The following is a 112,619-nucleotide window of genomic DNA, read 5'->3' as shown; positions in this document are numbered from 1 at the left end:
GAACAACACCCCGTTCGCTTGCCGGCAGCACTCACGGCGATCAGGCAGCCAGGCCCTTCTTCAACTGCTGCCAGGCCGCCTGGCACTCCAAGGCCTCTTCACGGGTGGCAAATGCGGTACCACGGCGTTCGCCATTGACCAGCACCACCCAGCAGACGCGTTTACCCAGTGCACGCAGTGTGGCGGGCACACCCGAACCAATCATCACGGCTACATCGACCCGGCTATTCATCATTCCCTCCGGAATTTAATTAGCACCCTAACGATAAAGCCATGATACGCCTGCTTATGGCGCGGAAACAGCGCATCCCGGTACAGCAGTGTTACGTGCAGGGCAACAAAACCGCCGCCGGTAAGAAACGCAAAAAGCCCCAGGGATCGCTCCGTGGGGCTTGGCACACCGCGCGGGGTTACACTTGGCGCTGGTGGCGATCGAGCTGCTCGTGGCGCTCCTGGGCTTCGATGCAGTACTTGGTGGTCGGGCTGATCAGCAGACGCTTCAGGCCGATTGGTTCACCGCTGTCATCGCACCAGCCGAAGCTTTCGTCGGCAATACGGTCCAGGGCCATTTCCAGCTGCGGCAGCAGGCGCTGGTCGCGGTCGATGGCGTTCACCAGCCAGCTACGCTCTTCTTCGACCGAAGCCACGTCGGCAGGATCCGACGGGGTGTCCAGGCCTTCGATGGTGGCACGGCTCAGCTCGATGCGTTCATGGGTTTCGACTTTCATCGCCTGCAGCAGGCCAGCGAAGAAAGCCAGCTGGTCAGCGTTCATGTAGTCATCGGCCGACATGGCCAGCAACTGTTCCTTGGTCATCGATTTCTCTATGAAAAAATGTGCATTTGGGCGATTCGGGTGCCGCCGACGCCTCGGCATCGGCAGCAGAATTCTTCAAGCGCCAACCGGCACTCTTTTACAGGGGGCGGCAGTCTAAGGCGCCACGTCGCGTGGAGCAACTGCAATTGGGTGCGAATTTGCTTCCGGTGCCCACATTCCGCCAGTCGGCGCACTCTGCTCTGGCTCTGGCTCTGGCTCTGGCTCTGGCTCTGGCTCTGGCTCTGGCTCTGGCTCTGGCTCTGGCTCTGGCTCTTGATCTTGATCTTGATCTTGATCTTGATCTTGATCTTGATCTTCGCGACTTCAGGAGGCCGAGCAGAGGTTTTGCGGAGGGAGGTGACGGGCATGAATGCCCGTCAAGCGCTGAGGCCCCATGGATGGGGCCTGCAGCGCGTCCTCCCGGGAGCAAGACCGGCGCGAGGGAACCCCGTAGCGTAGCGGAGGGGCCGGATGATGGGAGCGCAGCGTTTTTTGGTTACTTTTTGTCGCGTTTGACAAAAAGTGACTCGCCGTAAGGGCGAAAAGGTGAGTAAGCGTCGCCATCGTAAATGGACTATGCGCGAGATCAAGACCAGTACTTTTCCGCTCTTCGCTCTTCGCTCTTCGCTCTTCGCTCTTCGCCTTCAAGCGTGGGCATCAACAACAAGGTCAACATTCATTTTCGAAGGTGGCGCTTAATCACCTTTCCGCCCTTACGGCGGGTCACTTTTTGTCAAACGCGACAAAAAGTAACCAAAAAACGCTGGCTCCTATCATCCGGCCCCTACGCTGCGCTCCGGGGTCCCCTCGCTACGGGCCTGCTCCCGGGAGTACGCGCTGCAGGCCCCATCCATGGGGCCTCAGCGCTTGACGGGCATCCATGCCCGTCACCTCCCTCCGCAGTCCCTTCGCTCGGCCTCCTGAAGTCGCAATCGGCGGCGCCTGAGCTACCGTGCGCTTAGAAGCAAAAGCAAAAGCAACGGCAACGGCAACGGCAATGCCGATTCCAATCAGCGGTCCTTGAACTGCGCCTCGCGCTTGGCAATGAACGCAGCCATCCCCTCTTTCTGGTCTTCGGTAGCAAACGCCGCATGGAACACCCGCCGCTCGAAGCGCACACCTTCGCTGAGGGTGACTTCGAACGCACGGTTGACGCTCTCCTTGACCATCATGCTCACCGGAATCGACTTGCTGGCAATGGTCGCGGCCACCTTCAGCGCCTCTTCCACCAGCTCAGCCTGCGGCACGATACGCGCCACCAACCCGGCACGCTCCGCTTCCTCAGCCCCCATCAGGCGACCGGTCAGGCAAAGTTCCATGGCCTTGGCCTTGCCCACCGCACGGGTCAGGCGCTGGGTGCCGCCCATGCCCGGCAGCACGCCAAGGTTGATTTCCGGCTGGCCAAACCTGGCATTGTCCGCCGCCAGGATGAAGTCACACATCATCGCCAGCTCGCAGCCGCCGCCCAGGGCAAAACCGGACACCGCGGCAATGATCGGCTTGCGCCGGTTGGCAATGCGGTCGGAATCGCTGAACAGGTCGTCAACGTAGATTTGCGGGTATTGCAGCTCGGCCATTTCCTTGATGTCGGCACCAGCGGCAAAGGCCTTGGCGGAACCGGTCAGCACCACGCAGCCGATGTTCGGATCGCGCTCGAGCTGGTCCAGGGCCTGGTTGATCTCGCCGACGATCTGCGCGTTCAGCGCGTTCAGCGCCTGCGGGCGGTTGAGGGTAATCAGGCCGACCTTGCCGTGGATATCCAACAGGATAGTTTCGAATGCCATGCAGTCTGCTCCTTCAAAGATTGCGCGCAATGACCATGCGCTGAATGTCGCTGGTGCCTTCGTAGATCTGGCAAACCCGAACGTCGCGGTAGATCCGCTCCAGCGGGAAGTCGCTCAGATAGCCATAACCGCCCAGGGTCTGCAAGGCATCCGAACAGACCTTTTCGGCCATTTCCGAGGCAAATAGCTTGGCCATCGACGCTTCCACCAGCGCCGGGCGCCCGGCATCGCGCAGCGCGGCAGCGTGCAGCACCATCTGCCGGGCCACGGCAATCTTCGTCGCCATGTCGGCCAGGCGGAAGGCCACCGCCTGGTGCTCGATCAGCGCCTTGCCGAAGCTCTGCCGCTCGTTGGCGTAGTCACGCGCCACTTCGAACGCCGCGCGGGCCATGCCCACCGCCTGCGAGGCGATGCCGATACGGCCGCCTTCGAGGTTGGCCAGGGCGATCTTGTAGCCCTCCCCTTCGGCGCCCAGGCGGTTGGCCACCGGCACGCGCACATTGTCGAAAACGATCTGGCAGGTGTCGGAGGCGTGCTGGCCGAGCTTGTCCTCAACCCGCGCCACCTGGTAGCCCGGCGAATCGGTGGGCACGATGAAAGCAGTGATCCCGCGTTTGCCGGCGTCCGGGTCGGTCACGGCAAACACGATCACCACCCCGGCGTTCTGCCCGGAGGTGATGAACTGCTTGCTGCCATTGAGCACGTAGTGGTCGCCATCCAGACGTGCCCGGGTCTTCAGGCTGCTGGCGTCGGAGCCTGCCTGCGGTTCGGTCAGGGCGAAGGCGCCGAGCATCGCACCGCTGGCCAACGGGGTGAGGAACTGTTCTTTCTGCTGCTCGCTGCCAAAACGCAGGATCGGCACACAGCCCACCGAGTTGTGCACGCTCATGATGGTCGAGCAGGCGCCGTCACCGGCGGCGATTTCCTCCAGGGCCATGGCATAGGCCACGTAGCCGGTGTCGCTGCCGCCCCACTGCTCCGGCACCAGCATGCCGAACAGGCCCAGCTCGGCCATCTCGTCGATGGCCTCCTTGGGGAAGCGGTGTTCCTTGTCCCATTGCTCGGCAAACGGTTTCAGGCGCTCCTGAGCAAAGGCGCGTACCGCGTCGGCGATCTGTTGTTGCTCGTCAGTTACCAGCATGATTCACCTCAGTACAGGCATTCGACAGCCATGGCCGTGGCCTCGCCACCGCCAATGCAGATGGCCGCCACGCCACGGCGCAGGTTGTTCTGGCGCAGGGCCGACAGCAGGGTCACCAGGATGCGCGCGCCGGAAGCGCCGATCGGGTGGCCGAGGGCGCAGGCGCCGCCATGGATATTGACCTTGTCGTGCGGCAGGTCGAGGTGCTTCATGGCCGCCAGGGTGACCACGGCGAAAGCCTCGTTGATCTCGAACAGTTCGACCTCGGCCAGGTTCCAGCCAGTGCGTTTCATCAGCTTGTCGATGGCACCGATCGGCGCGGTCGGGAACAGTGCCGGGGTGTCGGCAAAGGCGGCGTGGCCGTGGATCACCGCCAGCGGCTTGAGGCCGCGCTTGTCGGCTTCGGAGCGGCGCATCAGCACCAGCGCCGCAGCACCGTCGGAAATCGAGCTGGAGTTGGCGGCGGTCACCGTGCCGCCTTCGCGGAAGGCCGGCTTGAGCTGCGGGATCTTGTCCAGGCGCGCCTTGGGCGGTTGTTCGTCGTCCTTGATGACGCGCTTCTCCTTGCCCTCGGTAACCTCGACCGGCACGATCTCGGCAGCAAAGCGACCACTCTTGATAGCGTCCTGGGCGCGGGTCAGCGAGGCGATGGCGAACTGGTCCTGGGCTTCGCGGCTGAAGGCATTGGCCTGGGCACAGTCTTCGGCAAAGGTGCCCATCAGGCGGCCCTTGTCGTAGGCGTCTTCCAGGCCGTCCATGAACATGTGGTCGATGATTCTGCCGTGGCCCATGCGGTAGCCGCCACGGGCCTTGTCCAGCAGGTACGGGGCGTTGGTCATGCTTTCCATGCCACCGGCCACCACCACATCGGCAGTGCCGGCCAGCAGCAGGTCATGGGCCATGATCGCCGCCTGCATGCCCGAACCGCACATCTTGTTCAGGGTGGTGCAGGTGGTGTGCTTGTCCAGCCCGGCGCCCAGCGCGGCCTGGCGCGCCGGTGCCTGGCCTTGGCCTGCCGGCAGCACGCAGCCGAACAGCACCTGCTCGACACTGGCAGCATCGATGCCAGCACGCTCCACGGCACCACGGATGGCGGCGCTGCCCAGCTGCGGCGCGGTCAGGCTCTTGAGGTCGCCCTGCAGGCCGCCCATGGGCGTGCGCACGGCGCTGACGATAACGATCGGGTCATTGGCGAGGGTCATGTTCGCTCTCCTTACTTGGCAGCCATGCGCAGTGCGCCGTCGAGGCGGATAACCTCGCCGTTGAGCATGCTGTTCTCGATGATGTGGCGGGCCAGCGCGGCATATTCCTGCGGGCGCCCCAGGCGCGGTGGGAAAGGCACGCCGGCGGCCAGCGAGGCGCGTACTTCCTCGGTCATGCCGGCCATCATCGGCGTTTCGAAGATGCCCGGGGCAATGGTCATCACACGGATGCCGAAGCGCGCCAGTTCGCGGGCGGTCGGCAGGGTCAGGCTGGCGATGGCGCCCTTGGAAGCAGCGTAGGCCGCCTGGCCGATCTGGCCGTCATAGGCGGCGATGGAGGCGGTGTTGATGATCACCCCGCGCTCCCCCCCCTCATCGGCAGCCCCTTCGGCCATGGCCGCGGCGGCCAGGCGCAGCAGGTTGAAGCTGCCGATCAGGTTGACGTTGATGACCTTGGCAAAGCTGGCAAGGCCATGCGGGCCCTGTTTGCCCAGCACTTTCTCGGCACCGACGATGCCGGCGCAGTTGACCAGCCCGTGCAGGCTGCCAAAGGCGCTGACGGCCGCATCGACCGCCGCCTGGGCGGCCTGCTCGTCGCTGATGTCGGCTACCGCGAAACGGGCGTTTTCGCCCAGCTCGCGAGCCTTGGCTTCAACGGCCTGGGCATTGAGGTCGACCAGCATGACCTTGGCGCCGGCCTCGACCAGCATCTGCGCGGTGGCAGCGCCCAGCCCGGAGGCGGCGCCGCTGACGATGAAGTGTTTGTTGGCTATCTGCATGATCGGTTCCTTTCAGGCGCTGGCAGGGGTGGCCTGTTGCGCTTGTTGTTTGGCGACTTCCTGGTTGCGCAGGATGAAGCGTTGCAGCTTGCCGCTCGGGGTCTTGGGCAGCTCGCTGACGAATTCGATTTCCCTTGGGTAGGCATGGGCGTACAGGCGCTGGCGCACGTGCTGGCGCAAAGCCTCTTCAAGCTCGGCGCTGCCCTGGTAACCGCTGGCCAATACCACGAAGGCCTTGATCAGTTCGGTGCGCTCCGGGTCCGGTTTGCCGATCACCGCCGCTTCGATCACCGCTGGGTGCTCGATCAGTGCACTCTCGACGTCGAACGGGCCGACCCGGTAGCCGGAGGTGGTGATCACATCGTCGCTGCGGCCGACGAAGCTGATGCTGCCGTCCTGGTTCAGTTCGACGGTGTCGCCACTGAGGTAGTACTTGCCGACGAAGGCTTTGGTCGGCAGGCCGTGGTAGCCCGCGAACCAGCACAGCGGCGACTGCTCGCGGTCGACCGCGAGGATGCCCGGCTGCCCGGCAGGCAGTTCGTTGCCCTGCTCGTCCAGCACCACGATGCGGTGGCCGGGGATGGCGAAGCCGGCCGAGCCGAGGTGTACCGGGTGCTGCAGGCCATGGTGGTTGCACAGCACCATGCCCAGTTCGGTCTGCCCGTAGTGGTCGTGGATGGTCACGCCCAGTTCGTCGGCGAACCAGCGGATCACTTCCGGGTTGAGCGGTTCACCGGCACTGCTGACCACCCGCAGGCGGCCCTTGATCGGTGCCGAGAAGTCATCCCCGGCGGCAATCAGCAGGCGGTACGCGGTGGGCGAGCCGGCCAGGTTGGTGATGCCCAGCTTGTCGATCACCCGTGCGCAGCTTTCAACACTGAACGGGCCATCGTAGAAGGTGGTGGCATGGCCCAGCGACAGCGGGCCAGTGACCGCATAATACAGGCCATAGGCCCAGCCCGGGTCGGCCAGGTTCCAGAAGTTGTCCTCGGGGCGCAGGTCGATGGCATCGCGCATGTAGCCCTGGAACGCGACGATGGCACGCAGCGGCACTTCCAGCGGTTTAGCCGGGCCGGTGGTGCCGGAGGTGAACATCAGCAGGAACGGGTCGTTGCCCGAGCGCATGACCGGCTCGCATTTGTCTGCGGCTTTGTCCAGGCACTGCTGGAAGTCCAGCTCGCCATTGCGGGCATTGACGGTGATGATGGTCGGGCAGGCGTGCACATCGTCCAGCTTGGCGCGGTTGTGGCTGTCGGTGACGACCACGCGGGCGTGGGACTGCTCCAGGCGATGTTCGATGGCCTTGGGGCCGAACGCGGTGAACAGTGGCTGGTACACCGCGCCGAGACGCCAGGTGGCGAGGATGGTGACCAGCAGCTCGGGGGTACGCGGCATCAGGCCGGCGACCCGGTCACCCGCACCCACGCCTTGCGCTTCGAGCACATTGGCGAAACGGGCCGCCAGTGCCTGCAACTGGTCGAAGCTCAAGCGCACGCTGTTGCCCTCGCGGTCTTCCCAGACCAGTGCGGTCTTGCCCTCACCGGCATGGCGGTCGCAACATTCGACACAGGCATTGAGGGCTTCGAGGTTGCCATGCAGCGCCGCCGCAGCAGCCTGGCCATGGTCGAACGCACGAGCGGCCTCGGTGTAATCGCGCATCGTCGGACTCCTGGTTTCTTGTTTTTGGAGTTGAACCATCGGTCCGACGATGTTCGCGCCGCGCTGGCGTCGCGGCAATGGCCTAAGTTGTCAAACTGGATGACCGGTTTGGCCGGTGGCCATCAGCCCGGTGCGCGCTCCAGGCTGATCACGTAGTGCTCGGTCAGTTGCAGTTGCAACGCCAGCCGATCGGCCTGCAGCTGCGCATCCAGAGCCTGTTCCTGGTTCAGATACTGTGCTTCACCCAGTTCATCGCGCCTTACCGCAAGTGCTGCCCGCTGCTCCGCAGCGAGTTGCTCAAGGTCATTGAACGGCTGGGCGAAGTGCTGTTGCAAAAAACGCTGCCAGAATGCGCGCGTGCACAGGTTTGCGACTACATCAACGAGAACGTTCGCCCTTTCCACGGCCGCCTCTGCCGCCTGCAGCCGATGCTCGCTCAACCCTACAGCTGCCGCCCTGAGGCGCATTCTGGCGGGCTGGAAGGGCAACCTGAGCCTGGTGCGCAAGCGTACCCTGTAACGCATTGCCAACGTCGCCAGTACCGCGGGCTCGGCGAAGCCTTCAAGGTTTTGCCGCTCGGCCTCGACATACTCCTCAAGGCGGTCCAGGCGTTGCAAGGCGCGCCCCAATGCCAGCAACCTCGGGCCACGGGATTGGGCGCTATCGCCTGCCGCGTCGCGCTCGGCATGCAGACGCAGCAGTCGGCTGAACAGGTCGATGGCACCGTTGTCATCCATCACCACATTGTCGGCCGCCAGTTGCGCCTGGCGAGCGAACTCGACGTCTGTCTCCAGCATCGACAGGCATTGCCAGCCCATGCGCAGCAGATAAGCCTTGGGCCAGCTGAAGTCCGCCAAGCCTTGCAAAAGCTCCAGCAAATCGAACAGGCGGGTGTTTTCGTCCCGGGTGCTCAGCCGGTCCCAAAGCTCGCCGCGCCCATGGCTGGCGGAGTCGGAACCGACCCACCAGGCTCGGCCGATCTCTTCCTGCGGTTCCTCCAGCAGCGGCTCCAAGGCATAGAGCTTGCCGTAATCGGCCATGCTCAGGCGGTTGCCATCGACCAGGATGCGCTGGCGAAACTCCAGCGGCATGGCCAGCACGCCGTCAGGCACACCCCGCAGGAAATTGTCACGCAGGTCGGCTCGTTGCAGGAAGCCACACAGCTCGAGCCCTCTGGGCCACTCGCTGAGCCCGCAGCGGCGCAAATTCAGCTCGATCAGATGAGGCAGGTGATGGAAGCGCATTTCGTACACCCCCAGCGGGCTGTTGTAGCTCAGGTCGAGGTGGCTGAGCAGCGGCAACCCGTTCAGTGCTTCGATGGCATGGGCATCCAGGCGAATGCGGTTATGCCCCAGGCGCAACCGGCGCAGGTTGGTCAGGTAGCCAAGCCCGCGCGGGCAGCGCAACAGCTGGTTGTGGCTCAGGTCCAGCTCCTGCAGGTAGGTGAATGCCCGCAGAAACTCCTCGTTCACCACCCCGATGGACGTCTCGCTCAGTACCAGGGTGGTGACGTGATAGAAATCGATAGGCGCGGGCATGACCGGCAACGAATCCGTTGGCAGATCATTCAGGACCAGGCGCAGCCCCTGGCGCCTGCCGTCACGGTCGACCACCACATCGTCACCAAGCGCCTGCCAGGCACGCCGTAATCGGTCGGCGAACAGCTGGCGTCGCGCCCGCAAAGTGTCACTCAGCGCAGCCGACACCCAACCATTGAGCGCGCGGTCCAACTGCTCAAAATCGTCCTGCAGCGCCAGGAGCGCATCGGCGACCGACACATTCTGCAGCAGCCAGCGGTCAACTTGCGTTTCCAGCGAATCGCCCAGCCCCGGGAAGAACTGCCTCAGGCCGGCCCGCAGCTGCTCCCTGGGTGTGGTGGGCGGTGATGCGCGCCCACTGAGCAGGTAGCCGACACGGCCATCGGCGAGGCGCTGCCCGGGGTTGAACCAGCGCTCTGTCGGTGCCCAGCCCAGCATGCGGGCGATTTCCTCATGGGTGCCCAGGTGCGCCATGAGCTTCTCGCGCAGGCGCTCGGCATTGGCGTTCTCGGCCAGGCCCAGACGGCCCAGCAGGCTGCGCGATTCGAGCGCGGCCAGCACGGCCTGGAAGATGCACGAGGAAGCAGGCGGCTGCATCGCGAGTTTTCGGCCCTGCCCGTCATACAAGGCAAAGACCCCTTGCTCACGCACCAGCACCCGCTGCTCGGCCGCATCGCCAACCGAACCGATGCGTTTCAACGCCACGGCATCCGCAGCAGCATTGCTCAACGCCAGGCTGAACGCATCAATGGCCTCGACATTCAGCAATGCCAGCACCAACATGCCCGTTTCGTCGCTATATGCACTCGGCAGATAAAACCCTGCCAGCGCCCTGCTCACCTTCGCCTGCGAGCACAACGACCTGGCCTGGGTGGCCAGGCTTTGCGGCAACTTTCCACCACTGACGAACAGCTGGCGAGCCTCGTGACTTGCTCGGTCAGCCAGATCGCGCGCATAGGGCTCAGGCAGCCCCAGCGCCATCAGCGGCTTGAGCAAAGGCTCCGCCGATTCGGGCAGGCGTGTCAGCCGTGCGAACAGCAGGTCGCTCGACCTTGGCCGGTCCGCCAGCACTGCGGCACGCCCTTTTACGCCGCCCGGTCGGGACTCGCACCAGGCCAGCAGCTGCAAGTCCTCATCGGAGACAATGTCGCGTTCCAGGTTGCGGAAGAACGTGTCGATCCGGGCATCGGCATCGAATGCCCTGAGGGTTTCCCGCAAGGTGGCAGGCGTTCGCCGGTTTTCCACCAGCAGGCCGCGCAGTTCGTCCTCATCGATGCCGGCCATGCGCAAGATCCGCTGCGCCTGCTGGTTATCGAAAGGTTGATCGCGCGGCCAAAGGGTATCGAGCATTTTCGCAGGGTCGCGCCAACACTGCGGCTCATCATGCATCAAGCGCCAGCTGCGTTCGCCATTGTGCAGCACGACCGGTCCGTACGCCTCTTCGCGACCGGGGTGGCGCAGACGCCAGGGGCCATCGGGGTCAGGCCGATGAACTTCGTAGAAGACCCCGTCGGCCTTCATCCAGCGGCGCTCGCCATCGGCATAGGCCCCGTCCGCACCCAAGGTGATCGTTTCAGGGGTCGAGGCAAAGGCTGCCAGATCTCGGGACCACAAACGCCCCGCCCCATTGGCGAGCCTTACCGGCTCCAGCGCCGCGACAAACGCGCTGCGCACGAAGGTGACGCCCACCACAGTCGCGGCGGTGCCCGCCAGTATCTCGGCAACCCCCAGCATATGCTCCAGCGCCTCGTGCTGATGGCCTCGCAACCAGTCCTGCGTGCCCTCGAAAACCTCCGAGAGGGTCTGGGCCACCAGTTGCCCGAGCAGCAAGCCGCCCACCACCGGAATAAACAGCCCAGCGAGGTTGAGCACATCGAGACCGGCGGCCTTCCACGCCTCATGCCGCTCACGCGATGCGGCTTCATCGGCATCGGCAGTTGCCACCAGCAACAGGCGGCCATCCTGCTTCACCCGGTTGGTCTGCTGTGCAGCCAGCGCCTGGAAAATGTCATGTTGCGGCACGCTGCCATCGAGCTCCAGGTCCGGCTTGTCATCCTTCAGGCGGGCCTGCAGCTTGTGCATGAACCCGGCACGCTGATCCAGGCCGATCAACTGGCTGAACGCCTGGCGATAGGGTTCATGGCGCAGCTCGGCCACCAGCGCGCGGTTGATCGAGGCATGGCTGTCGAAGTGTCGCAACGCCTGTACCGGGTCGCTGGGCAGGTAGAGCACGCCGCCCTGCGTTTGCCCATGCGTGTCGCGAAGTTGAATCCACACACCATCCGCCACTGGGCAACCGAGGGCTTCGAGCAGGCCCGGGTGGCCCGTGAGGCTGGCGGATCGCCGATCCGCGGGTTTATCCACCAGGGCTTGCAATGCCTCCTTGACCGGCTCGGTGATCTCGCCTTTCAGCGCGGCAACCTCCACGGCCAGACGCAGCCCGGAGCGCTTGTCTTCACACAAGATGCGCTGTGCCGCGGCATCGAATGTGCGGTCCAGCTCCTGCTGGTACAGGCGCCCGGCATCGAGCTTGCGGCACGCCTCGACCAGTTCATCGGTGCCTCGCGAAAGTACCCGTTCCTGCCCCGGCGCGACCAACCCGGTTCCCAGGTAGAAATCGTTGCTGGCGGCAAAGTTGCGCATCAGGCGGAGCAAGCCGTTTTCACGCCGTTGCCCGTAAGTGGGAAATTGCGGCTCTGCGCCGGGCGTGGACGAGAAACGATGGGAAACCTCCAGCCACTCCAACTGCCAGAACGCTACGTCGCCCGGCAGCGGCTCGCGCAACAAACTGGCGAATTGCCGTTCGGCGAACTGCTGCGGTGACGGCAGCGCCAGGGTGATCCCGCGCAACCGGGCCTGGGTGGCATGATGGGCTTCCAGGCTTTCGCGCAAGGTGCGTATCTGGCTTTGCGTGGCCTGTTTGAGCCAGGCAGGCAACCGGTCACCGATGAAACCGTCGTGCAAGTGGCTGGAAGACGCTGATGCGGGCTGTGGTGCGTGTGGTTCGCGGGTCATGGCAGGTCCCTGGATGGCTGTCGAAAGCCACGCATGGTGTGCAACCTGCCAGCGCTTGCGCAGAGGGAACCCCTGCGGTAGAAGCAGGGCGGCACACTGCGTGCCGCCCGTGAAGCGCCGTCACTTTGCCTCTGGCACCATGAACGCTTCGTGCGTAAGGCGCTGGGCAAGTCTGGCCAGGGCCTGCTCGCGTTCATCGCGCAGGGCGTCGCCCAGTTTCCGGTACTCGTCACTGGTCAAGGCCTCCCTTTGCTCGTACAGAGTTTCCATCCGCAGGGAGAATTGCGCTTCCAGGGTTTCGAAGTCGTCCGGATGCTCTGCTCGCAGTACCGGCAACCAGAAATCACGCTCGCTGATGAACACGATCCGTTGCTCACCCGCCTCCACCTCCAGCACTTCCTTGAAGGCCTCCTCCAGTTGCAGCGGCGACACGTTGGCCAGCCTGCCAAACTGCATATGACGAGGTTGGCCCAACAGGTCCAGGCGCTGGGCCAAGCCGCTGAGGTAGGCAAGATTGACCTCCACCTCCTCTTCATCATGATTTCCCCGGCTCCAGCGTCCATCCTGGTAGCGGGCGTCCATTTCGCGCCGGGCGATTTTCTCTACCCAGTGCACGCGAAACAGCCGCTTGGCCAACTGCAGGCGTGCCGAGCGGGTCGAGATCGGGTCACCGCCGCGGGTGGCCTGCTCGACATGCATGCGCACCTCGAGGCGGCTGAACACGATGGCAACGCTGTCCACACAGGTGATGGGCTCCGCTGCCAGGTCAAACAGCGCCATGCGCGTGGCGGTATCGGCATGGGCGACATCCAGCATTGCCCATACCCTGAATCCGAGTTCGGCCGGCGCCTTGCTGAATTCGGCCGTGCTCGTCAGTTGTCTAAGCAGCTCGAAGAAAGCCAGGCTGCCGGGCTCGGCATTCAGCGCATCCCATTTTCCTTGCTGCTCCTGCCGCGCTGCTGGGGCCAAGGTCTGCAACCATTGTTCCCGGGCCGGGGCGTTCCGTTGCGGGCGGGGCGTGTCCAGCAGGCGTTCGACGGAATAAAGGCGATCGAGATCCTGCACTGACAGCGCATTGCCCTCCAGGTGCATGGCACGGCGCAACTGCAACGGGGCCTGAAACAAGGCTGCCGGCAACTCGGCTATCTGGTTGTTGCGAAGGTCGGCGAAGACCAACAGGCCACACCACTCCAGGCCCCGGGGCAGCGCCGTCATCTGCACCCGGTTCAAACGCAGGATCCGCAGGCTGGGCAACCGCTCGAACTGTAGCCTGATGTCGCCGAGCGGGTTGTCACTCAGGTCCAGCGAACGCAAGAGTGCCAGGCCGGTCAGCACATTGGCCTGCGGCTCCGAGACACGAATACGGTTGCGCGGCATCAGCAACTGGCGCAAGGCGGTCAACCGCTCCAGCCCCGCAGGTAGCGCGCGCAAGGCGTTGTCGCTCATGTCCAGGCACAGCAGATTGGGGAAGCAGGCGAGGAACCCCGACGGGATGGCATCCAGACCGAGCGCCGACAGGGTCAATTCCGAAACGTGCGAGAAGTCCGTCCCGACCGGCAACGCGGGCAGGCTGCCCACCGGTACGGCGACGATGCTCAGGCTGAGCATTGCATCGTTGCCGATAGCCCCGGCGGCGCGGTCGCTGCGCATCTGCCAGGCACGCCGCATCGAATCTGCGACGCGTCGGCGTGCACGGCTGGCGCTGCCCGCTACCTCTTCAACCCAGGCCAGCAAGCTGTCATCCAGGCGGCGGTATTCCTGCTCGACGCGCAGCAGGTTCTCGAACAGCCCCCCGCGCATGTCCAACAGGCTCTGGACATAGCGATCGACGCCGGCATCCCCGATACCGGGATACAACGCGCGCACCCGCTGCCGCACCACGCGCTCCGGCGAGCCGATGCACGACTGGCAGCCGCCTAATGGATAGCCCGCTCGGCCATCGGCCAAACGCTGCATGGGCGATGCCATGGGCCTTGCCTCCCGCCAACCGAGCAGGCGCAGCAGGGCCTGCCGGTCACCGGGTAGCCAGGCCTGCATCTGCTCGCGGATTCTGGTCGGCGCATCGGCGCCATTCCAACCCTGTCGCACCCGGTATTCCACGGGCAGGCAAGCGGCCAGCACCTCGAACAGCCCCTCGGGGGCGGCGACCTCGCGCTCATCCGGCAAGCCTCTGTCGTTGTAGAGCTGGAAGCGCCCCTCCCGCCTGACCAGCACCACGGCCTGCTCAAGGTCGGTCTCGGCGAACAGCCGCTCCATCGCTGCCCCGGCATACGGGTCACGGCGCAATACCAGATTGAACCCGGCAGCGCCGGGGCCATGCCGACGCAGCAGGGCAAAGACCAGCGCCACCACTTCCGGCCGATAACTGCCCTGCAGGTACAACGCTTCGCGCATGCGGGTCAGGCGCGCCAGCTGCAGGGCCACCCGCGCCTGTTCAGCCAACGCCAGCGGCAGGCGAGACTCTGCCTGCATGCGCAGGCGCACAGCCTCGGTGGCCTGCTCGAGCACATCGAGGGCATAGGCGTCTGGCAGCGTCGGGAAGTCGCGCTGGATCAAGCCCAGCAGCGGGTCGTCGGCCAGATAAAGCCTGGAGAAATGCTCGAGCATCGCCTCACGCAACTCGCTTGCCGCGTCACGGATCGACAGCACCTGTTCTTCGACGGTTTCACACTGCAGTTGCAACCGTTCGATGCACCATTGCCACAGCTCGGTAGCGGTATCAGCCTCCCCCGCTTCCAGCCGGCTGAAAAAGGCCTGCGCGCGTGCGTCCACGGCAAAGCGCTGCAAGGTATCGCGCAGCTGCACCGGCAACCCGCGCCGTTCCACCAGCAGGCCACGCAAGTAGGCCTCGTCGACATCCGCGACCTTCAGCACCTGTTCCACCCGCACGGCGTCCATCGCGGTCGCCGCCGGCCAAAGCCGCCCGAGCAACAGTGCGGCGCCCTGCCATTCCAGTGGCCGCTCGTAAGCCAGCCGCCAGCCACGCGCAGAGCAACGTTCCAGCACCGGCCCGAACGCCGTGTCACCTTCGGCATGCAGCAAGCGCCAAGCGCCATTGGCGGTTTGCCTTACCCGATACAAGGCACCATTCGACCGCCACCAATGGCGCTCACCCTCGGCGAGCAAACCGTTGTCGAGCTCCGTCAGCTGAACGGGTGGAGTAGTGTCCTGGTAAGGCGCCAGCTCATTGCGCCACAGCCGTTGCCGGCCATCTTCGGTGATGACCGGCTCCAGGGTTTCGACGAATGCGCTGCGGGCCAGGTGGGCACCGACAACCACCGCACCGGTGGTTGCCACGCTGAAGGCCACCTGAAGCATATGCATCAAGGCCTCATGCTGATGGCCCAACTGCCAGTCGCGCACGCCCTCGAAAGTTTCGGTCAACAGTTGCCTGGCCAGGTCCGCCACCAGCAAAGCCCCGATGACCGGCACGAACAAGCCCGCCAGGTTGAGCAAGACCAGGCCAGCGCCTTTGAGCTCGTCCAGGCGCTGCTCCGCAGCCGCGTCATCGGCCTGGGCGGTGGGCACCGCAAGGAAACGTGCATCGGCTTTGATTCGCTGCATGTGCCAGGCGGCCATCGACGCAAAACCGTCCCCCGCTTCCAACACCCTGCGAGGTTCCAGGTCAGGTTGTGCATCCTGCAAGCGGGTGGCCAAAGCCTGCTCGCAAGTGGCGCGATCATTCAAGGCAATGCGCCGCACAAATGCCTGTCGATAGGCCTGGTTGCCCATCGCCGTGGCCAGGACGCGGTTCGCCTCATCCCAGTTGGTAAACGCGCGCAGGGGTTGCGCCTGATCGTCAGGGGTATACAGGATCACTCTTTTCAAGCGCCCAGGTACCCCGAAGGGAAACGTGGACTGGTGGCGGGGCTGCTCGATCAACTCAACGGCCAGCGCGCCATCCACCCGGCAGCCGAGGACCTGCAGCGCACCGATCTCAAGCTGCAGCGGCCCCTTGATAACGGCTGGCTCATCCTTGCACGCGATACGCAGCGTCAACAGGTCTTCCGGATCCAGCTGCTGCTTGATGGCCGCGATCTCGACCGCCACGGCCAGTTCCAGGCGCCGGTCGGTGGTCAGGGCTTTTTCAAAGCCAGGGGTCAATACCTGCGCCAGGTGCCGCTGGTAGGCGCTGCCAACATCCACCTGGCGGCACAGGCTGACAATCCGGTCGATGTCTTCGCTCACCACCTGCTCGTCCTGATGGGCTCCCGGAAGGGTCAAGGCGGTGCCGAGGAAGAAGGACTCGCTGGCCTTGAAGTTCTGCAACAGCTTTTGCAAGGCCGGCATGCGCACGAAGTACGGTTGATAATCAGGGATCAAGCCGGTTCTCACATCCAGCCGTGCGCGTGTTTCGCGCCACACCAGTTTGTCCAGGTCGACCTGCAGCTTCAGCTGGCTGTCCTGGCGCAAGGCAGGCTCGAACAGTTGCTTGGCAAAACGGTCCAGAGGCTGCAGGCGGTCGGCGAACCCTGCCATCTGCCGCTGGCTCGCCAGATAGGCGTTGAAACGCAATTGCAGCCTGGCAAGCTGCTTGGGCTTGGCCGCCTTCAGCCAGGCCGGCAAGCTTTGCGCGATGAAATCTTCGGCGGGGTGAAGCAACTTGGGGTGCAAGGCAGGTTGAGACATCGTCGATTTCCTGGTCAGTGATCGACTTGTCACGATGCTTGTCAGCGGCGCCAGCCGGCAGCGGGAAGGCGTGGTTCCCTAGCCGCCACTGCCGCGCTTGAGGATCAGCGCACGGTAATGCCCAGGGTTGCAGCCGAACCACTTGCGAAATGCCTTGTAGAACGAACTGCTGTCGGCAAAGCCCAGGCGCTCGGCGATTTCGCCCATGGCCGCGTCTTCCTGGCTCAGCCAGGCAATTGCAAGCTCACGACGCACGCTGTCCTTCAACCCTTGGTAGTTCTGCCCCTCTTCGGCCAACCGCCGGCGCAGGGTAGAAGGCGACAGGCACAACTGGCGCGCCAGGCTGTCGCCATCGGGCCACTGCCCCGGGTCCAGGCGCAGCAGGTCGGTGCGAATGCGCCGCCCGAGGCTGGCCGGGTCACGGTACTTGACCAGGATGTTGCCCGGCGCCTCGGCCAGAAAGCGCTGCAGTTCTTCTTCGCTGCGCCGCAGCGGCAGCTCGAGGCATTCGGCAGCGATGATCATGCGCGTGCGCGGGCGCTCGAACTGCAGGTTTTCCGAAAACATCACCCGGTAGTCATCGCAGAACGGCGGCTCGGCACAGCGCAGATCGATGGCCAGGATCGGGATACGCCGCCCGGCCAACCAGCAGGTCACACCGTGCACGATCATCCAGAAGGTGAAATAGGTGAAAGCGCGGCGCGGTGTGTCACGCGGTTCGTTGATGACGATTTCGGCCAGGCCTTGCTGGCGCACCAGGCTTGGCTGCAGGTCTTCAAGCATCAGTGACAGGAACGCCAGCGCGGTTTCCAGGCCGGCGCCCAGGGTTGGCTGGCCCATGCTGGCACGGCACATGAACGCCAGGCTGCCGCTGCGCAGGCCGCGCGGGTCCATGGCGAAGAACTCATCGTTGCAGCGCCGCGCCAGCAGACGCCAGAGCCGGGCATAGGACTCGGCACTGACCCGTGCCGCTGGCAGGTGCAGTTGTTCGACGGCGATACCCGCCCGGGCCAGCAAGCCGGTATCGGGCTCGCCGGCGGGGCAAGTCTGCAACAGCGCTTCGCGCACCAGCTGCATGGAAATGGTGTCTTTCTCGCTCATCGACGGTCCTGTCGGCTCAATGCCGGCCATCTTAGGCCGCCCCGTTGAAAACAGCCATCACAGCCCCGCCGCCAGGCCTAGGAACGCCTGGATCAGGCGCAGCTCACGGCGGCGCTCCAGGCAGCCGATCAGGTGCTGGTTGACCAGGCCGTCACCGGCCAGCGGGCGTGCCACTACCCGCGGGTCATTGGCGACTTCGGTGGACGACACCACGCCAATGCCCAGCTCCGAGGCCACCGCTTCGGTCACCGCCTCGCGGCTGTCCAGCTCCAGCAGCACCCGAGGTTGCACAGCAGCCTTGTTGCAGGCCTTGTCGAAGGTGCGCCGGGTGGTGGAGCTGGGTTCGCGCAACACCATGATCTGCTGGTGCAGCTCAGCCAGCGGCAAATCACCCTCGCCGCTGGCCCAGGCATGCCCCGCCGGCAGCAAGGCGCACAACCGCGACTCGCACAGGTTTTGCAAATGCAGGCCTTTGCGCGGTTCGATCTCGGTCAGCACGGCCACGTCGGCATGTTCGCTGAGCAATGCCGCCAAGGTTTCCTGGGCATTGCCCAGGCGCAGGTTGACGGTAATGCCCGGGTAGCGCTCGCGCAGCAGCGCCAGCATCGGCATGACCCGGTGCGGGCCATCGGCCGCCACCTCCAGGCGCCCGGTCAGCAGTTGCCGATTGGCCTCGAGCATGGCCTGCGCCTCTTCGGCCAGGCCGAACATGGCGCGGGTGATGGCCGCCAGGCGGGTGCCCTCTTCGGTCAACTCCACCCGCCGCGCGGTACGCCGCAGCAAGGTGATCTGGTAGTGCTCCTCCAGCGCCTTCACGTGCCCGGTCACCGCCGGCTGGCTGATGAACAGGCGTGCGGCGGCACGGGTAAAGCTGCCCTCACGGGCCACGGCATCGAAGGCACGCAACTGGAACAGGTTCATATTTATCGGCCTGAATTATAGCTCGGATAACAACAAACAATTTGATTGATGACAGCGCCAATTGCAACCTAGGCCCCGTAGTTTCAGCCCACCGCTTGTGAGGAATAACGGAATGAGCAACGCCCCGATTCTGCTGACCCCCGGTCCCCTGACCACATCAATCCGCACCCGCCAAGCCATGCTGGTGGACTGGGGCTCCTGGGACCGCGACTTCAACCAACTGACGGCCAGTGTCTGCGAGCAACTGCTGGCCATCATCGACGGCAGCGCCAGCCACCACTGCGTACCCCTGCAAGGCAGCGGCACCTTCGCCGTGGAAGCGGCCATCGGCACCCTGGTGCCGCGTGACGGCAAGGTCCTGGTGCTGATCAATGGCGCCTATGGCCAGCGCCTGGCGAAGATCTGCAAAGTGCTGGGCCGTGCCTACAGCACCTTCGAAACCGCCGAAGACCAGCCGACCACCGCCGCCGACGTCGACCGCCTGCTGGCCGCCGATCCGGCCATCACCCACGTCGCGCTGATCCACTGCGAAACCAGCACCGGCATCCTCAACCCGCTGCCCGAGATCGCCCAGGTGATCAAAGGCCACGGCAAGCGCCTGATCATCGACGCCATGAGCTCGTTCGGCGCACTGCCGATCGATGCCCGCGCCATCCCCTTCGAGGCGCTGATCGCCGCCTCCGGCAAATGCCTGGAAGGGGTACCTGGCATGGGCTTCGTGTTCGCCGAGAAAACCGCCCTGGCCGCTGCCGAAGGCAACGCCCACTCGCTGGCCATGGACCTGCACGACCAGCACACCTACATGGCCAAGACCGGCCAGTGGCGCTTCACCCCGCCGACCCACGTGGTCGCTGCCCTGCACGAAGCGCTGCAGCAATACAACGAGGAAGGTGGCCTGCCAGCGCGCCACCAGCGCTACGCCGACAACTGCAAGACCTTGCTCGACGGCATGGCCGCCATCGGCCTGCGCAGCTTCCTGCCTGCCGAGATCCAGGCGCCGATCATCGTCACCTTCCACGCACCGAACGATCCCCGCTACCAGTTCAAGGACTTCTACGAGCGGGTCAAGGCCAAGGGCTTCATCCTCTACCCGGGCAAGCTGACCCAGGTGGAAACCTTCCGTGTCGGCTGCATCGGCGTGGTCGGAGCGGATGGCATGCAGGCCGCCGTGAATGCCGTGGCCGAGGTGCTGCGGGAAATGGAAGTGCTGGACATCTGACCCTTTGCCCACCCAATTTCAGGAACAAGCGCACATGAACTACAGCAACCCTACCCAGCTGCAAGCCGCCATCCTTGACTGGGCCGGCACCGTGGTCGACTTCGGTTCCTTCGCCCCGACCCAGATCTTTGTCGAAGCCTTTGCCGAATTCGATGTGCAGGTGTCCATCGAAGAAGCCCGCGGCCCGATGGGTATGGGCAAGTGGGACCACATCCGCACCCTGTGCGATGTGCCGGAAATTGCCGAGCGCTACCGCAAGGTGTTCGGCCGTACCCCGACCGACGATGATGTCACCGCCATCTACAACCGCTTCATGCCACTGCAGATCGAGAAGATCGCCGTGCACTCGGCGCTGATCCCCGGCGCCCTGGACACTCTCACCGGGCTGCGCCGAGACGGTCTGAAGATCGGCTCTTGCTCGGGCTACCCGAAGGTGGTGATGGACAAGGTGGTGGAGCTGGCCGCGCAGAACGGCTACGTGGCCGACCATGTGGTGGCTACCGACGAAACCCCGAACGGCCGCCCATGGCCGGCCCAGGCCCTGGCCAACGTGATCGCGCTGGGTATCGACGATGTAGCGGCGTGCGTGAAGGTCGACGATACCGTGCCGGGCATTCTCGAGGGCCGCCGTGCTGGCATGTGGACCGTGGCCCTGGTGTGCTCGGGCAATGCCCTGGGGCTGACCTGGGAAGGCTACCGCGCGCTGAGCGCCGAGAAGCTGGAAAGCGAGCGCCAGCGCATCCACGCCCTGTTCGCCGGCTCCCGCCCGCACTACCTGATCGACACCATCAACGAACTGCCCGAAGTGATCGCCGACATCAACCGGCGCCTGGCCAAGGGTGAGATGCCGCAAACATCCTGACCCGGTCATGGGGGCCGCGTTGCGGCCCATCGCCGGCAAGCCAGCTCCCACAGGTCCAGCGACAATCTTGAGAGCAACGCTGTACCTGTGGGAGCTGGCTTGCCGGCGATGGGCTGCAAAGCAGCCCTGTCAAAACCTTACTCCGGCAACTGCACCCGGGGTTTGGTTGCCGCGAAGATCGCCCAGCTCGACACGAACAGCGCCGCGATCAATGGCCCGATCACGAAGCCGTTGAGCCCGAACACCGCCAGCCCGCCCAGCGTCGACACCAGAATCAGGTAGTCCGGCATGCGCGTGTCCTTGCCCACCAGGATCGGCCGCAACAAGTTGTCCACCAGGCCGATCACCAGCACGCCGAACGCGGTCAGGATCACCCCCGACAAAATCGCACCGGTCAGCAGGAAGTACGCCGCCACCGGCGCCCACACGATCCCCGCCCCCACCGCCGGCAACAGCGACAGAAACGCCATCAGTACCGCCCACACCAGCGCACTCGGGATATCCAGCACCCAGAAGATGAAACCGCCCAGCGCCCCCTGGGTAATGGCCACCAGCACGTTGCCTTTTACAGTAGCCCGCACCACACGGTTGAACTTCAGCTGCAAACGGCGCTTCTGGTGTTCGGGCAGCGGCACTGCCAGACGCACTTGGCGGGCGACTTCCGCGCCTTCGCGCAGGAAGAAGAACAACAGGTACATCATGATGCCGAAGCTGATCACGAACTCGAACGTGCCCTGCCCAAAGTTGAACGCCTGGCTGGCCAGCACCTGGCTGCCCTGGGTGGCCCACTTGCTGATCTTGTCGCGTAGCCCGTCGAGGTTGCCCATGCCCATGCTGTCCAGGCCCTGCTGGGCAAACGCCGGAAGCATGTCCTTGCCGCGCTCGACATAACCGGCAATATCCAGCTCCCCGTGCTCGATGCGCTGGTACAGGGCGGCTCCCTCCTGTACCAGCAGCGCGCTGGTGATGATCACCGGCAGGATCGCCACCAGCAGGCACACCAGCAAGGTGGCCGCCGCAGCCAGATTGCGCCTTCGGCCGAAACGCAGCAGCAGGTGGCGCTGCAGCGGGGCGAACAGGATGCCGAGTATCACCGCCCAGAAGATCGCACCGTAGTACGGCAGCAGGATCCAGATGAAGGCAATGGTCACCAGCGCCAGCAGTACTGCCAGGGCTTTGTTCTGCAGGGCGGTCTGGTTCATCGCGGGTCCTCGCATGGTTTATGCGTTATTAGTGCGCCGCACCTTGGCAAAAGTGCCGCCATTCCCTTGATGCAAATCAATACGGGCCGTATCTGCCAGCCCTAGCATCCGCGCCTTTTGCTCCGGTGCGCACATGACCCCTATCGCCAAGCCCGAACTGCTGGCCCCCGCCGGCACCCTCAAGACCATGCGCTACGCCTTCGCCTATGGCGCCGACGCGGTCTACGCCGGCCAGCCACGCTACAGCTTGCGGGTGCGCAACAACGAGTTCGACCATGCCAACCTGGCCCTGGGCATCCAGGAGGCACATGCCTTGGGCAAGCGTTTTTACGTGGTGGTCAACATTGCCCCGCACAATGCCAAGCTCAAGACCTTCCTCAAGGACCTGGCGCCGGTGGTCGAGATGGCACCGGACGCGCTGATCATGTCCGACCCAGGCCTGATCATGCTGGTACGCCAGCACTTCCCGCAGATGCCGGTGCACCTGTCGGTGCAGGCCAACACGGTCAACTGGGCCAGCGTGCAGTTCTGGCAGCAACTGGGCCTGAGCCGGGTGATCCTGTCGCGCGAGCTGTCGCTCGAAGAGATCGAAGAGATCCGCCAGCAGGTGCCGGAAATGGAGCTGGAGGTGTTCGTCCACGGTGCCCTGTGCATGGCCTACTCCGGCCGTTGCCTGCTGTCGGGCTATCTCAACAAGCGCGATGCCAACCAGGGCAGCTGCACCAACGCTTGCCGCTGGAAGTACGACGCCACCCCGGCCACCGAAAACGCCACCGGCGACATCGTGCGCGAAGTGCAGCCGACGCTGGGCCTGGGTGCACCGACCGAGCAGGTATTCCTGCTGCAGGAAAGCAACCGCCCCGGCACCGAAATGCCGGCGTTCGAAGACGAGCACGGCACCTACATCATGAATGCCAAGGACCTGCGCGCCATCCAGCATGTCGGGCGCCTGGCCGCCATGGGCGTGCACTCGCTGAAGATCGAAGGCCGCACCAAGTCGCACTTCTACTGCGCCCGCGCCGTGCAGTCGTACCGCCAGGCGATCGACGACGCGGTGGCCGGGCGGCCATTCGACCGCTCCCTGATGGACAACCTCGAGTCCCTGGCCCAGCGCGGTTACACCGAAGGCTTCCTGCGCCGCCACGTGCACGACGAGTACCAGAACTACCAGCGCGGCAACTCGGTGTCCGAGCGCCAGCAGTTCGTTGGCGAACTGACCGGGGTGCGCGTCGACGGCCTGGCCGAGGTCAAGGTGAAGAACCGCTTCGCCGTGGGCGACCATCTGGAACTGATGACCCCACGCGGCAACTACCACTTCGATCTCGAGCACATGAGCAATGGCCAGCAGCAACCGCTGCAGGTCGCCCCGGGCGATGGCCACACCATCTACCTTCCTGTTCCCGAGCAGGTGCCATTGGCATACGGCCTGCTGATGCGTGACCTGCCAGCTTGAGCGAGGTGGCTAAAGTTCGATCCTGGTAATGGCGCCAAGCCGCCGGTCGCCCAATTCCTTACGAATCTGCTGGCGAAAAGCGGCGAAACGTTCCAGGTCAAAACGGTAAACAGTGCCGGTGTTCCACACGACGATGTCACGCTGGGCCTCGCTCCAGAATCCGAAGTCGCGCATTTCCACCGTGGCATTGAAGCGAAACGAGTAGACCGCCAGATGGATCTGGCCCTCCTCGTCCTTCTGGCAGGGTGTTATCAGAAACGATGAGGCGACGTCGTTCTGCCAACCCGACTGCAGGAACTTGCTGGCGTGAGCACTGATGCGCAGTTCCTGCATGGATGCGCGCGCCAGTTGGGCCAACAGCGTTGGTGTGCTGCCTGTGCCAATGGGCTCGAGCCCGGTATCGAAATCGTCATGGTCCCTGATGACCTGCGGCGGCAACTCCAGGGCGGCCATCCTTACGCAGCCATGTTTCTCCAGGCGATTGCGGAAGCGGTCGAACCAGCTTTTCCATAGCTCGTCCCGGTCGAGGAAGCGGCTTGCGAACTCATCGGCATGGTCCAGCAACGTTTGCACGTCCTGGCGTTCCTCGTCGGACAGGTTTGGTCCGATGCCGATCAGATTGGTCTTGGAATACAACAGGCAGTCCAGTGGTAGGGTCATGATCCAGCAGGCTCTCAGATAGGTGTGCCGCACGTTAGCCAGCGTGATGACAGGCCGGCATCCGGAACCACTACCTGGCAGGTAGACTGGCTGCCTGACAACGCTGGCGAACGGCAACAGGCCGCGCTGCGCCTGAAGGCCGCTTACGCTATGCTGCTGGCCAACCGCTGGATACCGGACCGCCCCTGGGGCCGCAACGACACCGGGCGCGTGCAAGGCACAGGCCTGGTCGCCGGTATCCGCCCACGTTTTTGAAGGAGTGCTTCATGATGCTGCGTAAACACCTGCTGCCCCTGGGCCTGCTGGCCATCACCGGCCTGGCCCAGGCTGCCGAGACCATCGACGTCTACCGCGACCCCAACTGTGGCTGTTGCAAGGCCTGGATCAGCCACCTGCGCGACAACGGCTTCACCGTCAACGACCATGTCGAGCCGAACATGAGCGAGGTGAAGCAACGCCTGGGCGTGGCGCCACGCCTGGCGTCGTGCCATACCGGGGTGATCGACGGCAAGTTCGTCGAAGGCCACGTGCCGGCCGAGCAGGTGCGCCTGCTGGCCAAGCGCAACGACCTCAAGGGCCTGGCCGTGCCGGGCATGCCTATGGGCTCGCCCGGCATGGAAATGGGTGACCACAAGGATGCCTACCAGGTCATCGGCGTGACCCAGGACGGCAAGGACACCGTGGTCGCCAACTACTGATGCTCAGCCTGTGGGCGCTGTTCCTCAGCGCCTTCGGCGCCGCTACCCTGCTACCGCTGCAATCGGAGGCCGTGCTGGTCGGCCTTTTGCTGCGCCAGCCCGAGGCCTGGGCCACCCTGCTGCTGGTGGCGACCCTGGGCAATGTGCTGGGCTCGGTGGTCAACTGGGTGCTGGGCCGGGCCATCGAGCACCTGCGTGACAAGCGCTGGTTCCCGTTCAGCCCTGCCCAGCTGGAACGCGCGCAACAGCGCTACCAGCGCTGGGGGCAATGGTCGCTGCTGCTCAGCTGGATGCCGGTGATCGGCGACCCGCTGACGCTGATCGCGGGCATCATGCGTGAGCCGTTCTGGCGCTTCCTGCTGCTGGTGACCCTGGCCAAGGCCGGCCGCTATGGGGTGCTGGCGATGATTACCCTGGGCTGGTTTCACGCCTGGTAACACCTTTCACGTTCCGCGTGGTCCACTGGCTGCTACAGTCGCCCCTTCCTACATGGCCCTACACGGAGTGCCCCCATGCTGCGCGCAACCGCCCTGGCCCTGGCCTGCCTCGCCGGCAGTTCGGCCATCGCCGCCGAATCGCCCACCTATGGCCCCCAGCTGGAGGGCTTTAGCTACCCGCATCCGCTCAAGCATTTCGACTTCAAGTCCCAGGGCCAGGCCCTGCAGATGGGCTACATGGACGTGCCCGCCCAGGGCCAGGCCAACGGCCACAGCGTGGTGCTGATGCATGGCAAGAACTTCTGCGCCGCCACCTGGGAAACCACCATCGATGCCCTGAGCAAGGCTGGCTACCGGGTCATCGCCCCCGACCAGGTCGGCTTCTGCAGCTCCAGCAAGCCGGCACATTACCAGTACAGCTTCCAGCAGCTGGCGAGCAACACCCATGCCCTGCTCGAACAGCTGGGGGTGAAGCAAAGCATCGTGCTCGGCCACTCCACCGGCGGCATGCTTGCCACCCGCTATGCGTTGATGTACCCACAGCAGGTGGAGCGCCTGGCGATGGTCAACCCCATCGGCCTGGAAGACTGGAAAGCCCTGGGCGTGCCCTACCGCACGGTGGACCAGTGGTATGCGCGCGAGCTCAAGCTGGATGCCGAAGGCGTGCGCGAGTATGAGCGCAAGACCTACTACGCCGGGCGCTGGAAGCCGGAGTACGAGCGCTGGGTGCAGATGCTGGTGGGCCTGAACAAGGGGCCGGGGCATGAAGCGGTGGCGTGGAACTCGGCGCTGATCTACGACATGATCTTCACCCAGCCGGTGTACCACGAGTTCAAGGACCTGCAGATGCCCACCCTGCTGCTGATCGGTGACCAGGACACCACAGCCATCGGCAGTGATATCGCGCCGCCGGAGGTGAAAGCGAAGCTGGGCAAGTATGCAGTGCTGGGGCCGCAGGTGGCCAAGCTGATTCCCAAGGGTGAGCTGATTACCTTTGAAGGCATGGGGCATGCGCCGCAGATCGAGGAGCCGGTGCGGTTCAACCGTACGCTGGTGGAGTGGCTGGGCAAGTGAGCCAATAGTCGAGGGGCCGCTTTGCGGCCCTTCGCGGGCTCGCCCGCTCCCACAGGTACTGCACAGGTTTGGGAAGCTGTGCACTACCCGTGGGAGCGGGCAAGCCCGCGAAGGGCTGCAAAGCAGCCCCCTACACTTTCCAGACCTGCTCCTCGGTCCAGCCCAGCTCGGCAAAGTCCGCCGCCCGCAACCCCGCCTCTTCCTCGCAGAAAAACTCATCCAGCTGCGGCGGCCTCACTGCCGTGTCACTGAGCATCGCATGCACCTGCCCGCGGTGATGCACCTGGTGCTCGAACAGGTGCGCCAGCAGCCGCAGCCGTTGCTCGCGCTGCACCCGCTCAGGGCGCACGATGCTCACATAGCGCCCCAGCTCACCATCGCGCAGGCCCCGGCAATAGGCGATCAGCCGGTGATCGGCCTGGGCCTGTTCGGCATGCAGGTCGGTGCAGGTGGCAAACGGCTGTTCGGGGTCGAAGAAGCGCTCGCCGTCGGCGTCGGGCTGCTCGCCACGCTGCTCGCACTCGAGCATGTGCAGGTAGAACCAGTCCACCGTCAGCAGGTGGTTGAGGGTGGCCTTGATCGACGGGAAGAAGCTGCAGCGCGGGGCGACGAATTCGTCCTGGGTCAGTTGCAGGCAGGCCTTGTACAGACGGTGGTTGGCCCAGCCATTGTTGTAGGCCTGGGTCAGCAGATGATGCGACAGCGGCTCCATGGTTCGGCTCCTTTTCAGGCGAAGCGTTGCAGTTGCATCTCCCGTAGCCGGCTCAGGGTCCGTTGGTACGGGAACGCCAGATACCCTTGAGTGTAGAGGGCATCCAGCGGCACCTGTGCCTCCAGGTACAACGCCACCCGGCGGTCGTAGCATTCGTCGACCAGGGCTATGAAGCGGCGCACCGCGTCGTCCTTGGGCGACAGCGCCGGCAGCTCGCGGTCGCCCGCTGCCACCCGCGCCGCAGCATCCTCGGTACCCCGGGCAATGCGCCCGGCCCGCTGTTCACCCCCCAGCGCCGGAATGCCCGACACCAGGATGGCCGGGAACCGGTCGCACAGAGCCATGAACTCCATGGCCGCCAGCGGCTGTTCGCACAGGTCGGTGAAACGGCACCAGATGGCCTGCGCGCTGCGCCGCACCACCTGCACCTGCCGGGAGCCGATCGCCAAAGGCTGATCGTGGCCGTCGTCGCCGGGGCTGAGCTGGCGGAACACCTCGCCCAGCTGGCTGGCCTGCCCCGCTTGCGCCACCCAGTAACGCTGGCGCTCAGCGCCGGGGTGCAGGCGGTGGTCCTGCTCGCCGGCTACCGGCAGCACCTGCATGTGCCGCTGGATGGCGGCGATGGCCGGCAGGAACCGCTCGCGGTTGAAACCGTCGCGGTACAGCTGCTCGGGTGGCTGGTTGGAGGTGGCGACAATCACCACGCCTTGGTCGAACAGTACCTGGAACAGGCGGCCGAGGATGATCGCGTCACCGATGTCGTTGACGAACAGCTCGTCGAAGCACAGCACGCGAATCTGCCCGGCCAGTTCCCCGGCCAGCGCCAGCAGCGGGTCGGCGGTGCCGTTGAGCTGGAACAGGCGCTGGTGGACCCAGGCCATGAAGTGATGGAAGTGCTGGCGCCGGCTGGGCACCCGCAGGCAGCGGTGGAACTGGTCCATCAGCCAGGTCTTGCCCCGGCCGACCGGGCCCCAGAGGTAGATACCCTGGGTGGGGCGGCCCTGTTCGACGGCCTGGAAACAAGCCTGCAACGCCTCGACGGCGCGGGCCTGGGCGGGGTCGGCGACATAGCCCTGAGTGGTCAGGGCCTGCTGGTAGAGGGAATGGGGATCGATAGCCATGCGGCATTCTACACGGCTGACACACCGCGGACCTTGTAGGAACAACGGTCTTGCCCAAATTCAAAAGGCTGCCGCGATCCCTGTGGGAGCGGGCGTGCCCGCGAACACGGGCGAAGCCCGTGCCATCCACCGCGGCGCCTGCTTCGCGGCGGTTCGACGCCTCGACACGCCCGCTCCCACAGGGGCCGCGTACAACAGTGGTGATCAGGCGTCGCCCAGGCCTACCTTGAGCAGCGCGCCGTCCTTGTCATCGGTCAGCACATACAGGTAGCCATCCGGCCCCACCCGTACATCGCGGATACGCGCCTTCAGCTCACCCAGCAAACGCTCTTCATGCACCACCTTGTCGCCATCCAGTTGCAGGCGGATCAGCTCCTGGGTAGCCAGCGCGCCAATGAACAGGTTGTGGTCCCAGGCCTTGAACCTAGGGCTGTCGTAGAACGCCATGCCGCTGATCCCCGGCGACTTCTCCCATACATGGTGCGGGTCGACCATGCCCTGCACATGCTCGCCCTTGGCCTCGGGGATCGGCAGCAGCGAGTAGTTGATGCCGTGGGTCGCAATCGGCCAGCCATAGTTCTTGCCGGGTTCGGGAATGTTGATCTCGTCGCCGCCGCGCGGGCCATGCTCGTGGGTCCACAGCTTGCCGGTCCATGGGTTGAGTGCGGCGCCTTGCTGGTTGCGGTGGCCGAACGACCAGATCTCCGGCCGCACATTGTCCTCGCCGACGAAGGGGTTGTCCCTGGGCACTTCGCCGTCCGGCAAGATACGCACGATCTTGCCTTGCAGCTTGTCCAGGTCCTGGGCAGTCGGGCGCTGGTTGTTTTCACCGAGGGCGATGAACAGGTAGCCGTCGCGGTCGAACACCAGGCGCGAGCCAAAGTGGTTGCCCTCCGACAGTTTGGGCTGCTGGCGGAAGATGACGTTGAAGTTTTCCAGCCGGGCGCGGTCCTGGGACAACTGGCCACGGCCGACCGCCGTACCGGCCTTGCCGTCACTGCCCTCTTCGGCGTAGGACAGGTAGACGGTGCGGTCCTTGGCGAACTCCGGCGACAGCACCACATCCAGCAAGCCGCCCTGGCCCTCGGCCCAGACCTTGGGTACACCGCTGATCGGCGGGCCGACCTTGCCTTCGGCATTGACCACCCGCAAGTTGCCGGCACGCTCGGTGACCAGCATGTCCTTGCCGCCCGGCAGGAACGCCAGGGCCCAAGGGTTGCGCAGGCCATCGGCCAGGGTGCTGACGGTCAAGGTGCCTTCTTCACTGCGAAACTGCTGTTCGGCCGCCGCCTGCGCCAGCAGGGGCAGGAGTGCGGCGGCGGTCAGGGTTACAAACCAGGGTGCTCGAAGCATGCAGGATTCCTTTCGTAGGGCGCTCATGGCGCGCGCGGGTTGCCGCGCGGTGGTCGGCTGGGCTCCAGGTTCGGGGTTTGCTGCTGGCGGCGCAGGTTGTCGCCATTGCCGATGCCGCGGTTGTCCAGGGTGGGCGTGCGCTGGTACGGGTCGGTGGACGGGCCGCGCACGGGAGGCGTGGCCGGCATGCTGCCCTGGCGGCTGTTGGGGTTGGCGCGCTGGATCGGGCTGTTGTAGGGGTTATTGTTGCCGGCGGCGAGTTGCAAGGGCGGCTCGGGGGCCGCTTGCGCGGGCAGGCACAGCACCAGGCCGAGGGCCAGGATGGGCAAGGTCGGGGTCATGCTTCACCTCCTGTACGAAAATGCCGCGCCTGGTGGGTTTGATAGCCTAAGGCGCGAAGGGTTCGCGGCAAAAAGTGTGAATGCGGGTGGAGATGATTCCTGATGTTTCAGTATGGGCCTTGGGGGCTGCTACGCAGCCCTTTCGCGACACAAGGCCGCTCCCACAAACCCCTACGGACGCCGAATTACTGGCCCTTGTCCACCTTGTGCCGCGCCGCATACAGGCACAGCATTTCCATCGCCAGGGTCGCCCCGGCCAGCGCGGTGATGTCAGCATGGTCATAGGCTGGCGCCACCTCCACCAGGTCCATGCCCACCAGGTTGATGCCGCGCAGCCCGCCAAGGATCTCCAGCGCCTGCACCGTGCTCAGCCCGCCGCATACCGGCGTGCCGGTGCCGGGCGCATACGCCGGGTCGAGGCAGTCGATATCGAAGGTCAGGTAAACCGGCCGCTCGCCCACCCGCTGGCGAATCGCCGCAATCACCGCCTCGGTGCCCTGCCGGTGCACCTGGCGGGCGTCGAGGATGGCAAAGCCCTGGCTGTCGTCATTGGTGGTGCGCAGGCCGATCTGCACCGAGCTGGCCGGGTCCACCAGGCCTTCGCGGGCGGCATGCCAGAACATGGTGCCGTGGTCGATGCGCTTGCCTTCCTCGTCCGGCCAGGTGTCGCTGTGCGCATCGAAGTGGATCAGCGCCAGCGGGCCATGGCGGCGGGCATGGGCCTTGAGCAGCGGGTAGCTGATGAAGTGGTCGCCACCCAGGGTGAGCATGGCGCAGCCTGCTTCCAGAATATGCGTGGCATGGGCCTCGATGCTGTCCGGTACCGACTGCGGGGTGCCGCTGTCGAAGGCGCAATCGCCATAGTCGATCACCGCCAGGTGGTCGAACGGGTCGAACGCCCACGGCCAGTGCCGGGCCCAGGCCTGCTGCACCGAGGCGGCGCGGATCGCCCGCGGGCCGAAGCGCGCACCGGGGCGGTTGCTGGTGGCAGTATCGAACGGCACACCACTGACCACCACATCGACACCACGCAGGTCGCGGCTGTAGCGGCGGCGAGAGAAACTGGTAATGCCGGCGTAGGTACTTTCCGCAGCGGTGCCATACAGGCTGTCGCGGGTCATGGCCTGGTCGTTGTTTGCGGCTTGCTCCACGGTCGGGTTCCTTTGTCGTTATCGGTTACTGGCGGCTGCGGAACGCGGTCCACAGGCGGTTGCGCTGGCGCAGGTCGGCCAAGGCCATGCTGCGGTCGGCATACAGGCGCTGGCGCACCGCGGCCGACGGGTAGATGTCCGGGTCATTGCGCACTGCTTCGTCCACCAGCGGCGTGGCCGCCTGGTTGGCGTTGGCGAAGAACAGCGTGTTGGTCAGTGCGGCGACCGACTCGGGCTTGAGCATGAAGGCGATGAACGCCCGCGCGGCCTCGGGGTGCGGGGCGTCCTTGGGAATGACCAGGTTGTCCTGCCACACCAGCGTGCCTTCGCGGGGGATGCGGTAGATCAGCTCGAACGGTTTGCCAGCGCGACGCGCCTGGTCGGCGGCCATCGCCGCATCGCCGTTGTAGGTCAGCGCCAGGCACACGCTGCCGTTGGCCAGGTCGCTGATCTGCCGGCCATTGGCGACGTAGCTGATCGACGGCTGCAGCTGGCTCAGCAGGTTCTGCGCGGCGGCCAGGTCGTCCTTGTCCTGGCTGTAAGGGTCCTTGCCCAGGTAGTTCAGGGCCACGCCGATCACCTCCTGGGGCGAGTCGGGCATGGCAATGCCGCAGTCCTTCAGCCGGCTGGCGTACTCGGGCTTGAACAGCAGGTCGAGGCTGTCCAGCGGTACATCCCCCAGGCGCTGGCGCACCGCTTCCACATTCACCCCCAGGCCCAGGGTGCCCCAGGTGTAGGGCACGGCATGGCGGTTGCCGGGGTCGGCATCGGCGAGTTTGGCCAGCAGGTCCTTGTCGAGGTTGGCATAGCCGGGCATGGCCTGGGGATCGAACGGCTGCAGGGCATTTGCCTTGAGCGCCCGGGCCAGTACGGTTGACGACGGCACCACCACGTCATAGCCGCTACCACCGGTCAGCAGCTTGGTTTCCAGCACTTCGGTGGTGTCGAAGGTGTCATAGCGCACCTTGTAGCCGGTTTCCCGCTCGAAGCGCTGGAGGGTTTGCGGGGCGACATAGTCGGCCCAGCTGTAGAGGTTGACGACCTTTTCTTCGGCCTGCAGCGGCAAGGCCAGGACCAGGGACAGCAGGCACAACGATCGACGCATGGCGAACACCTCGGCAAATGGGTGGATGCCGCGAGCATGCCAACCGGGTTACATTGCAGGAATGGCAAGTTTACAAAGCTGACATTCATCAGGAGCAATGTAATGCTCGGACAAGTGCACGACCCCGACCTGCACCTGCTGCGGCTATTCGTCACTGTAGTCGAGGCCGGTGGTTTCAGCGCCGCGCAAGGCGTGCTGGGCTTGAGCCAGCCCACCATCAGCCAGCGCATGGCGCAGCTGGAAGCGCGGCTGGGCTACCGCTTGTGCAGCCGCGGCAAAGGTGGCTTTCACCTGACGGAAAAGGGCGCGTTGTTGCTGGACGCCGCCCGTGGGCTATTGCTGAACATCGAACAGTTTCGCCAGCAGGCCAATGGCGTTGCCGGGCGGCTGCTGGGGACCGTGCGCATAGGCATGGCGGAGAGCCAGGACAAGGCGGTGAGCCTGAAGCTGGCGGCGGCCATTGCGGCGTTTCGCAGGCGCGAGGAGGCGGTGCAGCTGGAACTGATCAGTGCGCCACCGGCAGAGCTGGAGCGCTTGTTGCTGGAGCAGCGGCTGGATTACGCCATCAGCTACTTTTCCGGCAACCAGGCAGCCTTCGACTACCAGCCGCTGTTCCAGGAGCGGCAACGGCTGTATTGCGGCAAGGGCCATGTGCTGTTCGGTGAGGCTGGCGTTGGCCGGGAGCGGTTGCTGGCGATGGACCAGGTGCGCCATCCGTACCGGTTTCTCAAGGGCGGTGAGCCGTTCCAGAGCCAGCGCAGCATGGCGGTGGCGGAGCAGATCGAGAGCGTGCTGACGTTCATTCTGTCGGGGCGGCATATTGGCTATCTGCCATGCCATTGTGCGCAAGCTTGGGAGGCTGAGGGGCTGTTATGGGCGCTGGACCCGGGGTTGGACTTTGTGGTGCCGTTTACCCTGGCCAGGCACCGGGCGCAAGCGGTTGGCGAGGCACAGCAGGCGTTTGCGCAGGATTTGCTGGCGTCGTTTGCCTGAACCGGCCTCTTCGCGGGTAAACCCGCTCCTACAGGGTTCTCACACAGCCTGAGGGCTGCGCCGTGCCTGTGGGAGCGGGTTTACCCGCGAAGAGGCCGGGACAGACAACACCCATCAGTAAGCCATGCTCCAGGTCAGGGTGTAGGTACGTCCGCGCCCCTGGTAGTCATACAGGTAAGCCGGCCCGTAGGTCGGCGAGTAGAACAGCGTCGCACGCTGCCCCCAGACCGTGCTGTATTGCTTGTCCAGCAGGTTCTGGATGCCGGCGCTGAAGGTGCCGAAGCCGGTATCCTGGCTGCCCAGCAGGTCGAAGGTGGTGTAGCCGTCGATCTCGTGGTCGGCATCGTCCTTCAGGCTGAAGGCATGGTTGGCCTGTAGCCGCGCACTGCGGCCATCGCCCTTCCAGCCGACGAACGCGGTAGCCTTGGACAACGAGGCATAGCGGGCATCGCGCTTGATCCAGCCGCCATCGACATCCTCCTCCTCGGAGCGGGTCAGGTGCAGGGTGCCACCGGCTTCCCAGCCTGTCTGGAAGTGTCGGGTCAGAGCGCCCTCAAAACCGAAGTCACGGCTTTTCTGGTCTTCCACATTGATGGTCAGCGTCTGCGAATCGACGTCGATGATCTTGTCCGACCAGATGTAGTACAGCGCCGCCTGGGCATCCCAGTCCAGGTCGGCATAGCGCCAGCCCAGTTCCACCTGGCGGCTCTTGATGCCGGCCAGCGGGTTGTCGGCCACGCTCAACCCGGGCTTGCCGTAGTACTTGGCCGGGTCGGGCAGGTCGAAGCCTTCGCCGTAGTTGGTCCATACCTGGTGGCCATTCTTGAAGTCGTAGATGGCACCGACGTTGAACAGGTTGACCTGGTAATCGTTGCTGCCACCCGGCACACCCTTGAAGTCGCTGACGTCCACATCCATCTGCTGGCGCCGGGCGCCGCCGGACAGGGTCAGGTTATCGGTGGCATGCCAGTCCAGCTGCGCGTACACCGACACGCCATCGACCCGGTAGCTGGGGTAGCGCGCGGCCTTGCTTTCCTTTTCCAGCTCCAGGCCACCCGACTCGGACGACGTCTGGGCGTTGAAGGTGGTCTGCTCGGCATTGAAGCGCTCGCGGTCCAGGTCGACGCCGTAGGTCAGCTTCAGCGCGTCCCACTGCTTGGCGAACAGGCCCTTGAGGCTGGTGACTTCGAAGTTTTGCTGCGAGGCGGCGAAGTACACCCCGCGCGAGCCGGTGGGCGTGGCGCGGTTGTAGTACGGGAACGGGTAGAAGTTGTCGTCTTCCTTGCGGTAAGAGGCCTGCAGGTAGAAGTCCTGCCCCAGCACGTCGGTGTGGTGGTAGTTGGCGTTCAGCAGCAGGCGCCGGGTGCGCGGCTCCAGGTCCGACGAGTAGCCGCTACGCAGTTCGGCGTCTTCCAGGTCGGACGGGGCGTTGTAATTCAGGTTGGGGAAGTAGATACCGGTACTGCCATGGTTGCCCGAGTCATAGTACTGGGCCAGCAGGTCGAGGCTCTGCTGGTCGTTCAGTTGCATCCCCAAGGTGCCGAGCACGTCGATGGTGCGGTTGTATTGCAGGTCGGTCTGGGTGTTGTCGATGAAGATCTGGTCGCCGGCGCCGTCGTAGAAGGCTTCGTTCTGCTCGCCGGAAACCCCCAGGCGGGCGTTGAACCGTTCGTTGCCGCCACTGATCGACTGGGCGAAGCGGGTGGCCAGGTCGTCGCTGTTGTTGAAGCCGCTGCTGGCACCGAGCTGGGTCTCGAAACGCGCCGGGCCGGGTTCGCCCTTCTTGGTCACGATGTTGATGATGCCGCCGGTGGCGCCACCACCGTAGATGGCACTGGCGCCAGACAGCACTTCGACGCGCTCGACGTTGAACGGCGAAATGCTGTCGAACTGGCGTGACAGGCCGCGCGAGCTGTTCTGGCTGACCCCGTCGATCATCACCAGCACATTGCGCCCGCGCATGTTCTGGCCGTAGTTGGTACGGCCTTCCGGCGCCAGGTCGAGGCCTGGCACCAGCTTGCCGATGGCTTCCTTCAGGCTGACGCCGCTGTCGATCTGCTCGCGCAACTGCTGCTGGTCGACCACCCACACGGTGCCGGGGATTTCACTGATCGCGGTGCTGGTGCGCGAGGCCACGCTGACCTCGATCGGCTTGAGATTGACCGCCTGCGGCGCAGCGTCGGCCTTGCGCAGGGTCACCGTGCGGGCATCGCTGAAGTGCCAGCTCATGCCGCTGCCGGCCAGCAACTGCTGCAGGGCCTGCTCGATGCTGTAGCTGCCCTGCAAGGCCGGGCTGGATTGGCCGGCGACGTCGCCGGTGGTGTACAGCAGGTGCAGGCCGGCCTGGTCGGCGAACGTGGTCAGGGCGTGGTCCAGCGGCTGGGCCGGCAGGTCGAGCTGGACCTGGCGGGCCTGAGTCTGGGCCTGTTCGGTGGCGGTCGAGGCAAACACCTGCAGCGGGCCGACCAGCATGGCCAGGGCACTGCAGGACATCAGGGCATGGTGAAGCGGACCGCGGCGGCGGTGCAAGGGCTTGAGCATCAGAGGCACGAATGAGCTTCCTGACAAGTCGTAAATGAGAATTGGTTGCTGATCAGTCCCACTACGACGATCTGGCTTGCAGGAACTTGCAGTGCAAGATAAAAAATTTTTCCTGTGCCGGCCTCTTCGCGGCTAAAGCCGCTCCTACAGGGATCTCCACAGCCTTCCAGACCTGTGCAGTACCTGTGGGAGCGGCTTCAGCCGCGAAGAGGCCGGCACAGGCGAATCAATGAACCACGGCCAACCACGGCAGGTAGGTCACCTTCAGCCCATAACGCTGCTCAAGGGTCCGCAACAGGGCCTCCGGCTCATCGAGGTCGAACACCCCGCTGACCTGCATCGCCGCCAGCTTGCTATCGGACAACACGATCCGCCCATGCCGATAACGCTCGAGCTCCGCCAGCACCTGCCCCAGCGGCTTGCCGTTGAAGATCAGCTTGCCGCGCTGCCAGGCCATCTGCGTGCCGGCATCGGCCGCTACTGCCAGTTCATGTTCGCCAACCTTGGCTTCGCCATGGGCCAATACCACGCGGCCATCGCGACGCACGCTGAAGGTGGCCGCACTCCCCTGCACCCGCTCACCGGCCGTGTCGACCACAAAGGGCCGTGAATCATCGGCGGTCTCGAACAAGGCCTCACCAGATTCCAGCACCACCCGCCGCTCACGGTCGCTGAACACCACGCTCAGGGCTGTGGCACTGTTCAGCGTCACCCGCGTGCCATCTGCCAACGTAATCACCTGTCGCTCACCTACCCCGGTGTGGTAATCCGCCAGCAGCATTGGCGCCTTCTGCCAACCCGCCACACCAACGGCCAACACCAGTGCAGCAGCCACCCCCGCCTGTTTGAGCCAGTTGCGGCAATGGCGCAGGGCTTGGCCGATGTATTTCGCCACCATGCTTTCGGAAACCCCCAGGCGCTGCGCGATCTGCGCCTGGGTCAGGCCGTCGACGCGGTTGAGCAACAGCGCCTGGCGGGCATTGTCGGATAGCTGCAGCAGCGCCTGGTCGAGGATCTGCAAGCGCTCCCGGGCCAGCAAGGCCGCTTCCGGGGCCGGCGCCGGGCAGGCGACCTCACCTGCCCGCTCGCTGTCGTCGTGGCTGGCGGCAATGCGCTGCTCGCGGCGCAAGGCATCGATCGCCAGGTTGCCGGCCACGCGGAAGATGAAACTGCGCGCGTGCAGCACCGGCACCGCCTGCTGGTCGATGTTCACCAGCTTCAGGTAGGTTTCCTGCGCGACATCGGCAGCGCGCTGACGGTCGCTCATGCGCCGGGTCAGGAACTGAAGCAGGTCGTCGTAGTGCTCCTGGAAGCTTGCCAGCAGGCCCGGCGCGGGAGAAGTCAGCATGGGTTCGGGAACGGCCAGTAGGAGAAGTTATCGGGCGTTAATGAGAAACAGTATCTTTCATCTGGGCGGTGACTTTCAACGTCGACGCGTATTTGCCACACTGCCCATTCGCCCACTCTGGCAAGGTCGCACTCCATGGCTGCCCGTCTGCACCGCTACGCCCGCCTGTTCCTGGTCCTGCTGCTGGCCTGCGGCCTGGGGGCCTGTGCGCTGTTCCAGGCACGCGACCCGGTCAATATCAGCGTGATCGGTATCGAGCCGCTGCCCGGGCAGGAGCTGGAACTGCGCATGGCGGTGAAGATGCGGGTACAAAACCCCAACGAGGCGCCGATCGACTACAACGGCATCGCCCTGAACCTGGAGGTGAACGGCCAGCCGCTGGCTGCCGGGGTGAGCGACCAGCAGGGGCACATCGGCCGTTATGGCGAAGCGGTGATCGTGGTGCCGGTGAGCATCACGGCGTTTTCCTTCCTGCGCCAGGCCTATGGGCTGGGCCAGGTGGACTCGCTGCAAGGCCTGCCCTATGTGCTGCGCGGCAAGCTGGCCGGCGGGCTGCTGGGGACCGTGCGCTTTACCGACGAGGGCAAGCTGGACCTGCCCAAGGGCGCCTACTGGTAGGCGCCTGGCGGGGTGTGATCAGCGGCTGGCGCTGGCTGCGGCCATCAGCTTGTTGACTTCGCTGCGCACCATGTTGGCGTATTCGGGCGGCGACATGCCATCCAGCTCGGCGCGCACCCACTCGGCCCATTTGCCTTTGCGCCGTGGTTTCTCGGCGATCAACCGTGCCGCTTCGCCCTTGGCTTTGCCCAGGTTGTTCTGCCACAGCTCGAACAGCCGGGCCTTCTCTGCCTCGATCTGCGCCCGTTCCTCGAAGCTCATGTTGGCCAGATTGAAACTCATGAAGGTACCTGCAGGTTTGAAAATGGCCGCTATCTTACACCCAGGTACTGCAACAGCCCAAAGCCGCCGCAACTTTCCCGACGCGCCGGCATCCATTGTTCAAGCCACACCATCGACGAGGACGAGTTCATGGCCCGGAAAAACGCCCCGCTGACCGACAGCGATCAGATCAAGGACCAGGTATTCAGCGAACTGCAGGCGCTGATCGAAGAGTCGGAAAAACTGCTGAACGACAGCGCCGCCCTGGTGGGTGACGAGGCGGAAACCCTGCGCACGCAGGTAAGCCTCAAGCTACGCCAGGCGCGCAATGCCGCCGACAAGGTACGCAGCAAGGCGCAACCGGTGATGGACGCTACCCAGGACTATATCGGTGGCCACCCGTGGCAGACCGTGGCCATTTCCGCTGGCCTCGGGCTGGTGGTCGGCCTGCTGCTGGGCCGCCGTCACTGACGCCTGGGCCGCCTGGTGCGAATCAGGCGGCCTGCGCCATCGGGATACCGCTGTGGAAGCGCAGCTCCTGGTCCGGTGACTGGATCAGCTCCACCTCCGCTGCACGCACCAGGTCCACCCGGCGGGCAATGTCTGCCTCTTCGCCATAGTTGTGCGCCAGTTTCAGATAACCCTGGTAATGGCGCGCTTCGCTCTTCAGCAGGCCGTGGTAGAAGCGGCCCAGTTCCTCGTCCAGATGCGGTACCAACGCGGCAAAGCGCTCGCAGCTGCGCGCCTCGATGAACGCCCCCACCACCAGCGTATCCACCAGCTTGACCGGCTCGTGGGCGCGCACCAGCCGCCGCAGCCCCGACGCATATCGCCCCGCCGACACCGGGCGCAGCGGCACGCCACGACGCTTCATCAGGCGCAGCACCTGCTCGTGGTGCACCAGCTCCTCGCGGGCCAGGCGCGACATCATGTTGATCAGGTCGAGGTGGGTGTTGTACTTGGCGATCAGGCTCAGGGCGGTGCTGGCAGCCTTGAACTCGCAGTTCTTGTGGTCGATCAGCAGGGTTTCCTGGTCGGCGAGCGCCGCTTCGATCCAGGCGTCTGGTGTCGGGCAACCAAGAAAGGCGTCGATTTCGGGGATCAGGGACATGAGCGTGCGACCACAAAGAACAGGCAGGGCCGGCGATTATACCGGCGGCGGCGGGCGGCGCCAGTGACTATGCTTGATGTACATCAAGCGCCAGCGGGGGAAGCGCCGACTATAGTCAGGCATTGGTCGCCACCTTTGAAGGGAGTTAACGCCCATGCAAGCCGTCCGCAGCATCCTCGTCGTCCTCGACCCCGAGCACGCCCACAGCCGGGCACTGACCCGGGCCAAGCTGATCGCCGGCGTCACCGGCGCCCGCCTGCACCTGCTGATGTGCGACAAAAGGCATGACCACAGCGCGCTGCTAAGCCTGCTGAGCAGCCAGCTGCATGATGACGGGTACGACAGCGTCACCCATGAGGAGGCCTGGCGCGACAACCTGCACGACACCATCATCTACGTGCAGCAGGCCGAGGGCTGCGAGCTGGTGATCAAGGAACACCGCCCGGACAACCCGCTGAAAAAGGCCCTGCTCACCCCCAGCGACTGGAAGCTGCTGCGCCAATGCCCGTGTGCCGTGCTCATGGTCAAGAGCGAGCGGCCGTGGACCGGCGGCAAGATTCTGGCCGCGGTGGACGTGGGCAACCAGGACGAGGACCACCGCCGCCTGCATGCCAGCATCATCGACCATGGTTATGCCATTGCCGGGCTGGCCAAGGGCGAGCTTCATGTCATCAGCGCTCATCCGTCGCCGATGCTGTCGGCATCGGACCCGGCGTACCAACTGAGCGAGACCATCGAGAAGCGCTACCGCGAGGCTTGCAAGGCGTTCCAGGCCGAGTACGGCATCAGCGACGAGTGCCTGCATGTGGCCGAAGGGCCGGCGGATGTGCTGATTCCGCATACCGAGAAGAAGCTTGATGCCGTGGTAACGGTGATCGGCACGGTGTGCCGCACGGGGATTTCCGGGGCATTGATTGGTAATACCGCGGAGGTGGTGCTGGATTCGCTGGAGGGGGATGTGCTGGTGCTCAAGACCGAGGAAGTAACTGCCCACCTGGCAGAACTCGCCCGCGGCTGAGTTTGCCTTCCTCAGGAGGACACATGATTCCTTGAAATTGCAGGGCCCCTGTGGGAGCGGGTTTACCCGCGAAAGCGGCGGTGAGTCCAACGACGCATTCGCGGGTAAACCCGCTCCCACAGGGATTTCTTACAAGAAGTATCTAGGCCAACGCTTCCTGCACCTTCGGGTCCAGCCCCTCCCCTGCATTGGCCTCGGCCCATTCCGCCAGTTGCCGGCGCATCGCAGGCGTCCAGAAGCTCTGCAGATGCTGCCGTATCCCTTGCACCGCCAGCGCCCGGTCTGGCTCGCTGTCGAAGTAATGGGCAATCTGGTTGGCCATCTTGACCAGATTCTCACTGCTCATCGGCGTACCTCGGTTTTCTCGGCAATACGACGCTCCTTCAACAACCGCCGCTGCTCGTCACTGAAGTCCTGGTAGCGTTTCTGCCACTGCGACGGCTGGAACACTTTCACCACCTCCACCGCCGTCACCTTGTACTCAGGGCAGTTGGTGGCCCAGTCGGAATTGTCGGTGGTAATCACGTTGGCCCCCGACTCTGGGAAGTGGAAGGTGGTGTACACCACACCCGGCGCCACCCGCGTGCTGACCTTGGCGCGCAGCACCGTCTGCCCGGCGCGGCTGCCGATGCCGACCCAGTCGCCATCCTGGATGCCACGGCTTTCGGCGTCGGTCGGGTGGATTTCCAGGCGGTCGGCGTCATGCCAGGCAACGTTACCGGTACGCCGGGTCTGGGCGCCGACGTTGTACTGGCTGAGAATGCGCCCGGTGGTCAGCAGCAGCGGGTAGCGGTTGTTGACCTTCTCCTCGGTGGGCACGTAGCCGGTGAGCATGAAGCGCCCCTTGCCACGTACGAACTGGTCGATGTGCATGGTCGGCGTGCCATCCGGCGCTGCGTCGTTGCACGGCCACTGCAGGCTGCCGTGGCGGTCGATCTCGGCGTAGCTGACGCGGCGGAAGGTAGGCGTAAGGCGGGCGATCTCGTCCATGATCTCGGACGGGTGACGGTAGCTCATCGGGTAGCCCAAGGCATTGGCCAGGGCTATGGTCGCCTCCCAGTCGGCCTTCCCGGCCAACGGCTCCATGACCTTGCGCACCCGCGAAATACGCCGCTCGGCATTGGTGAAGGTACCGTCCTTCTCCAGGAACGAGCTGCCCGGCAGGAACACATGGGCGAACTTGGCTGTTTCGTTGAGGAAGATGTCCTGCACCACCACGCACTCCATGGCCAGCAGGGCCGCGGTGACGTGCTGGGTGTTGGGGTCGCTCTGGGCAATGTCCTCGCCCTGGCAGTAAAGGGCCTTGAAACTGCCGTCCAGCGCAGCCTCGAACATGTTGGGGATGCGCAGGCCCGGGTCAGGCTGCAGCGTCACGCCCCAGGCCTGCTCGAACTCGGCGCGCACAACTTCGTTGGAAATGTGCCTGTAGCCGGGCAGTTCGTGGGGGAACGAGCCCATGTCGCACGAGCCTTGCACGTTGTTCTGCCCGCGCAGCGGGTTCACCCCTACCCCTTCACGGCCGATGTTGCCGGTGGCCATGGCCAGGTTGGCGATGCCCATCACCGCGGTGCTGCCCTGGCTGTGCTCGGTCACGCCCAGGCCGTAGTAGATCGCCGCGTTGCCGCCGGTGGCGTACAGCCGGGCGGCGGCGCGGATCTGCTCGGCAGGCACGCCGCAGACCGGGCCAAGCACTTCGGGGGCGTTTTCCGCCAGGCTGACGAAGTCGCGCCAGCGGGCAAAATCCTCGGTTTCACAGCGGGCATCGATGAAGCGCTGGGCCAGCAGGCCTTCGGTGACGATCACGTGGGCCAGGGCGTTGAGCATGGCCACGTTGGTACCGGGGCGCAGTTGCAGGTGCAGCTCGGCGCGGGCGTGCGGCGAGTCGACCAGGTCGATGCGCCGAGGGTCGATCACGATCAGCCGCGCGCCCTGGCGCAGGCGGCGCTTGAGCTGCGAGCCGAATACCGGGTGGGCGTCGGTGGGGTTGGCGCCGATCACCAGCACCACGTCGGCCTGCATCACCGAGTCGAAGCTTTGTGTACCGGCCGACTCACCCAGGGTCTGCTTCAGGCCATAGCCGGTGGGCGAATGGCATACCCGCGCGCAGGTGTCGACGTTGTTGTTGCCGAACGCCGTGCGCACCAGTTTCTGCACCAGGTAGGCTTCTTCGTTGGTGCAGCGGCTGGAGGTGATGCCGCCGATGGAATCGCGACCGTACTTCAGCTGGATACGGCGGAACTCGCTGGCGGCGTAGGTCACCGCCTCGTCCCAGCTGACTTCCTGCCATGGGTCTTCCAGGCGCTTGCGGATCATTGGCTTGGTGATGCGGTCCGGGTGGGTGGCGTAACCCCAGGCGAAGCGGCCCTTGACGCAGGCGTGGCCGTGGTTGGCGCCGCCGTTCTTGTCCGGGACCATGCGCACCAGCTGGTCGCCCTTCATTTCGGCGCGGAACGAGCAGCCGACGCCGCAATAGGCGCAGGTGGTGATGACCGCACGCTCGGGCTGGCCCAGCTGTACCAGGCTCTTTTCGGTCAGGGTCGCGGTCGGGCAGGCCTGCACGCAGGCGCCGCAAGACACGCACTCGGAGGCGAGGAAGTTCTCACCACCCGCCGCCGCCACTCGCGATTCGAAGCCGCGCCCGGTGATGGTCAGGGCGAAGGTGCCCTGGATGTCCTCGCAGGCACGCACACAGCGGCTGCAGACGATGCACTTGCTAGGCTCGTAGTCGAAGTACGGGTTGGATACGTCCTTTTTTTCGGCAAGGTGGTTGGCGCCGTCATAGCCGTAGCGCACCTCGCGCAGGCCCACCTGGCCGGCCACGGTCTGCAGCTCGCAGTTACCGTTGGCCGAACAGGTCAGGCAGTCCAGCGGGTGGTCGGAGATGTACAGCTCCATCACGTTGCGGCGCAGGCCGGCCAGGCGCGGGGTTTCGGTGTGCACTACCATGCCTTCGCTGACCGGGGTGGTGCAGGACGCCGGGTAGCCGCGCATGCCTTCGATTTCCACCATGCACATGCGGCACGAGCCGAAGGCTTCGAGGCTGTCGGTGGCGCACAGTTTGGGGATGCTGGTGCCGAGCATGGCCGCGGCACGCATCACCGACGTACCGGCGGGCACAGTGATGGCACGGCCATCGATGCTCAGGCTGACCTGTACCTCGCTGTCACGGGCCGGGGTGCCGAGGTCGCTGCTTTTATCAGAAGCGGGGTCGAAGAAATTGATCACTGCGCGGCCTCCGTGTGGGTCAGCCCGAAATCGGCGGGGAAGTACTTCAGCGCGCTGGCCACCGGATAAGCGGTCATGCCGCCCATGGCGCACAGCGAGCCGTATTGCATGGTGTCGCACAGGTCGCGCAGCAACAGGGCCTGGTCATGCCGCTCGGTCATGTCGCTGGTGGCGATCAGCCGGTCGACCACTTCCATGCCGCGGGTCGAGCCGATGCGGCACGGGGTGCACTTGCCACAGGATTCCTCGGCACAGAACTGCAAGGCGAAGCGCGCCATGCTGGCCATGTTCAGGGTGTCGTCGGCCACTACCACACCACCGTGGCCGAGCATCGCGCCCATGGCGGCAAAGGCTTCGTAGTCCAGCGGCGTATCGAAGTGGCTGGGCGGCACCCAGGCACCGAGCGGGCCACCCACCTGCGCGGCCTTCAATGGCCGGCCGCTGGCCGTGCCGCCGCCATAGCCTTCCACCAGCTCGCGCAAGGTCAGACCAAAGGCGCGTTCCACCAGGCCGCCCTGGCGGATGTTGCCGGCCAGCTGGAACGGCATGGTGCCCAGTGAGCGGCCCATGCCGAAGTCGCGATAGAACGCCGCGCCCTTGGCCAAGATGACGGGTACCGAGGCCAGGGTGAGTACGTTGTGCACCAGCGTCGGCAGGCCGAACAGGCCCTGCAGCGCGGGTAGCGGAGGCTTGGCGCGAACGATGCCGCGCTTGCCTTCGATGGATTCGAGCAGCGCGGTTTCTTCGCCGCAGATATAGGCGCCGGCGCCGACCCGCACTTCCAGGTCGAAGGCCTGGCCGCTGCCGGCCACGTCGCTGCCGAGATAGCCGGCGTCACGGGCGATGGCGAAGGCCTGGTCAAGCACGCGGATGGCGTCGGGGTATTCCGAGCGCACATAGATGTAGCCCTTGTCGGCACCCACGGCGAGGCCGGCAATGATCATGCCCTCGATCAGCAGGAACGGGTCGCCTTCCATCAGCATGCGGTCGGCGAAGGTACCGGAGTCACCCTCGTCGGCGTTGCACACCACGTACTTCTGCCCGGCCCCGGCGTCACGCACGGTGCGCCACTTGATGCCGGCCGGGAACGCAGCACCGCCGCGGCCGCGCAGGCCGGAATCGAGCACGGCGGCGACCACCTCGGCACCATCCAGGGCCACGGCCGCTTCAAGGCCGGCAAAACCGCCATGGGCACGGTAGTCGTCCAGCGACAACGGGCGGGTGATGCCGGCGCGGGCGAACAGCAGGCGCTGCTGGGTCTTGAGGTAAGGGATGTCCTCGACCGGCCCCAGGGCCAGCGAGTGGCCACCAGGTTCACCGGGCTCACCGGGCTCACCGGTCAAGGCGTCGAGTAAGGACGGCACGTCTTCCGGGGTGACCGGGCCGAAACCCAGGCGCCCTTGCGCGCTGTCGCACTCCAGCAGCGGCTCCAGCCAATACAGCCCGCGGGAGCTGGTGCGCTGGATATCCAGCGGCAGCTGGCGGCGCTCGGCCTCACGCTGCAATGCATCGGCAACCTGGTCGGCGCCCACGGCCCGGGCTACCGAATCGCAGGGGATATACAGCTTCAGCATGCTGCGTCCTCCCGGCAAGCGTTGACCAGCGCGCGCAGGCGCTCCGGGGTAAGGCGCGCATGCACCTGGCCGTCCAGCTCCAGCGCTGGCGAGCAGGCACAGGCGCCCAGGCAGTACACCGGGCGCAGGCTGATGGCGCCGTCGGCGCTGGTGCCGTGGTCGTCCAGCGCCAGCTGTTCGCGCAGTTGCGCGGCCAGCGCCTCGGCGCCCCGGCTCTGGCACGACTCGGCGCGGCACAGGCGCAGGGTGTGGCGCGCCGGTGGCGTGGTGCGGAAATCGTGGTAGAAGCTGATAACCCCACGCACCTCGGCCAGGCTGAGGTTCAGGGCATGGGCAATTTCGGCGACAGCGGCATCGGGGATGTAGCCGATGTCGTGCTGGATGGCATGCAGGATCGGCAACAGCGCGCCGGGGGTATCCTTGTCACGGGCCAGAATGCGTTGGATCACAGGCAGGTGGAGCAATTCATCAGGCATACAGCGGACCTCGGCATCACGGACCCTGCCTGAATTGTTGTGAGGGCAGGTATCCGGCGTGTTCTGCTGCGGCGCGCCGGCCACGTCACGGTTGCGTGGAGCCAGCGGCCTCCTTGCCTGCGGCCGTACGTCTGCGCGCACTGGTCCGAGGCATCCTGCAAGCATGGCACTTGTGGCGCCCGGGGGTTGCGTGCGAACGACCAGGCGCATCCTGAAACCGACGCGGTTTGTTTTCCATGCTTATGCTGGCTGCTCTTGCAGGAGACGGCCCACCCCTTTGGGCTGCGCTGCCGCGCAGAGAACAACGATCGCTCGCCTGGCGCATCGTTTGTAGGAGCAGCCTTGTGCTGCGAAGAGGCCGATACGGGCAACAGATATGGATTGCCAGTACCGGCCTCTTCGCAGCACAAGGCTGCTCCTACAAATGACTGCGCGCGGCTTCAAAGCTGCACGGCTTTGTCAATCAGTGCCTGGCCGCCTCAATCAGCCAGGCTGCTCGACAAAGACACCGCAAGCCGGGCCCATGAGGCGCGCTTACTGGACCGCCTCGGCCTCCAATGACGCAGGCTTGAAGCCCAGGCTTCGCATCAGATCACGTGCCGCCTCGAAGAACATGACCTTGAGGCTTTCGGCATATTCCTCCGTCAAACGGCTTGCTGGTCCTGAAATGACAAGAGCTCCCATCAGTTCCTGCTGCGCTCCGTAGATGGGCAGCGCCATTGAAGCGGCATGCGGGTCGGTGGCTCCCTTCGAGTAGTAGGGTTTTTGCAATGCAATACCGATGTGATACGGCGCGCGCAACGCCTGAGCCCCCGCCGCTTCATCCATCGGCCGCATGTCGCCGGGTTGAAGATTGAGGCGAAGTCGATGGGAAGAGTTAACACGGTACTGGCACATCCGATATGCACCGTGGCGCACATAGAAGGAGGCGGTCTCACCCGACTTTTCAGCCAAATCGTGCAAACGTGGCATAACATGCCTTTCGAGGTCCAATGCCTCTTGATAGACCGTGTTCAAGCGCATGACTTCACTGGCTAGCTGATAACGCCCGTCAGCCATGCGCGTGATGAAGCCATGGTTTTCCAGGGACACCATCAAGCGCATGATCGTGCTTTTGATGAGGCCGGTACGTTCAACCAGCTGAACCAGGCTCAGCGCAGAGTCGCCTATCTGAAACGCGGTCAGCACGGTCAAAACACGGTCTGCCGATGCCACACCATTTACCGCTGGACGCGGCCGCGCTTTCACCATTTGCAAAACCTCACAGGATCGAAGCCCTCGATTGTACGCAAGGGCGGAAAAACCTCATTATCCGACAACGGTCGGCCACCGCCAACGTAGCATGCGCTGTGTGTGCAAGGTAAAAAAAGCCAGCAGGGCAATATATCTGCGCCTGCTGGCTAGAGGTTGATCGCTATCGTATGGGGCAAATATTCGCAGACCTGGCAATCAGCGAACCTTACAGCCGATGCGGCCCTGTTCGCTGCGCTGGCCGATGCTCAGAACAGCGGCAGGGTGTAGTTGATGATCAGGCGGTTCTGGTCACCATTACGTGCTGCCTCGCTGTGCGATTTGCCGTTGCGCCAGGCCACGCCAAGCCCTTTGAACGTGCCGCCCTGGATCACGTAGTCCAGCGAGAAGTCTCGCTCCCACTCCGACTGTTCGGCGCCTGCGGCTGCCTGGATGTGGTCGCCTTTCAGATAGATCACCGAAGCCTTCAGCCCAGGTATGCCGTTGGCAGCAAAGTCATAGCCGTACTGGGCAAACCCGGTACGCTCACCAGCGCGCGTGAAGCTGAGCAGCATCTTGTCCGTCCACAGATACAGGCTGCTGCCACCAGCCCCCTTGTCGATCGATCCCTGGTTGATCTGCACGAAGTTGCTATCGTCGGAAACACGCTGATAACCCAGGGTCAGCGAGTGGCCCCGCAAACGATAGGTGAACGCCGCACTCCACAGGTCGTTGTCGATTTCCCCGTCGCTACCTTTGGTGTATCCACCAACGGTATAGCCCTGGCTACGCCCTGAGCTACTGCCGTTGGCACCGTCCGCACGGGTGCGGAAATAGCGCAGGTCAGTGGTCAACGAGCTGTCATCGGTCAACGCCAGGGTGTGATTGAGGCCGGTGAACTGCTGCAGATAGTAGTCTTCGAGTTGCCCGGCGTAATACTGCAGCAGCAGCGTTTTGGTGGCGCGGTAGTCGGCACCGACAAAGTTGAAACGGTCACTCTCCTGAGTGCCGCCGTTTACGGCCATGCCGGTAAGGTCGGTCGAAGCCCGGCCCCTGGCGCGGTTCAGCGCCCCGCCGATGAGCGTGAGGTTATCGATGTCACTGGACTGCAATTGCACGCCCTGGAAGGTTTGCGGCAGCAACCGGCCATCAGAGGCCACCAGTATCGGCAACCTGGGCATCAGCTGCCCCACGCGCAGCTCGGTCTGGCTCATCTTCATCTTGGCGGTGGCACCGGCGCTGCTCCAGCGGTCAGCTGCGCCATCGCCATCGGAAGGAATCATGCTACCGCCCTGATGCCGCCCTCTGCCGCTGTCCAGCGTAAGGCCCAGCATGGCCGTGGCGTCCACGCCGAAACCAACCACACCGTCGGTATAACCGGAGCGCAGGTCGAGCAGAAAGCCTTGCGCCCACTCCTCGGTTCTGGAGGGCTGCGCCGTGCCGTCGCGGTTATCGCTGTTGAAGTAGAAATTGCGCATCGACAAGTTCGCGTGGCTGTCACCGATCAGGTCGGCCTGGGCAGACAAGCCTATGACGCTGCCGCCTGCTGCCAAGGCAATGCGGCAGATGGAAGGTAGGGATTTCAAGCAAGAGACTCCAAAGGATCGTTGTTATTATTTTGAAACGGCATTTCTTTATATGGAGGCAGATTATCGCAATCTCGTCAACAGGCCGCGACGAACAACCAAAAAATCAGGAATCGCCGCAAAAACAGCTTCACCCTTCGTCCGCTTTTGTTTTATTTTGCAACGCCATTGCATTAAATACGTCAAAACAACAATCGGACGCCCAGGCGTCCCCCGGCCCTACAGGAGCGCCCATGAGCTTCTTTGCTGCCCCGCCGACCGTGGAAACCACGGTATTCACCCGCCTGCCCGACCGCTTCCGCGACCCGCGCCCGACTGCCTGGGCCAATGCCAACCGCCAGGGCCGTGCCATCGACTCCTTCCTCGAAGGCCCATCATTCGATCGTCAAGGCCGGCTTTACGTGACCGACATTCCCAACGGGCGAATTTTCCGCATCTCGCCGCAGGGCGAATGGGAACTGGTGTGTCAGTACGATGGCTGGCCGAACGGCCTGAAGATTCACCAGGACGGACGCATCTTCATTACCGACTACAAGCGCGGGATCATGCTGCTCGACCCAGATACCGGTGCTATCGAAGCACTGCTGGACTCAGCTGGTTCGGAAGGCTTCAAAGGCGTCAACGACCTGGTGTTTGCACCCAACGGTGACCTGTATTTCACAGACCAAGGCCAGACCGGGCTGCAGGATGCCAGCGGTCGCGTGTACAAGCTCGACGCCAGCGGCAACCTGACTTGCCTGCTTGGCACCATCCCCAGCCCCAACGGCATCGTCTACGACCCGCACCTCAATCATCTGCTGGTAGCCGTGACACGCGCGCAACAGATCTGGCGCATCCCGCTGGGCAACGGCTCGATCATCGGCAAGGTGGGCGTTTTCGCCCAGTTGCATGGCGGCCTGGGCGGGCCCGACGGCCTGGCCCTCGATGCGCAGAGCAACCTGTACATCGCCCATACCGGTTTCGGCTCGGTATGGAAGCTGTCGAAAGTCGCTGAGCCATTGCAGCGCATCGTCTCCTGCGCAGGCATCAGCAACACCAACCTGGCCTTCGGCGGCAATGACGGGCAAACCCTGTACATCACCGAATCCGAAACCGGCAGCATTCTGCAGGTGCGCACCACTGCGCCTGGGCTGCCAATGTATTCCCACAGCTGAACCAGCCCCCTGTCAGGGCACACAACAATTACAAAAGAGTGACGACATGACCCACGAAACCCCCGCTGCCCAGGCGCCGCTCAGCGACGCCGAGGGCGAACGCCTGATGCGCCGCGTGCTGTGGCGCCTGGTGCCGTTCATCTTCATCTGCTACGTGATCAGCTACCTCGACCGCACCAATGTCGGCTTCGCCGCCATCAGCATGAACCAGGACCTGGGCCTTACCGCGACGATGTTCGGCTGGGCGGCCGGCCTGTTCTTCTTCGGCTACTTCATGTTCGAGATCCCCAGCAACCTGCTAATGCAGCGCTTCGGCGCACGGGTGTGGATTGCGCGAATCATGATCACCTGGGGGCTGATCTCCATGGCCACCGCGTTCGCCACCGGGCCAATCAGTTTCAGCATTGCGCGCTTTTTGCTTGGGCTTGCCGAAGCGGGCTTCACGCCCGGCGTATACCTGTACTTCACCTACTGGTTCCCCGGCAAATGGCGGGCGAAAGCCACTGCCGCCTTCCTGCTGGGCATTCCTGCGGCCAACATCGTCGGCTCGCCCCTGTCCGGCTGGCTGATGGAACAGCACGGCGTCTTGGGCCTGAAGAACTGGCAACTGCTGCTGGTCACCGAGTCGATGCCGGCCGTGCTGCTTGGCATCGCTTGCCTCTTCGTGCTGGTCGATACCCCGGCCAAGGCAAAATGGCTCAACCCGCGAGAGAAAGCCTGGCTTGACCAGCGCCTATCCCAAGAACAACAGGCCATCGGTGCATCTCATGGCAATACGCTGCGCGCAGCTTTGACCAACCCCAAGGTGTTCACCCTGGCGGCCATCAACTTTTGCTGCATCGTCGGCTCGATTGGCATAGGCATGTGGCTGCCACAGATCATCAAAGGCCTGGGCATCGATAGCGGCGTGGTGGGCCTGGTGGTCGCCCTGCCCTACCTGCTCGGGGCACTGGCGATGACGATGTGGGCACGGCTGGCCAACCGTAGCCGTCACCGCCTGCCCTATGTGGTCAGTGCATTGGCCTTGGCCGCCGTGGCCCTGGTGGCCGCCGCCCTGCTTGACCAGCCGGTGTTGAAGATCGCCAGCCTGTGCGTGGCGGTGGCGAGCATCCTGTCATTCCAGGCCACGTTCTGGGCGATACCTTCGACCTTCCTGACCGGTCGCGCCGCCGCTGGCGGCCTGGCGATGATCGTCTCGATCGGCAACCTGGGCGGCTTCACAGGCCCGTTCCTGATCGGCCTGATCAAGGACGCCACTCATAGCTTCAGCATGCCGTTCTTTGCCGTTGCATCGATCCTGCTAGTCGGCACCTGCCTGATGCTTTGGCTGGGCGACCCCGCCAAGCAGCAGACGCCTCACGGCCAAGGCCAGACAATCTGACCGCTCAGCTGCGACGACGCATGCCGTATTGACCCAACAGCCCGATCATCAGGAACCCTCCGGCGACCCCCAAGGTCGCCGGCGCTCCCCAGCGGGCCGCGATCAGCCCCGCCGCCATGCCGCCCAAAGCTTCGAAGCCGAAGCGCATGGCAATATAGAAAGCGATCACCCGGCCACGCAAATGGCTGGGTGCACCACTTTGCAGCTGCATGTTGGTACTGACATTGCTCAGGGTGATGCCGAAACCCAGAACGCCCAGCGCCAGCAACGCCAGTGGCAGCGCACCCGCCATCCACAAACCGATCAGCGCAACCGCGCATAGCAGTGCTCCAGCATCGGTGAACTGCCGCAGGCGAGGCAATGCACCGCCAACCGCCAGCACCAGCGTGGCCACGAACGCGCCCGCGCCTGCCGCCCCCCACAACCATCCAAGCACTCGCGCATCGCCAGCGAACACGGCCCTGGCCAGGATCGGCAGCAGTGCCGCGTAGCAGGATGCCAACAAGTTGACCATGATCACGTTGACCAGCAACTGGCGAACGTTGCGCGTTTGCCACAGATACAACAACCCTTCGCGAAACACTTGCGCGGTTGAGCCACTGGCCTTTGGGCCAGCAGTACCGCGCACTTTCAGCAAGCCACCCAGCAAGGCCATGAAAGCCACGGCAGTAAGGGCGAAGCAGGCCGCCTCGCCGGCCAGGGCAATGAGCCCACCGGCCAATGGCGGGCCGACGAACCGTGCGGCATTGATCAACATGGCATTGAGCACCAACGCGTTCGGCAGGTCGGCCGGGTCGTCGACAAAACTGCCGATCAGCGCTTGGCGCAGAGGGGTTTCCAAGGCATTGAGCAAGCCAAGCAGCAATGCCATGGCAGCAATGAACGGACCATCGATCCAGTTGCGCCAGGTTGCAAGCGCCAGCACGAGCGACTGCGCGATCAGGATAAGCTGCACGATGATCAGCAACCGGCGCTTGTCATGCCGATCGATCCACGCTCCTGCCAACGGGCCGATGAGCAATTGCGGCGCGAGCGAAAGGAAGGTGATCAGCCCCAGCAGTACGGCAGAACCGGTCAGATGATAGGCCAGCCAGGCCAATGCAACCTGCTGAACCCACTTGCCCAGAGTGGAAACACCCTGGCCTGCGAAATAGATCTGAAAGTTGCGATGAGCGAGCGCCCGCACGGCGGCGGGCCAACGCTTGCGATGCGGTGACGATGAATCGGACAAGTCTGCGAATCCTCAATAGAACCCGCGACCGACACCGACCCAACAGCCGCTGCACACCCCATCGCAAGGTGCGCAGCGCATGCTGGATCAGCCTGGCAGCAGGCAGCCTTTCTTCTTCAAGGACTCCAGGACCCAGGAACGGTCGTTGGTGCCTTGGGCAATGTGTTCCATCTGTGCGGTTTCGGCAGTGTGCTTGGCGGTGGCGCGAGCATAGACCTCGGCGACGTGGTCGTAAGGCACGCACAGCAGGCCATCGTCATCACCGATCACCAGGTCGCCTGGCTCGATCACCATACCATCAATGGCAATCGGCACGTTGATCTCGCCCGGGCCGTCCTTGTATGGGCCACGGTGCGAAACGCCAGCAGCGAACAACGGGAAGTCACCCGCACCGATGTTGGCTGCATCGCGAATGGCGCCGTTGATGACGATACCGGCCAAGCCACGCTTGACCGCGTAGGCCACCATCATTTCACCGATCAGGGCGTTGGTCAGATCGCCACCGGCATCGACCACGATCACATCGCCAGGCTGAGCGATATCGATCGCGTAATGCAGCATGAGGTTGTCACCTGGGCGCGCCTTGACTGTCAAGGCCGGGCCACACAGCACACCTTCGCGATGCATGGGGCGCAGGCGGGCACCACCTGCAGTCATCCGGTTCATCGAATCGCTGACGTTGGCAACCGGAACCTCACGATAACGTGCAACCCACTCATCACCGACTTTACGTGCGCGCTCAAGCACTTGGAAGCCAATGCTCATGTGACATACCTCTCTTGGTGTTATTCGATGTCATCGGCCGCTGCCGAATCTGTTTTTAGAATGTCATTTCATTAAAGTCGTGGCAATTGATTTTTGTCGGCTATTTTTGCTTGCTATCGACGAGCATCTTAATTTTCTTGCAACAGCGTTTCATTATGATAGGGTTTATCCCATTGCCGCAGATGAGCGGCAGACTGCGCCCGAACCGCTCCCAGACAAGAACAAGGTATCCACGATGTCCCGTACCATTCTGCTGACCGGCCCTGAGCTTGCTGCCGAGGCCATGAACCTTGCCGCCGAACAGGGCGTCAGAGTCGTCCCCACTACGCCTTACCTGCCCGCCGAAGAACTGGAAGCGATCATTCGCGCTGAACAGCCCGATGCCATCGTGGTCCGCCAGGGCAAACTGACCCGCGCCATGATCGACGCTTCAGCCAACCTGAAAGTGATCGCCAAGCACGGCGTGGGCTACAACACCATCGATCTCCAGGCCGCCGCCGACCGCAGCATCCCGGTATCGATCGCCCTGGGCGCCAATGCCCAGTCGGTGGCCGAGCTGGCCTTCGCCCTGATGTTCAGCGTGGCACGTCAAACCGCACTGCTGGATGCGCGCATGCGTGACGGGCATTGGGACAAATCCTCGGCCAACGGCATGGAGCTGTCGGGCAAAACCCTGGGGCTTATCGGTCTGGGCTCGATCGGCAGCATCCTCATGGACCTGGTGGCGCCACTGCGCATGAAGGTCAAGGTGTTCGACCCCTACCTCAAGCAACTGCCGGAGCGCCCGCACGTCGAGCGCGAAGAGGATTTCGATCGCCTGCTGGCTGAAAGCGATATCATCAGCCTGCACTGCCCGCTGACCGAGACCAACCACAACCTGATTGGCGCTGCCCAGCTCGAGCGCATGCGCCCAGGCGCCATCCTGATCAACACTGCCCGTGGTGAGCTGATCGACACCAACGCCCTGGTAAAAGCGCTCAGCGAACGCCGCATCGCCGGCGCCGGCCTGGATACCTTCAGCCCCGAGCCGCCGCCTGCAGATAGCCCGCTGTGGGGCCTGCCGACACTGGTCGCCACGCCGCATGTCGGCGCCAACACCACCGAGGCCCGCGAACGGGTAGGCCTGGTAGCGCTGAAGCAGGTTCTCGATGTGTGGGCGGGCAATGCTCTGGACCCGCGTTGCGTGGTCAACCGCCACCTCTTCGCCAGCTGATCGCACCCCTCGCGTGCCTCTCGTGAGCGGGGCACGTTCACACGCGTCACTCCAGAAAAAAAACAATTGGAGAGCACCATGACTTCAGCAACATCGCTGCCGGATGAACTCGAACGCAGCACCATGCGCCGTATCGCCTGGCGACTGCTGCCCTTTCTGATCGTCTGCTACCTGATCGCGATCATCGATCGCGGCAATATCGGCATGGCTTCCCTGCAGATGAACGAGGACCTGCAGCTCACGGCCAAGGTGTTCGGCTTCGCCAGCAGCCTGTTCTTCTTTGCCTACTTCCTGGTCGAAGTGCCCAGCAACCTGGCCATGCAACGCTACGGGGCACGCATCTGGATAGCCCGCATCATGATCACCTGGGGCCTGATCTCGGCAGGCACGGCGTTTGTTCAGGGTGCCAATTCACTGTACGTGATGCGCTTTCTGCTGGGTGCTGCCGAGGCCGGTTTCTTCCCGGGCGTGCTGCTGTACCTCACCTACTGGCTGCCGTCTGCCTACCGCGCGCGCATGGTGGCGCTGTTCATGGTGGCGATCCCTGCCGCCAACTTCATTGGTTCGCCACTGTCGGGCCTGCTGCTGAACCTGGATGGCTGGATGGGCATGCGTGGCTGGCATTGGCTGTTCATTCTCGAAGGCATTCCAGCCGTACTGCTGGGCATCGCCTGCCTGTTCGTGCTTACCGACCGCCCCGAGCAGGCCAAGTGGCTGAGTGACGAGCAACGCGGCTGGCTCACCAAGCGCCTGGCTGATGAAGCCTCGAAAAAGACCGCCATCGGCCATATTTCGCTGTGGAAGCTGCTGCGCCACAAAGACATCTGGGTGCTGGCACTGATCTACTCGGGCGCTTCTGCCGCTGGCAGCACCATGAGCGTGTGGGCCCCGCAGTTGCTGAAAACCTTTGGCCTCAGCGCCATGGAGATCGGCCTGGTGAACGCCATCCCTTACGGCATCGCCTCGGTGCTGATGATCATCTGGGGCCGCAGTTCCGACCGTACCGGCGAGCGTCGCTGGCACACCGCAATGACCATGCTGCTGATTGCAGCAGGCCTGCTGATGACCTTGTTCACCTCGTCCCTGCCGGCAACGGTAGTGATGCTGACCATGGTCCTGGTGGGCGCCTACTCGATGAAAGGGCCGTTCTGGGCGCTGGTGTCGGGTTGGCTGTCCTCCTCGACTGCTGCTGCGGGGCTGGCAGCCGTGGGCGCCATGGCCAACCTGATTGGCGGAGGCATCATGGTCAATGCCTATGGCGCCATTCACGATGCCACCGGCAGCTACTCCTTGGCGCTGATGCCGTTGGCCGCGCTGTGCACCGTGGCCGGGCTCGCGGTACTGGTGATTGGCCGCAAGCGCCAGCGCGAGCAAGCTGAGGCAGCCAGCGCCCTCAGCGCGAAATAAGCCGCGCAAGCCGTACTTCGATGCCCGCTTTCCTGCCTCAGGAACGTGGGCATCGTCATTTCACAACAACAATAAACGAGGAATATCCATGACGTTGTCTCGTCGTCAATTCTTGCAGGCCACCGGTGCACTGGGTGCTGTCGCCTCCATGGGCGCCATAGCCGACGTGCCCTTCAGCAAGGGCGATGCGCACCCGCGCCTGACGCCGCCCGCAGGCAGCATCGACTGCCACATGCACCTCTACGACAGCCGTATCCCGGCCGCACCCGGAGCTACCCTGCTGCCGGCGGATGCCTCGCTGGAGGATTACCGCAAACTGCAGCAGCGCCTGGGCATCCGCCGCATGGTCATCGTCACGCCATCGACCTACGGCACCGATAACCGGGTGATGCTCGATGGCTTGTTGCGCAGCCGCGGCGATGCCCGGGGTGTGGCGGTTGTGTCCAATGCGATTACCGACGCAGAGCTTGCCGAACTGCACCAGGCAGGAGTGCGTGGTATCCGCTTCAACCTGAGCGTTGGCAGCCAGGTGCTCGATGGGCTAGAAAGCCTGGCCGCGCGGGTCGGCGAACTGGGCTGGAACGTACAGGTCGCTCCCGGGCCGCTGCTGCCCGAGGTTGCCCCGCGCTTGCTGGCCTTGCCAGGCAAGATCGTTATCGACCACATGGGCCATGTGCCACAGCCAGACGCGCTGAAGTCGCCGGCTTTCGCCGCACTGGTGCGGTTGCTGGACACCGACCGGGCATGGATCAAGCTGTCGGCACCTTATCTTCGCTCGAAAATCGGAGCACCGCTGTTCGAGGACGTCGGCCGAGTCGCCAGTGCACTGATCAACCATCGCCCTGATCGCATGCTATGGGGTAGCGACTGGCCGCACCCGACGCTTGCCGCCGAGCAGAAACCCGACGATGCGCTGATCCTTGACCTGCTGATGAGCTGGGCTCCAAAGGAGCAAACCCAGACCCTGATCTTGCGCGACAACCCCGCCCAGCTCTACGACTTCTGATCACCTGCCAAACCGAAACGTCGCCCGCATCGGCCGAATGACGAAACTACTCAGATCTATCACGATGAACATGCCCTGCAGGCGTCGTAACGGCCTGGATCAATACTCGCGTTAAAGCTATACCCAAAGGGTTCCGAGTGACGATGAACCATCCGCCCTGTTAGCAACTGGGGGAACTTAGCGGTGTCGAATCAGCTGGTCATACGCAACATGACCCGTCCCGAACTGGACGAGCTCGTCGATTGGGCTGCCCGTGAGGGTTGGAATCCCGGCGTTCACGATGCCGATTTGTTCTGGGCCACGGACCCTGCCGCCTTCATCGCGGCGTCCCAGGGCGGCGAATTGATCGGTGGCGGTGCAATCACTTCCTACAACGGCGAATTCGGTTTCATGGGCTTTTTCATCGTCCGACCCGAGTATCGCGGTCAAGGCCTGGGCAATACCCTCTGGCACGCACGCCGCGAGCGACTCCTCGCCCGCCTGCGCCCAGGCGCGAGCATCGGCATGGACGGCGTGTTCGCAATGCAGGACTACTACGCCAAGGGTGGGTTCGTCTTCTCCCATCGCAACATGCGTTTTCGTGCCAAGGCCACCGAACGCCCGGCGCCTTCGCAGGTAGACAACCAGGACATCGTCCCGTTGGCCACCTTCCCGTTCGATGAGGTGGTCGATTACGACCGCACCTGCTTCCCTGCCGCGCGCGCAGCCTTCCTGAGCGGGTGGATAGCCCAGGCCGATGCACTCGCCGTGGGTTGCCGCCGCGAGGGCAGGCTTAGCGGCTATGGCGTGGCAAGGCGCTGCCGGGAAGGCTACAAGATCGGCCCCTTGTTCGCCGATGACGCGCTGGCAGCCAATGCCCTCTACGCGCGCCTGGCAGAATTTGCGCGAGGTTGCCCGCTGTTTCTGGATGCCCCCGAGAATAACCCCGCCGCGATGGCGCTTGTGCGCCAACAGGGCATGATCGAGGTTTTCGGCTGCGCACGAATGTACCTGGGCCCTCCTCCGGCGATCGCACACGAACGTGTGTTCGCCGTCACGACCTTCGAGCTGGGCTGATGTCCGCTCGCAACCTGATCGGTTATGGCGGCAACCCACCCCACCCGCGATGGCCCGGTGGGGCGCGCGTCGCGGTCCAGTTCGTACTCAACATCGAAGAGGGTGCGGAGTCATGCATGCTCAATGGCGACGCACAGTCGGAGGCCTGGCTTCATGAGCTACCCGGCCGCCCGCCGCGTGTGGGGGAACCGGACCTGAGCGTCGAAGGCATGTACGAATACGGATCGCGCGCAGGTGTGTGGCGCATTCTGGAGCTGTTCGGCGCCAGGGGCCTGCCGCTGACCGCCTTTGCCGTTGGCCGAGCACTGGAACTGACCCCGGCGATTGGCCATGCGCTTTGCGCTGCCGGGCATGAGATTGCCGGGCATGGCTACCGTTGGCTGGACTATCGCGACATGCCTGAAGACCAGGAGCGGCGCCATATCCGCCTCACCATCGAGGTGATCGAGCAGGTCTGCGGTAAACGCCCCGTAGGTTGGTATACAGGAAGGGTCAGCCAGAACACCCGCCGCCTGTTGCGTGAGGAAGGCGGGTTTCTCTATAGCTCGGATGCCTACAACGATGATCTGCCCTATTGGCTCCCAGGCTCGCCCGCCCACCTGGTGATTCCGTACACACTGGTCAACAACGACGCCCGCTATCTGCTGCCCAATGGCTTCGCCTGCGGTGAAGACTTCTTCCAGCTGCTGAAGGATGCTTTCGACCTGTTGTGGCAGGAGGGCGCGCAGCACCCGAAGATGATGAGCGTGGGCCTGCATGGGCGGATCAGCGGCCATCCTGGTCGGGCGATGGCGCTGGCGCGCTTTCTCGATTACGTGCAGGGCCACGACGGGGTGTGGGTCTGCCGGCGCGAAGAGATTGCCAGGCACTGGATAGCCCAGTTCCCCGCCTGAGCGGTCAGTCGTTCGCAACAAACACGGGATCAGCTAACGGCCTGCCCTGCCGGACGCGCCGAGCACAGCCTTGCGCTGGCATTTCATCAGGACCTTACGGCCGGTTTCGACAAAGGGCGTGACGATCAGGCTATAGACCGTCAGGTAACGCTGGTGGTCCTGCTCACCGGTGCCGAAGCGGATGCTTTCGGGCGTTGATGTAGTGACATAGAGCGTGCCGAACATCCAGTCCCAGAGGGACAGGTTGGTGCCGAAGTTCCGGTTGAAATGGCGCGGGGCGTCACTGTGATGGATCTGGTGCTGGGCCGGGCTGTTCAACACATGTTCCAGCTGCGGGCCGAACGACAGCCAGACATGGCTATGCCGCAGGTTGGCCGCCAGGCTGTTGAAGATGAACACCAGGTAGGTCACGCCGAACAGGGTGTAGCGGCTGACTTCACCGCCGCAGAGGTACCAGAAGCATCCGGCGTAGAAGCCGATGCCAATGCCTGTGCTCAGTTTCTCGACGATCTTTTCCACGAAATGCACCCGGCTCGCTGTCGCCGGCACCAGCACGGGCGCCGAATGATGGACTTTGTGAAAGGCCCAGAGCCAGCGGGAGTGAAAAGCCCGGTGCGCCCAGTAATGGATGAAGTCCTTTAGCAGGAACACCCCCAACCCGTAGAGCAGGGACAGTGCAAGGTTCTCGCCCAGGCGCGGGCGCGCGCCCCAGAGGTTGCTGAAAAAGGCCAGGTAATCGCCGGAGCGCAGGATGTAGGGGTCGACCAGTTGGACGACGGGCAGCACCAGTGCAACCTTGAGGATGGCCCGCACGAAGTAGTAGCGGTAGTCCAGCAGCGCCGACGGATGCAGATGTACCCGGGCGCCGCCGATGAATTGCCAGAACGATTGGGCGTCGCTCAGGCCGCGCTGCTTCCTGAAGCGGAACAGGCCATAGGCTGCGCCATAGGAGATGCAAAGGAACAAGGCCCCGAAACGGCCATTCACATTGAAAATGCCGAGAAACTGGTCGGTAACAGGCGTGATCACCCAATCGGTCAGGTGCTCATAGACAAGCGACAGGGCATCCACGAAACGTCAGCCTCGGCAAAAGGGACGCAATTGTAAATCAGATTGATTTACTCCAGTGGTTTTATGCATGGCCTGGTGCTGCCTCACCAGCTCCCGCCTGCAGGCACTGCCGCAGTTGAAACTGGGCGGCGGAGTGCGCTGGCGAGGCTCGGAGTTCATTGATCAGCGTGAACGACCCGCTTCGCCCAGTCGACCGATCATGCCGGGCCGGTTACGCTGGTGCTTCCCCTCGCACGGAAGCGCCAGCGATTGCATTCACCCTACTGCCCTCCCCTGCGAACACCGAAGCACCGGTGCCATCCACGGCACGGTCAAGACAATCCCCGATACAGCAATCCCGGCTAGGCGCCTGCATGGCTGAACAACGGATGCTAGCGCTCACCGCACCTCCCGGAGATTCCGTTCGTTGACTGACTCACAGCACAAAGCGACCTACGCGAAACGGTTCGAAGCCGTGCTTGCCTACATCGACAGCCACCTCGAAGGTGACCTGTCGGTAAATGCCCTGAGCCGCGTCGCGCACTTCTCGGCATTTCATTTCCATCGGCAGTTCACGGCATACATGGGCATTCCGGTTTCACGGTATGTGCAACTGATGAGGCTTCGACGCGCGGCGCACCAACTGGTCGCCTCGCCTGCCATCTCCGTGCTGGAGGCAGCTTTCGGCGCCGGCTTCGAAAGCCCCGAAGCCTTTTCCAGGGCTTTCAAGCGTGCGTTTGGCATGGCGCCGAGCGTATTCGCCAAGGCCCCGAACTGGCAGGCCTGGAGTGCGGTTTTCGTTGTTCCTCATCTTTCAAGGAGTATCACCATGCAGATCCGCATCGTGGATTTCGCCGAAACCCATGTGGCCGCGCTCGAACACCAAGGGGCGCCCGGCCTGGTCAGTGAAAGCGTCGCGCGTTTTCGCCAATGGCGCATTCAAAGCGGCCAGTCACCGGTGGCCAGCTGCCGAACCTTCGGCATCCCCTACGACAACCCCGACACCACCCCGGCGCACGCCTTTCGCTTCGCCGTGTGTGGCGAGATATGCGAAGCCGTGCAGCCCAACGATTTTGGCGTGCACGAACGCATCATCCCGGCGGGCCGCTGCGCCGTGATCCGGCATACCGGCTCGCCTGACTACATTGGCGAAACCATCTATCCGCTTTATCGGGACTGGCTACCTTCGAGCGACGAGGAACTGCGGGATCATCCGTTGTTCTTTCACTACTTGAGCGTGTATCCGGAAACGCCGCTGGAGCAATGGCAAACGGATATCTACGTGCCGCTCAAGTAAGTTGGCTGGTGGCTAATCTGGGGAGAAGGCTGCAGGGCCGCGCATAGATCGAGTCCAGACGGATGCCCGGCTCTCTTGGTAAACTAGCTGCCTGCCCTGGCTATCACCGAGCACTTGCCGTCGACTTTTGCCAGGGCGCGCAACCGGATTGCTAAAAACACCTTCGAAACTGCTGAATTTGGTACAAGACACGTTGAACGATATGACCACAAACCCAGGCTCTAACCCAGCAACCACGCGCCCTGAGCCTTCCCGTCGCTTCAGCGTTGCACCCATGATGGATTGGGGGCATTTTCATCGAAGCCCCTATGAATAAAGGCCGTTAAGCCACCGCCCTCCAATCTGTACCATTTTTGTACCAACTTAGTGTATGAATTTACGACCCCTTACCTGCGCTACGCAGGCCTGAGCTACATAATCTCATTGTCCCGTGCACCCCACAGCTAGATTCACTGTTACCGGCGACTAGGCTATGCTCGCCCGCAACACCTATCTTGCAGAGGACGCACGATGACTCCAGCTGAACTTCAGTACCCCAACCTCCAGAAAATACTCGGCACATACGAGGCGAAAGGAAGGGGCGAATCAATAGCGTTCCTAAACTGGTTCTTGGAGAACATCTTCAGGCTTGACCCAGTTGATGCCGACGACGCTGTATGTGACCGGCCTAACGACAGGGGTATCGATGGAATCTATGTGGATCACACAAAGCAAGAAATCATTATCCTACAGGGCAAGCTAAAACAAAAAGAATCATCGATCGGCGACGCCCCCCTGCGCGAGCTTGCCGGAACCATTAGCCAGCTCGACACCCCAGAATCGGTACAAGCCCTCCTAGATGGAGGGGCAAACCAAGAGCTTAAGACTGCCCTCATCCGAAATGATATTAAGGAGCTCATCGCTAACGGATATGCCGTGGTTGGGGCTTTTATCTGCAACCAACCTCTGGACGTTAACGGAGACGAATTCTTAAAGCAGCACAAAGCAATGAGGGTTTACGATCGAAACGTTATTGCTAGCGAATACATTGATATAAACAAGGAAGCAGGCGTTCAAGGCTCATTTTCCTTCGATACGTCCTACGTTTCACCGATGACCATCAACACTGGCTCAGAAGTAGTTACCTACATACTCCCGGTTCAAGCAGTCGAACTTGTTAGGTTAGCAGGCATTGACGACGGATCATTATTTTCCCAGAACGTGCGTCACTCTCTTGGAAACACCAAAGTCAATAAGGCGCTGCGCGAGAGTGTATTAGACAAATCCGAGCACGAAAATTTTACGCTATATCACAACGGCGTGACGATCCTTTGCACCGACGCACACCCTGATGGTGAGACGCTAGTCATCACAAACTATGTAGTCGTTAACGGCGCCCAGAGCATCTCAACGTTCAGAAAATCGATGGACCATCTAAGCCAAGACCTACGAGTTCTTGCTAAGATTATAAAAATCGAAGATCCAGCGCTTGCCAAAAAGATCACGATCAATAGCAACAATCAAAACGCCATCAAACCTCGGGACCTTAAGTCAAACAACGAAGTCCAGGTTCGCCTCCTTGAAGAGTTCCAAAAAGTAGAAGGCGGATTATATGCCTATGAAATCAAGCGCGGACAAGAAATAAAGGCTGGAAAGGAAGTAATCACTAACGAGGAAGCTGGCCGCTTACTCTTGGCGTTTGACCTCTTAGAGCCTGAGTCATGCCATCAGGTTTACAAGCTCTTTGATGACAAATATAACGACATTTTTGCAAGGCCGGCGGTGACGGCACACAGAATTATTTTCCTGCAAAAAATCATGGAAGTTATTATTCGTGCCACCGAAAAAATCAAGTACAAACCGCTATCCAAATACGGGCTGACACGATTCTTTCTGCTATCGACAATTGCAGACCTTATGCGCTCCGACGCACAATCAGCGGAAATAGTTAAAAACCCCAAAACACTATTCGACTCCAAGAATCTACAAAAATTTCTGGAATCCATCGAGGAAGTTTTAGACTCGTTAATCATCGACCTTAATTTTGAGGTTGAAAGTGCAGGTGACCAGTTCGACTACAAAGGCGACTTAAAGAGTCCCGCGAAAATTCGGGACCTGCGTGGCAAGCTACGTCGTAGCTACGAAAAAGATGTAGCGCGAAACAAAGCTAAGGCATTGTCCGATTTGATATAAACACAGCCCGATTGTGCTGCAGTAGGAACAGTAAAAGGCACCAAAGCCCCACAGTATAGGGGCTTCGGTGCCTTTTTTCATTCCGGCATCTGCGAGGGCATGGGCATAGATTGGCATCGAATGGCGCATGGTTTGCCCCATTATTGCCCCATGGACAGCCCGGAGCTCCCCCCGACAAGGCCGAGCTGCCCTTGTTCTGATCTCAGACCAGGGATAGGGATAAGAACCCGCCCAGCACTCTCAATGGGCCGCAGCAGGCCGGGATTGACGGCTGCTATGCGGTTATCGGGCGGCCCTTTTGGGCCTATGGCGGCCTAAGATTTGCCCTAAATTTGCCCTAAGAATTTTCATACCTAGGACATGCTTCTACACGCCCACTCTTCGACCAAACAGCAGCCTTGTTCGAACTGTTGTCTCTGGACCAGAGCGATCACCCAGCCATCACAAACGCCTCGATCGCTGCCTTGCAACCGAGGTAGAACAACACAAATGAACCCAAGACCAAGAAGGTCGCCACCCAGCGGAGCGGTTCGGCAACCTTGTCGCTATATTTCCCAAGCTCACCTCCAAACGCAGCCTGGCAGATATAGGCGATGCCAGCGCCTATACCAGTTAGCAATACACCCCAGATGAAGTGTTCCAGTGATCCAGCTAAAGCGCCCTAACGGCGGCACTCGGAAATCTTGACCAAGCTGTACCGAGGAATGCCAAAAATGCGACGGCAGCACCACCGTTGATCAGCAAAGCACTTTTTATCGCAAGGTGAGAGGTGCCAATTGTGGCACGCAGCATTTCTAAGCGGACTTCATGATCGCGCTGATTGTTGTTCTGCCAATCCCCCAAGACTGACTTGAATCTCTCAAGTGCCTCCTGTGACCGCTCAACTCCATCCGGGGAGCTCTGGTTATCCTTCTCGATGAGGTCGATTAGCTTCGAAAGGCTATCAAGAGAAACCTCGGATAGACCGTTCTGCCGAGCAGTACCGACTTGTGTACGAAGAATAGCGATAAGATCGGCGGTGATCATTAGATTTCCTCACATGGCGGCTCATCGCCAGATGATGTCCCCTTGCACAAAACCCCGCAAGAACTGAAAACCGAGCCAACCACTGGTCGTGATTCAGAGGATGTGAGCCCGCACAGACTACAATGAACGTTCTGGCAAAAGGAGTTTGTCTATGAAACGCGACCGCGCAATGGAAGAGCTACGTGCTCTAGTGCTGGCTAACAACCCTAGGCTCACAGAAACTGAACTCGATTCCCTTACAGATTTGCAGGTTCTGGAGCGGGTCAGGAACTCAATCATAGTGGATAATCAGGGCAGGCAAAGTGATGACCTTGAGGTAGACCAAATGCGGGCGCGCCTTGATCGCCTCATAAAAAAATATCGCTCCAAACCTCGCCTGCACTGAGCCAGCCCACACACCTAAGTGTGAGGGAGAGCTGGTACCAATTTTCTACAAATCACCGACGTAGCCCCGATAAAGCAGGTAGTGGCACTAAGGCGACGGAAGCCCGCAAAGACCGATGGACTCAGATCTCCGGTACAATTTTAAAGGCGTTTCTCGACATTTTCATCTTTACCAAAGGCACACCGATAAGATCACATGTGCGCTGGAGCTTAACAAAATTTTCATCATCGATGCGTACACCTGCATAAACCCTCACTGGCGTTGGCACAGGAATAGCTCTTGACGTTTCAAGAAAATTATTAGAATAAACCAAGCGCCACTCACGCTCATAGGACCAATCTTGACTCTTGGTTATTGCCGGCAAAACTATAGAGAGCGGATTGCCTCTCTCATGATCTTCAATCAACATATGCTCAGCATGATCATGCATATACTCGCTATACTGGACCGGATAAAGAAGCTTAGTACTTAAATGGTCAACACCCAAAGTCTTGAAATCATATTCAATGCAAAAACCCGTATGATTTTTTGCATAGTGCGCCCACATTAAAATTGATGCATTCGACTCACAGAACGAACAAATCTTTACCAAATCCTTTGTTTTCTCTGAAAAATCCTTTATGAGCCTATCATCTCTAGCCTCCAGCAGCGAAGTCAAGGCGACACTAACATCACCATCTATACGCCCCTCCCTAGACAGAACAGCAAACAACTCAGCATAAGGATTAGACGTCACCGACACCAGCTCAACAACTCGTTCTAGGTCATCACCCTCATACTTCATGATCTTCAAAATCTCATGAATCCCTTCCAGTATTTCTGGACTTAGCTTGCTCATGCTCACTGTAAGAGAGCAATCAAACGGATCATTAAAATTCTGCGGAGAGTTCATCCAAACCGTATTGGACGCCAGGTTACCCAATGAATAACCGCTATCATCAAACTCCCTGTACTTGAAAAGACTAGACGGGATGTGCTCAAACTTTAACGCAAACCCTCCATTTATATCTTCGACATTGATTGTCCTTCCAAGCATCTTTTCCTTGAATTCCACCATCCAGTCCAACTCTCATTCTCCTTGAAATTTAAGGGGATACCGATTGCCTGATAATAGCGTACGGTTGCAGGCTGGCGGATTCAATGTGAATTACAACGACTCATAAATTCCCGGAGAGGACCAGAGCCCTGTCAGGCCCTGATCGCGAGAGTCTTCTACGTGCAGTCAGCTTCCCGAGCGAGCCACCACATCAGGACTAAGGCCAAGATTTAGACTCTATGGACACCGCGTCACTCAGCCTTTGCCTCAAAACCCTGCAAGGCAATATACTGTCTATTCATACAGTGAGGCATTCCAATGTCCCAAGACGTGATCGACCAAAACCCCATACGGCTGCCCGTTGATGACGAGCAGCTTGAGATTATCGCGTGGTGCATGGATCACCTACCGAACGGCTTCAAGAGCGCGCACTGTGCTCCTGCCCGTCTGCGCTTAGGCTGGAGCGTTGAGGCTCTTGCATTCAGATCAGGCGCTTCAAGAGATGCCATAAGACGCCTCGAGAAGGGGGCCGAATTGCGAGACGTCACAATGCAAGCCTTAGCCTTCGCATTCGAAAAAGAGGGATTAATTTTCATACCCGGACACCCCCCGATGTCTGGGGACAACTGTCGCGGAGCCACTAAAGACCCTCGCGATCGCCGCGACTATCACCTGCTTGAGTAGACAGCCATGATCCAGCGCTATCGATTCCCACGCGGCGAACTGGCACCTGGTTTGGTGCTACCGCCCGAAATCCAGAGGCGTCTGCGCCTGGCACTCGTATCGATTGAAGCAGCCAACAGCCCTGTAAACTGCCTGATCGCGCAGGCTACCGCTCAGGGCGTCTGCCTTGGCCTGGACATGGGGCACGTTTTGGCTCGTCCCGACATCGAGCGCGTGGAGATCCTGGTAGATAACGTCGCCAGCCAGCGATTGGCCGAGCTGGCCAGCGACGCGCAACCGTAACCGATCCGACTACAGCAGGCTGTTGAAGGGACTTAGAACAAGCTACCCAGAGAGGAAGGCTGCCAGTTCATGATCACTAGCTCACCGGTTACTTCCGCCCTACCCTGCCGCTGATTTGTGTTGCTGTAGCGAATATCCATGCCTTCGAAGTGGAAGCCGGCGAAGGCGCGCCGGATGTCCGGGTGATCGTTGATGCTGACCATCACCCTCCCCTTGCAACGCCGCATAAAGTCGGCCATGCGCTCGTACTCCTCGAAGGGGAAGTCCACCCCATAGCCGGCGGTCTGCCAGTAGGGTGGATCCATGTAGAAGAACGTGTGTGCTCGATCATAGCGCTCGGCGCAGGCGAGCCAGGACAGGTTCTCGACATAGGTGCCGGCAAGGCGCTGCCACGCGGCGGACAGGTTCTCCTCGATGCGCAGCAGGTTGATGGCCGGCCCAGTGGTGGCGGTACCGAACGTCTGCCCGGTGACCTTGCCACCGAAGGCATGCTGCTGGAGGTAGAAGAACCGAGCGGCGCGCTGGATATCGGTGAGCGTCTCGGGGCGCGTCATCTTCTGCCACTCGAATATCTGGCGAGAGCTGAGCGCCCACTTGAACTGGCGGACGAATTCCTCGAGGTGGTTCTGTACAACGCGGTAGAGGGTGACCAGGTCACCGTTGAGGTCGTTCAGCACCTCCACGGGGGCGGCCTGGGGGCGCATGAAGTACAACGCGGCACCGCCGGCGAAGACTTCGACATAGCATTCATGAGGGGGAAAGAGAGGGATCAAGCGGTCGGCCAGGCGGCGTTTGCCACCCATCCAGGGGATGATTGGAGAGGTCATAGGTATGCAAGTCTTTACTGTATGAATAAACAGGTGTTAGGCTCGCCGCGCTTTGTGCACAAGGCAGGGGCCACGGCTGGACTTGCAGGAAGGGTCTGCGGGTTCGGCGAGCCGGGCTGGATGTTGACGCATCCGTCCCGGCTCGCCTCTTTACTACTGAGTGACTTCGCGGACGTAGGCCTGGCAGGCCTGCAACGCGATCAGCCCCCGGTCGCCTTCGTCGGTGATGGCGACAATTCGTTGAGCATGCGCTCGGTCAAGTTGGGCGCGTAGGGCGCCATGTACCACGCCTCCGGTGCCGGCGATTTGTCGCAGCCCAGTGTTACTACTCGAGGCGGCAAAGGCTCCGGCATCGACAAGGACTGACAACCGCAGTTCAGCAGTAGCAAGCCGGTCACGCAGATGACCTTGAGTTTTTTGAGCATCGTCCATTTCCTTCCAGTGTGTTTCGGCCTGATCCTGTAGTCGCCCTTCCAGTGCAAGGCGAGAGCCTGTCTGTTCTGCCAATTTTTCGAGGGCAGCAACTGCAGCCTTCTCCCGCTCCAGGGCGTGTGCGCGATCCTTCTCCGCCAGCTGCTTGCCGAAGTCACCGGCCTGAGCAGTGAGCTGCGCCTTGTAGGCGTTGGCCTGCCACACCCAGGCTGCCCGGGCGCCGCCAGCGCTGGCGGCCAGCAGCAGCGCTACGGCGACCAGGCGGGTGGCCCAGGCGCTCACTGCAGCACCTCAAGCGCTCGCTTGTAGATGGCCTGGCGATCTTCCAGGCCGTTCGTACCACCATTGATACGCTTGGTGATGGCCAGGATGTCACCCTTGTCGGCCAAGCTGTTCAGGCCCTCTTTCTGCCAGAACCAGCCGGCCGACATCGATGCGTAGACCGGATGTTCGAGCAGCTCGGGGGTATTGAGCAGGCGACTGTCACCGAACAGAGCCTCGCTGCACGCTTCGTAATTAAACCGGCCGGTCACCTGGATGAGCCCACGACCTCTATACAGCTGGCCATCACCGTCTGCTGCAGGTGTATTGCCCAAGCGCTGAGCCAGGCGGCCGGTGTCGTACTTCGACAGGTACTTGTCATTGCCGAGCTCACGCACGTACTGCAGCTGCCCGGACTCGTGCCCGATCTGGGCGAGAAACGCCGCCATACGCAGGCGCGTGATGATGGCGAACTTACCCATAGTGGCATTGAGCCCTGGAGCAAAAACGCCGGCTTTCGAGCCGGCGTTAGGGAGAATTTTTTGAAGCTGTTGAATTGAGATCGCCATTGAGGTCTCCAGTCAGGGCCGCATGCGGCCGTGGGTTTAAAGCTGCTCAACCTTGAGCGGCTTGGTGTCTTTCTTTTTCTTGCCCGAGGCCTTGGCCTTGCCCTTCTTGCCGCCGTTGCACTCGACGGTCGTAGTCCAGCCGGACTGGGTGAATACCTGCTCGACCCCGTCCACCAGGTACTCGCCATCGAGCCCCGGCTTGAAGCCTTGGGCGTTGATCGAGCGTTCGGCAAACAGGTCGGTGCGGCCGGGTATTTCCAGCCGCACGCCGGCGGTGCTGCGATTGAACGCAGCCAGGCGCGCCTTGGCGGCCTGCTGGGCGGCGGTTTTGTTGGGGTAGACATGACGGTCGGTGTGCACCGGCGGCAGGCCGTCCGGCGACTCCTCGTTGGCCAGCTCGACCACCTGCAACTTGCCCGTCTTCGGGTCTTGGTGCTGGGTCTTCACCGCCTTCTGCGAGTTGCGATCACCGAGGCGGAACTGATAGCGGGAAACGTCCGTCTTGTTGATGGTGACGACCGCCAGCGCCTTGCCAGTGGTGCTTTGCCCGCCTTGGCGCGGCATCACCAGCAGCTTGCTTTCGGCCACCTTGGCGGTGCAGTCGTACTGCTTGGCCAGGCGGGTGACAAAGTTGTAATCCGACTCGTTGCGCTGGTCGACGCGCTCGACCTTGGTGTCGACCGGGCAAGACACCTCCCAGCCGTTGCGCTTGGCGATTTCGCCAACGATCTGCGACAGCGGCACGTTCTCCCAGCTGCCGCTGCGCACGGTCTTGCCACTGCCGCGCATGTCGCTGGCCTTGCCGCGTATGACGATGGTGTCGGGCGGGCCGCTCAACTCCACCTCGTCGACGGTGTAGGCCCCCATACGGGTCAATCCTTGGCCCTCATAGCCCATCATCACCACCACGTTGCCACCGCGCGCAGGCAGCGCAACCGCCTGATCGCGGTCATCAATGCGCAGCTCGAACTCGTCCGACTCCATGCCGGGCTTGTCCGAGGTGCGCAGCAGCAACAGACGGTCATTGATCAGCGCAGTAATGTCGTGGCCATCGGCGACGATTTGATACGTGGGCTTCATGCAGGCTCCAGAAATGCAAAACCCCGCACTGGGCGGGGTTCGTTACGCGTAACGCGGGTTAGCCGAACAGCTGCAGCAGCTCGACCGCCGGCGCCGGAAGGTCCGGCAGCAGGATCAACAGGCCGGCGCGGTACGGCTGCGCCTGCCTGGCCAGATCCGGGTTGGCATCGAGCACGGCCTCGACCGTGCCATTGAGGTGCCCGTAATGGTGCTGACAGATCACATCGAGCAGATCCCCGTCAGACGTTCTGCAGGTCGTTGCCATAGCTCACAAACTCCAAGGTGAAGCCTTGCTTTCGGGGGATACCGCCTGCCAGCAGGTGGCTTTGTTCTTCCTCGACACTGATCAGGCACCAGTCGCCCAGCACCTCGCCGTAGCCCGTTACCAGGTTAAGCGCGCGCAGGTTGCGACCGATGGAGCGCAAGGTGTTGAGCTGCTTGAGCCCGGCCTTATGGTTCGGGAAGATCGCACCCTTGAGCGTGATCTTTTCCTCACCCAGGCCCACGGCCTGCTGCGCCGTACTCCGGCGCAATCGCTCCTGCCCCTGCCAACGAAACGACGCCTGCCGGCGTAACTCGTCAAACGCGGCCGTGCCGAGGTTGAAGTAGTAAGGCTGCTCGTTGGGCTCATGCGGCTGGATGATCAGCAGGTGCGGGAACGGCGCCACAGCCTCCGGCGTCGGCGTGGCCGAGGCCAGCAGCCCGCCACTGGGCAGGATGTTGGACAGCGAGGGACTGATTTTGCCAGCCACCCGGCCGACCTCCGACGACACCTTACTGGCCATCTGCTTGAACGTGCCGAGGCGTTCTTGCACCTGGCTGACGCCCGATACGGCGCGGCTGTACATCGACGTCACTTGCCCGACACGGGCTTGCGCCACGCCGATGCTGCGCACCAAGCGGCCCGCCTTGGCGCCCAGCTCGGGCGGTAGAAACGGGATGCTCTCCAGCTCGGATGCGGCACCGGTAATGCTGCTGATAGCGCCGTTGAGCGGTACCAGCATGCCGTCGGCGCTTTTCCGGCCGGCCTCCCCCGCTGCAACCAGGCTGGACAGTGACGACTCCAGCAGCTCCATGTAAGCCATAAGCCCTCCTTAAACGTGGGGTTGATCGAACAACTGGGACGAGGCCGTGCGCGCTGCCACCTCGCGCTGCCAGGCGTCAAACAGCCCGCGCATACCGTTCGCCATTTCGCTCAGCAATTGGTTCGGGTCTTTAACATCACCGTGGACCGTGAGCGGCATGTTCGGGGCGAAAGTGAATGTGTTGTCCACCTTCGGCGCCGGTGGCGGTTCGGCTGCCTTGGCGGCCGGGGCCACCTCGGGCAGTTTGACCGCCGGCGGCGCGGCCTTGGCCATCTCGCGCACCACATCACCCAGTACGGCCGGCGGCTCGGCTTGAGGCTGTGGCCGCACCAGGTCGGCGCCTGGGAACCGCACTTTGTTGGCCGTCAGGGCGGGCAACAGGAACGGATCTTTCGACGCTGGGTCGCGCGGGTCATACGACACCTCGGGCTTGGCCGGTACCGCGGTCGGTGCTGCTTCCCGCACCGCAGCCCCCAGTTTGGGCGCCGACGGCTCGGGCTCGGCCTGCGGCCGAACCAGGCCAGCACCAGGGAACCGCACCTTGTTGGCGGTCAGCGCCGGCAAAAGGAACGGGTCCTTCGACGCGGGGTCGTGCGGGTCATACGACACCGCCGGCTCCACCGGCGCCGGCACGGTCGCCTCCCGCACCGTATCGCCCAACTTCGGCGTAGACGGTTCGGGTTGCGCCTCGGGCGCTGCAGGGGCTTCGGGTAGGGCCTGCGGCCGCACCAAACCAGCACCGGGGAACCGTACCTTGCCAGCCGTCAACGCCGGCAGCAGGAACGGATCCTTCGACGCTGGGTCGCGCGGGTCATACGACACCGCTGGCTCCACCGGCGCCGGGCTGGCTACCTCCCGCACCGTATCGCCCAATTTGGGCACCGAGGGCTCGGGTTGCGCCTTCTGCGCTGCAAGCGGCGGCTCAGGGTTGGCCGGTGGCCGCACCAGATCAGAACCAGGGAAACGCACCTTGTCGGCCGCGAGTGCCGGCAGCACGACCGGATCTTTCGATGCCGAGTCGCGCGGGTCATACGACACTGCCGGGTCAGCCTTGACCGGGGCCGTGGCGGGCTCCGGCTCGACTTCCTTGGCTGGCATGACCGTTACGCGTAACGCTTCACCCAGTGCCGGCGGCGATTCCGGCTCGGCTTGATCGTCGGCCGGCTCGTCACCGAACCAGCGTTTGCCCAGCCATCCCCCAAAGGACTCGCCACCCATGCCGCCCAGGACGGCGCCGACCGCGCCGCCCACAGCGGTACCGATCACCGGCACCACGGAGCCAATGGCCGCACCGGCTGCAGCACCGGCGAGGGTGCCCGCCAGGCTGCCGGCGGCGCCGCCGTAACCCTCGGCCTTTTCATCCTGGCTTTTGGCGTTCAGCGCGACATCGAGCGCGGCCGTGCCGGCGTCCACGATGTTGCCGCCGGGCAGACGCTTGGTCAGGCGGGTGATACCCCGCACCGAACGCGCCACCTTGCCCAGGTCATCGGTGGCGGTCAGGGCCGACAACGCTGCAGGCAGCGGCCGAACCTTGGCCACGGCAGCCTTGGGCGCCTTGGGTGCCTCAACGGCCGGCGCAGGCCGCACTGGGGCGCCCTGTCGCGCTGCGCGCCGTCGCTCCCGGCGGCGACTTCTGCGACTACCCCTAGCAGGCCCTGCGGGGCCGCTATTTGCAACGCTACTGCCGATCCCGCCTATTGCATCGGCGTTGACCACGAATACGCGCTGCGGGTCATTGGCGGCCACGCCGGCATCATCGGCTTGGCCAGGCACTTGCGAACCCGGCGAAAACACCTTGCCCAGCAACCCCAGGCCGGTGTCGACCACCTTGTTGCCGGTCTTGGGCAGCTTGATCGGCGCACGCCCGGTCTTGCCGGCGCGGCCCGCGAGCCCTTCCAGGCCACGGCCCATGGCGATATTGAACACCCCGCGCCCTACACGCAGCGCACTGCGCGCACTCAGAAATGCAATTACCGCCGCTGTAATGCCGCCAATCCCCATGGCGATCGACGGGAACTGATCCGACAGGGAGGTGATGCCACGGGCGACCTTTGTCAGCCCCTGCGCCGCCATGTCGGTGGCCGGGCGGATGGCATCGCCAATGCTGCGCATTGAGTCGTCCACCGCCTGGCCCAGCTCGGCCCACTGCTGCGCCGACGTCTCGCGGCGCTCAGCCAGATTCTTGTCGAGGATGCCCGAGGCCTTCTTGGAGTCGGCCTTGAGTTCTTCGTACAGCCCCCGGTTCTGCCCGTAGGCGGTGAGCGCCGCCTTGACCTGCATGTCGGCGAAGATATCGCCGGTGCGCAGGGTCTTCTCCAGCGCTTCCAGCGCCGCCTTGGCCTTCTCCGGGTCGACTTCCTTGTCGATCTTGGCTTGGGCGTCCTTGATCTGCTTGGCCTTGGCCGGGTCGGTCTTCTCGACGTAACGCATCGCCAGGGCCATGGACGCCTCAATGACGTTCATGCCCTTCTGCAGGCCGGTATTCAGTGACGCCTGATAATCAATGCCCACATCGCTGTAAGCCTTCTTGATATCACCGGCGCCAATCTTCTCCATCCAGTTCTTGAAGTTGTTCGCCGCTTCGTCGGAACTGCCGGCGGTCTTCATCTGGACCTGCAGCATGGAGCCCAGCGAGGTCACCGCATCCAGCCCGGTGATGCCGTTCTTCTCCATGCCGGCCAGCAGTTGCGGGAACCACTTGGCCATGTCGCTGGCCTCGAAGCTGCCCGCCTGGCCTTGATAGGCGATGGCCTCCAGTGCCTGCTGCATGACCTTGGGGTCGCTGATCTTGGCGTTTTGCTCAAGCGCCTGGATCATCGACGCGGTGTCGACGCCCGAGGCGCCTTGGCCGACTGCGAACTTGGCCGCGACCGGCGCATACGACAGCGCCTTGTCCAGCTCCATGCCGGCGCCGACCAACTGGTTGACCAGGTCAGCCACGTCATTGCGTGACATGCCCGTGTCTTTGGCCGTGTCGATCACCGTCCGGGTAAGCTGCTGCTCCTCGGGCTTGTTGGCAATATCAGCCTTGATCGCAATGTCACGGATGATCGCTTGATAGTTCGCGCTGATCATCGTCGGTACAGCAGCGGCGCCCGTGGCCACCACCGCCCTGCCGATATTCGACTTGAGCGATTCCTTGCCCGCCTGCAGCTGCTGGTGACCCTTGAGCTGCAGATCGGCGGCCCGCGCCTCACGTCCAAGCCGCTGGTACTCGCGACCAAGCTTACCGACCTCGACACCTTGCTTGCGCAGGGAGTCCAGGTTGCTGTCCAGCTTGCGCAGCAGCTTGTCGGCGCCGGCCGCGCCGCTGTCGTGCGCGCGCTTCCATTCCTCGCGCAGCTTGATGGTTTCGCCAATGGTGCTTTTCAGCACCTTGGCCTTGTTGCCCTTGGCTTCCAGCTTCTGGATGCCGTTTTCGGCGGTCTTGAACGCGGCACCAAGCGACGACGCGACGGCGCCGCCGATTACCAGCGATAACGCTACCTTGCCTGCCATCGGTTACCCCCTGTGCAAGCTCAATCGGTAAGCCACCAGACCATGTCGGCATACGACATGGTCATGATTTCAGCGGCCGAGAAATGCAGCTCGGCCGCGAGACGCTTGGCAGCGTGCTTGAGCGACTGGGGATTACAGTTCGTCGTCTTGCACCAGAAAGTTGTAACCGGTGGCGATGCGGTTGTAGTCCTTGTAGGCGAGGCCTTCCAGGTCTTTGATGCCCACTTCGGCCAGGGAGGCAAACAGGTTCATCTCGCGCTGCGCATCATCGCCGTCAGAGGTCTGCCCCGCGCTGCGAATATCCTTCACGGTCGGCGCGCGCAGGGTGATGGTGGCCTGATCAACGCCATTGAGGGTGGTGGGCTTGGACAGGCGAATGGTGACGTTTTCAGCGGTCAGGGTCAGGAACTTCGGGGCTGGCTTGCTCATGAAAGGGTGTCCTTGATTCGGAAAGGGTTGCGAGGGAAATGGGGGTTACAGGCCGAGGTCGGCGCGCTGGCTGGCCAGCTGGTCGGTGCCGTTGATGACACGCTTCATGCCGACCGGGTCAATCTCATAGATGACCTCGCCGCCGACTTCGAGCTTGTAGTAGGTGACGGCAATGCCGTGCTTGAGCTCGGCCTTGTCGCCGGCCTTCCAGTCGCCCATGTCCAGCTCTTTCAGGGTGCCGCGCAGGGTGACCACGACCGCGAGGGTTTCGCCCTTCTGGATCTTAAACGAGCCACGGAAAACACCGTTGAACGCGTTGCCGTCGGCCAGGCCGAAGAACTTCAGCGAGTCCTTGCGCACGCCGGTGGTGGTGAAGTTGGCTTCCATCTTCTCCATGCCCACGTCCATCTCAATCGGCATATCCATGCCGCCTGGGCGGTACTCCTCCATTTTGAGGGTGAGCTTGGGCAGGGTCAGGCTGGGCACATCGCCCTGAAAGCTTTTGCCATCCACAAACAGGTTGGTGTTGGAGAGAATTTGGGGAATGAATGCCATGTCGGGGTCTCCTTAAGCGGCAGCGTTGAGCACTTCGGTCAGCCATTGGTTGGTGACCTCGACGCGGAAGTTGGGGTTTTCCGCCGGCGGCACGTCGGTGAAACGAATGTTCCAGTACACCTTGCCCTGCTCCAGCTGGCTGGCCGTGTTGAGCACCGGGTCGGCGTAGACCTCGAAGTTGATGATCGCGCCTTGGTTCTTGAGGTCGCGCATGAACGCCTGCAGGCCCTCGGTCACGTCCTTGACGTAGGTCGCGGTGATCGAGCGGTCGACCGCCCACTTGTGGCCGTACAGGATCGCGTCCATGACGATATCCATGGTCCGCACGCGGGTGACAAAGGCCCACTTCGCATCACTCGACAGGGTTCGGTTACCCCACAGGCGATAGCCGTCGTCGCGGATGATGGTCGCGATATTGGCGTTGTTCAGCAGGTTGGCCCGGCAGGTGTCGTCGCCGTCCAAGAACTCGACCGAGCGAGTGGTGCCGGTGATGCCGACGAATTCCTTGTTGGACGGCGAGGCCCAGAAGCCGTATTCGGTATCGGTCCAGGCAAACAGACCGGCCACCCAAGCCGAGGCCGGGGCGTCGACCGGGGCGTTGGCGGTGGTGTCCCATTGCTGCACGCCGGGGTCGACCATGAACAAGCGCTTGGAACCGAAGTTCTTGGCGTAGAGCATGGCGGCCTCGTCGGTGGTGCCGGGACCATCGAGAATGCCCACAGCGCGCAGCTTGCCGGCCAGCGCATCCATTGCGGTGGCCACCGCCTGAGTGGCGCTGTGCTTGGGCGCGATGATCAGCCGCGGCTGGGCGTTGAAACGGCTCTTGCCGTCCAACAGCGCCTGCAGGCCGGTACGCTTTCCGCTGACCAGCACGCCGCCAATGATCGAGGAGGTTTGTGCGGCCGCGTCGACCGCCTTGGCCACGCCACAGCAGACGATCACCGCCTTGGCGCGGGTGTAGATGGCCCGGCAGGCCTTGGTGATGGCCGAGGTCTCGCCGAACGCGGCCACCGCCTCGCGCTCGTTAGTGATCAGCACCAGGTCGTTGTACTTGGCCGTAGCGGTACCGCCCTCGGTGAAGGTGTCGACCAGGCCAATGATCGAGGACGAAGGCAACGCGATGCTACGCGCGCCGGTGTCGACGTTCGTTACGGTAACGCCGTGAAAGAATCCAGCCATGTGGGCTCCAGATAAGGCAAGGGCCGCGCTTGGCGGCCCTGCAGAAACGAAAACGCCCCGACAGTCGGGGCGCTCAAGGAAGGCGGTTTGCGGGTCAGGCGTTGCCGACACCGACCACGCTTGCGTTGATCGCGGCAATGGCCGCGTCGGCAATGGCCTCGGCCTCGTCGTGAGTGGCCGCCTTGAGCGCCTGCTGCTTGCCCTTCAAGCGGGCAGCGCGAATCGCATAAAGGGCCTCTTTCCACTTGGCAGCCTCTGCCAAGATGTTCTCGGCGGCGGCTTGCGGCTCAAGACCGGCCGCGTCGACCCACGCCTGGACGGTGGCGGGCACCTCACCCTCGAAGCCAGCCGCCTGGAAGGCTTGGGCCTCTTGCTCGGCCAGTTGGTACTCGACCACACGCAGCGAGTTGCCGACCACAGAAACACGGGCATTGTCGGCCGAGTCTTCAATCTGCTGGGCCGCGCACAGGCGTGCGGCGCCGAGCGGCAGCAAAGCGAATTCAAAGCCGTTGTAGTTGTTGCCGTTGAACGTCACGTTCAGGTTGTCTTTACGCATGATGACCTCAGATTCAGAAGGGTTAGAGCTTGGTGATGTTGGTTGTCAGCCAAGGGATGGTGTTCGGGTCCTTGCCAGCCGCCACGCCCTGAACCAGGTAACCCTCAAGCGCTGAAGGGATGGTGCAGTTCACCGCACTCAGCGACACGCAAGGGAGGCCAGAACCAACGATCTTGCCGGTGAACGTGCCACGCAGGGCGAACGCCACGTTGTAGAACTTGATCGGAATGAAGCCTGGCAGCTTGCTGCCGCCGGCATAGGTCATCGAGTAGTAAGCGTCCTGAGCCGCCGACAGACCACCCGCAGAATCAGGCAGCGAGACGGTCATATCGGCGAAGTCAAGCGAGCCGCCCATGTTGACCTGGAACCCTCCGAATCGCTTCATGCCATTGGCACCCAGGTACTCGTTCAAGATGAGTTTCCGGGTGTTGGCATCCACGTTGTCACCGCGAACGATGATGCGGCGGCTGCCCACCGAGGCTGCCTCGCCGTGGGTGTAGTCGCCCTGCAGGATGAAATCACCCACACCGCCACTCGGCGTTGCCGCAATGGCTCGGGCGAGGGTCTTAAAGGGGGTGTCCGCGTTACCAAGGGCGTTGTCGTCACCGGTCTGCGGGTTGATGTAGAAGGTGCGCGAGATAGCCGGCGCAGCGGTAACCGCATCGGCAATAGCCTTGGCGGCCGCGCTTTTGAAGGTGCTGAAGTAGTCGAGCAGCGCGGTGGCCTTGCTGGTGAGGCCAGCGATTTCAGTTTCGAGACTCATAGGATCTTATGCTCCGTTGATGTGTTGGGTCAGTTGGGTTTGGGTGGAAAGGGTGGCTTCTGCAACAGCTATACCCATGCTGCGCAGGCCTTCGTGGTCGACCTCATGCCGACGCTCAGTCGTCGCCAGGCGCACGTCGCGGCGCTCGGCCTGCTCGCTGACCAGCTGCAATTGCCGACTCAGCAGCGCGATCTGGTCTTGCAGGTCCAGGCTGCGCAGTTGCTCACTCAGCACCGCCTCGACCGCGCGAATGCCGACAGCCAGCGCTCCCTCATGGTCGACAGCATGCCGGTACTCGGCCGTGCCCTGACGCTCGGCAAGGCTGGCCACTTGGCGTGCCATCTGCTCGGCGGTGCTTTGCTGCTGCCGGGCCAGATCGGTGATCTGATCCTGCTGCTGCAGGCTGCGCAGCTGCTCACCGACCAGGGCACTGGCCATGGCCGCCAATGGCGCCGCCAAAGACAGGTTCAGGCCCGCCGGGCTGCTGACGATGGTCACGCTATCCGCCGGCAGCGCCGTCAAGGACAGGTCGTAGGCCAGCAGCAAATCGGTATTGGCTGGTTTGTAGGTCAGCGCGTCAGTCGCATGCGACCAGACCGCCAACAGCGTGCCATCGGCCAACAGAAAGCCGATTTCACGCACCCAGAACGCGGCCGGGCCATCAGCGATGGCGGTGATGTGAATCAGGCTGTCACTCAGCCTCTCACCGCCGGCAATGGGGTACTTGGCCACCTGGGCACGCAGGCCGGTTTGCTCTTTGGTCGGCGTGTAGCCCGACGTGCCGAGTGCAATGTGGGTGATCTCGGTAGAAAGGCCGGTGCTGGTGGCATTCCAGACCGCCGCCAGACCTTTCTTGGTGATCACCGGTTGTAAAGGGGTACTCATAAAACAGCCTCCATCGTGCCCCGCACGACGATACGGGTACGCAGCGAATTGGCGACCGATACGGTGGCCGCTGCATTGATCGGGACGGGCTGCGCCTGGGCATAACCCCGAGTCACAGCGCGCGCATGGGTAACGCTGGCCACCTGCAGCGCCTGCTCAGAAAGCGGAATCGGCACCACCGGCATTTCCATCGTCTGCCGGTGTAGCCCCCGCGCCTGAGTGGCGTTAGCGAACTGCAGGGCCTGCGCCGAGGGGTCAACCGGAACGGGCGCAGGCTCTACCGTCTTGCGGTGCAGCAGTTGCCCCTGACTGGCCCCGGCAGCGGCCAGACCTCCGTCGAACCGGGCGCCGAGCCGGAAGGTGTAGTGGCTTCGCTCGTTCTTGGTCGCGTCGACCAGAGCGCGCAAGCGCTCCTCCAACTGCGGCGAAATGATCGAGCCTTCGCCCGGCCGGTTCTCGTTGGCCCAAGCCGTAACTTGGAACGTGTACGGCGCCGCATTAGGGATCTCGCGCCATTCCTTGTAATCCGCATTGACCCGCACGGCCTTGAGCACGCGCCGTATTGCGCCGACCGTGCCCTTGGTCTTGTGAACCGGAATCGCCTCGCGGATCAGCGCGCGGCGCTGCTCGTCGGTGTAAGCCGCTTCCCAGCCCTCGACCTTCCACGCCCAAGCCAGCCAGGGCAGGAAGTTCGGCGGGCAGCGCGCCGAGTCGGCCACGCCTCGGATAATGTCCGGGTCAAGGCCAAGGTTGGCGGCCGCCTCCAGGGCACGCTCTAACTGGGTCGCGTTGTTCGGCAACAGGCTCATGCCATCACCTTCGTGGTCAGCACAATCGAAGTGGCACGGGGGTAATGCCGCTTGTCACACACCAACCCCTCCACAGGCTTGAGCAGGTCTACGCGGGTAATGCCCGTTACGTGTAACGCCGCGTAAACCGACGACAAGGAGAGCTGGCCCGAGAGCCGCCGCGCCCCAGCAATCGCAAGATCCAAGCTTTTGCGAGCTGCTTTGGCGACAACGTCAGGGTCGGGACCATCTTCCACCCACAGCACTGCCTCCACACTCGTGTCAGTAGGCACACCTAGCTGCGCACGTGGCCGATCAGTGATTGGCCGAACGTCCTCGGACGACAGCTTCCTAAGCACACCCGCCACCAACTGCTCAGGCGGTGTCGTGCTGGCCAGCGTAGGCAATACAGCCAGCGAGACGTCACCCGGCAGCGGGTTGGCTAGGCCGGCGTCGTAGTCGCAGACAAGGACGATTGCACCCGGTGGCAACTGAGCCCTAAGCGCCGGGGCCACCTCGACCCCGGAGAATCTCGGCGAGTCGACTGACACCTGGGCAACCTCCGCCGAAGAACTGAGCCCGTGGTACTCATATGCCCCGCTACTGCCAGCGACAGACAAGGCTTCAAGCGACAGCCGTGTGCGGTACAGCAGCGCATCGTCGTCTTCCATCACCGCCTCGACCGGGGGCACTGCGTCCAGATCCTCAGCGCGAAGCGTCAAGCGCTCCACGCCATAGTCCGCAGCACGGTTGTCCAGATCGTTGCGCCGCGCGAAGGCAAGCAAGCTTGCCTTGGCCGCCGAGTTGACCCGAGCGCGAGTGAGCATTTCCCGGTAGGCCATGACCTCCATCAGCTTGACCACCGGGTCGGATTCCAGCGCCGCAGTCCACTGGTCTTTCATGAACTCGCGGAAGATGCTCAGTACCTCCTGATACAACTCCTCGAAATCCACGCTCTCCACCACGTCGGGCGGGGGCAGCAGGGAAAGGTCGATCATGCGGTTACCTCCATGACGGCGGTGCTGCCCAGGTATTCGCCGGTCAGCGTCATGCCGATCTGCCCATCAAGCACCGAGGTGACCACTACCCGCTCCAGCCTCAAGCGCGGCTCCCAGCGGCCCAACGAGCGCGCCACCTCGGCCTGCACCGCGCTTTTCCACCCCCCGTTGACCGGCATGTCGACGTAACGCCGCAGCTTACTGCCGTATTCCGGCCGCATGCGGCGACTGCCGAGTGGCGTGGTCAAGATGTCTTCGATGGATTGGCGCAGGTGGTCAAGGCCCGAGATAGCTTCGCCGGTGCGGCGATCCAGGCCGATCATGGTCAGCCGTCCAGCCGCTGCAGCTCAGGGTGATCAGCCAGGAAGGCCAGCGCCTCGGCGTCGTCGGCCGGCACGCTGACGCGCTTGGCCACCACCTTGAACTCGCGCAGGTCCTCGCCCTTGGCCAGGTAAAGCGAGCGCGAGGTGTAGACGGTGTCGGCGAAGGTGACTTGTGCCCCTGCCCTGGCTGCAGCCAGGTGAGCCACAACGGTCGCGCCGGTTGCCTCCGAGGCAGGCGCCTCATCGGTTGAAACTGATTTCTTGTCAGCCATAAGGCGTTCTCCAGATAAGACAAAGCCCGCATGAGCGGGCTGTCAGTGCTTGTGATTTGCCGTGTTGCCGGCGGTGTCGATGATCATCCCACCGCCATTGATATCGCCCGTTACGCGTAACGCGCCCTTGATCAGAACCTCACCTTCCAAGGTGATCGACGGCGCCTTGATCGTGACGGCCTGCGCCTCGGCCGTCATCGTCGTGGTCTTGGCGCTGATCGTATCGGCGGTGATCACCGCCTTGCTGCCGCCGACCTCGATGCTGACCGTGCCCGTGGGCAGCTTGATGGTGTAGCTATTAGCCTCCCAGTCGTAGACCAGCGAGCCGCCATCATCGAAACGCCACACCTCGACATGGTCGCGGTTGTCAGGCTGCGGGCCCGCATTGCCATACAGCCCGGGCACAAATGTGCCCTGGGCAGGGTCACCGCTCGGGCTGATCAGCGCGCCCTGCTCGCCCAGGCTTGGCGACCGCCAATGGCGGGCCTTGCCGGCTGCCAGGGCATGCCACTTCACCCATGCACTGACCCAGTCGCTGCCGTCCGTCATGCGCAGCCTCCCGGCCACCAAGTCCACGGCAACCACATACCCCTTGATTACCTGGTCGGAAATCATCCGGTCATGCTGCGCAGTCGGGTAGCTCATTCCATGGTCTCCGGATGCTGGTAGTGCTGCTCCTTCCCCTCCCCGCTGTCAGGGTCGACGGCGAACAGCACCGGGCCGGGCTCTCGGGGCCACGGCCACTCCTCCTCGCCCAGGTAAATGATCTGAGTCCACTCGACCACCCAGACTGCAAAGCCGTCCAGCTCTGGCCTGCTCCAATCGCGCTCGGCCCGCACAAACTCAGCGAACCTCACCGGTAAGCCCCACGACTGCATGCGGAGCAGCACAGCCAACTGAGCAGCCACAAATGCAGCAATGTGCAAGCAGTTGTCTTCCTCCCCCGGTACAAGCACTCGCGCTTCAAAACGCGCATCGACCGCAGCCTGCCCCGTCCCCGGGTCCTCTTCGGCACTTTCGAATCCTGCCAGTTCGAGCACCACTGCAGGCGGTGGGACGACCTCGATGCCGCTCGGCATGGTCCCGACATACTGCAAGCCTGGAATGGCTTCCCTGATGTGCTGTTCCATGGCCGCGTACACCTGGCCTAGTGGAATAAAATCCTCATCCATTGCCCGACCTCCGAAGGTACTTCTGTAATTCAAAGTTCAGCTCTTGCTCCATGACGACTACCAGGCGCTCGTGCGCGCGATTGGTCCATGCCTCGAAGTGAGGCCGGACGTCCTCCAGGGAGATCTTCGCCTTGGCCAATGGGAAGCGACTGTCGTTCTCCGAGATCCAACCAGAACGTCGTCCACCGCCCCCTGATACCTCGCTATCCGGGTAGCTGTCCGCGTCGAAGTGCTTGCTTGCAGTACGGATCCAGATATCCGGATTGCCGCCGTACACGGTCTTGAAGAACGCGCCCTGGTATTTGCGGCCCGCCACAGAAACGCCAGTCCGGCTCTGCCGGGGCCTACCCGCTCGACTGGCTTCGATGGGGTTGATGCCGAACCAGAGTTTGCCCGGACCGCTCCCTGACACCGGGAACGCCCTGAGCCGCTGCCTCACCGCCGCGATAGCGATTCGCTCCTGGCGGCCTACCTCCCGGGCGACGTGCGTTCGAAGCCAGCGCAACGTCTTGTTGATTGCCCGTCGTTGCGCGGCATGGGCAGCTTTGGGGACCAGTCTGGTGAAATCCTGAAAGCCCTTGAGCGCCTGCGGGTCCAGTTGCAACGAGATCAACCCGCTGCTGGCTGACTGCTTGTAATAGCTACCAACACTCATACCGCCTTCCTCAAGATCAGCGTTACAAGACCATCGCCACCAGGCTCGCTGCCCGCGATGGTGTAGGTTCCGCCACCGTCCTCTGGCGGCAGATCGATCACAACCCGTTGCTTCACCTCTACACCGGCGTTATCGCCAACCCTGATAACCAGATGCGGCTCACGCAGAGCGGTTCTGATTTGGCCGAGCTTGGGCTGCAGCCAGGGCGCCGAGAACATCCCGAGAACTGGGCGGCCGTCGATCTGCGCCAAGTCGCCTAGGACGTCGAACACCACGTCGTCCACGTCGTTGATCAGGTCTCGGAAGGCCATGATCAGAGCGTCAGGCGCAGGACAGCACGGGGGCGGGTGCAGATGTGCAACGGATTGGACTGCGCCTCGCCGTCAATGCCCTTCCCGAAAGGCATTTCCTCGATCTTGCTGTAGTACGGCAGGCCCTCGGTATTGACTGTCTCGATGTAGTCCGCGGGCGCGTAGATCGACAGGAACAAGTCCGAGACACCTTCTGGGACCAGGCGGGCTTCGTCATCGGAAACGTAGGCCTTGCCACCGACCTTGCCGCGATAGCGCTCCCAACTGATGCCGCCGAACTCGAAGCCCTCTCGCCCATCACCCCGCAGAGCGGCGGCCTGCTGGCTGCCTTTGTAGGTCTCGACCACCGACGGGTGAGAGATCAACTTTTTCCAAAAGGTCTTGCCACAGAACGCACGCGCGCCGGTGGTGGTGACATTGCCGAGCGCGTCTTCCTGCATATCCAGCGCGTCTACACACTGAGCCTGGATGTTGGCGTTCGGGTCGTTGAGGCCCATCGATAGCGTCTGCCGGGACACACCGAAGGTTTTATAGATGTCCAGCAGCACCGACGAGCCGTCTGCGTCGAGCACCTGGCCATTGACTGCGCCCATGCGATGATACTCGTGGGTGGCGTCCAGCTGGCTCCGGGCCTTGCCCAGGCGCTTGTTCACAACCGCCTGAACGGCCTGCAGCTCAGTGGTAGAGCCAAACGCTCGAATGCCCTGGATTTCGTCAGCCTTGATCGAGAACCGTTGCGGCAGGTGAATGGTGTTGAAGGGGATGAGCTTGCGCTTGCTGCCAGCGACCACCAAACCGGAGGTACCCCGCTCTCCAGCAGGCACCAGGGCGAGGGTATCGCCGTCCTTTTCGATCTGAACGGTCAGGGTCGGGACGCCTTCTTCGCGGAACAGCCCGAGAGCAGCCAGGCGGCCCGGCACGTACTCTTGCTCGTTGATGGCCGCAGTCAGGGCTGCAACGCCAAAAGCATCATCTTGAAAAATGGCAATCTCAGCCATGGGGAACTCCAGAAAGTAAGAACCCCGCTCAAGGCGGGGTTGGACAAAAAAAGGGGTCAGGTCAACGCAGGATGATGAAGTGCGCCGCCAAGGACTTTTCCGCATCGCCGTCGAGGCCTGTCAACAGCGCCTCGGTGACTTCGGCCAGTCGCACCACAGCGCGCCCACGTCGTGAGACGTCCGATTCGCCGAGCGGTGCGAACAGGATGCAGACTGCGTTCTCGCTGCCGTCTTCAGCTTCGGGGTTGTAGGGAGCGAACTCACCACTTGCGGTGACCAGGCCGAGCAACTGGCCAGCAACCATGGCCGGGCCAGCGACGATGTTGATGGCTTCGCGGGAGATTTTCCCGGCACCTTCAGAAAGCAGAAATTCACCGGCGTGGACCGGTTCCTGGTGGATGGTGCTCATGGTCGTGCTCCTTTGTTGGCGGCCTGCCGGCGGGCAGCCCAGATGTTGGATGGATTGGGGAGTTGCGCCTTGACCTTCTCTTGATCGTCGTCAGCCGGCGGCAGGGCGTTGTTGATCTCGAAGCCCTTACCGGAGCTGACAATCTTCTCGAACAGTCGCGCCCGCACCGCGTCAGCATCCAGGCCGGCAGCGACGTACTCTTTGGTCAGCTCAGGCAACCGCGCCGCGACACACAGATCGTGTACGCCTTTAGCCTGCTTAAGCGCTGCCTGCACCGTGGCCGCATCAGTTAGCTTGGTCGACGCAATCAGCGTCTCAGCCAGGTTGCCGATACCCGCCTTGGAACAGCCCTGAGTGATTATCAGCGCCAGCGCCGTGGAGTCGGCGATGTTAGGCTTGGTCGGCGCAGGCGGCTTTGCCGGGTCGGCTGCCGGCGGCTTGTTGGCCAACTGATCGAGCAACGTCTGCGGGGTTTTCTGGTACCGGGCCATGGCCGCGCCATTTCCCAGGCATGCCCGCACCTGCACGCCACTGCCAATTTCATCAACCAGCCCGAGCGCAAGCGCCTCCTCGGCGGTGAGCCAGCTCTCGGCGTTGACCAGGCGGCGCAGTTCGGCTTCATCGATGTCAGGCGACTTGGCCTTGTAAGCCGCGATGATCACCTCGAAAGCCTGGTCGAGCACATCGGCCACCCGGCGCAGCTCTTCGGCGTCACCTTCGATCCAGGTGTAGGGGTTGTGAATCATCAGGATCGCGTTCGACGCCATCACCACTCGGTGAGCGCCGCAAACCGCAACGCTACCCGCGCTCGCCGCCAAGGCATCGATCCGAGCGGTGCAGCGCTCGCCCAGGCGGCTCAGCGCGTTATGGATGGCCACACCCTCGAACAGGTCGCCGCCGTTGGTGTTGAAGGCCACCTGTACCGGCGAGACACCGTCATCGATCGCCTTCAGGTCGCGAATGAACTGGTTGGCGGTGATACCCCAGCCACCGATCTCGCCATAGATGTAGATCTCAATCGGGGTTGGCTCTGCGCCAGCAGCACCTTCTGCCTCGGTCGCAGCGCTGATGCGGTACCAGTGCTGCTCGTTTTCGGGCTGCGGCGTTGGCGCCTTGTTGAAAATACGGAGGGGCTTCAGGGGGTTCATGCTTTCTCCTTCTCGTCGGGATCGTCATCGACCGCCGACAAAGTGCTGTACTTGATACCCAGGCCCTGCGCCCGGGCGAGATCGGCGGCGTTTTCTTCGTCCACCACCTCGGCATCAGTACCGTTGCGCAAACAAGTCTCGCTGCGCGTGGTGAACCCGGCAGCGATTTCCATCTGCCGGGATTGGACGTCTTGAACGGGGTGGATGTAGGCCCAGCCTTGCGGCACCCAGCGGGTGCGCTGGTATTCGCGGCGCCGCTGCGAGTAATCCGGCAGGTCGAGTGCCCCAGCCAGCACCGCCATATCCAACCAGGCTTGCCGAACCGGGCGGCATAACTGGTGGACGTAGACTTGGAACTGCAGCTGCTCCAGCCGGCGCCGGAACTCGGTCAGCACCACGCGGATCGCGCGGTCGTTCACGCCCTGCATGTCGCCGGTCATCAACTCGTAAGGCAAGCCGGTGCCGGCAGCAGCAGCCATCAGCTGCTGCCGCATGAAGTCGCGGTAGTTGTTGCCGGCGTCCGGTGGGTCGGAGAACTCGATCTCCTCGCCGGCCCCCAGCTCCTGCACGGTGCCGGGTTCCAGCCCCACCATGGGGGTAAAACCATCCCGGTCGAGGTCGACTGGCGCACCGGTGAGGGGATCAAGCTGTGGCCGACCGTCCGGCGCAGGCTTGCGCACGAAGCCTGCGAACAGGTTGGCCACCTCCTGCCGGAACAGCACCGCATCGTCGAAGTTGTCCAGGCTGCGCAAGCGCTTCAGGACCGGCGCCAAGCGCGGCACACCGCGCAATTGCCCCGGTTCCAACGGCTCGAAGATGTGCAGCATCTGCTCGGCCGGAACCCGTACCAACTGGTTGTAACCAACATTCAGTGAGGACTTGTCGCTGGGGTGGACGCGGTAACACCAGTACGCCACCCGCCGGCCCATGCCGTTGAATTCGATCCCGGCGCGGATGACGTTACCAAAACGGGTCATCTCGAACTTATCGTGAGGGACGAACTCCGGCGCCAGGCACTGCAGTTGTAGTGGCACCGCATAGCCATCCTCCAGCCGGCGCGGGCGCAGACGGATGAAGCATTCGCCTGACTGCTCCACAGTGCGAGCCACCAAGGCCTGGAGACCGTAGAAGTCGGTGAGCTGATCGGCGTCAGCCTCATCGACCCAATCCTCCCACAGCACCTGCATCGTCCTGCGCACCTCTTTATCCGCCAACTGCGGATGCGGTGTGATGCCGGTGCCTATCAGGTTGCTGACCCGCTTGTCGATGACGTTGGCGGCGTATGGGTCATTGCGGACCGCGCTGCGGGAGCGGGAACGCAGGTTGCGCAAAGCCGGCATGATCAAGCTGTTCACGCCGGTGTCCGGCGCATCCCACCCCGATGAGCGCCGTCCCTCGGCGGCGCCTTCGTAGCTGGCCTTGATCCGCTCGGGCACCAAGATGCCCGAACGGCCGAGGGACATATAACGTCCGCTCACAGTCCCTTGCCCCCATGGTAGAGGCGAGTCACGCGCGAGCGCGGCCCGGCGGCCCTCACCAGTTCAGACTGGATCAGGTCGCGGGCCTTGATCAACTCATCGACCGTTCGATATTCGACGGTACGATCCGAGTACCGAACGATCTTTTCACCACGCGCGATCGCACGCTCGACGGTGGCGAGGTCTGCCTTCGTGTAAGCCATGTCAGCGTCTCTTCAGGTAGCCGCTGCTGGAGCTGCGGCGTTGCATGGATTGGGGCGCGGCACGTGGGGCCGGCTGTGGGGGTGGCTCGCTTCGCCTGAACGGCGCCGGTGCAGTCGGTGGCGGCGGATCATCTTCACCCTGGTCACCTGCCACCGGCTCGCGGGCCTGAGGCCGGGCTGGCTGCTGCTCGCCTTGATCGAACAGGCTGGCCTGCGCGAGCGCCTGCCGCAGCTTGTCCCAGTCTTGTTCGCCGTACCGGTGCAGGCCGAGGAAGTTGGCCATGGCCAGGTTGTACACCATGAGGTCCAGCGCCTCGTTGCGCTCGGCCTTGCTCTTGACCCACTCGATCCGCTTATAGCCCTTCACGTAGCGGGCGATCTTGCGTTCGGCCACGCACTGCTGGAAGAACTCGTCCGGCAGGTCCTTCGCGAAGTGCAGCGCACCAGGGCCTTTCTCGAAGCTGTAGCGGTTATAGATCCAGTCCTTGGCCGTGTCGGTACCAACGATCCACAACTCAGCACCGTTTCGTTCGGTCTGGCCTTTCCAAGTGACGTCCACCTGCGACGGCCGCTGGGCGATAACAGGCCGACCCGGCTTACTCGCCCCCTTGAGCGCAAACACGTTGCGCCAACGGCGTACGCGGGTGAACTGGTAGACCTCGTGGGTGTGGTGGCCGCCGGAGTCGATGCCAGTGGCCAAGATCGCCAGGCTTACCCCACAAGGGTGGCGGTAGCGAATCTTGAGGCGGTCATCGAGCAGCGCCCAGGTACGCTCGTCGGCCGGGTCACCGGGGATCACCTGGTGATCGACCACCCAGCGTTCCATGCCAGCGCCCCAGGCCATGACCATCAGCTCCAGGCGGTTGGCCTGAACGTCGACGGAGGCCGTCAACGCAAGCGCTCCCACTGGCAATGTGCCGAGCACGTAGTCTTCTTGCAACGCGCGGGCCTGCAGTACTTCGGCCTTGGTCTGCTCGATCGCACTGTCCCAGACCTCAGCCAGGCGGGTGTTGTAGAACACCTGCATGGGCTCCAGATCGCCGCGGTCCTGGGCGCGCTTGGCTTCCTCGAACTCGCGGGCCAACATCGTCCACGAGTGCCAGCCCAGCGGGGCATACAGCGCGTTGAGCTGGAAGCTCACCGTCTCGCCGTCCCCTTTCGCATGCGCGCGCCACTCGCCTTTTGCCAGCATCTCGCTCTTGTGGTGCTCCTCGATCAGCACATCACAATCCGACCCTGCGCACTGGTAGTGAACGGTGCTAAAGTCAGGCGAGTACAGCAGGCGGTCCCAGCTCAGCACCTGCATGTGCCCACAGGTCGGGCACGGCACGTAGAAGTGGCGCTGATCGCCCATCATGAAGAGGTCGTCGATCCGCGACGCCCCCTTGATGAGCGGTGAGCTGGAGAAATAGAACTTGGCATTGCGGCCGAAGGTACTGCCCCTGGCCTCGGCCAGCTTGATGGGGTCGCCCTCTTGGTCAACGTCGACATCCCAACGATCAACCTCATCGCCGTAGATGTACCGCGCCGACAGCTCGGACAGGTTGGCAGCCGAGCCAGCCGTAGTGGCGAACAACGTGCCACCCTCGAACTCCTTGGTGTCCATGGTGTTGCGGGCATCTCTGGAGCGGTTAGCCGCCACACGCGCCTTGAGTTCGGGCGTAGCATCGATCGTCTTACCGATCCGCGAGGACACCCGCTTGGCTAGTCCCAGGCTGGGCAGTAGCGTCAAGATGTTTGACGGTGCCATGTGTATCAGCGCCCCGATCCAGTTTAGGGCAATCTGCGTTTTCATCAGCTGCGATGCGACCTTGGTCACCACCCGCTTGCACGGATGGGCTGGAGACAGGCAGCGCATGGGTTCGCGGGCGTACGGTGTACGCGCGGTGCGGTACTTGCCAGGCTCTGCGGCGCCAGTATCACGCGGGATCCGCATGTACTCGTCCGACCACTCGTCGACCCACAGATCTGGGTCAGGCTTCAGCCCTCTGCAATACGCTTCGCGGTACACCTCGGCACCGTCTGCGTATCCGGTGGGCATAGGCTCAGCTCTGTGTAATGGCTTGCGAAAGGTCGGCGCTGTTCATCTTGCCGACCTCGGTGAAGACGCGGCGGAAGGCGTCAATGAGGTGTTTCTCGATGTCCCACGGATCACTCATCGCGACTAGCTCGGCGGCCAGCTGTGGCGCAAGGCCGAGAAACTGATCGCGAAGCATACGACCCGCAGAGTAAGCGGCATCTTCTACAGCCTGCCGCTCGACCAGGTTGCCCTGGACCTTGTTGAACTCTGCTTCAGCCAGTTGGGCAAGGTAGTACTCGCGGTGCGCCTTCGCCTTCTGGAAGTTGTGAGCCCCAACGGACGGCGAATCTGGCTGAAGCGTCGCAAATGGGCCGGGGCCGGGCTGGAGCTGGCTTCGAACATCCCGCTCGACACGGTGCTCCTCGTGCCGAGCGGCGACAGCCGCCTTGCTCGGATCGGCAGATTCGGCCAGCAGCAGTTCTGTGGCTTCTACATCGACCTTACCGTCGGCGGTTAACACCAGGCGATCCTGCTTGGCCAGTTTTGAAACGTAGGATTTCGACCATCCGTGCCGGGCGGCGAACTCCGATTTCGTCAGGTGGGTCATGTCAAAATGTCCAGTTCACCCAATGAATTCAGGGGGTTAACCAGTTCACCGCAGTTCACTAAGCTGGTGAACCTTCCGCTAACAAAGAACCGCGGGTTTCCTGCCCCGTACCCTGGCCATATCGCCAGGGTCCCCGGCCCTAGCCAGCAAGGGCCGGGGCACTTCATCACACCAACCAGCTGCCGACCCCATAGAGGCAAGCCAACGCCGCGCCTACACCAGCCATAAACGGCCACACTGGGGCAGGATGACTTTTGATCTCCGCAATGGCACCTGGCGCAATTGGCTCCACGGTCGGACGCTTCAACTGCCATGGCAGCAGCTCAGCGTCTGCACAAGACTCACGGGCCAAGTCGGTACGAACCACAAAACCGCGATCAGAAGTACGCGCCACCGCTTCGTCGCCCTTACGCAGAACCAGCTCGCAACCCAAAGGAGCGAAATCGTCAGCCTCGATACAAATGGGCAAGGGACGATCAGGCAGAAACACGGTGTAAGTTTTCTGAGTCATAAGCACCTCACAGGTAGGTTGAGCTCACAGATTGGTGAGCTGTGAAAATAAGAGCAGTCGTGGTAACAAGTCCGGTTGGCGGCATCGTTCCGACGCCCCATCAAAAAGGACTTGAAAATGCAGTTCGATATCTACCGCGATCAGGCGCTTGAGAGACTTCTGATCGTGAAGCGCGGCACAAGCATCAATCAGCTTGAAGATCTTCAACCTAATTTTCTGAATGGGCTTGAACGACCAAACCAAGTCGATAGCGAAGTCGGTAGCCTCCCCTTGGGACTAAACAGGAAAGAGGTTATCGAGGCTGTAGAGCATCGCGGCTACTTCGCGAGGACGCTCAAAGTCAACATCAATGAGGCTGACGGCTAAACAGAAGCGCATGTCTTAACCGGCACCAGGGTGACTGGGCGGAGGCATCTCGCTCACGCCCAGACGCTTGGCGGCCCAGCGCATATAGAGGTTGATCGCAACATCGGCCCCGGCCATCGCAGCCAAGCAACCTACCGCTGCCGCCGCCCACACTGAAACGCCAAGCGCGTACAGCAGCATGTTGGTCGAAAGACCGCAGGTCACACAGGCACCAGAGCGCAACGCTAACCGGCGGATCAGACCCCAACCGCGAGCACCCGCCATATCCGCCCGCCACATCTCTCCCGAAACACCACCGACCAGGGACAGCACGATCACCATCCAGATCGGCAGTTCGGCTAACGTTTGTTGCTCGCTGTTCATGTAAGCCTCATTGGCAAAGCACGGCACCGGAAATAGAAAACCCCGCCGGGTGGCAGGGTTCTCAATGCGCCGACAGGTCGGAGCGGATTGCACAGCACAGTACTTGTAGGGGAGCGCCTAAGCGCACTTTTGACATCGTGACGCCTTTGTACATGCCACCGGAAAAACCGAAAAGGGGCTATTTTCGGTTCGTCGCAATGTGGTGACTATGTAGCGTCGATGTTGCGCACATGTTGCATATTGAACCGACGAACGGTATGTCGTCTGTTAGGCCCGGATCGAGCCATCAGGATGGCCAGCACCTGCAGATGCAGTGCTTTGATCCAATTCCGGTAGGTCCGATCGGCACCTTCTGCCAGCCCGACCTCGCGCATTTGCTCACGGATTGTTGCCCCATGCAGATACCGATAAGTGGCCAGCTTCGCCAGGATTGCCCCGCGTTCGTCGCGACGCTCCAACTCCGCAACTGCCGCATCGATCTCCGCCGCCGAATGATCTAAGCCCGCTCCACCAATAAGCACTCTCGCCCCAGCAACTCCCCCACGGGGAGCTGCGCCCTTCCATTCCATGATGCTACCCATTTGACTGCCCAATCCGGCCTGATGCCCGAGGAGTGACCGCCGCTCTCCCCAATGCTGCATCAGCCCTTCAATCATTTGTAGGCGCTCGGCTTCGTCATTCATGAGTGTGCCCCCCAAGAAAACCAACCCAACACAAGAAACAGCAACCCAACACAAACCCAACACAGTTAAAACCCAATAGATTCAATGCTTTATCACTAGGTGTGTTGAGTGTGTTGGGTTTGTTGGGTTCTTTAGTCCTCGCATAGGTTTTTTTGTAGAGCCATTGAGAAAAGAAAAATATCTCACGCACACGCGTGCGCGTGCGCGAACCCAACACACCCAACACAGAGGTACGGGAAGCCTTGAGATGCGGGGCCTCTACGCGTGTTGGGTTGCTTAGAACTACCCAACACAAACCCAACACACCCAACACAGGGGCTCTTGGCTTCATGCTGCCACCCCCTTCACATGTTCCCAGGCATCGACGTTCCACCCTGCAAGTTTCGCCTTGCTGCGCCAGGTGATGACGGTTTGCCCCAGCTCGGCCGCATTGAACGATGGGGGCAGGGAAGCTTCGGGATCATCAGGGAAGAAGAACGCCGCAAAGCGACGGTTGTTACGCTCCGTCCAAGGGATTGAGCGCGTCTTCTGCACTGTTGCGCTGAGCATCAACGAGAACTTCGTCTGACTCATGGAGTGCTCTTTGTTGCGCGAGCACCACTCAATGAACAGAGCATACAGGTCTGTGGCCAAACAGCATCCCCAAAGACCTCCGCCAAGCTCTCCAGTTCGCCAAAGGTGCAGGAAAGTCTGCCATGCCGTTCGGCTAAGTGCTACCAAACGTTGGCGTGCCTCGGTCTTCGGAGGTCGGGTGCGCTGGTTGAAATCGCCGAGGTCCACCGCGAGCAGCCAACCGTACAGCGCCGCCACCCCTCCGTTGGCTAACTCCCGACCAATAGCCTTCTGCCGTTCAACCGGCAGTGTTTGCAGTGGCCACATCACCAGCATCCGGCGATCATCATCGCTGATAGGCCACGGCATGATTTCGTTGCTCAGGAAGACCGCATTCATATGGTTGGCTTCTTCCCAGCCATTGATGAACTTCGATTCCATCCGCACCGTCTTGCCAGTGATCATGTGTTTGATCTTGCCCACCTGGTTGTACCGCTGGTCACGGCTAACGACCTCCTCGAACACAGCCCACAACTTGCGGCTTTGCCAGGCGTTGAAGCTACCCTCCAACTGCGTTTGGCCAACAGTCGCGGCGTACTGTCCGTACAGCTGACCGAAAATATCAGCGAACAGCAGACTTTTGCCTGAGCCCTCCATGATCGAGTGCATAAGCACCGCTGTATCCATCTTGGCCCCCATGTTCTGCAGTGGATACGCCAACCACTTCGTCAGCCAAGCCAGCGCATCCCCGTCATGGTTACAGAGGAACGAAATTAACCACCGCAGATTCTCGCAGGCGGCGTCATCACGCACCGGCTCCAGGGGTAGCCCCTCGAAAGTGTTGATGTAGATGTTGGGATCTTTGGTCATGGTGGGATCGAACACGATGTGGTCGACGTCCACTACGCGGCGATCCTGACTATTGAGCCACCACTTGTACTCTTCCCCCATGGCCATTTTCACAGCGCCTTCGGCGATACGGCGTTTCTTCTCTCGGTCCCAAACATCCTTGGTCCCATCGATGTACACGTACCGCTCGATGGGATCGAGTTTCAGCGCCCCACCTTTCTTGGCTGACAGCCGGCGGGCCTGATCAAGCTCTTGGGCCTGCTCGGTGGCGATCAGCTTCTTGTCGGTACGCTCCATCCACTCTTTTGCAAGCGGCTTGCCTACCAGAGCCTCGAAGCCGCCACGCTTCATAGGCTTCGCCTTGTCCATGTCCCATACGTTTGTGGTCCCCTCGACCAGGGCGAAGCGGCGCATTGCGGTGGCAATGTCCATAGCCCTACCCCCCTCCCCCCCCGACGGCCGAGGAGGCGGCCAAGCTGACTGACCCACCGTTCGAAATAGCTTGGGGGAAACGCTCAGCGTTGCCTTCGTCAGCTGAAGGTTCTTCGGTCTGCTTGACCAGGGATGGGGCACGGGGAAGCTCGCCCAGTGATGGCGGGACTGGTGGGCGTGACTTGGCATCAATGCCCAGGATCTGTGCAGCCGCCCGGGTCGCCGCCCGCCGATCATCGTTGTGCACCAAGATGCAAAACACATCGAACGCATCGTTCTTGTGACCGTTCGCCAACGGGTCAGAACTGTGGTGGGAGAATAGCTTGTCGTCGATGATGCTGACACCTGCCAAACCACTGCTGCTCTGCGGGCAGAGCCACTTGTCACCTCGACGCTCGTAGCCATGGGCCTCAATCAGCGTAGCGATGTCATGGGCCTGGTTGAACAACTGGATCACTTCTGGCAGATCGCGCCCACTGCGCCCAGCAGCAGGGCGAGGCTTTGCAGGGGCTGGTCGCGGCGCCGGTGATGCTTTGGGCAGCCAAGGACAAATAGCCTCAGCCTTGGGCTTGAACTCGTCCCAACCCTGCCAGATAGCGAGTAACTGAGGGGGCAGCTCTGGCAGACCTTCCGCAGATGGCGGTGTACGCCAAGTGTATGGCAGGCCAGTACCAGGGTGGATAGAAGGCGGCAGCACGTCTTGCACCAGGCCGGCACGCAGCTCGAAGACGGGGATCTTCTTGAACGGCTCAGCAGCCACCTTCAAAGCAGCCTCCCTGTCAGCGTCCCCAGCATCCCTGGCAGCCCTGACCTGCGCCATCAGCGCCTTGTGGATTGAGCCGTCTGGATCCGTCTGGCTTGGCCAGGTCAGAGGGTGCCAGCTCAGATCAACTCCATCAGGAACACGGAACATGATGCGGAAGCGTGCCGGGTTCCCCACCGATGTCGGGTAGGCATCAGCCAGTGCGTCCAAGTCCATCCCGAGCAGTTCGCTAAGGATCTGCCGGGTGCATTGAACTTCATCAACGTCCAGCGAGCAGACACCACTCGGCCCGAGCACCACCCCAAGGTTGTGACTCGGGCGCTTCTTCCAGAACGACTCAGCATCAGCAGCGGCAGTGAAGTAGCCCCCGGGCTTGTTCCAGCCGTTACCCTTCGGCCCCTTCTCACCTGGCTCGATGGGAACCAGAGCCAGGTTGAAGGTTTCAATGTACCGGCGCGCCCAATCAGCTGTGGTAGGAGTTGGGCGCTCGCTCATCTGCGGCGCTCCCGCAATTCCTGGCAATCGAAGCAGGTCTCACAACCGGCGGCGGACTGCTGGCGGGCCAGCGGGATCGGTTCGTCACAATCCTCACAGAACTGGGCGCTAGGCTTGCCAGGGAGTCTTGCGAGGCGCTGCAGAGAGAGTTGCAGGAAGTACTCGGCGTGGTCGTTGGCGAAATCGACGGCGTCAGCCATGAGCTTCGTCCTCCATGGCTTGGCGGGCACCCGCCATGATCGCCAGTACCTGGCGGATTACATCCATCCCGCGATGCTCGAGATCCAGTACCTCGGCCTCCGTCCAGACATTGTCGGCGGCGCCTTCGTGCAGACTACCGACGAACTCACTGGACTCTTCCAGCAGCTTGGCGACTGCCTGCAGCGCTTCGTTGGTCGCCGGCACGGGTTCCGGGCGATACCAGACGACACCGGCCGGGCGCACGAGGGCATCTAGCAGCCGCGTATCTTTGGTCCAGCGGACGATCTCCTCGATCTCGTCCGGGCTGGGCCAGCGCCGCTCTTCCGTGGGGTGGAGTTTCTTCTGCAGGGTATCCACGTCCATGACCATATCGAAGGCCAGCTTTGTGATACCACCGTGATAATCACGACCGGCGCGATAGAACGCCTGCCGCAATGCGAGGACCGGACCAGCGTCCGGCAATAGATCAATGCGACTCATAACCGTAAAACCTCGATTTACGGTGTAGTCACAGGAACAGGTAGGACCTATCCTACAACCACGACCGATGTGCTGTGCTGTGCGTCGTCGTCGCTGGACTGGGGAGGTGAGAGGCCCCGGTCCAGCACCTTAATTTCTGGCTTTTCTCAAGTAGGCCCAATCGATATCAGGCCGCATCACTTCACAACGGATCACTCCGTTCGTTTCCCGGTCCAGGCTTACCGCCAAACCGGCACTCGCACGACGATTCCCATAAGCCACTTGTTTCAGCTGGCCCGCAGACGTCCCGCAGCGGCGTGCAAAGGCCGCAAGCCCTTCCTTGTCCATCGTTTTCAAGTAGTCGCTAAGCGTCATACACACCTCCATTGGCGGCGAGATTAGCAATTGCTAATCAGCAAGACAATAGCATCTTGTAATTTACTGTTTGCTAACGGAAAGCAATCATCACCGGATGGATATCAACGAAAGGCGTATCGCCTCCCTCCGCAAGATCATGGGGACCATGAGCCAGAAGGAATTTGCCGAGGCTCATGACCTGGACGCGTCGTATCTGTCGCAACTGTTGAACGGCCATCGCAAGCTGGGGGAGAAGGCTGCGCTCAATCTAGAGCTCAAGATCGGGCTTACTGCAGGGACGCTAACCTCTCCGCAACCGGACGGCCCCACTCACAAAGCCCCGGATAACGTCGTTCAGCTCTCGGCGCGAGCCACCAAAGACAAGAACTTCGTCCTGATCCCGTACCTCGACATTGCGGCATCGATGGGGCATGGCAAGGCAGCCCCCTATATGCACATTGAAGTGATCCGCGACATGACCGTGCACCTCGACTGGCTGAGGATGCAGGGCCTTACGTTCTCTAAAGTCGACAACCTGGCGATCATCTCTGGCAACGGCGACAGCATGACGGGGACGTTTGCCGATGGTGACGCGCTGCTGGTTGACCGAGGAATCACCGAGGTCAAAACAGACGCCATCTACGTCTTCACTCTGGACGGAGACCTGTACATCAAGCGTCTGCAGCGGCTTACAGGTGGTCAGCTGAGAATGATCTCGGACAACCCGATCTATCCTCCCATCACCATCGACTTATCGATGATCGACCGCATGCATATTCAGGCCCGCGTGCTGCTCGCCTGGAACGCTAAAAAGCTCTAACGCCCGCCTCTTTCCGCAGATACCGGCCATCAGGCAGGTACTGCTACGCCAAAAATATTTAGCATTTGCTATTGCCGAGTATTTTAGCTTTTGCTAATTTCGACCCGTGTCACCCTCTCACGCAAAGGACACGGACAATGAGAACAGCACAGCACAAAGGACCGGGAACGGTTCTAATCCACCCCACAGCCTGCAGTAGCTTGCAGAAAATCCTTGCCTTCCAGCGCCGCACCGGCTTGCAGCTAGTCATCACCGGCACCGGTACCGTTCAAGTCGTCCCCTCTCAATCCGCAGGGGGTGCCGCATGAGCGAATACACCCTATCTCTGAAGCGAGTGATGCTGCTGCAAAAGACGCTGGAAGACGGCGGCACTACTACCTGCCCGCTGCGCCGACCAGAAACGACGATGGACGCGGAGATTGAAGTCGAGAACGACAGCCAGGCCCACCGCCTAAGCGTTCGCTTTGGTCCGCTCACCAGCTCGATCACGCTCAAGCGTGGCGACTCTGCCAAGTACATGGCCCTGCGTGACTTCCTGCAAGACGTGGCGAACGGCCGGACCGATTCTGGCCAGCTGTCGCAGGAAGACATCGACTTGAGGGAGGCGCTAGACAGCGTAAACACCGTCATCCGTGCCGACCAGATCGCCTACATCACCGCCACCACCAACCCAGAGTTACCGGTGGGCGCAGTAGTCACCAATGACCTGGGCGAGATCTGCGCTGCCGCCACCGGCACTTGCAAAGAGCACCTCGCTCAAGTCATCCGCACCCAGCTCCGGCCTGCCCAAGGTGGGCTTGGGGAGCGCGCATGAGCGGAACGCTAGATCAATTGCGCGCCCAATGGTGCACGCCTTGCCTCACTTTGACGACTGTACGCGAGCACTACTTCTCCCACATCGGTACTGACCGCCGCTTTAGGGAGCTGATCAACAAAGGCCGGATCAAGCTGAGCCTCAAAAAGCTGCACAACTCAGCAAAGGCACAACACGTGATCTACCTCCACGACCTCGCTGACTACCTCGACAGCCAGGCGGAAGAAGCGAAGCAAACGGCTTAAACCAGACGGCCCCGGTCTACAGGGGCAACCAGCTCGCCGTCGACCTCTCACTTACACCGATGGCGGGTACTTCGGAGCACAGCACATGCAACCCTACCAATACGCCCTCAGCGCTGGGATCTCCCTACTCTTCGCCTTGGCGATCCTGCCCTACTTGCTCGCTGCAGCCCGTCGCCGGGCATATAAAGAAGGCAAAGAAATTGGCTTGGCGGAACGCAATGCCACGCATGCCGAGCGCATGAAAACGCTAAACGAAGAACTGGCGGAACTCGCCGTACAACGCGAAGCCGACCAGCGCAGACACCTCAAGACCACGGCAAACCTCAAGCTCACCATCAGCGAGCTCGAGGAGCGAATCATGTCCTACACCGGCATGCCTGTGACCAGGGCCGATTACGAGCTGCTGACGAAGGTCGGCGAAACACTACAGCTCGCTCATCGCACCATGAAAGCCTTGAAGTCGGATCAGCAGGCGAATCTGGCTACATCACAGGCGCTCGGTGTTGATTCGCTCGCCAAGCGCATTCACGCTCAGCTGCGCAGCACCCCAGCCACGGCACCGACTGCGGAGGCTGCAGCATGACCACCGTTATCCAACGAAGCTGCCTCGTTGATGGCCGCATAACCACGCACAAGCATCTCTGGGAAACAGTGGACCCTTACGACGGCGGTTATCACATCTGCAAGAAGTGCAAACTCGGCTCTCAAGGCGAGCGCCTTGCGACACCTTGCCCCGTATCCGACGCCGAGTATCACGCCGTCGCTTGGCTCGGCCAGGCCGGGCTGTACCGCACTAGGTTTGAGGCCGTGCGAAACTTCGAGCAGTCCGTAGCGCCGGTTACCGCCGACGAGTTGTTCAACCTTGCCAGCAAGCAGGTGCTGAGCCAGTTCAATGAGGGTCGGCAATACGCTCAGCCCAGCAGCACACAGCCGAACTCGGAGCAACAGGAGGCCCTCGCGTGAACACAGCCTTTGTTTTGATGGCGCAGTACAACGGCATGGCGATTATCTCGCTCGACCAGGTATGCGCTGACTACTTCACGCACCTCACGCCGCTCGTATTCCAACGCAAGGTGCTGGCCGGGGAGATCAAGCTGCCCATCACCCGACTTGAACCGAGCCAGAAAAGCGCCCGAGGCATACACATTGCCGATCTGGCTCTCTACCTGGACCAGCAGCGGGATGCTGCGCGTAAAGAGTGTGCGCAATTGAATAAGAGGTGACGGGCAGGCTGATACGGAGAATGCCCCCCTTGATAAGGGTCAGCCGTAGGTACGGAACACCCAGTTGAATCCGCCCCTTCCACTCATTCGAATTCGCCCTAGCCACTCTGCTTCGACGGCCGCCGACGATCGGCGGCTATCGACCCATAGCGGACCCTCGCTTGGAGCCGAATACGAACAAAGATTCGGTGCCAGCAGCTATGGTATTCCTACCTAACAGAATGGCTAAAACCAGATCAGTAGAGACAAGAACTAATTACCGATGACCGACCTGCGCGATAATATTATCGACATCGCTGCGCTCAGCAGCGTATACCACGGCGCCAAAGACGTTTGCCGGGAGATCACGCTGCCTACTTTATACTGCAGTCCAGAATAGGTGGCGCCGGCGAGAGTGACGGTTTGAGCAGGATGTAAGTGGGCAGGATCAGCGGATACGCTCAAGCAGTCGGTGACATGTTGCCGGCTGATGGAAGTGATGGATGAAATCGACGAATGCAAGAGGAGAATGGAAAAATTTAGGCCGCCAGAGTAAAGTTCCCCTAGCTGGGAGATGAGGAGGAGATGATGTGTCTGTTCAGTAATGGAGAGCAACGTTTTGAGCTAAGCCGATTATCGTGGCCGGGGTATTTCACGAAACTTCTCTTGGAGGTCGCAATATTTGCACGGCAGTTCTTCCGCATACTGGCAAACTGATTGAGCTGCTTGGCAATTCATCTCGGACTTATTTGTCTTTGCTGGCCGCCTAGATTGCGTCATCCCTTTTTTCAAAAATAGGCCTGAACCTATTTCCTATATAGCGGTTGAGTGCCGAGTATAACACTGTCAACTTTCCATCAATGACAAGTATGCTGCGGCGTGAATCTTTAGTCGTGTATGCGAGAATTGATATCTGGTTCCTAAGATCGCTGATCATTCCAATGTACTGATCATAAAATTCTGGAGACTCGGCATCATAGAAAAACATGCTGGAGCACCGCCTGACTAATAATTCAAGATTTGACTCAAGCAAGTCCAGCTTCATATTGAAAGTGGCTTCGTATATATTGGCTTTGGTATGGTCGATGGTGGTGTTTTCTTGCTCCAGAAATAAATAATTTTCAAATTGGCGGTGCGTAATCTCCGAAAGCTCCTTGAGAATCGACTGAATATTGTTAGCCTGCTGGTGCGCCTCATTGCGTACGCTCGTAGAAGTGGCAGAGGCAAATGTGGCGACTATCGCAATAACGGCAATAATGAGCGCAAGTTGGTCCATTTTAAGGCTTGTCCACTTAATTCAGTTTCGCCGCTGCTTCGTCGATGTACTTGTTTATATTTCTTTTGACGCTTTCGTATTTCGAGATAACGATAACGCGCCTTTTGAGCTCAGCCGGACTAAGAATTCTTTCCCTTATGATGCCCCCAAAAATCTCCTCAAGGAAGGAAGGCGTGGTGCCTATAGTTTCCGAGAAATCAAGTTTAATTGTTTGGTAATCTACAAGCGCAGGCACAACAACATTGTCTCTGTAGTCAGCGCCGTTTTTTGGACCATCGAGAGAATTTCGCCCGATTGGTGTGTCGGTATATTCTGCAACATTGAATACTTTCTCAGGCTTCATCACTATCACCATTTGTATCGGTTAAGGCAAAGTTCCACTGAATTAGAGTCCCGGGGAACTGATTGTGAAGGCTTACCCAGTTCTCCGCCTTACCTTTAGACCTAAATCTATACAGGCTCTTACCGGACATGATATGTAGCTGTCCATTTGGATTGATCTCCACAAAACGTTTTACGGCAGGTAAGCCGTTGCCTCTACCTTGAGTTCGATATCTTGAGTTCCCGTACTCCAGAGCAGTCTGGATGTCAATGCTGTCTGAACTCATCCCTTTCAATCGGGCTAGCACCTCACCGTTAAGTGATCTATACCATGGCTTCCTTTTCGTGCTTGCAGGTATGCCGACCCCAACATCATATACAGCCATAAACAGTTGATCATCAACATGCTGAAGAGCAATCCACCACTTCTGAGATTTAATTGCTACCGGCAAAGTGCTATGCTTCTTTTCGATATCAGATGCATATGCATGCTGCCATACATTTGAGAATGATTCAGAAACAGCTTCAAACAATAGGATGTCTGTTTCTTCAGTGGGGCTAGTTGGTTCGTAAGAAGAAATTGCGCGCTCAGCGTAACGAATTGCTTCTTTCAGTGGACGCTTATCGTCATTTTCTTTCTGTTGATGGGATATAGAGCAAATTTTAATGGTATTTTCCTTTGGGGTATAATCCCCCCCAAGGAGCTCCCAAAACCCAAGTTGATCAAGCTTTTCATTTATTGCTTCATCCAAGGATAGGTGCCATCTTATTCTCATTTTTGCGCGCGATTCAATTAGCATCTCTAGATGCGCAAAAAGAATGATGATTGCTGAAATCTTGAATGTTGAAAGGCGACGAAAGTCTAACAGTATTTTTGCTTCTTTGGGGGTCTCAGTTATCTGGCGTAACAACTTGTAAAGTTCATAACGTTTAGTATCGGAGAAAACGCTCAGGTCCTCAGGCAATGGAATAGTGTATAAACCTAATACCGAATTTACGAGATACGGACTGGGTGAGTACTTAGGTCTCGCCAAGCTGTGGTATGCGCGACGAGACGCATTGCATTGCTTTATCCAATCTGATTGTCTACGTTTCTTCACTAGATCAATTCCCTTGCACTAGCACGGAAAAATTCCCCGACCGTTATACGGCGACCCTCAATTTTATCTCAAAATTAAGCGAATGTCCCCAAGAAAGTGGTTACAAAAGGATGTCGGTCCCATCGTACCGCGTACTCGTAACAGAGGGCCGCTTTGGGTCGAAAGCCGCCACTACTTCCAGACGGATCCACCCAAAGCGCTGTTACGCGCAGGGCTAATCACGGCCGTTCCGGGCACCCCAACAAACTACTCAACCCGGGCGCCTAGGGTGACTGAGGCCTGGATAATCCGCTCTAACCAACTCCATTCCGTATATCGATCGCCACGCCCCCTCAGATGGGTGTAACGCCGCAGCGAGTTCCAGTCACGATGGCCGGAAACACTTGATACGCGCGGGATATCCCAATCCATTTCGAACAACCGGCTCACACCTTCATGGCGCAGATCGTGAAAATGCAGGTCCTCCACGCCAACCATCTTGCATGCCCTGGACCAGGCCGTGCCGATTGAATCGGTGTTGTACGGGAAGATCTCAGCGCACTGACGCGGCATGCTCTGCACAATCGCCCACGCCTCATCCGGCAGATGGCACCACACATCGTTGCCGATCTTCTGCCCAGGATTCTTCATGTCCCGCACTTTCACCGCCTGGCGGTGCTCATCCAGATCCTCCCACATGATGCGAGCGATCTCGTCCATGCGGCGCGTAGAAAAGATGGCAAACGCCACGACCTTCGGCATGTGAATCACTGTCGGACGCCGTGCAAGCATCTCGAAAAAATGCTCAAGCACCTTGTCGAGTTCTTCAAGCGTTGGCCTGCGATCCCGCTCCCGACTCTTCATGTTGTAGCCGAGGCGCTTCAGGACAAGGCGTGCGTCGGGCATAGCTTGGGGGTTGATCTCGTACTCCCACGCAGCCCTAGCAAGCGACAACACTGAACCCAGGTGAGCCAGATCATTGCCGGCTGTCTGTGGTTTGATGCCACCGCCTGCGGGGCTCATACGCCATAGGGCATAGTCCACCAGCACCTGCTGGCTGATGTCGGAATCGACCATCTCACCCAGGTAGCAGTTCTTGATGGCGTTCAACGTGCGTCGCTTGGTCTCGCCCAGAGGCCGGGCTTTCTCTGCCTCGACCAGGTAACGGTCGATCATGTGCTTGACCGTGTGCCCTACCCGGTTGGCGCGCTCGATAGCACCAGGCTCAGACAGCTCGGTTTCCCGTCGCTTCGCCCAGGCCACTGCAGCCTGTTTGCGGGCGAACGTTTGGCTCTCTTGGTAGACTGTCACCTTGTCGCGATTAATGCGGATCTGGACGAGGTAGCTGCTGCTGCCATCGGCCTTTTTACGCGTTCTGATCGTTGCCATCTGAGATTGGTACACGTCGTCTGTCGGTTGGTACATTGTACCAAGCGCTTGGTAAAAACGCCCCAAAACCCCCACAATTGGTACAAAACACGTTGAACGAAATGACTGCAAAATCAGGCTCAAAGCCACAAACCACGCGCCCTGAGCCGTCACGCCGCTTCAGCGTTGCACCGATGATGGACTGGACAGACCGCCATTGCCGGTTCTTCCTGCGCCTGCTTTCCAAAAACACCCTGCTGTACACCGAAATGGTCACCACCGGTGCCCTGCTGCACAACGACGCCCAGCGTTTCCTGCGCCACGACGTCTCCGAGCACCCGCTGGCCCTGCAACTGGGCGGCAGCGTGCCGGCCGACCTGGCCGCCTGTGCCCGCCTGGCCGAGGAGGCTGGCTACGATGAGGTCAACCTCAACGTCGGCTGCCCGAGTGACCGGGTGCAGAACAACATGATCGGCGCCTGCCTCATGGCCCACCCGGCGCTGGTGGCCGATTGCGTGAAAGCCATGCGCGATGCAGTGTCGACCCCGGTGACGGTCAAGCACCGCATCGGTATCAATGGCCGCGACAGCTACGCCGAGCTGTGCGACTTCGTCGGCCAGGTGCGCGAGGCAGGTTGCGGGAGCTTTACCGTGCATGCGCGCATCGCGATCCTGGAAGGGCTGTCGCCGAAGGAGAACCGTGAGATTCCGCCGCTGCGCTATGACGTGGCGGCGCAGTTGAAGGCGGACTTCCCGGACCTGGAGATCGTGCTCAACGGCGGGATAAAGACCCTGGCCGAGTGCCAGGCACACCTTGAAACCTTCGATGGGGTGATGCTGGGGCGTGAGGCGTACCACAACCCTTACCTGCTGGCCGAGGTGGACCAGCAGCTGTTCGGCAGCGAGGCGGCGGTGGTCAGCCGCAGCGAGGCGCTGGCGCAGTTGCGGCCTTATATCGTCGCGCACATGGAAAGTGGTGGCGCGATGCACCACGTTACCCGGCATATCCTGGGGCTGGCCCAAGGGTTCAAGGGGGCGCGGCGCTTCCGCCAGTTGCTGTCGGCGGATATCCACAAGGTGGCGGAGCCGTTGGCGGTGTTCGACCAGGCGGTGGAGCTGTTGCAGGGGCGGTAATTCAGCAGGTGAGCCTGATCGCCAGCAAACCATCCCCTCCAGGATGCCGCAGGGGTTCAGATATATGCAGATGCTGTGGGAGCGGGTTTACCCGCGAAGAAAACAACTCGGTACATGGCTCCGGCTTCGCCGGTGTTCGCGGGTAAACCCGCTCCCACAGGGATGGCGCAAACCACCACATTTTGTGTAAGCCAGTTGTATCTCCAGCGGCCCTTGCAAGCAGATGCGGAACCTAGGGGCCGCTTGCGACTCGAATCCTCACCTTTCGCACCGCGCTTCGCGAGCCCTTGAGTGGCCGTCGGGGCTCGGGTAATGTCGAGTCATTGCACAGGACAGAGCACGCCCATGACCTCCAAGCTGGAACAACTCAAGCAGTTCACCACCGTGGTCGCCGACACCGGGGACCTGGACGCCATCACCCGCCTGAAACCGGTCGATGCCACCACCAACCCGTCGCTGCTGCTCAAGGCTGCGGCCATCCCGGGTTACGCCGAGCTGCTCAAGCAGGTGAAGGCCGATGCCAAGGGTAATGTCGACCTGGCCTGCGACAAGTTCGCGGTGGCCGTGGGCTCGGGCATCCTCAAGGTCATCCCGGGGCGTATCTCCACCGAGGTCGATGCCCGCCTGTCGTTCGATGAACCCGCGCTGCTGGCCAAGGCGCGCAAGCTGATCGAGCTGTACGAAGCCGCCGGTGTTGGCCGCGAACGCGTGCTGATCAAGCTGGCCTCCACCTGGGAAGGCATCCGCGCCGCCGAGAAGCTGGAGAAGGAAGGCATCCAGACCAACCTCACCCTGCTTTTCTCCTTCGCCCAGGCCCAGGCTTGCGCCGATGCCGGGGTGTTCCTGATTTCGCCGTTCGTGGGGCGTATCTACGACTGGTACAAGAAGAGCACCGGCAAGGAATACGTGGGCGCCGAAGACCCGGGCGTTCAGTCGGTCACTCGCATCTACAACTACTACAAGGCCAACGGCTACGGCACCGTGGTAATGGGCGCCAGCTTCCGCAATATCGGCCAGATCGAACAGCTGGCCGGCTGCGACCGCCTGACCATCAGCCCAGAGCTGCTGCAGCAGCTCAGCGATGACCAGGGCGACCTGCCACAGGTGCTGAAGCCGGGTAATGCCGGCGAGGCCAAGCAGCAACTGAACGAAAGCCAGTTCCGCTGGGCCATGAACGAAGATGCCATGGGCACCGAGAAGCTGGCGGAGGGCATTCGCCAGTTCGCGCGGGACCAGGAGAAGCTGGAGATGTTGATGGCTGAAAAGGCCTGATACATTTCGGGATTGCCTGACGGGCGGGAAGTGTTCAGCATTTTCCGCCCGTTTTGTTTTACCTGGCCTTAGATTTGTATTGAATTCCAGGGCCTCTTCGCGGGTAAACTCGCTCCCACAAGGATTCCCACAGGCCAGAAGTTGGCGCTGTACCTGTGGGAGCGGGTTTACCCGCGAAGAGGCCCGAGAAGCCACCTGAGCTGTCGATGACCTCCTCTACCCCATTGCCCCTCGTACTCGCCGGCCCGGTACTGCGCCGCCTGGAACCCCAGCGCCTGGCCATCTGGCTGGTCGCCACGCAACCGCTGCAACCCGAATTCATCTTCCCGGCAGGCGAGGCCCAGGTCGATTGCCAGGTGGTGGCGGTGGGCCAGCACGCCTTCATCCACCTGCTGGACATCCACTTCGCCCAGCCGCTGCCCTGCAACCAGCTGCTCGACTATGACCTGCTGATCAACGGCCAGGGCATCGCAGGCTGGGCGCCGCACCTGCTCTACCCCGGCGCCCGGCGCCCAAGCCTGGTACTGCGCGATCGGCTCGACCACCTGCTGCACGGTTCCTGCCGCAAGCCGCATTTTCCGGCCGCCGATGGCCTGCTATGCGCCGACCGCCTGCTGCAGGCCTGCGAAAAACCCGCGGACCGCCCCGCCGTGCTGCTGATGACCGGCGACCAGGTCTATGCCGACGACGTCGCCGGCCCGATGCTGCGCGCCATCCACAGCCTGATTGCGCGGCTGGGCCTGTTCGACGAGCAACTGGAGGGCGCGGTGGTGCCCGACAGCCAGGCGCTGTACCAGCACCCGGCCTGCTATTACCACCGCGCCGACCTGCTGCCGGCGCAGGAACGCAACGAAACCCTGCGCGAGCGCTTTTTCGGCGGCAAGCGCAAGCCGATATTCTCGTCCAGCAACGCCGACAACCACCTGGTGACCTTCGCCGAGGTCATGGCCATGTACCTGCTGGTGTGGTCACCGGTGCCCTGGCAGCTGGTGAACCTGTACATGCCCGACGGGCTCACCGCACCGCGCCAGGCACGTTACCGGCAGGAGCTGCCGCTGATCCAGGCGTTTGCCGACAACCTCGGCCAGGTAGCGCGGGTGATGGCCCACCTGCCGTGCCTGATGATCTTCGACGACCACGACATCACCGACGACTGGAACCTATCGGCGCTATGGGAAGAAACCGCCTACGGCCACCCCTTCTCGCGGCGGATCATCGGCAATGCCCTGCTCGGCTACCTGCTGTGCCAGGCCTGGGGTAACGACCCGCAGGGTTGCAAGCCACTGGTCGGGCAATGCCAGGCGTTGAACAGCCAGACCCAGGATGAGCTGATCGGCGCACTGCTGCGCTTCCAGGGCTGGCAGTTCAGCCTGCCCACCAATCCACCCTTGCTGGTGCTGGACACCCGCACCCGCCGCTGGCGTAGCGAAAGCAGCCTGGCCAAGCCGTCCGGGCTGCTCGACTGGGAGGCGCTGAGCGAGTTGCAGCAAGCACTGCTGGACCACCCCTCGGCGATCATCGTGTCGCCTGCACCGATTTTTGGCGTGAAGCTGATCGAGACGGTGCAGAAGCTGTTCAGCTGGCTGGGCTACCCGCTGCTGGTGGATGCCGAGAACTGGATGGCCCACCGCGGCGCAGCGCAGGTCATCCTCAACATCTTCCGCCACTCGCGCACGCCGGGGCACTACGTGGTGCTGTCCGGCGATGTGCATTACTCGTTCGTCTATGAAGTGCTGATCCGCCACCGCCAGCGCAGCCCGCACTTGTGGCAGGTGACCAGCAGCGGGATCAAGAACGAATTCCCGCGGCGCCTGCTGGATGTGCTCGACCGGCTCAACCGCTGGCTGTATGCGCCACGCTCGCCGCTCAACTGGTTTACCAAGCGGCGGGAAATGGAGGTGGTGCCGCGTACGCCCAGCCATAGCAAGGCTGGCGAGCGGTTGTGGAACGGTGCGGGGTTGGGGCAGGTGTTCTTCGATGAACAGGGGCGGCCGGCGCGGGTGTATCAGCTGGATGCGGGCGGGGGTGAGGCTACCGAGTTTGCGCGGCGAGGGTGATCAGGCAGGTAATGCTTGTGTTGGCCTTGCCGGCCTCTTCGCGGGTAAACCCGCTCCTACAGGTAGAGTGCATGACTCAAGACTGGTGCATAACCTGTGGGAGCGGGTTTACCCGCGAAGAGGCCGGTACAGGCTGAAGATCAGGTCCGCTCCAGCGCATTGACCAGGTCATGGAAGGCTTCGCGGTTGGAGTCGTTCAGGCCCATGAGGATCTTGTGCGCTTCCAGCACCTTGGAGCGCACCACGTCTTCGTTCTGGTCCTGGGATGGCAGGTCGGTCAGGCATTCCGGACACGGGATCGGCCGATCGACGATGTTGAACACTTGGTCGAAGCCCATCGACTGCAACAACCGGGAAATGTCCGGGTTGGTGGTGACCACGGTCGGCAACAGGCCCACCTTCTGGCGCGACAGGATCGACAACTTGGCCAGCAGGCCCAGGGTGGTACTGTCGATGCTCTCGGTTTCGGTCAGGTCGATGACAATCGCCGAGAAGTTCAATGCGGTGAAAATCTTCTCGATCGTCGCATCCAGCGCCGAACACAGGGTCAGGCGCACTTCACCGACGAATTTCAGGACGAAGGTGCCGCTCTGCTCGGCGAACTGGATTCTACCGGTACTCATTGAAGGTTCCTGCTCAACACCAATAGGGCGATATCATCCGGCATCTCCCCAAGCGTAGCCAATCCGAATCGTTGACGCAGCCCATCCAGGCTGCCACCTGCTGCCCTGACGATTTCCGGCAGGGCGGTTTCTTTATCTTTGAGCGTATCACCCGGCAAAAGGTCCAGAATGCCATCGGACATCAGGCTGAGGCTGAACTGCGGCGGCAGCTCCACTACCAGGTCCTGGTAAGTAGCCTCGTCGAACAGCCCCACCGGCAGGCCGCGGCCTTCCAGGTAGCGGGTGTGCTCGGGGGTGTGCAGCACCGGCAGCGGCAGATGGCCGCCAACGGCGTAGGTCAGCAGGCCGGTGTCTTCATCGATTACCCCGCCAACCATGGTCACGTGCTTGCCCAGCTTGCAGTTGATCAGCCCGCGGTTGATGTGGCTGAGCACCTGCGAAGGTTTGAACTCGCGCATTTTGCTGCCGCGCTTGAATTCGAACAACAGCCGTGTGGTCATGAACTTCAGCAGCACGGTGACGAACGCTGAGGACGCGCCATGCCCGGAGACGTCGGCGAGATAGAAAGCGATGCGCCGTTCGTCCACCCGGAAGTAATCGGCAAAATCACCCGACAGGTACAGCGACGGGATGATTTGGTGCTCGAAGGCGAACTCGCCGGCCACCCAAGGGCTTTCCGGCAGCATGTTCATCTGCACCTGGCGACCGGCGGTCTGGTCCTCCTGCAGCAGATGCAGGCTGGCTTCCAGTTCGCGATTGGCGGCTTCGAGCTTGTCGCGGTAGCGCTGGTTTTCCAGCACCAGACGCGAGCGGTCGAGGGCGCGGCGCACCGAATGCTCGAGCACGGCCAGGTCTTCCAGCGGCTTGATCAGGTAGTCGGCAGCGCCCAGGCGCAACGCTTCCACCGCATCACTCATGACGCCGGCACCGGACACCACGATCACCGGCAACTGCGGGGCGCGCTCGCTGACCTGGCGGATCAGTTCGAGGCCGCCCATCTGCGGCATGCGCAGATCGCAGATCACGAGGTCGGGCTGGTGTTCTTCGAAGACCTGAAGCCCCTGCTGGCCATTGCCGGCCTGGAGGACGCTGAAGCCACTGTCTTCAAGATAGGCGGCGAGGCTTGCACGTACCACGTCGTCGTCATCGATGATCAGCAGCGTTGCACTGGTTTTCTGCATGTGGGCGAACGGCGCCGATTTAGGTTGGTGCAGCGGTGTCGGCAAGGCAGACGGCCAGCTACGGGAATTCTTTATGGTCACACTCTACTTGAGTTGTAGGACAAGAACACCTGCCCGGCAACTGTCTGGCAACTGCGAGAGCTACCTTGTAAGGCGCAGACGGTACTCCCATCCGGCAGGCGTTTCAAGCATGCAAGGGTCGACCCCGGCGCACTTTACAGGGCAAATCACCGAGAGTTATAAGAAAGTCGACCAGCGCAACCCGACGGGAAGGATGCAGCATGCCCCACACGCCCTCCAGCCACGGCGAGAAACGCGATTTCATCCGCATGCGCATCGACACCGAGGTCAGCCTTCTGCACGAAGGCCAGGTGATCGCGGCAGTGTGCCTTGACCTGTCCAGCGGCGGCATGCAGGTGCAGGCACCGCAGCGCTTCCAGGTGGGGGACCATATCGAGGTACGGATCGAGTCCGAGCATCCGGCGCTGAAAGGGCTGCACGCCAGCACGGAAGTGGTGTGGATTGCCGACCAGCCGGGCGGGCAGCAGAAGTTCGGGTTGCGGATTGTGGCGATGCATTGATGGGCCCCGTGGGAGCGGCCTTGTGTCGCGAAAGGGCCGTGAAGCGGCCCCGGCAATACACGCGTGGATGCTGAGATCTGGGGCTGCTACGCAGCCCTTTCGCGACGCAAGGCCGCTCCCACAAAGAACCCGCGCAGGATCAGAAGTCGTCTTCGACCTCGCCATCCTTGACTTTGAACTCGCGGTTCTGCAGGTAGGCGTTGCGAATGAAGATGTACTTGTCACCCTGGATCAGCTTCTCTGCCGACAGCAGGTCGGCGCGGGTGTCGATGATATCCAGGGCAAAGATCGAATTGCGCGTCGGCACATGGTCGATGTAGCGGTAGGGTTTGGTGTAGGTATCCGGGTACTTGGCCACGCCGTCACGCACGGTGCTCGGGCCCAGCAGCGGGATGACCACGTACGGGCCGCTCGGCACGCCCCAGTAGCCGAGGGTCTGGCCAAAATCCTCGTCGTTGCGCTGCAGGCCCATCTTGGTACCCACGTCGAAGAAGCCGCCCAGGCCGAAGGTGGTGTTGACGATCAGCCGCGCAGTGTCCACGCCCGCCGCATGGGGCTTGAACTGCAGCAGGTCGTTGGCCAGGTTGGTCACGTCGCCCAGGTTGCGGAAGATGTTGTGGATGCCATCTTCGAGGAACTGCGGGGTGACCGCCTGGTAGCCCTTGGCCAATGGCTTGAGGGCATAGGTGTCGAGGGTATCGTTGAAACGGAAGATCGGGCGGTTGACCGCTTCCCAGGGATCTTCCTCGGTGGCTGCCTGGGTGGCTGCCACGGGCGCCAGCAGCATGCTGGCGCAGACACAGGCCTGGGTGACTCGTTCGATCACACTGGCACCGATCCTACGCATAGGTGTTCTCCATCGAATTTCTCGGCCGCAAGCGCAAACGGGTGCGCTGCTGTACGGCGGCAGTATAGAGGCTTGCGGGCTGATAAACAGCTTTACACATCGCTGCTCAATATTTTGTGAACAACTGTTGCGCGGTGCCGGTTGTCACAGGGCGGTAACAATCGCCGAATAGCCTGCGGACTATTTGAGGGAAGTTGCCATGGACAATGCACCCGCCTTCACCGCTGTGCTGTTCGGCTTGCGCGGCTGCCTGGTGCAAGCCGCCAATGGTACCCCCTCGCCCGCCCCCGGCGCGCTGGCCACCCTCGCCAGCCTGCGCCAGCGCCAGGTGCCGTGCATCTGGCTGGACGACCTCGACGCCCCCCAAAGCAAGCGCCTGGCGCACGTGCTGCCCGCCTGGCTACCGGGGCATTCGGTGAACGGCGTGCGCTGGCCGGCGCCGAACGCCTGCTGGCAGGCCCTGATGGCGCTGGACAGCGAACGCCTGGACGGCTGCGTGCTGGTCAGCGGCGACCCACGCCTGCTGCAGTCTGGCCTGAACGCGGGGCTGTGGACGGTTGGGCTGGCTGCCTGCAGCCCGTTCTGCGACCGCAGCTCGCGGCAATGGCAAGCCTTGACCCCGCAGGAGCAGGACCTGGCCCGTGGCAAGGCGACGCTGGAACTGTTCAGCCTGGGCGTGCACTCGGTGATCGACCACCTGGAAGCGCTGGAGACCTGTCTACAGGACATTGCCCAGCGCCGGCGCAAAGGCGAAAAACCCTGATACAGCACCGTTGACGCGGATCATGCAAAGCATCGGCAGGTGGATTACGCTGAAGACAGGCCAGAACCTTTGCCGCTTCGCTGAGGTCCATGGCTTGCCAAGCCATTGATGGAGAACTGCCAATGCCTGCCCGCGAATTGCAAGAGCGCCTGAACAGCTTGCGCGAGCAACTGGATCGCAACGTGCCGCTTTCGGACGAGGAGCTGGCCGCGCTGCACGAAGAAGCGCGCCAGATCGAGGCGCAACTGAAGCTTGAGGAAGCCACGCCAGACAACAACCTGGTGGACGGCGTGAACCTGGCGATCGAACGCTTCGAGGCCGACCACCCCGACCTCACCGCCACCCTGCGCAGCATTGCCAACTCGCTGCACAGCATGGGGATCTGAAAAAGCCGGGGCTGCTTCGCAGCCCATTCGCAGCGCAAGGCTGCTCCTACTGGGGTTATGCGTCTCCCTGTAGGAGCAGCCTTGTGCTGCGAATGGGCCGCAAAGCGGCCCCGGCGCACTTGAACTTACTGCCGAACCAGGCGCATGTTGTCCGGGCTGATCGCCCCCGTGCTGCGGTAAGGGTTGATATCCAGACCACCCCGGCGCACATAGCGGGCATACACCGTCAAATGCTCCGGCTGCAGCAGGTTCTTCAAGTCCAGGTAGATCCGCTCCACACACTGCTCGTGGAAGTCGGCATGCTGGCGGAAGCTGATCAGGTAGGTCAGCAGGCTGGCATGGTCCAGCGCCCTGCCATTGTATTCGACCACCACGCTGCCCCAGTCCGGCTGGCCGGTGACCGGGCAGTTGGACTTCAGCAGGTGGCTGTGCAGGGTTTCTTCCACCTGTTGCTCCGGGTTGCAGTGCAGAAGCTCTGGCTGTGGCTGTTCGTAGTTGCTGATGGCAACGTCCAGCTCATCGATGCACTGCCCCGGCAAGGCCACCACGCCTTGGGCCTCGACCTCGGCCAGGGTGCGCACTTTCACGCCCACCGGCTTGCCGGCGGCGGCGGACAGGTCTTTCTCCAGGCACGCCTGCAGCTCGCCAAGCGAGGCGAACACCGTCTGGTTCAACGAGTTCAGATACAGCTTGAACGACTTGGACTCGATGATGTTCGGCGAGTCGGCGGGGATGGCGAACTCGCCGATCGCCACCACCGGCTTGCCCGACGGCAGCAGCCAGCTCAGCTCGAAGCAGTTCCAGTAATCCACACCCTGCCACGGCAAGGTCTGGGCAGTAACGCCCAGCTCGGCCCACTTGGCGGTACGCGGGATCGGGAACAGCAGCTCCGGGGAATAGGTGGCAATGTATTCGCTGGACTTGCCCAGCGGGGAATGTTCGGCAGCGGGATGCATGGAAACTGACCTGAAGGTTCGAAATTGCCCCTAGTCTACCGGTTTTGCACCCCGCCTTGGAGCGCAAGTCAGCGGGATTACATCTTCGTCAGTTTGGGGCAAGCCGGTGCATCGTCACGTATCATCTCAGCATCACCCAATCCCGGTGTTCGCGGGTAAACCCGCTCCCACA

General features: G+C 62.2%; 112 protein-coding genes and 1 pseudogene. 35 read left to right on the top strand and 78 right to left on the bottom strand.

Going from position 1 to position 112,619, the window contains the following annotated elements; genetic code table 11:
- Positions 1-40: 40 nt before the first annotated feature.
- From NY023_RS09560 to NY023_RS09505, 12 genes are all read right to left on the bottom strand, one after another.
- Positions 41-232 carry a hypothetical protein gene (locus tag NY023_RS09560; RefSeq protein ID WP_024086603.1) on the bottom strand — a complete coding sequence of 64 codons (192 nt, stop codon included), beginning with the start codon at positions 230-232 and terminating at the stop codon, positions 41-43.
- A 178-nt stretch (positions 233-410) separates the two neighbouring features.
- Positions 411-815 (bottom strand): TraR/DksA family transcriptional regulator, encoded by a 405-nt coding sequence (locus NY023_RS09555; RefSeq protein WP_003259022.1) that lies wholly within the window; start codon positions 813-815, stop codon positions 411-413.
- An 8-nt stretch (positions 816-823) separates the two neighbouring features.
- The gene (locus NY023_RS09550; protein ID WP_316927894.1) at positions 824-1,183 is read right to left on the bottom strand and encodes a hypothetical protein; all 360 of its coding nucleotides are present in this window, start codon (positions 1,181-1,183) and stop codon (positions 824-826) included.
- Positions 1,184-1,825: 642 nt separating this feature from the next.
- Entirely contained in the window at positions 1,826-2,599 is a 774-nt protein-coding gene (locus NY023_RS09545; RefSeq protein WP_013971834.1) for an enoyl-CoA hydratase, read from the bottom strand.
- 13 nt (positions 2,600-2,612) lie between these two features.
- The gene (locus tag NY023_RS09540) at positions 2,613-3,740 is read right to left on the bottom strand and encodes an acyl-CoA dehydrogenase (protein WP_013971833.1); all 1,128 of its coding nucleotides are present in this window, start codon (positions 3,738-3,740) and stop codon (positions 2,613-2,615) included.
- Between the two features lie 8 nt (positions 3,741-3,748).
- The gene (locus tag NY023_RS09535) at positions 3,749-4,942 is read right to left on the bottom strand and encodes an acetyl-CoA C-acyltransferase (RefSeq protein WP_013971832.1); all 1,194 of its coding nucleotides are present in this window, start codon (positions 4,940-4,942) and stop codon (positions 3,749-3,751) included.
- 11 nt (positions 4,943-4,953) lie between these two features.
- On the bottom strand, positions 4,954-5,721 hold the full coding sequence (locus tag NY023_RS09530; RefSeq protein ID WP_013971831.1) for an SDR family NAD(P)-dependent oxidoreductase: 768 nt from the start codon (positions 5,719-5,721) through the stop codon (positions 4,954-4,956).
- Positions 5,722-5,733: 12 nt separating this feature from the next.
- Entirely contained in the window at positions 5,734-7,380 is a 1,647-nt protein-coding gene (locus NY023_RS09525; protein WP_013971830.1) for an acyl-CoA synthetase, read from the bottom strand.
- A 122-nt stretch (positions 7,381-7,502) separates the two neighbouring features.
- Positions 7,503-11,933 (bottom strand): dermonecrotic toxin domain-containing protein, encoded by a 4,431-nt coding sequence (locus NY023_RS09520; RefSeq protein WP_013971829.1) that lies wholly within the window; start codon positions 11,931-11,933, stop codon positions 7,503-7,505.
- 120 nt (positions 11,934-12,053) lie between these two features.
- Positions 12,054-16,562: an NEL-type E3 ubiquitin ligase domain-containing protein gene (locus NY023_RS09515; RefSeq protein ID WP_013971828.1), complete on the bottom strand. Its 4,509-nt coding sequence runs from the start codon at positions 16,560-16,562 to the stop codon at positions 12,054-12,056.
- 78 nt (positions 16,563-16,640) lie between these two features.
- Positions 16,641-17,663, bottom strand: coding sequence for an AraC family transcriptional regulator (locus NY023_RS09510; protein ID WP_024086600.1), 1,023 nt, complete (start codon positions 17,661-17,663; stop codon positions 16,641-16,643).
- A 57-nt stretch (positions 17,664-17,720) separates the two neighbouring features.
- On the bottom strand, positions 17,721-18,584 hold the full coding sequence (locus NY023_RS09505; protein ID WP_013971826.1) for a LysR substrate-binding domain-containing protein: 864 nt from the start codon (positions 18,582-18,584) through the stop codon (positions 17,721-17,723).
- 112 nt (positions 18,585-18,696) lie between these two features.
- On the opposite strand from NY023_RS09505, the gene NY023_RS09500 reads away from it, so the two are divergent.
- A complete protein-coding gene (locus NY023_RS09500) occupies positions 18,697-19,803 on the top strand; it encodes a 2-aminoethylphosphonate--pyruvate transaminase (RefSeq protein WP_013971825.1) in 1,107 nt (368 codons plus the stop codon).
- A 34-nt stretch (positions 19,804-19,837) separates the two neighbouring features.
- The gene (phnX, locus tag NY023_RS09495; protein ID WP_013971824.1) at positions 19,838-20,665 is read left to right on the top strand and encodes a phosphonoacetaldehyde hydrolase; all 828 of its coding nucleotides are present in this window, start codon (positions 19,838-19,840) and stop codon (positions 20,663-20,665) included.
- A gap of 137 nt (positions 20,666-20,802) precedes the next feature.
- On the opposite strand, the gene NY023_RS09490 is transcribed toward phnX, so the two are convergent.
- Positions 20,803-21,867 carry an AI-2E family transporter gene (locus NY023_RS09490; protein WP_013971823.1) on the bottom strand — a complete coding sequence of 355 codons (1,065 nt, stop codon included), beginning with the start codon at positions 21,865-21,867 and terminating at the stop codon, positions 20,803-20,805.
- Between the two features lie 133 nt (positions 21,868-22,000).
- On the opposite strand from NY023_RS09490, the gene yegQ reads away from it, so the two are divergent.
- Complete coding sequence (yegQ, locus tag NY023_RS09485; RefSeq protein ID WP_013971822.1) at positions 22,001-23,320, top strand: tRNA 5-hydroxyuridine modification protein YegQ; 1,320 nt, start codon at positions 22,001-22,003, stop codon at positions 23,318-23,320.
- Between the two features lie 9 nt (positions 23,321-23,329).
- Here yegQ and NY023_RS09480 read toward each other — a convergent pair whose 3' ends face one another.
- Complete coding sequence (locus NY023_RS09480; RefSeq protein WP_013971821.1) at positions 23,330-23,980, bottom strand: hypothetical protein; 651 nt, start codon at positions 23,978-23,980, stop codon at positions 23,330-23,332.
- Between the two features lie 24 nt (positions 23,981-24,004).
- Between NY023_RS09480 and NY023_RS27705 the strand changes: the two genes are divergently transcribed.
- The 4 genes from NY023_RS27705 to NY023_RS09460 all read left to right on the top strand — a co-directional run bounded on the left by NY023_RS27705 (position 24,005) and on the right by NY023_RS09460 (position 26,189).
- A complete protein-coding gene (locus tag NY023_RS27705) occupies positions 24,005-24,235 on the top strand; it encodes a copper resistance B (protein WP_013971820.1) in 231 nt (76 codons plus the stop codon).
- Between the two features lie 14 nt (positions 24,236-24,249).
- Positions 24,250-24,678 (top strand): DUF411 domain-containing protein, encoded by a 429-nt coding sequence (locus NY023_RS09470; RefSeq protein ID WP_015269641.1) that lies wholly within the window; start codon positions 24,250-24,252, stop codon positions 24,676-24,678.
- Positions 24,678-25,115 (top strand): YqaA family protein, encoded by a 438-nt coding sequence (locus NY023_RS09465; protein ID WP_013971818.1) that lies wholly within the window; start codon positions 24,678-24,680, stop codon positions 25,113-25,115. Before NY023_RS09470 ends, NY023_RS09465 begins: the two co-directional genes overlap by 1 nt.
- A 75-nt stretch (positions 25,116-25,190) precedes the next feature.
- Entirely contained in the window at positions 25,191-26,189 is a 999-nt protein-coding gene (locus NY023_RS09460) for an alpha/beta fold hydrolase (protein WP_013971817.1), read from the top strand.
- 130 nt (positions 26,190-26,319) lie between these two features.
- Here the strand turns inward: NY023_RS09460 and NY023_RS09455 are convergent, their stop codons facing one another.
- The 6 genes from NY023_RS09455 to NY023_RS09430 all read right to left on the bottom strand — a co-directional run bounded on the left by NY023_RS09455 (position 26,320) and on the right by NY023_RS09430 (position 31,972).
- Positions 26,320-26,901: a DinB family protein gene (locus NY023_RS09455; protein WP_013971816.1), complete on the bottom strand. Its 582-nt coding sequence runs from the start codon at positions 26,899-26,901 to the stop codon at positions 26,320-26,322.
- 14 nt (positions 26,902-26,915) lie between these two features.
- Positions 26,916-28,022 carry a cell division protein ZapE gene (zapE, locus tag NY023_RS09450; RefSeq protein ID WP_013971815.1) on the bottom strand — a complete coding sequence of 369 codons (1,107 nt, stop codon included), beginning with the start codon at positions 28,020-28,022 and terminating at the stop codon, positions 26,916-26,918.
- 204 nt (positions 28,023-28,226) lie between these two features.
- Positions 28,227-29,375, bottom strand: coding sequence for a PQQ-dependent sugar dehydrogenase (locus NY023_RS09445; RefSeq protein WP_013971814.1), 1,149 nt, complete (start codon positions 29,373-29,375; stop codon positions 28,227-28,229).
- Positions 29,376-29,398: 23 nt separating this feature from the next.
- Complete coding sequence (locus NY023_RS09440) at positions 29,399-29,716, bottom strand: hypothetical protein (protein ID WP_013971813.1); 318 nt, start codon at positions 29,714-29,716, stop codon at positions 29,399-29,401.
- A 185-nt stretch (positions 29,717-29,901) separates the two neighbouring features.
- Positions 29,902-30,867, bottom strand: a complete 966-nt coding sequence (gene speB, locus NY023_RS09435; protein WP_013971812.1) for an agmatinase — start codon at positions 30,865-30,867, stop codon at positions 29,902-29,904.
- A gap of 25 nt (positions 30,868-30,892) precedes the next feature.
- Entirely contained in the window at positions 30,893-31,972 is a 1,080-nt protein-coding gene (locus tag NY023_RS09430) for an extracellular solute-binding protein (RefSeq protein WP_024086599.1), read from the bottom strand.
- A 102-nt stretch (positions 31,973-32,074) separates the two neighbouring features.
- Here NY023_RS09430 and NY023_RS09425 point away from each other — a divergent pair, with 102 nt between their 5' ends.
- Positions 32,075-32,965, top strand: a complete 891-nt coding sequence (locus NY023_RS09425) for a LysR family transcriptional regulator (protein ID WP_023661939.1) — start codon at positions 32,075-32,077, stop codon at positions 32,963-32,965.
- A gap of 114 nt (positions 32,966-33,079) precedes the next feature.
- On the opposite strand, the gene NY023_RS09420 is transcribed toward NY023_RS09425, so the two are convergent.
- Positions 33,080-35,506: a TonB-dependent receptor gene (locus NY023_RS09420; RefSeq protein ID WP_013971809.1), complete on the bottom strand. Its 2,427-nt coding sequence runs from the start codon at positions 35,504-35,506 to the stop codon at positions 33,080-33,082.
- 226 nt (positions 35,507-35,732) lie between these two features.
- Positions 35,733-36,854 carry a sigma-70 family RNA polymerase sigma factor gene (locus NY023_RS09415; RefSeq protein ID WP_013971808.1) on the bottom strand — a complete coding sequence of 374 codons (1,122 nt, stop codon included), beginning with the start codon at positions 36,852-36,854 and terminating at the stop codon, positions 35,733-35,735.
- Positions 36,855-36,989: 135 nt separating this feature from the next.
- Here NY023_RS09415 and NY023_RS09410 point away from each other — a divergent pair, with 135 nt between their 5' ends.
- Positions 36,990-37,472 (top strand): LEA type 2 family protein, encoded by a 483-nt coding sequence (locus tag NY023_RS09410; protein WP_013971807.1) that lies wholly within the window; start codon positions 36,990-36,992, stop codon positions 37,470-37,472.
- An 18-nt stretch (positions 37,473-37,490) separates the two neighbouring features.
- Here the strand turns inward: NY023_RS09410 and NY023_RS09405 are convergent, their stop codons facing one another.
- Positions 37,491-37,754 carry a hypothetical protein gene (locus tag NY023_RS09405; RefSeq protein ID WP_003256287.1) on the bottom strand — a complete coding sequence of 88 codons (264 nt, stop codon included), beginning with the start codon at positions 37,752-37,754 and terminating at the stop codon, positions 37,491-37,493.
- A gap of 129 nt (positions 37,755-37,883) precedes the next feature.
- Between NY023_RS09405 and NY023_RS09400 the strand changes: the two genes are divergently transcribed.
- Positions 37,884-38,204: a YqjD family protein gene (locus NY023_RS09400; RefSeq protein ID WP_013971806.1), complete on the top strand. Its 321-nt coding sequence runs from the start codon at positions 37,884-37,886 to the stop codon at positions 38,202-38,204.
- A gap of 22 nt (positions 38,205-38,226) precedes the next feature.
- Here the strand turns inward: NY023_RS09400 and NY023_RS09395 are convergent, their stop codons facing one another.
- Entirely contained in the window at positions 38,227-38,844 is a 618-nt protein-coding gene (locus NY023_RS09395) for a tRNA-(ms[2]io[6]A)-hydroxylase (protein WP_013971805.1), read from the bottom strand.
- Between the two features lie 154 nt (positions 38,845-38,998).
- Here NY023_RS09395 and NY023_RS09390 point away from each other — a divergent pair, with 154 nt between their 5' ends.
- Positions 38,999-39,862: a universal stress protein gene (locus NY023_RS09390; RefSeq protein WP_013971804.1), complete on the top strand. Its 864-nt coding sequence runs from the start codon at positions 38,999-39,001 to the stop codon at positions 39,860-39,862.
- 142 nt (positions 39,863-40,004) lie between these two features.
- Here NY023_RS09390 and NY023_RS09385 read toward each other — a convergent pair whose 3' ends face one another.
- The 6 genes from NY023_RS09385 to NY023_RS09360 form a co-directional block, all read right to left on the bottom strand.
- A complete protein-coding gene (locus NY023_RS09385) occupies positions 40,005-40,208 on the bottom strand; it encodes a formate dehydrogenase subunit delta (RefSeq protein ID WP_013971803.1) in 204 nt (67 codons plus the stop codon).
- Entirely contained in the window at positions 40,205-43,087 is a 2,883-nt protein-coding gene (gene fdhF / locus NY023_RS09380) for a formate dehydrogenase subunit alpha (protein WP_013971802.1), read from the bottom strand. Before fdhF ends, NY023_RS09385 begins: the two co-directional genes overlap by 4 nt.
- A complete protein-coding gene (locus NY023_RS09375) occupies positions 43,084-44,661 on the bottom strand; it encodes a formate dehydrogenase beta subunit (protein WP_013971801.1) in 1,578 nt (525 codons plus the stop codon). The genes fdhF and NY023_RS09375 overlap by 4 nt, the downstream gene beginning before the upstream one ends.
- The gene (locus tag NY023_RS09370; RefSeq protein ID WP_013971800.1) at positions 44,655-45,137 is read right to left on the bottom strand and encodes a formate dehydrogenase subunit gamma; all 483 of its coding nucleotides are present in this window, start codon (positions 45,135-45,137) and stop codon (positions 44,655-44,657) included. Before NY023_RS09370 ends, NY023_RS09375 begins: the two co-directional genes overlap by 7 nt.
- Positions 45,138-45,671: 534 nt before the next feature.
- Positions 45,672-46,388: an IclR family transcriptional regulator gene (locus tag NY023_RS09365; RefSeq protein WP_024086595.1), complete on the bottom strand. Its 717-nt coding sequence runs from the start codon at positions 46,386-46,388 to the stop codon at positions 45,672-45,674.
- 248 nt (positions 46,389-46,636) lie between these two features.
- On the bottom strand, positions 46,637-47,953 hold the full coding sequence (locus NY023_RS09360) for an OprD family porin (protein WP_024086594.1): 1,317 nt from the start codon (positions 47,951-47,953) through the stop codon (positions 46,637-46,639).
- Between the two features lie 233 nt (positions 47,954-48,186).
- Here NY023_RS09360 and NY023_RS09355 point away from each other — a divergent pair, with 233 nt between their 5' ends.
- Positions 48,187-49,107, top strand: a complete 921-nt coding sequence (locus tag NY023_RS09355; protein WP_013971797.1) for an SMP-30/gluconolactonase/LRE family protein — start codon at positions 48,187-48,189, stop codon at positions 49,105-49,107.
- A gap of 46 nt (positions 49,108-49,153) precedes the next feature.
- On the top strand, positions 49,154-50,488 hold the full coding sequence (locus NY023_RS09350) for an MFS transporter (protein WP_013971796.1): 1,335 nt from the start codon (positions 49,154-49,156) through the stop codon (positions 50,486-50,488).
- 4 nt (positions 50,489-50,492) lie between these two features.
- On the opposite strand, the gene NY023_RS09345 is transcribed toward NY023_RS09350, so the two are convergent.
- Positions 50,493-51,719 carry an MFS transporter gene (locus NY023_RS09345; RefSeq protein ID WP_206695232.1) on the bottom strand — a complete coding sequence of 409 codons (1,227 nt, stop codon included), beginning with the start codon at positions 51,717-51,719 and terminating at the stop codon, positions 50,493-50,495.
- A gap of 87 nt (positions 51,720-51,806) precedes the next feature.
- The gene (locus NY023_RS09340; protein WP_013971794.1) at positions 51,807-52,484 is read right to left on the bottom strand and encodes an RraA family protein; all 678 of its coding nucleotides are present in this window, start codon (positions 52,482-52,484) and stop codon (positions 51,807-51,809) included.
- Between the two features lie 235 nt (positions 52,485-52,719).
- Here NY023_RS09340 and NY023_RS09335 point away from each other — a divergent pair, with 235 nt between their 5' ends.
- From NY023_RS09335 to puuE, 5 genes are all read left to right on the top strand, one after another.
- Positions 52,720-53,697, top strand: coding sequence for a hydroxyacid dehydrogenase (locus NY023_RS09335; RefSeq protein ID WP_024086593.1), 978 nt, complete (start codon positions 52,720-52,722; stop codon positions 53,695-53,697).
- A 78-nt stretch (positions 53,698-53,775) separates the two neighbouring features.
- Positions 53,776-55,104: an MFS transporter gene (locus NY023_RS09330; RefSeq protein ID WP_013971792.1), complete on the top strand. Its 1,329-nt coding sequence runs from the start codon at positions 53,776-53,778 to the stop codon at positions 55,102-55,104.
- Positions 55,105-55,192: 88 nt separating this feature from the next.
- Positions 55,193-56,110 (top strand): amidohydrolase family protein, encoded by a 918-nt coding sequence (locus NY023_RS09325; protein WP_024086592.1) that lies wholly within the window; start codon positions 55,193-55,195, stop codon positions 56,108-56,110.
- 183 nt (positions 56,111-56,293) lie between these two features.
- Positions 56,294-57,166: a GNAT family N-acetyltransferase gene (locus NY023_RS09320; protein ID WP_013971790.1), complete on the top strand. Its 873-nt coding sequence runs from the start codon at positions 56,294-56,296 to the stop codon at positions 57,164-57,166.
- Positions 57,166-58,059 (top strand): allantoinase PuuE, encoded by an 894-nt coding sequence (gene puuE / locus NY023_RS09315; protein ID WP_044046951.1) that lies wholly within the window; start codon positions 57,166-57,168, stop codon positions 58,057-58,059. The genes NY023_RS09320 and puuE overlap by 1 nt, the downstream gene beginning before the upstream one ends.
- Positions 58,060-58,092: 33 nt before the next feature.
- On the opposite strand, the gene NY023_RS09310 is transcribed toward puuE, so the two are convergent.
- Entirely contained in the window at positions 58,093-59,130 is a 1,038-nt protein-coding gene (locus NY023_RS09310; protein ID WP_013971788.1) for a sterol desaturase family protein, read from the bottom strand.
- Positions 59,131-59,536: 406 nt separating this feature from the next.
- Here NY023_RS09310 and NY023_RS09305 point away from each other — a divergent pair, with 406 nt between their 5' ends.
- The gene (locus tag NY023_RS09305) at positions 59,537-60,406 is read left to right on the top strand and encodes a GyrI-like domain-containing protein (RefSeq protein WP_024086588.1); all 870 of its coding nucleotides are present in this window, start codon (positions 59,537-59,539) and stop codon (positions 60,404-60,406) included.
- A 510-nt stretch (positions 60,407-60,916) separates the two neighbouring features.
- Complete coding sequence (locus NY023_RS09300) at positions 60,917-62,578, top strand: AIPR family protein (protein ID WP_013971786.1); 1,662 nt, start codon at positions 60,917-60,919, stop codon at positions 62,576-62,578.
- 651 nt (positions 62,579-63,229) lie between these two features.
- Here NY023_RS09300 and NY023_RS09295 read toward each other — a convergent pair.
- The gene (locus tag NY023_RS09295; RefSeq protein WP_044046949.1) at positions 63,230-63,604 is read right to left on the bottom strand and encodes a hypothetical protein; all 375 of its coding nucleotides are present in this window, start codon (positions 63,602-63,604) and stop codon (positions 63,230-63,232) included.
- A gap of 151 nt (positions 63,605-63,755) precedes the next feature.
- Between NY023_RS09295 and NY023_RS09290 the strand changes: the two genes are divergently transcribed.
- Entirely contained in the window at positions 63,756-63,989 is a 234-nt protein-coding gene (locus NY023_RS09290; RefSeq protein ID WP_044046948.1) for a hypothetical protein, read from the top strand.
- 121 nt (positions 63,990-64,110) lie between these two features.
- Here the strand turns inward: NY023_RS09290 and NY023_RS09285 are convergent, their stop codons facing one another.
- Entirely contained in the window at positions 64,111-65,046 is a 936-nt protein-coding gene (locus NY023_RS09285) for a DUF2971 domain-containing protein (protein ID WP_238531272.1), read from the bottom strand.
- 669 nt (positions 65,047-65,715) lie between these two features.
- Between NY023_RS09285 and NY023_RS09280 the strand changes: the two genes are divergently transcribed.
- Positions 65,716-65,991 (top strand): hypothetical protein, encoded by a 276-nt coding sequence (locus tag NY023_RS09280; RefSeq protein ID WP_013971785.1) that lies wholly within the window; start codon positions 65,716-65,718, stop codon positions 65,989-65,991.
- A 32-nt stretch (positions 65,992-66,023) separates the two neighbouring features.
- Here NY023_RS09280 and NY023_RS09275 read toward each other — a convergent pair whose 3' ends face one another.
- The 29 genes from NY023_RS09275 to NY023_RS09135 form a co-directional block, all read right to left on the bottom strand.
- Positions 66,024-66,818 carry a DNA adenine methylase gene (locus NY023_RS09275; RefSeq protein ID WP_044046946.1) on the bottom strand — a complete coding sequence of 265 codons (795 nt, stop codon included), beginning with the start codon at positions 66,816-66,818 and terminating at the stop codon, positions 66,024-66,026.
- A 153-nt stretch (positions 66,819-66,971) separates the two neighbouring features.
- The gene (locus tag NY023_RS09270) at positions 66,972-67,532 is read right to left on the bottom strand and encodes a hypothetical protein (protein WP_013971783.1); all 561 of its coding nucleotides are present in this window, start codon (positions 67,530-67,532) and stop codon (positions 66,972-66,974) included.
- Positions 67,529-68,080: a glycoside hydrolase family 19 protein gene (locus NY023_RS09265; protein WP_013971782.1), complete on the bottom strand. Its 552-nt coding sequence runs from the start codon at positions 68,078-68,080 to the stop codon at positions 67,529-67,531. Before NY023_RS09265 ends, NY023_RS09270 begins: the two co-directional genes overlap by 4 nt.
- Positions 68,081-68,116: 36 nt before the next feature.
- Positions 68,117-69,160 (bottom strand): phage late control D family protein, encoded by a 1,044-nt coding sequence (locus NY023_RS09260; RefSeq protein WP_013971781.1) that lies wholly within the window; start codon positions 69,158-69,160, stop codon positions 68,117-68,119.
- A gap of 58 nt (positions 69,161-69,218) precedes the next feature.
- Complete coding sequence (locus NY023_RS09255; protein ID WP_010953963.1) at positions 69,219-69,425, bottom strand: tail protein X; 207 nt, start codon at positions 69,423-69,425, stop codon at positions 69,219-69,221.
- A complete protein-coding gene (locus NY023_RS09250; protein ID WP_013971779.1) occupies positions 69,400-70,245 on the bottom strand; it encodes a phage tail protein in 846 nt (281 codons plus the stop codon). The genes NY023_RS09255 and NY023_RS09250 overlap by 26 nt, the downstream gene beginning before the upstream one ends.
- A 9-nt stretch (positions 70,246-70,254) precedes the next feature.
- Positions 70,255-73,743, bottom strand: a complete 3,489-nt coding sequence (locus NY023_RS09245) for a phage tail tape measure protein (protein WP_013971778.1) — start codon at positions 73,741-73,743, stop codon at positions 70,255-70,257.
- A gap of 132 nt (positions 73,744-73,875) precedes the next feature.
- Positions 73,876-74,172 (bottom strand): phage tail assembly protein, encoded by a 297-nt coding sequence (locus tag NY023_RS09240; protein WP_013971777.1) that lies wholly within the window; start codon positions 74,170-74,172, stop codon positions 73,876-73,878.
- A gap of 45 nt (positions 74,173-74,217) precedes the next feature.
- Positions 74,218-74,727: a phage major tail tube protein gene (locus NY023_RS09235; RefSeq protein WP_013971776.1), complete on the bottom strand. Its 510-nt coding sequence runs from the start codon at positions 74,725-74,727 to the stop codon at positions 74,218-74,220.
- 12 nt (positions 74,728-74,739) lie between these two features.
- Positions 74,740-75,906: a phage tail sheath family protein gene (locus NY023_RS09230; protein WP_013971775.1), complete on the bottom strand. Its 1,167-nt coding sequence runs from the start codon at positions 75,904-75,906 to the stop codon at positions 74,740-74,742.
- 94 nt (positions 75,907-76,000) lie between these two features.
- On the bottom strand, positions 76,001-76,462 hold the full coding sequence (locus tag NY023_RS09225; protein WP_013971774.1) for a hypothetical protein: 462 nt from the start codon (positions 76,460-76,462) through the stop codon (positions 76,001-76,003).
- Positions 76,463-76,484: 22 nt separating this feature from the next.
- A complete protein-coding gene (locus NY023_RS09220) occupies positions 76,485-77,225 on the bottom strand; it encodes a hypothetical protein (protein WP_013971773.1) in 741 nt (246 codons plus the stop codon).
- Between the two features lie 6 nt (positions 77,226-77,231).
- Entirely contained in the window at positions 77,232-78,110 is an 879-nt protein-coding gene (locus NY023_RS09215; RefSeq protein ID WP_044046945.1) for a phage tail protein, read from the bottom strand.
- Positions 78,107-78,919: a phage tail protein I gene (locus NY023_RS09210; RefSeq protein WP_013971771.1), complete on the bottom strand. Its 813-nt coding sequence runs from the start codon at positions 78,917-78,919 to the stop codon at positions 78,107-78,109. The genes NY023_RS09215 and NY023_RS09210 overlap by 4 nt, the downstream gene beginning before the upstream one ends.
- Positions 78,916-79,896, bottom strand: a complete 981-nt coding sequence (locus NY023_RS09205; protein ID WP_013971770.1) for a baseplate J/gp47 family protein — start codon at positions 79,894-79,896, stop codon at positions 78,916-78,918. The genes NY023_RS09210 and NY023_RS09205 overlap by 4 nt, the downstream gene beginning before the upstream one ends.
- A complete protein-coding gene (locus NY023_RS09200; protein ID WP_013971769.1) occupies positions 79,893-80,219 on the bottom strand; it encodes a GPW/gp25 family protein in 327 nt (108 codons plus the stop codon). The genes NY023_RS09205 and NY023_RS09200 overlap by 4 nt, the downstream gene beginning before the upstream one ends.
- Positions 80,220-80,221: 2 nt before the next feature.
- A complete protein-coding gene (locus NY023_RS09195; protein WP_013971768.1) occupies positions 80,222-80,491 on the bottom strand; it encodes a hypothetical protein in 270 nt (89 codons plus the stop codon).
- Between the two features lie 42 nt (positions 80,492-80,533).
- The gene (locus NY023_RS09190; RefSeq protein ID WP_013971767.1) at positions 80,534-81,136 is read right to left on the bottom strand and encodes a phage baseplate assembly protein V; all 603 of its coding nucleotides are present in this window, start codon (positions 81,134-81,136) and stop codon (positions 80,534-80,536) included.
- Complete coding sequence (locus NY023_RS09185; protein WP_013971766.1) at positions 81,133-81,663, bottom strand: hypothetical protein; 531 nt, start codon at positions 81,661-81,663, stop codon at positions 81,133-81,135. Before NY023_RS09185 ends, NY023_RS09190 begins: the two co-directional genes overlap by 4 nt.
- The gene (locus tag NY023_RS09180; RefSeq protein ID WP_013971765.1) at positions 81,656-82,318 is read right to left on the bottom strand and encodes a hypothetical protein; all 663 of its coding nucleotides are present in this window, start codon (positions 82,316-82,318) and stop codon (positions 81,656-81,658) included. Before NY023_RS09180 ends, NY023_RS09185 begins: the two co-directional genes overlap by 8 nt.
- A complete protein-coding gene (locus NY023_RS09175; RefSeq protein ID WP_013971764.1) occupies positions 82,315-82,629 on the bottom strand; it encodes a hypothetical protein in 315 nt (104 codons plus the stop codon). The genes NY023_RS09180 and NY023_RS09175 overlap by 4 nt, the downstream gene beginning before the upstream one ends.
- A gap of 2 nt (positions 82,630-82,631) precedes the next feature.
- On the bottom strand, positions 82,632-83,627 hold the full coding sequence (locus tag NY023_RS09170) for a major capsid protein (protein WP_013971763.1): 996 nt from the start codon (positions 83,625-83,627) through the stop codon (positions 82,632-82,634).
- A gap of 61 nt (positions 83,628-83,688) precedes the next feature.
- The gene (locus NY023_RS09165) at positions 83,689-84,036 is read right to left on the bottom strand and encodes a head decoration protein (RefSeq protein ID WP_013971762.1); all 348 of its coding nucleotides are present in this window, start codon (positions 84,034-84,036) and stop codon (positions 83,689-83,691) included.
- On the bottom strand, positions 84,033-85,184 hold the full coding sequence (locus tag NY023_RS09160; protein WP_013971761.1) for a head maturation protease, ClpP-related: 1,152 nt from the start codon (positions 85,182-85,184) through the stop codon (positions 84,033-84,035). Before NY023_RS09160 ends, NY023_RS09165 begins: the two co-directional genes overlap by 4 nt.
- Positions 85,181-86,647 carry a phage portal protein gene (locus tag NY023_RS09155; RefSeq protein WP_013971760.1) on the bottom strand — a complete coding sequence of 489 codons (1,467 nt, stop codon included), beginning with the start codon at positions 86,645-86,647 and terminating at the stop codon, positions 85,181-85,183. Before NY023_RS09155 ends, NY023_RS09160 begins: the two co-directional genes overlap by 4 nt.
- Before the next feature lie 11 nt (positions 86,648-86,658).
- Positions 86,659-86,865, bottom strand: coding sequence for a phage head-tail joining protein (locus NY023_RS09150; protein ID WP_013971759.1), 207 nt, complete (start codon positions 86,863-86,865; stop codon positions 86,659-86,661).
- A 1-nt stretch (position 86,866) separates the two neighbouring features.
- Positions 86,867-88,906 (bottom strand): phage terminase large subunit family protein, encoded by a 2,040-nt coding sequence (locus NY023_RS09145; protein WP_044046943.1) that lies wholly within the window; start codon positions 88,904-88,906, stop codon positions 86,867-86,869.
- A gap of 4 nt (positions 88,907-88,910) precedes the next feature.
- The gene (locus NY023_RS09140; RefSeq protein WP_013971757.1) at positions 88,911-89,492 is read right to left on the bottom strand and encodes a hypothetical protein; all 582 of its coding nucleotides are present in this window, start codon (positions 89,490-89,492) and stop codon (positions 88,911-88,913) included.
- A gap of 166 nt (positions 89,493-89,658) precedes the next feature.
- Positions 89,659-90,003, bottom strand: a complete 345-nt coding sequence (locus tag NY023_RS09135) for a hypothetical protein (RefSeq protein ID WP_044046942.1) — start codon at positions 90,001-90,003, stop codon at positions 89,659-89,661.
- A gap of 117 nt (positions 90,004-90,120) precedes the next feature.
- Between NY023_RS09135 and NY023_RS09130 the strand changes: the two genes are divergently transcribed.
- Positions 90,121-90,369 (top strand): hypothetical protein, encoded by a 249-nt coding sequence (locus tag NY023_RS09130; RefSeq protein ID WP_044046941.1) that lies wholly within the window; start codon positions 90,121-90,123, stop codon positions 90,367-90,369.
- Positions 90,370-90,384: 15 nt separating this feature from the next.
- On the opposite strand, the gene NY023_RS09125 is transcribed toward NY023_RS09130, so the two are convergent.
- The 6 genes and pseudogenes from NY023_RS09125 to NY023_RS09100 all read right to left on the bottom strand — a co-directional run bounded on the left by NY023_RS09125 (position 90,385) and on the right by NY023_RS09100 (position 95,541).
- Positions 90,385-90,732: a phage holin family protein gene (locus NY023_RS09125; protein WP_044046940.1), complete on the bottom strand. Its 348-nt coding sequence runs from the start codon at positions 90,730-90,732 to the stop codon at positions 90,385-90,387.
- A gap of 206 nt (positions 90,733-90,938) precedes the next feature.
- Complete coding sequence (locus NY023_RS09120; protein WP_013971755.1) at positions 90,939-91,478, bottom strand: hypothetical protein; 540 nt, start codon at positions 91,476-91,478, stop codon at positions 90,939-90,941.
- 264 nt (positions 91,479-91,742) lie between these two features.
- Positions 91,743-94,506, bottom strand: a pseudogene (locus NY023_RS09115) (DUF5906 domain-containing protein).
- Complete coding sequence (locus tag NY023_RS09110; RefSeq protein WP_013971754.1) at positions 94,503-94,706, bottom strand: TraR/DksA C4-type zinc finger protein; 204 nt, start codon at positions 94,704-94,706, stop codon at positions 94,503-94,505. The pseudogene NY023_RS09115 and the gene NY023_RS09110 overlap by 4 nt, the downstream one beginning before the upstream one ends.
- On the bottom strand, positions 94,699-95,187 hold the full coding sequence (locus NY023_RS09105) for a phage regulatory CII family protein (protein ID WP_042914267.1): 489 nt from the start codon (positions 95,185-95,187) through the stop codon (positions 94,699-94,701). Before NY023_RS09105 ends, NY023_RS09110 begins: the two co-directional genes overlap by 8 nt.
- Positions 95,188-95,316: 129 nt before the next feature.
- Complete coding sequence (locus NY023_RS09100) at positions 95,317-95,541, bottom strand: transcriptional regulator (protein WP_016485750.1); 225 nt, start codon at positions 95,539-95,541, stop codon at positions 95,317-95,319.
- Between the two features lie 97 nt (positions 95,542-95,638).
- On the opposite strand from NY023_RS09100, the gene NY023_RS09095 reads away from it, so the two are divergent.
- The 6 genes from NY023_RS09095 to NY023_RS09070 all read left to right on the top strand — a co-directional run bounded on the left by NY023_RS09095 (position 95,639) and on the right by NY023_RS09070 (position 98,625).
- On the top strand, positions 95,639-96,343 hold the full coding sequence (locus NY023_RS09095; protein ID WP_013971752.1) for a S24 family peptidase: 705 nt from the start codon (positions 95,639-95,641) through the stop codon (positions 96,341-96,343).
- A gap of 304 nt (positions 96,344-96,647) precedes the next feature.
- Positions 96,648-97,157, top strand: coding sequence for a hypothetical protein (locus NY023_RS09090; RefSeq protein WP_013971751.1), 510 nt, complete (start codon positions 96,648-96,650; stop codon positions 97,155-97,157).
- On the top strand, positions 97,154-97,402 hold the full coding sequence (locus NY023_RS09085) for a pyocin activator PrtN family protein (protein WP_044046939.1): 249 nt from the start codon (positions 97,154-97,156) through the stop codon (positions 97,400-97,402). Before NY023_RS09090 ends, NY023_RS09085 begins: the two co-directional genes overlap by 4 nt.
- Before the next feature lie 85 nt (positions 97,403-97,487).
- Positions 97,488-97,985 (top strand): hypothetical protein, encoded by a 498-nt coding sequence (locus NY023_RS09080; protein ID WP_044046938.1) that lies wholly within the window; start codon positions 97,488-97,490, stop codon positions 97,983-97,985.
- Positions 97,982-98,365: a hypothetical protein gene (locus tag NY023_RS09075; RefSeq protein WP_044046937.1), complete on the top strand. Its 384-nt coding sequence runs from the start codon at positions 97,982-97,984 to the stop codon at positions 98,363-98,365. Before NY023_RS09080 ends, NY023_RS09075 begins: the two co-directional genes overlap by 4 nt.
- Entirely contained in the window at positions 98,362-98,625 is a 264-nt protein-coding gene (locus NY023_RS09070) for a pyocin activator PrtN family protein (protein ID WP_013971747.1), read from the top strand. The genes NY023_RS09075 and NY023_RS09070 overlap by 4 nt, the downstream gene beginning before the upstream one ends.
- A gap of 745 nt (positions 98,626-99,370) precedes the next feature.
- On the opposite strand, the gene NY023_RS09065 is transcribed toward NY023_RS09070, so the two are convergent.
- The 4 genes from NY023_RS09065 to NY023_RS09050 form a co-directional block, all read right to left on the bottom strand.
- On the bottom strand, positions 99,371-99,880 hold the full coding sequence (locus tag NY023_RS09065) for a hypothetical protein (RefSeq protein WP_044046936.1): 510 nt from the start codon (positions 99,878-99,880) through the stop codon (positions 99,371-99,373).
- A 16-nt stretch (positions 99,881-99,896) separates the two neighbouring features.
- Positions 99,897-100,223, bottom strand: coding sequence for an STAS-like domain-containing protein (locus NY023_RS09060; protein WP_013971746.1), 327 nt, complete (start codon positions 100,221-100,223; stop codon positions 99,897-99,899).
- Positions 100,213-101,301, bottom strand: coding sequence for a hypothetical protein (locus NY023_RS09055; RefSeq protein WP_148265635.1), 1,089 nt, complete (start codon positions 101,299-101,301; stop codon positions 100,213-100,215). Before NY023_RS09055 ends, NY023_RS09060 begins: the two co-directional genes overlap by 11 nt.
- Positions 101,302-101,547: 246 nt before the next feature.
- The gene (locus NY023_RS09050; RefSeq protein ID WP_013971745.1) at positions 101,548-102,669 is read right to left on the bottom strand and encodes a site-specific integrase; all 1,122 of its coding nucleotides are present in this window, start codon (positions 102,667-102,669) and stop codon (positions 101,548-101,550) included.
- 101 nt (positions 102,670-102,770) lie between these two features.
- Between NY023_RS09050 and dusA the strand changes: the two genes are divergently transcribed.
- From dusA to NY023_RS09035, 3 genes are all read left to right on the top strand, one after another.
- Positions 102,771-103,781 carry a tRNA dihydrouridine(20/20a) synthase DusA gene (dusA, locus tag NY023_RS09045; protein ID WP_044046935.1) on the top strand — a complete coding sequence of 337 codons (1,011 nt, stop codon included), beginning with the start codon at positions 102,771-102,773 and terminating at the stop codon, positions 103,779-103,781.
- Positions 103,782-104,126: 345 nt separating this feature from the next.
- Positions 104,127-105,053, top strand: a complete 927-nt coding sequence (gene tal / locus NY023_RS09040) for a transaldolase (RefSeq protein WP_013971743.1) — start codon at positions 104,127-104,129, stop codon at positions 105,051-105,053.
- 206 nt (positions 105,054-105,259) lie between these two features.
- On the top strand, positions 105,260-107,110 hold the full coding sequence (locus NY023_RS09035) for an alkaline phosphatase D family protein (RefSeq protein WP_044046934.1): 1,851 nt from the start codon (positions 105,260-105,262) through the stop codon (positions 107,108-107,110).
- A gap of 140 nt (positions 107,111-107,250) precedes the next feature.
- Here the strand turns inward: NY023_RS09035 and rssC are convergent, their stop codons facing one another.
- A complete protein-coding gene (gene rssC, locus NY023_RS09030; RefSeq protein WP_013971741.1) occupies positions 107,251-107,733 on the bottom strand; it encodes an anti-sigma factor antagonist RssC in 483 nt (160 codons plus the stop codon).
- Positions 107,730-108,914, bottom strand: coding sequence for a two-component system response regulator RssB (gene rssB / locus NY023_RS09025; RefSeq protein WP_015269551.1), 1,185 nt, complete (start codon positions 108,912-108,914; stop codon positions 107,730-107,732). Before rssB ends, rssC begins: the two co-directional genes overlap by 4 nt.
- Before the next feature lie 281 nt (positions 108,915-109,195).
- Here rssB and NY023_RS09020 point away from each other — a divergent pair, with 281 nt between their 5' ends.
- The gene (locus NY023_RS09020) at positions 109,196-109,495 is read left to right on the top strand and encodes a PilZ domain-containing protein (protein WP_013971739.1); all 300 of its coding nucleotides are present in this window, start codon (positions 109,196-109,198) and stop codon (positions 109,493-109,495) included.
- A 139-nt stretch (positions 109,496-109,634) separates the two neighbouring features.
- Here the strand turns inward: NY023_RS09020 and NY023_RS09015 are convergent, their stop codons facing one another.
- Positions 109,635-110,342, bottom strand: coding sequence for a VacJ family lipoprotein (locus NY023_RS09015; RefSeq protein ID WP_015269550.1), 708 nt, complete (start codon positions 110,340-110,342; stop codon positions 109,635-109,637).
- A gap of 199 nt (positions 110,343-110,541) precedes the next feature.
- On the opposite strand from NY023_RS09015, the gene NY023_RS09010 reads away from it, so the two are divergent.
- A complete protein-coding gene (locus NY023_RS09010) occupies positions 110,542-111,105 on the top strand; it encodes a hypothetical protein (RefSeq protein ID WP_013971737.1) in 564 nt (187 codons plus the stop codon).
- Positions 111,106-111,227: 122 nt separating this feature from the next.
- A complete protein-coding gene (locus tag NY023_RS09005) occupies positions 111,228-111,491 on the top strand; it encodes a DUF4404 family protein (RefSeq protein WP_004376395.1) in 264 nt (87 codons plus the stop codon).
- Between the two features lie 125 nt (positions 111,492-111,616).
- Here NY023_RS09005 and queF read toward each other — a convergent pair whose 3' ends face one another.
- Positions 111,617-112,447, bottom strand: coding sequence for an NADPH-dependent 7-cyano-7-deazaguanine reductase QueF (gene queF / locus NY023_RS09000; protein WP_013971735.1), 831 nt, complete (start codon positions 112,445-112,447; stop codon positions 111,617-111,619).
- Positions 112,448-112,619 lie beyond the last annotated feature (172 nt).

This window comes from Pseudomonas sp. NBB (assembly GCF_032701105.1).
Lineage (GTDB): Bacteria > Pseudomonadota > Gammaproteobacteria > Pseudomonadales > Pseudomonadaceae > Aquipseudomonas > Aquipseudomonas asiatica.
This window is presented reverse-complemented; position numbering and strand designations above follow the sequence as displayed.

Coding starts and splice junctions, on each gene's coding strand:
- NY023_RS09075 (WP_044046937.1), top strand. CDS start 97,982: ATGACCACCGTTATCCAACGAAGCTGCCTCGTTGATGGCCGCATAACC.
- NY023_RS09300 (WP_013971786.1), top strand. CDS start 60,917: ATGACTCCAGCTGAACTTCAGTACCCCAACCTCCAGAAAATACTCGGC.
- NY023_RS09125 (WP_044046940.1), bottom strand. CDS start 90,732: ATGAACAGCGAGCAACAAACGTTAGCCGAACTGCCGATCTGGATGGTG.
- NY023_RS09060 (WP_013971746.1), bottom strand. CDS start 100,223: ATGAAGCCTGAGAAAGTATTCAATGTTGCAGAATATACCGACACACCA.
- NY023_RS09185 (WP_013971766.1), bottom strand. CDS start 81,663: ATGGATGAGGATTTTATTCCACTAGGCCAGGTGTACGCGGCCATGGAA.
- NY023_RS09365 (WP_024086595.1), bottom strand. CDS start 46,388: ATGGTGAAAGCGCGGCCGCGTCCAGCGGTAAATGGTGTGGCATCGGCA.
- NY023_RS09420 (WP_013971809.1), bottom strand. CDS start 35,506: ATGCTCAAGCCCTTGCACCGCCGCCGCGGTCCGCTTCACCATGCCCTG.
- NY023_RS09535 (WP_013971832.1), bottom strand. CDS start 4,942: ATGACCCTCGCCAATGACCCGATCGTTATCGTCAGCGCCGTGCGCACG.
- NY023_RS09430 (WP_024086599.1), bottom strand. CDS start 31,972: ATGCGTCGATCGTTGTGCCTGCTGTCCCTGGTCCTGGCCTTGCCGCTG.
- tal (WP_013971743.1), top strand. CDS start 104,127: ATGACCTCCAAGCTGGAACAACTCAAGCAGTTCACCACCGTGGTCGCC.
- NY023_RS09355 (WP_013971797.1), top strand. CDS start 48,187: ATGAGCTTCTTTGCTGCCCCGCCGACCGTGGAAACCACGGTATTCACC.
- NY023_RS09090 (WP_013971751.1), top strand. CDS start 96,648: ATGAGCGAATACACCCTATCTCTGAAGCGAGTGATGCTGCTGCAAAAG.
- NY023_RS09280 (WP_013971785.1), top strand. CDS start 65,716: ATGATCCAGCGCTATCGATTCCCACGCGGCGAACTGGCACCTGGTTTG.
- NY023_RS09200 (WP_013971769.1), bottom strand. CDS start 80,219: ATGATCGGCCTGGATCGCCGCACCGGCGAAGCTATCTCGGGCCTTGAC.
- NY023_RS09335 (WP_024086593.1), top strand. CDS start 52,720: ATGTCCCGTACCATTCTGCTGACCGGCCCTGAGCTTGCTGCCGAGGCC.
- NY023_RS09035 (WP_044046934.1), top strand. CDS start 105,260: ATGACCTCCTCTACCCCATTGCCCCTCGTACTCGCCGGCCCGGTACTG.
- NY023_RS09130 (WP_044046941.1), top strand. CDS start 90,121: ATGCAGTTCGATATCTACCGCGATCAGGCGCTTGAGAGACTTCTGATC.
- NY023_RS09110 (WP_013971754.1), bottom strand. CDS start 94,706: ATGGCTGACGCCGTCGATTTCGCCAACGACCACGCCGAGTACTTCCTG.
- NY023_RS09020 (WP_013971739.1), top strand. CDS start 109,196: ATGCCCCACACGCCCTCCAGCCACGGCGAGAAACGCGATTTCATCCGC.
- NY023_RS09455 (WP_013971816.1), bottom strand. CDS start 26,901: ATGGAGCCGCTGTCGCATCATCTGCTGACCCAGGCCTACAACAATGGC.
- NY023_RS09400 (WP_013971806.1), top strand. CDS start 37,884: ATGGCCCGGAAAAACGCCCCGCTGACCGACAGCGATCAGATCAAGGAC.
- NY023_RS09105 (WP_042914267.1), bottom strand. CDS start 95,187: ATGAGTCGCATTGATCTATTGCCGGACGCTGGTCCGGTCCTCGCATTG.
- NY023_RS09205 (WP_013971770.1), bottom strand. CDS start 79,896: ATGATCGACCTTTCCCTGCTGCCCCCGCCCGACGTGGTGGAGAGCGTG.
- NY023_RS09155 (WP_013971760.1), bottom strand. CDS start 86,647: ATGTCCCTCGGCCGTTCGGGCATCTTGGTGCCCGAGCGGATCAAGGCC.
- NY023_RS09080 (WP_044046938.1), top strand. CDS start 97,488: ATGCAACCCTACCAATACGCCCTCAGCGCTGGGATCTCCCTACTCTTC.
- zapE (WP_013971815.1), bottom strand. CDS start 28,022: ATGGCTATCGATCCCCATTCCCTCTACCAGCAGGCCCTGACCACTCAG.
- NY023_RS09390 (WP_013971804.1), top strand. CDS start 38,999: ATGCAAGCCGTCCGCAGCATCCTCGTCGTCCTCGACCCCGAGCACGCC.
- NY023_RS09560 (WP_024086603.1), bottom strand. CDS start 232: ATGAATAGCCGGGTCGATGTAGCCGTGATGATTGGTTCGGGTGTGCCC.
- NY023_RS09275 (WP_044046946.1), bottom strand. CDS start 66,818: ATGACCTCTCCAATCATCCCCTGGATGGGTGGCAAACGCCGCCTGGCC.
- NY023_RS09150 (WP_013971759.1), bottom strand. CDS start 86,865: ATGGCTTACACGAAGGCAGACCTCGCCACCGTCGAGCGTGCGATCGCG.
- NY023_RS09160 (WP_013971761.1), bottom strand. CDS start 85,184: ATGAACCCCCTGAAGCCCCTCCGTATTTTCAACAAGGCGCCAACGCCG.
- NY023_RS09350 (WP_013971796.1), top strand. CDS start 49,154: ATGACCCACGAAACCCCCGCTGCCCAGGCGCCGCTCAGCGACGCCGAG.
- NY023_RS09470 (WP_015269641.1), top strand. CDS start 24,250: ATGCTGCGTAAACACCTGCTGCCCCTGGGCCTGCTGGCCATCACCGGC.
- NY023_RS09005 (WP_004376395.1), top strand. CDS start 111,228: ATGCCTGCCCGCGAATTGCAAGAGCGCCTGAACAGCTTGCGCGAGCAA.
- NY023_RS09375 (WP_013971801.1), bottom strand. CDS start 44,661: ATGCTGAAGCTGTATATCCCCTGCGATTCGGTAGCCCGGGCCGTGGGC.
- NY023_RS09010 (WP_013971737.1), top strand. CDS start 110,542: ATGGACAATGCACCCGCCTTCACCGCTGTGCTGTTCGGCTTGCGCGGC.
- NY023_RS09100 (WP_016485750.1), bottom strand. CDS start 95,541: ATGACGCTTAGCGACTACTTGAAAACGATGGACAAGGAAGGGCTTGCG.
- NY023_RS09370 (WP_013971800.1), bottom strand. CDS start 45,137: ATGCCTGATGAATTGCTCCACCTGCCTGTGATCCAACGCATTCTGGCC.
- NY023_RS09225 (WP_013971774.1), bottom strand. CDS start 76,462: ATGCGTAAAGACAACCTGAACGTGACGTTCAACGGCAACAACTACAAC.
- NY023_RS09145 (WP_044046943.1), bottom strand. CDS start 88,906: ATGCCCACCGGATACGCAGACGGTGCCGAGGTGTACCGCGAAGCGTAT.
- NY023_RS09505 (WP_013971826.1), bottom strand. CDS start 18,584: ATGAACCTGTTCCAGTTGCGTGCCTTCGATGCCGTGGCCCGTGAGGGC.
- NY023_RS09265 (WP_013971782.1), bottom strand. CDS start 68,080: ATGGCGATCTCAATTCAACAGCTTCAAAAAATTCTCCCTAACGCCGGC.
- NY023_RS09220 (WP_013971773.1), bottom strand. CDS start 77,225: ATGAGTCTCGAAACTGAAATCGCTGGCCTCACCAGCAAGGCCACCGCG.
- NY023_RS09440 (WP_013971813.1), bottom strand. CDS start 29,716: ATGACCCCGACCTTGCCCATCCTGGCCCTCGGCCTGGTGCTGTGCCTG.
- NY023_RS09525 (WP_013971830.1), bottom strand. CDS start 7,380: ATGCGCGATTACACCGAGGCCGCTCGTGCGTTCGACCATGGCCAGGCT.
- NY023_RS09530 (WP_013971831.1), bottom strand. CDS start 5,721: ATGCAGATAGCCAACAAACACTTCATCGTCAGCGGCGCCGCCTCCGGG.
- NY023_RS09195 (WP_013971768.1), bottom strand. CDS start 80,491: ATGGCTGACAAGAAATCAGTTTCAACCGATGAGGCGCCTGCCTCGGAG.
- NY023_RS09140 (WP_013971757.1), bottom strand. CDS start 89,492: ATGACCCACCTGACGAAATCGGAGTTCGCCGCCCGGCACGGATGGTCG.
- NY023_RS09330 (WP_013971792.1), top strand. CDS start 53,776: ATGACTTCAGCAACATCGCTGCCGGATGAACTCGAACGCAGCACCATG.
- NY023_RS09165 (WP_013971762.1), bottom strand. CDS start 84,036: ATGAGCACCATCCACCAGGAACCGGTCCACGCCGGTGAATTTCTGCTT.
- NY023_RS09385 (WP_013971803.1), bottom strand. CDS start 40,208: ATGAGCAGTGAGAATCTGGTCAAGATGGCCAACCAGATTGCCCATTAC.
- NY023_RS09295 (WP_044046949.1), bottom strand. CDS start 63,604: ATGATCACCGCCGATCTTATCGCTATTCTTCGTACACAAGTCGGTACT.
- NY023_RS09340 (WP_013971794.1), bottom strand. CDS start 52,484: ATGAGCATTGGCTTCCAAGTGCTTGAGCGCGCACGTAAAGTCGGTGAT.
- NY023_RS09500 (WP_013971825.1), top strand. CDS start 18,697: ATGAGCAACGCCCCGATTCTGCTGACCCCCGGTCCCCTGACCACATCA.
- NY023_RS09405 (WP_003256287.1), bottom strand. CDS start 37,754: ATGAGTTTCAATCTGGCCAACATGAGCTTCGAGGAACGGGCGCAGATC.
- NY023_RS09095 (WP_013971752.1), top strand. CDS start 95,639: ATGGATATCAACGAAAGGCGTATCGCCTCCCTCCGCAAGATCATGGGG.
- rssC (WP_013971741.1), bottom strand. CDS start 107,733: ATGAGTACCGGTAGAATCCAGTTCGCCGAGCAGAGCGGCACCTTCGTC.
- NY023_RS09290 (WP_044046948.1), top strand. CDS start 63,756: ATGAAACGCGACCGCGCAATGGAAGAGCTACGTGCTCTAGTGCTGGCT.
- yegQ (WP_013971822.1), top strand. CDS start 22,001: ATGACCCCTATCGCCAAGCCCGAACTGCTGGCCCCCGCCGGCACCCTC.
- NY023_RS09235 (WP_013971776.1), bottom strand. CDS start 74,727: ATGGCATTCATTCCCCAAATTCTCTCCAACACCAACCTGTTTGTGGAT.
- NY023_RS09325 (WP_024086592.1), top strand. CDS start 55,193: ATGACGTTGTCTCGTCGTCAATTCTTGCAGGCCACCGGTGCACTGGGT.
- NY023_RS09540 (WP_013971833.1), bottom strand. CDS start 3,740: ATGCTGGTAACTGACGAGCAACAACAGATCGCCGACGCGGTACGCGCC.
- NY023_RS09285 (WP_238531272.1), bottom strand. CDS start 65,046: ATGGTGGAATTCAAGGAAAAGATGCTTGGAAGGACAATCAATGTCGAA.
- phnX (WP_013971824.1), top strand. CDS start 19,838: ATGAACTACAGCAACCCTACCCAGCTGCAAGCCGCCATCCTTGACTGG.
- NY023_RS09170 (WP_013971763.1), bottom strand. CDS start 83,627: ATGGCTGAGATTGCCATTTTTCAAGATGATGCTTTTGGCGTTGCAGCC.
- NY023_RS09065 (WP_044046936.1), bottom strand. CDS start 99,880: ATGGACCAACTTGCGCTCATTATTGCCGTTATTGCGATAGTCGCCACA.
- NY023_RS09465 (WP_013971818.1), top strand. CDS start 24,678: ATGCTCAGCCTGTGGGCGCTGTTCCTCAGCGCCTTCGGCGCCGCTACC.
- NY023_RS09180 (WP_013971765.1), bottom strand. CDS start 82,318: ATGAGTGTTGGTAGCTATTACAAGCAGTCAGCCAGCAGCGGGTTGATC.
- queF (WP_013971735.1), bottom strand. CDS start 112,447: ATGCATCCCGCTGCCGAACATTCCCCGCTGGGCAAGTCCAGCGAATAC.
- NY023_RS09545 (WP_013971834.1), bottom strand. CDS start 2,599: ATGGCATTCGAAACTATCCTGTTGGATATCCACGGCAAGGTCGGCCTG.
- NY023_RS09520 (WP_013971829.1), bottom strand. CDS start 11,933: ATGACCCGCGAACCACACGCACCACAGCCCGCATCAGCGTCTTCCAGC.
- NY023_RS09240 (WP_013971777.1), bottom strand. CDS start 74,172: ATGAGCAAGCCAGCCCCGAAGTTCCTGACCCTGACCGCTGAAAACGTC.
- NY023_RS09135 (WP_044046942.1), bottom strand. CDS start 90,003: ATGACTCAGAAAACTTACACCGTGTTTCTGCCTGATCGTCCCTTGCCC.
- NY023_RS09410 (WP_013971807.1), top strand. CDS start 36,990: ATGGCTGCCCGTCTGCACCGCTACGCCCGCCTGTTCCTGGTCCTGCTG.
- puuE (WP_044046951.1), top strand. CDS start 57,166: ATGTCCGCTCGCAACCTGATCGGTTATGGCGGCAACCCACCCCACCCG.
- NY023_RS09260 (WP_013971781.1), bottom strand. CDS start 69,160: ATGAAGCCCACGTATCAAATCGTCGCCGATGGCCACGACATTACTGCG.
- NY023_RS09460 (WP_013971817.1), top strand. CDS start 25,191: ATGCTGCGCGCAACCGCCCTGGCCCTGGCCTGCCTCGCCGGCAGTTCG.
- NY023_RS09015 (WP_015269550.1), bottom strand. CDS start 110,342: ATGCGTAGGATCGGTGCCAGTGTGATCGAACGAGTCACCCAGGCCTGT.
- NY023_RS09230 (WP_013971775.1), bottom strand. CDS start 75,906: ATGGCTGGATTCTTTCACGGCGTTACCGTAACGAACGTCGACACCGGC.
- NY023_RS09190 (WP_013971767.1), bottom strand. CDS start 81,136: ATGAGCTACCCGACTGCGCAGCATGACCGGATGATTTCCGACCAGGTA.
- NY023_RS09490 (WP_013971823.1), bottom strand. CDS start 21,867: ATGAACCAGACCGCCCTGCAGAACAAAGCCCTGGCAGTACTGCTGGCG.
- NY023_RS09425 (WP_023661939.1), top strand. CDS start 32,075: ATGCTCGGACAAGTGCACGACCCCGACCTGCACCTGCTGCGGCTATTC.
- NY023_RS09415 (WP_013971808.1), bottom strand. CDS start 36,854: ATGCTGACTTCTCCCGCGCCGGGCCTGCTGGCAAGCTTCCAGGAGCAC.
- NY023_RS09550 (WP_316927894.1), bottom strand. CDS start 1,183: ATGCCCGTCACCTCCCTCCGCAAAACCTCTGCTCGGCCTCCTGAAGTC.
- NY023_RS09255 (WP_010953963.1), bottom strand. CDS start 69,425: ATGGCAACGACCTGCAGAACGTCTGACGGGGATCTGCTCGATGTGATC.
- NY023_RS09215 (WP_044046945.1), bottom strand. CDS start 78,110: ATGAGTACCCCTTTACAACCGGTGATCACCAAGAAAGGTCTGGCGGCG.
- NY023_RS09555 (WP_003259022.1), bottom strand. CDS start 815: ATGACCAAGGAACAGTTGCTGGCCATGTCGGCCGATGACTACATGAAC.
- NY023_RS09480 (WP_013971821.1), bottom strand. CDS start 23,980: ATGACCCTACCACTGGACTGCCTGTTGTATTCCAAGACCAATCTGATC.
- NY023_RS09445 (WP_013971814.1), bottom strand. CDS start 29,375: ATGCTTCGAGCACCCTGGTTTGTAACCCTGACCGCCGCCGCACTCCTG.
- NY023_RS09395 (WP_013971805.1), bottom strand. CDS start 38,844: ATGTCCCTGATCCCCGAAATCGACGCCTTTCTTGGTTGCCCGACACCA.
- NY023_RS09085 (WP_044046939.1), top strand. CDS start 97,154: ATGAGCGGAACGCTAGATCAATTGCGCGCCCAATGGTGCACGCCTTGC.
- dusA (WP_044046935.1), top strand. CDS start 102,771: ATGACTGCAAAATCAGGCTCAAAGCCACAAACCACGCGCCCTGAGCCG.
- rssB (WP_015269551.1), bottom strand. CDS start 108,914: ATGCAGAAAACCAGTGCAACGCTGCTGATCATCGATGACGACGACGTG.
- NY023_RS09210 (WP_013971771.1), bottom strand. CDS start 78,919: ATGAGCCTGTTGCCGAACAACGCGACCCAGTTAGAGCGTGCCCTGGAG.
- NY023_RS09245 (WP_013971778.1), bottom strand. CDS start 73,743: ATGGCAGGCAAGGTAGCGTTATCGCTGGTAATCGGCGGCGCCGTCGCG.
- NY023_RS09515 (WP_013971828.1), bottom strand. CDS start 16,562: ATGTCTCAACCTGCCTTGCACCCCAAGTTGCTTCACCCCGCCGAAGAT.
- NY023_RS09175 (WP_013971764.1), bottom strand. CDS start 82,629: ATGGCCTTCCGAGACCTGATCAACGACGTGGACGACGTGGTGTTCGAC.
- NY023_RS09250 (WP_013971779.1), bottom strand. CDS start 70,245: ATGGCTTACATGGAGCTGCTGGAGTCGTCACTGTCCAGCCTGGTTGCA.
- NY023_RS09510 (WP_024086600.1), bottom strand. CDS start 17,663: ATGAGCGAGAAAGACACCATTTCCATGCAGCTGGTGCGCGAAGCGCTG.
- NY023_RS09050 (WP_013971745.1), bottom strand. CDS start 102,669: ATGGCAACGATCAGAACGCGTAAAAAGGCCGATGGCAGCAGCAGCTAC.